The 112663-nt window shown below is 62.3% G+C and carries 108 protein-coding genes, 1 tRNA gene, 2 pseudogenes and 1 riboswitch (1 of these 112 cut by a window edge); of the genes and pseudogenes, 65 read left to right on the top strand and 46 right to left on the bottom strand.

Annotated features, from left to right (window positions below; all coding sequences use genetic code 11):
* Positions 1 to 87: 87 nt before the first annotated feature.
* The 3 genes from LPB73_RS21675 (at position 88) to LPB73_RS21665 (ending at position 4012) form a co-directional block, all read left to right on the top strand.
* Positions 88 to 2292 (top strand): TonB-dependent receptor, encoded by a 2205-nt coding sequence (locus LPB73_RS21675; protein ID WP_231078135.1) that lies wholly within the window; start codon positions 88 to 90, stop codon positions 2290 to 2292.
* Positions 2293 to 2390: 98 nt separating this feature from the next.
* Positions 2391 to 2759 (top strand): hypothetical protein, encoded by a 369-nt coding sequence (locus LPB73_RS21670; RefSeq protein ID WP_231078134.1) that lies wholly within the window; start codon positions 2391 to 2393, stop codon positions 2757 to 2759.
* On the top strand, positions 2756 to 4012 hold the full coding sequence (locus LPB73_RS21665; RefSeq protein WP_231078133.1) for an MFS transporter: 1257 nt from the start codon (positions 2756 to 2758) through the stop codon (positions 4010 to 4012). Before LPB73_RS21670 ends, LPB73_RS21665 begins: the two co-directional genes overlap by 4 nt.
* On the opposite strand, the gene LPB73_RS21660 is transcribed toward LPB73_RS21665, so the two are convergent.
* The gene (locus tag LPB73_RS21660; protein ID WP_231078132.1) at positions 3984 to 4952 is read right to left on the bottom strand and encodes an ABC transporter substrate-binding protein; all 969 of its coding nucleotides are present in this window, start codon (positions 4950 to 4952) and stop codon (positions 3984 to 3986) included. The two genes, LPB73_RS21665 and LPB73_RS21660, sit on opposite strands and share 29 nt — an antisense overlap.
* A gap of 59 nt (positions 4953 to 5011) precedes the next feature.
* Between LPB73_RS21660 and LPB73_RS21655 the strand changes: the two genes are divergently transcribed.
* On the top strand, positions 5012 to 5206 hold the full coding sequence (locus tag LPB73_RS21655) for a hypothetical protein (RefSeq protein WP_231078131.1): 195 nt from the start codon (positions 5012 to 5014) through the stop codon (positions 5204 to 5206).
* A 142-nt stretch (positions 5207 to 5348) separates the two neighbouring features.
* Complete coding sequence (locus tag LPB73_RS21650) at positions 5349 to 6440, top strand: glycosyltransferase family 4 protein (RefSeq protein WP_231078130.1); 1092 nt, start codon at positions 5349 to 5351, stop codon at positions 6438 to 6440.
* Here LPB73_RS21650 and LPB73_RS21645 read toward each other — a convergent pair.
* The gene (locus LPB73_RS21645; protein ID WP_231078129.1) at positions 6437 to 7363 is read right to left on the bottom strand and encodes a LysR family transcriptional regulator; all 927 of its coding nucleotides are present in this window, start codon (positions 7361 to 7363) and stop codon (positions 6437 to 6439) included. The two genes, LPB73_RS21650 and LPB73_RS21645, sit on opposite strands and share 4 nt — an antisense overlap.
* 107 nt (positions 7364 to 7470) lie before the next feature.
* On the opposite strand from LPB73_RS21645, the gene LPB73_RS21640 reads away from it, so the two are divergent.
* Positions 7471 to 8169, top strand: coding sequence for a pirin family protein (locus LPB73_RS21640; RefSeq protein ID WP_231078128.1), 699 nt, complete (start codon positions 7471 to 7473; stop codon positions 8167 to 8169).
* Between the two features lie 55 nt (positions 8170 to 8224).
* Entirely contained in the window at positions 8225 to 8824 is a 600-nt protein-coding gene (gene wrbA / locus LPB73_RS21635) for an NAD(P)H:quinone oxidoreductase (protein WP_231078127.1), read from the top strand.
* 13 nt (positions 8825 to 8837) lie between these two features.
* On the opposite strand, the gene LPB73_RS21630 is transcribed toward wrbA, so the two are convergent.
* On the bottom strand, positions 8838 to 9056 hold the full coding sequence (locus tag LPB73_RS21630; protein ID WP_231078126.1) for a hypothetical protein: 219 nt from the start codon (positions 9054 to 9056) through the stop codon (positions 8838 to 8840).
* Positions 9057 to 9115: 59 nt separating this feature from the next.
* On the opposite strand from LPB73_RS21630, the gene LPB73_RS21625 reads away from it, so the two are divergent.
* Complete coding sequence (locus tag LPB73_RS21625) at positions 9116 to 9490, top strand: winged helix-turn-helix domain-containing protein (protein WP_093759583.1); 375 nt, start codon at positions 9116 to 9118, stop codon at positions 9488 to 9490.
* A gap of 148 nt (positions 9491 to 9638) precedes the next feature.
* On the top strand, positions 9639 to 10205 hold the full coding sequence (locus LPB73_RS21620; RefSeq protein WP_175368711.1) for a DUF2478 domain-containing protein: 567 nt from the start codon (positions 9639 to 9641) through the stop codon (positions 10203 to 10205).
* 21 nt (positions 10206 to 10226) lie between these two features.
* Here the strand turns inward: LPB73_RS21620 and LPB73_RS21615 are convergent, their stop codons facing one another.
* From LPB73_RS21615 to LPB73_RS21605, 3 genes are all read right to left on the bottom strand, one after another.
* A complete protein-coding gene (locus LPB73_RS21615; RefSeq protein WP_089262482.1) occupies positions 10227 to 10889 on the bottom strand; it encodes a sulfite oxidase-like oxidoreductase in 663 nt (220 codons plus the stop codon).
* Positions 10890 to 10919: 30 nt separating this feature from the next.
* Positions 10920 to 12155, bottom strand: coding sequence for an MFS transporter (locus LPB73_RS21610; protein WP_120289104.1), 1236 nt, complete (start codon positions 12153 to 12155; stop codon positions 10920 to 10922).
* Between the two features lie 335 nt (positions 12156 to 12490).
* Positions 12491 to 13915, bottom strand: coding sequence for an amidase (locus LPB73_RS21605; RefSeq protein ID WP_120288385.1), 1425 nt, complete (start codon positions 13913 to 13915; stop codon positions 12491 to 12493).
* Positions 13916 to 14047: 132 nt separating this feature from the next.
* Between LPB73_RS21605 and LPB73_RS21600 the strand changes: the two genes are divergently transcribed.
* Positions 14048 to 14893 carry an alpha/beta hydrolase gene (locus LPB73_RS21600; RefSeq protein WP_120288386.1) on the top strand — a complete coding sequence of 282 codons (846 nt, stop codon included), beginning with the start codon at positions 14048 to 14050 and terminating at the stop codon, positions 14891 to 14893.
* A 69-nt stretch (positions 14894 to 14962) separates the two neighbouring features.
* On the opposite strand, the gene LPB73_RS21595 is transcribed toward LPB73_RS21600, so the two are convergent.
* A complete protein-coding gene (locus LPB73_RS21595) occupies positions 14963 to 15718 on the bottom strand; it encodes an SDR family oxidoreductase (RefSeq protein WP_231078125.1) in 756 nt (251 codons plus the stop codon).
* Between the two features lie 133 nt (positions 15719 to 15851).
* Between LPB73_RS21595 and LPB73_RS21590 the strand changes: the two genes are divergently transcribed.
* Positions 15852 to 16742, top strand: a complete 891-nt coding sequence (locus LPB73_RS21590) for an AraC family transcriptional regulator (RefSeq protein WP_231078124.1) — start codon at positions 15852 to 15854, stop codon at positions 16740 to 16742.
* A 19-nt stretch (positions 16743 to 16761) separates the two neighbouring features.
* Here LPB73_RS21590 and LPB73_RS21585 read toward each other — a convergent pair.
* Both LPB73_RS21585 and LPB73_RS21580 read right to left on the bottom strand, forming a co-directional pair.
* A pseudogene (locus LPB73_RS21585) lies at positions 16762 to 16869 on the bottom strand (polyprenyl synthetase family protein); the annotation flags it as partial.
* Positions 16870 to 16872: 3 nt separating this feature from the next.
* Positions 16873 to 17304 carry a winged helix-turn-helix transcriptional regulator gene (locus LPB73_RS21580; protein WP_231078123.1) on the bottom strand — a complete coding sequence of 144 codons (432 nt, stop codon included), beginning with the start codon at positions 17302 to 17304 and terminating at the stop codon, positions 16873 to 16875.
* Between the two features lie 156 nt (positions 17305 to 17460).
* Here LPB73_RS21580 and LPB73_RS21575 point away from each other — a divergent pair, with 156 nt between their 5' ends.
* Complete coding sequence (locus tag LPB73_RS21575) at positions 17461 to 18336, top strand: alpha/beta fold hydrolase (RefSeq protein WP_231078122.1); 876 nt, start codon at positions 17461 to 17463, stop codon at positions 18334 to 18336.
* Between the two features lie 20 nt (positions 18337 to 18356).
* On the top strand, positions 18357 to 19358 hold the full coding sequence (locus LPB73_RS21570) for an NADP-dependent oxidoreductase (protein ID WP_231078121.1): 1002 nt from the start codon (positions 18357 to 18359) through the stop codon (positions 19356 to 19358).
* 8 nt (positions 19359 to 19366) lie between these two features.
* Here the strand turns inward: LPB73_RS21570 and LPB73_RS21565 are convergent, their stop codons facing one another.
* Positions 19367 to 20377 carry a polyprenyl synthetase family protein gene (locus LPB73_RS21565; RefSeq protein ID WP_068733162.1) on the bottom strand — a complete coding sequence of 337 codons (1011 nt, stop codon included), beginning with the start codon at positions 20375 to 20377 and terminating at the stop codon, positions 19367 to 19369.
* Between the two features lie 236 nt (positions 20378 to 20613).
* On the opposite strand from LPB73_RS21565, the gene LPB73_RS21560 reads away from it, so the two are divergent.
* The 7 genes from LPB73_RS21560 to LPB73_RS21530 all read left to right on the top strand — a co-directional run bounded on the left by LPB73_RS21560 (position 20614) and on the right by LPB73_RS21530 (position 27991).
* Positions 20614 to 20841: a DUF2007 domain-containing protein gene (locus LPB73_RS21560; RefSeq protein WP_068733164.1), complete on the top strand. Its 228-nt coding sequence runs from the start codon at positions 20614 to 20616 to the stop codon at positions 20839 to 20841.
* Between the two features lie 4 nt (positions 20842 to 20845).
* A complete protein-coding gene (locus tag LPB73_RS21555) occupies positions 20846 to 21622 on the top strand; it encodes a tRNA1(Val) (adenine(37)-N6)-methyltransferase (protein WP_231078120.1) in 777 nt (258 codons plus the stop codon).
* Between the two features lie 234 nt (positions 21623 to 21856).
* Entirely contained in the window at positions 21857 to 22741 is an 885-nt protein-coding gene (locus LPB73_RS21550; RefSeq protein ID WP_231078119.1) for a S49 family peptidase, read from the top strand.
* Between the two features lie 108 nt (positions 22742 to 22849).
* Positions 22850 to 23041: a hypothetical protein gene (locus LPB73_RS21545; protein ID WP_231081215.1), complete on the top strand. Its 192-nt coding sequence runs from the start codon at positions 22850 to 22852 to the stop codon at positions 23039 to 23041.
* Positions 23042 to 23447: 406 nt separating this feature from the next.
* Positions 23448 to 24380, top strand: a complete 933-nt coding sequence (locus tag LPB73_RS21540; RefSeq protein WP_231078118.1) for a glycine--tRNA ligase subunit alpha — start codon at positions 23448 to 23450, stop codon at positions 24378 to 24380.
* On the top strand, positions 24380 to 26638 hold the full coding sequence (gene glyS / locus LPB73_RS21535; protein WP_231078117.1) for a glycine--tRNA ligase subunit beta: 2259 nt from the start codon (positions 24380 to 24382) through the stop codon (positions 26636 to 26638). Before LPB73_RS21540 ends, glyS begins: the two co-directional genes overlap by 1 nt.
* A gap of 252 nt (positions 26639 to 26890) precedes the next feature.
* Entirely contained in the window at positions 26891 to 27991 is a 1101-nt protein-coding gene (locus LPB73_RS21530) for a hypothetical protein (RefSeq protein WP_175368723.1), read from the top strand.
* A gap of 266 nt (positions 27992 to 28257) precedes the next feature.
* Here the strand turns inward: LPB73_RS21530 and LPB73_RS21525 are convergent, their stop codons facing one another.
* Entirely contained in the window at positions 28258 to 28623 is a 366-nt protein-coding gene (locus tag LPB73_RS21525; protein ID WP_231078116.1) for a DUF1236 domain-containing protein, read from the bottom strand.
* A 247-nt stretch (positions 28624 to 28870) separates the two neighbouring features.
* Between LPB73_RS21525 and LPB73_RS21520 the strand changes: the two genes are divergently transcribed.
* The 9 genes from LPB73_RS21520 to LPB73_RS21480 all read left to right on the top strand — a co-directional run bounded on the left by LPB73_RS21520 (position 28871) and on the right by LPB73_RS21480 (position 38122).
* Complete coding sequence (locus LPB73_RS21520) at positions 28871 to 29029, top strand: DUF3096 domain-containing protein (RefSeq protein WP_089262456.1); 159 nt, start codon at positions 28871 to 28873, stop codon at positions 29027 to 29029.
* Between the two features lie 118 nt (positions 29030 to 29147).
* Positions 29148 to 32120, top strand: coding sequence for a pyruvate, phosphate dikinase (gene ppdK / locus LPB73_RS21515; protein WP_231078115.1), 2973 nt, complete (start codon positions 29148 to 29150; stop codon positions 32118 to 32120).
* A gap of 28 nt (positions 32121 to 32148) precedes the next feature.
* On the top strand, positions 32149 to 32322 hold the full coding sequence (locus tag LPB73_RS21510; protein ID WP_231078114.1) for a hypothetical protein: 174 nt from the start codon (positions 32149 to 32151) through the stop codon (positions 32320 to 32322).
* Positions 32323 to 32483: 161 nt separating this feature from the next.
* On the top strand, positions 32484 to 33926 hold the full coding sequence (locus LPB73_RS21505) for a cell wall hydrolase (RefSeq protein ID WP_231078113.1): 1443 nt from the start codon (positions 32484 to 32486) through the stop codon (positions 33924 to 33926).
* A gap of 40 nt (positions 33927 to 33966) precedes the next feature.
* Positions 33967 to 34113 carry a hypothetical protein gene (locus LPB73_RS21500; protein WP_231078112.1) on the top strand — a complete coding sequence of 49 codons (147 nt, stop codon included), beginning with the start codon at positions 33967 to 33969 and terminating at the stop codon, positions 34111 to 34113.
* A gap of 78 nt (positions 34114 to 34191) precedes the next feature.
* A complete protein-coding gene (locus tag LPB73_RS21495; RefSeq protein ID WP_089262451.1) occupies positions 34192 to 35445 on the top strand; it encodes an MFS transporter in 1254 nt (417 codons plus the stop codon).
* A 65-nt stretch (positions 35446 to 35510) separates the two neighbouring features.
* Positions 35511 to 35663: riboswitch (FMN riboswitch) on the top strand.
* Between the two features lie 95 nt (positions 35664 to 35758).
* Positions 35759 to 36253 (top strand): 6,7-dimethyl-8-ribityllumazine synthase, encoded by a 495-nt coding sequence (locus LPB73_RS21490; RefSeq protein ID WP_349768814.1) that lies wholly within the window; start codon positions 35759 to 35761, stop codon positions 36251 to 36253.
* Positions 36254 to 36391: 138 nt separating this feature from the next.
* The gene (locus tag LPB73_RS21485) at positions 36392 to 37378 is read left to right on the top strand and encodes an MDR family oxidoreductase (RefSeq protein ID WP_231078110.1); all 987 of its coding nucleotides are present in this window, start codon (positions 36392 to 36394) and stop codon (positions 37376 to 37378) included.
* Positions 37379 to 37489: 111 nt separating this feature from the next.
* On the top strand, positions 37490 to 38122 hold the full coding sequence (locus LPB73_RS21480) for a hypothetical protein (protein WP_089262445.1): 633 nt from the start codon (positions 37490 to 37492) through the stop codon (positions 38120 to 38122).
* A 5-nt stretch (positions 38123 to 38127) separates the two neighbouring features.
* On the opposite strand, the gene LPB73_RS21475 is transcribed toward LPB73_RS21480, so the two are convergent.
* Positions 38128 to 39291, bottom strand: a complete 1164-nt coding sequence (locus LPB73_RS21475; protein WP_231078109.1) for a M48 family metallopeptidase — start codon at positions 39289 to 39291, stop codon at positions 38128 to 38130.
* 140 nt (positions 39292 to 39431) lie between these two features.
* Positions 39432 to 39992, bottom strand: a complete 561-nt coding sequence (locus LPB73_RS21470) for a LemA family protein (protein WP_231078108.1) — start codon at positions 39990 to 39992, stop codon at positions 39432 to 39434.
* A 359-nt stretch (positions 39993 to 40351) separates the two neighbouring features.
* On the opposite strand from LPB73_RS21470, the gene LPB73_RS21465 reads away from it, so the two are divergent.
* Positions 40352 to 43324: an autotransporter outer membrane beta-barrel domain-containing protein gene (locus LPB73_RS21465; RefSeq protein ID WP_231078107.1), complete on the top strand. Its 2973-nt coding sequence runs from the start codon at positions 40352 to 40354 to the stop codon at positions 43322 to 43324.
* Between the two features lie 278 nt (positions 43325 to 43602).
* Here LPB73_RS21465 and LPB73_RS21460 read toward each other — a convergent pair whose 3' ends face one another.
* Positions 43603 to 43983, bottom strand: a complete 381-nt coding sequence (locus LPB73_RS21460; RefSeq protein ID WP_093759564.1) for a hypothetical protein — start codon at positions 43981 to 43983, stop codon at positions 43603 to 43605.
* A 67-nt stretch (positions 43984 to 44050) separates the two neighbouring features.
* On the bottom strand, positions 44051 to 45040 hold the full coding sequence (locus tag LPB73_RS21455; protein WP_231078106.1) for a small ribosomal subunit Rsm22 family protein: 990 nt from the start codon (positions 45038 to 45040) through the stop codon (positions 44051 to 44053).
* Between the two features lie 123 nt (positions 45041 to 45163).
* Here LPB73_RS21455 and LPB73_RS21450 point away from each other — a divergent pair, with 123 nt between their 5' ends.
* The gene (locus tag LPB73_RS21450) at positions 45164 to 46180 is read left to right on the top strand and encodes a DUF6892 domain-containing protein (RefSeq protein ID WP_231078105.1); all 1017 of its coding nucleotides are present in this window, start codon (positions 45164 to 45166) and stop codon (positions 46178 to 46180) included.
* A 72-nt stretch (positions 46181 to 46252) separates the two neighbouring features.
* On the opposite strand, the gene smc is transcribed toward LPB73_RS21450, so the two are convergent.
* The 5 genes from smc to LPB73_RS21425 all read right to left on the bottom strand — a co-directional run bounded on the left by smc (position 46253) and on the right by LPB73_RS21425 (position 53644).
* Positions 46253 to 49717: a chromosome segregation protein SMC gene (gene smc / locus LPB73_RS21445; protein WP_231078104.1), complete on the bottom strand. Its 3465-nt coding sequence runs from the start codon at positions 49715 to 49717 to the stop codon at positions 46253 to 46255.
* A gap of 1401 nt (positions 49718 to 51118) precedes the next feature.
* Positions 51119 to 51382 carry a hypothetical protein gene (locus tag LPB73_RS21440; protein WP_231078103.1) on the bottom strand — a complete coding sequence of 88 codons (264 nt, stop codon included), beginning with the start codon at positions 51380 to 51382 and terminating at the stop codon, positions 51119 to 51121.
* A gap of 614 nt (positions 51383 to 51996) precedes the next feature.
* Positions 51997 to 52341 (bottom strand): DMT family transporter, encoded by a 345-nt coding sequence (locus tag LPB73_RS21435; protein ID WP_068733204.1) that lies wholly within the window; start codon positions 52339 to 52341, stop codon positions 51997 to 51999.
* A gap of 61 nt (positions 52342 to 52402) precedes the next feature.
* Complete coding sequence (locus LPB73_RS21430) at positions 52403 to 53059, bottom strand: DsbA family protein (protein ID WP_089262423.1); 657 nt, start codon at positions 53057 to 53059, stop codon at positions 52403 to 52405.
* A gap of 105 nt (positions 53060 to 53164) precedes the next feature.
* The gene (locus LPB73_RS21425; RefSeq protein ID WP_231078102.1) at positions 53165 to 53644 is read right to left on the bottom strand and encodes a DUF721 domain-containing protein; all 480 of its coding nucleotides are present in this window, start codon (positions 53642 to 53644) and stop codon (positions 53165 to 53167) included.
* A gap of 27 nt (positions 53645 to 53671) precedes the next feature.
* On the opposite strand from LPB73_RS21425, the gene mutY reads away from it, so the two are divergent.
* Positions 53672 to 54784 (top strand): A/G-specific adenine glycosylase, encoded by a 1113-nt coding sequence (gene mutY / locus LPB73_RS21420; RefSeq protein ID WP_231078101.1) that lies wholly within the window; start codon positions 53672 to 53674, stop codon positions 54782 to 54784.
* Between the two features lie 45 nt (positions 54785 to 54829).
* Here mutY and LPB73_RS21415 read toward each other — a convergent pair whose 3' ends face one another.
* Complete coding sequence (locus tag LPB73_RS21415) at positions 54830 to 56119, bottom strand: flavin-dependent oxidoreductase (RefSeq protein WP_231078100.1); 1290 nt, start codon at positions 56117 to 56119, stop codon at positions 54830 to 54832.
* Positions 56120 to 56325: 206 nt separating this feature from the next.
* Between LPB73_RS21415 and LPB73_RS21410 the strand changes: the two genes are divergently transcribed.
* Positions 56326 to 56862 carry a PAS domain-containing protein gene (locus tag LPB73_RS21410; protein WP_231078099.1) on the top strand — a complete coding sequence of 179 codons (537 nt, stop codon included), beginning with the start codon at positions 56326 to 56328 and terminating at the stop codon, positions 56860 to 56862.
* Positions 56825 to 58150: a methyl-accepting chemotaxis protein gene (locus LPB73_RS21405; protein ID WP_231078098.1), complete on the top strand. Its 1326-nt coding sequence runs from the start codon at positions 56825 to 56827 to the stop codon at positions 58148 to 58150. The genes LPB73_RS21410 and LPB73_RS21405 overlap by 38 nt, the downstream gene beginning before the upstream one ends.
* A gap of 78 nt (positions 58151 to 58228) precedes the next feature.
* On the opposite strand, the gene LPB73_RS21400 is transcribed toward LPB73_RS21405, so the two are convergent.
* On the bottom strand, positions 58229 to 58564 hold the full coding sequence (locus LPB73_RS21400; protein WP_089262415.1) for a hypothetical protein: 336 nt from the start codon (positions 58562 to 58564) through the stop codon (positions 58229 to 58231).
* 156 nt (positions 58565 to 58720) lie between these two features.
* Entirely contained in the window at positions 58721 to 59644 is a 924-nt protein-coding gene (locus LPB73_RS21395; protein WP_231078097.1) for a LysR family transcriptional regulator, read from the bottom strand.
* 91 nt (positions 59645 to 59735) lie between these two features.
* Here LPB73_RS21395 and LPB73_RS21390 point away from each other — a divergent pair, with 91 nt between their 5' ends.
* Positions 59736 to 60164, top strand: coding sequence for a nuclear transport factor 2 family protein (locus LPB73_RS21390; protein ID WP_089262411.1), 429 nt, complete (start codon positions 59736 to 59738; stop codon positions 60162 to 60164).
* Between the two features lie 53 nt (positions 60165 to 60217).
* On the opposite strand, the gene LPB73_RS21385 is transcribed toward LPB73_RS21390, so the two are convergent.
* Together LPB73_RS21385 and LPB73_RS21380 are read right to left on the bottom strand one after the other, a co-directional pair.
* Complete coding sequence (locus LPB73_RS21385) at positions 60218 to 60904, bottom strand: glutathione S-transferase family protein (RefSeq protein ID WP_231078096.1); 687 nt, start codon at positions 60902 to 60904, stop codon at positions 60218 to 60220.
* Positions 60905 to 61052: 148 nt separating this feature from the next.
* The gene (locus LPB73_RS21380; protein ID WP_093759553.1) at positions 61053 to 62186 is read right to left on the bottom strand and encodes a site-specific DNA-methyltransferase; all 1134 of its coding nucleotides are present in this window, start codon (positions 62184 to 62186) and stop codon (positions 61053 to 61055) included.
* A 240-nt stretch (positions 62187 to 62426) separates the two neighbouring features.
* Between LPB73_RS21380 and ypfJ the strand changes: the two genes are divergently transcribed.
* Together ypfJ and moaB are read left to right on the top strand one after the other, a co-directional pair.
* Positions 62427 to 63368: a KPN_02809 family neutral zinc metallopeptidase gene (ypfJ, locus tag LPB73_RS21375; protein WP_231078095.1), complete on the top strand. Its 942-nt coding sequence runs from the start codon at positions 62427 to 62429 to the stop codon at positions 63366 to 63368.
* Positions 63369 to 63373: 5 nt separating this feature from the next.
* Positions 63374 to 63934 carry a molybdenum cofactor biosynthesis protein B gene (gene moaB / locus LPB73_RS21370; RefSeq protein WP_120288413.1) on the top strand — a complete coding sequence of 187 codons (561 nt, stop codon included), beginning with the start codon at positions 63374 to 63376 and terminating at the stop codon, positions 63932 to 63934.
* On the opposite strand, the pseudogene LPB73_RS21365 reads toward moaB, so the two are convergent.
* Both LPB73_RS21365 and LPB73_RS21360 read right to left on the bottom strand, forming a co-directional pair.
* Positions 63931 to 64404, bottom strand: a pseudogene (locus LPB73_RS21365) (GNAT family N-acetyltransferase); the annotation flags it as partial. The gene moaB and the pseudogene LPB73_RS21365 overlap by 4 nt on opposite strands.
* A 35-nt stretch (positions 64405 to 64439) precedes the next feature.
* Positions 64440 to 65009, bottom strand: coding sequence for a glycosyltransferase (locus LPB73_RS21360; protein ID WP_231078094.1), 570 nt, complete (start codon positions 65007 to 65009; stop codon positions 64440 to 64442).
* Positions 65010 to 65213: 204 nt separating this feature from the next.
* Between LPB73_RS21360 and LPB73_RS21355 the strand changes: the two genes are divergently transcribed.
* The 4 genes from LPB73_RS21355 (at position 65214) to LPB73_RS21340 (ending at position 69348) form a co-directional block, all read left to right on the top strand.
* Positions 65214 to 66377, top strand: a complete 1164-nt coding sequence (locus tag LPB73_RS21355; protein WP_175368747.1) for a PA0069 family radical SAM protein — start codon at positions 65214 to 65216, stop codon at positions 66375 to 66377.
* Between the two features lie 117 nt (positions 66378 to 66494).
* Positions 66495 to 66947, top strand: coding sequence for a VOC family protein (locus tag LPB73_RS21350; RefSeq protein ID WP_231081214.1), 453 nt, complete (start codon positions 66495 to 66497; stop codon positions 66945 to 66947).
* 75 nt (positions 66948 to 67022) lie between these two features.
* Positions 67023 to 67757 (top strand): ribonuclease HII, encoded by a 735-nt coding sequence (locus tag LPB73_RS21345; RefSeq protein WP_231078093.1) that lies wholly within the window; start codon positions 67023 to 67025, stop codon positions 67755 to 67757.
* Positions 67758 to 67839: 82 nt separating this feature from the next.
* A complete protein-coding gene (locus LPB73_RS21340; RefSeq protein ID WP_231078092.1) occupies positions 67840 to 69348 on the top strand; it encodes a glycosyltransferase family 39 protein in 1509 nt (502 codons plus the stop codon).
* Here the strand turns inward: LPB73_RS21340 and LPB73_RS21335 are convergent.
* On the bottom strand, positions 69345 to 70178 hold the full coding sequence (locus tag LPB73_RS21335) for a uracil-DNA glycosylase (protein WP_231078091.1): 834 nt from the start codon (positions 70176 to 70178) through the stop codon (positions 69345 to 69347). The two genes, LPB73_RS21340 and LPB73_RS21335, sit on opposite strands and share 4 nt — an antisense overlap.
* A 156-nt stretch (positions 70179 to 70334) precedes the next feature.
* Between LPB73_RS21335 and LPB73_RS21330 the strand changes: the two genes are divergently transcribed.
* The 3 genes from LPB73_RS21330 (at position 70335) to LPB73_RS21320 (ending at position 75007) form a co-directional block, all read left to right on the top strand.
* A complete protein-coding gene (locus LPB73_RS21330; RefSeq protein ID WP_231078090.1) occupies positions 70335 to 71993 on the top strand; it encodes an electron transfer flavoprotein-ubiquinone oxidoreductase in 1659 nt (552 codons plus the stop codon).
* A 310-nt stretch (positions 71994 to 72303) separates the two neighbouring features.
* Positions 72304 to 74091 carry a tetratricopeptide repeat protein gene (locus LPB73_RS21325; RefSeq protein ID WP_231078089.1) on the top strand — a complete coding sequence of 596 codons (1788 nt, stop codon included), beginning with the start codon at positions 72304 to 72306 and terminating at the stop codon, positions 74089 to 74091.
* Between the two features lie 4 nt (positions 74092 to 74095).
* Positions 74096 to 75007, top strand: coding sequence for a 4-(cytidine 5'-diphospho)-2-C-methyl-D-erythritol kinase (locus LPB73_RS21320; protein ID WP_231078088.1), 912 nt, complete (start codon positions 74096 to 74098; stop codon positions 75005 to 75007).
* Positions 75008 to 75175: 168 nt separating this feature from the next.
* Here the strand turns inward: LPB73_RS21320 and LPB73_RS21315 are convergent, their stop codons facing one another.
* A complete protein-coding gene (locus tag LPB73_RS21315) occupies positions 75176 to 75955 on the bottom strand; it encodes an SDR family oxidoreductase (RefSeq protein ID WP_231078087.1) in 780 nt (259 codons plus the stop codon).
* A gap of 145 nt (positions 75956 to 76100) precedes the next feature.
* Between LPB73_RS21315 and LPB73_RS21310 the strand changes: the two genes are divergently transcribed.
* On the top strand, positions 76101 to 77177 hold the full coding sequence (locus LPB73_RS21310) for a tartrate dehydrogenase (RefSeq protein ID WP_175368756.1): 1077 nt from the start codon (positions 76101 to 76103) through the stop codon (positions 77175 to 77177).
* A gap of 72 nt (positions 77178 to 77249) precedes the next feature.
* Here LPB73_RS21310 and LPB73_RS21305 read toward each other — a convergent pair whose 3' ends face one another.
* The 3 genes from LPB73_RS21305 to LPB73_RS21295 are packed head-to-tail and all read right to left on the bottom strand — an operon-like array spanning position 77250 to position 80387.
* Entirely contained in the window at positions 77250 to 78158 is a 909-nt protein-coding gene (locus LPB73_RS21305) for an NAD(P)-dependent oxidoreductase (protein WP_231078086.1), read from the bottom strand.
* Positions 78159 to 78180: 22 nt separating this feature from the next.
* A complete protein-coding gene (locus LPB73_RS21300; RefSeq protein WP_231078085.1) occupies positions 78181 to 79428 on the bottom strand; it encodes a Zn-dependent hydrolase in 1248 nt (415 codons plus the stop codon).
* Positions 79429 to 79469: 41 nt separating this feature from the next.
* The gene (locus LPB73_RS21295) at positions 79470 to 80387 is read right to left on the bottom strand and encodes a LysR family transcriptional regulator (protein ID WP_231078084.1); all 918 of its coding nucleotides are present in this window, start codon (positions 80385 to 80387) and stop codon (positions 79470 to 79472) included.
* A 119-nt stretch (positions 80388 to 80506) separates the two neighbouring features.
* Here LPB73_RS21295 and LPB73_RS21290 point away from each other — a divergent pair, with 119 nt between their 5' ends.
* The 8 genes from LPB73_RS21290 (at position 80507) to LPB73_RS21255 (ending at position 86644) form a co-directional block, all read left to right on the top strand.
* The gene (locus LPB73_RS21290; RefSeq protein ID WP_231078083.1) at positions 80507 to 81325 is read left to right on the top strand and encodes a putative hydro-lyase; all 819 of its coding nucleotides are present in this window, start codon (positions 80507 to 80509) and stop codon (positions 81323 to 81325) included.
* Positions 81326 to 81406: 81 nt separating this feature from the next.
* Positions 81407 to 82657, top strand: a complete 1251-nt coding sequence (locus tag LPB73_RS21285) for an ABC transporter substrate-binding protein (protein ID WP_175368760.1) — start codon at positions 81407 to 81409, stop codon at positions 82655 to 82657.
* A 267-nt stretch (positions 82658 to 82924) separates the two neighbouring features.
* Positions 82925 to 83758 carry a branched-chain amino acid ABC transporter permease gene (locus LPB73_RS21280; RefSeq protein WP_231081212.1) on the top strand — a complete coding sequence of 278 codons (834 nt, stop codon included), beginning with the start codon at positions 82925 to 82927 and terminating at the stop codon, positions 83756 to 83758.
* On the top strand, positions 83758 to 84741 hold the full coding sequence (locus LPB73_RS21275; RefSeq protein ID WP_170849756.1) for a branched-chain amino acid ABC transporter permease: 984 nt from the start codon (positions 83758 to 83760) through the stop codon (positions 84739 to 84741). Before LPB73_RS21280 ends, LPB73_RS21275 begins: the two co-directional genes overlap by 1 nt.
* A complete protein-coding gene (locus LPB73_RS21270) occupies positions 84738 to 85472 on the top strand; it encodes an ABC transporter ATP-binding protein (RefSeq protein WP_068733262.1) in 735 nt (244 codons plus the stop codon). The genes LPB73_RS21275 and LPB73_RS21270 overlap by 4 nt, the downstream gene beginning before the upstream one ends.
* A complete protein-coding gene (locus tag LPB73_RS21265; RefSeq protein ID WP_068733264.1) occupies positions 85456 to 86160 on the top strand; it encodes an ABC transporter ATP-binding protein in 705 nt (234 codons plus the stop codon). The genes LPB73_RS21270 and LPB73_RS21265 overlap by 17 nt, the downstream gene beginning before the upstream one ends.
* Before the next feature lie 32 nt (positions 86161 to 86192).
* Positions 86193 to 86393 carry a hypothetical protein gene (locus LPB73_RS21260; RefSeq protein WP_231078082.1) on the top strand — a complete coding sequence of 67 codons (201 nt, stop codon included), beginning with the start codon at positions 86193 to 86195 and terminating at the stop codon, positions 86391 to 86393.
* On the top strand, positions 86390 to 86644 hold the full coding sequence (locus tag LPB73_RS21255) for a hypothetical protein (RefSeq protein ID WP_231078081.1): 255 nt from the start codon (positions 86390 to 86392) through the stop codon (positions 86642 to 86644). The genes LPB73_RS21260 and LPB73_RS21255 overlap by 4 nt, the downstream gene beginning before the upstream one ends.
* A gap of 6 nt (positions 86645 to 86650) precedes the next feature.
* Here the strand turns inward: LPB73_RS21255 and LPB73_RS21250 are convergent, their stop codons facing one another.
* Entirely contained in the window at positions 86651 to 87319 is a 669-nt protein-coding gene (locus LPB73_RS21250; RefSeq protein WP_231078080.1) for an aldolase, read from the bottom strand.
* Between the two features lie 133 nt (positions 87320 to 87452).
* Here LPB73_RS21250 and ltnD point away from each other — a divergent pair, with 133 nt between their 5' ends.
* From ltnD to LPB73_RS21225, 5 genes are all read left to right on the top strand, one after another.
* Positions 87453 to 88370, top strand: a complete 918-nt coding sequence (gene ltnD, locus LPB73_RS21245; RefSeq protein WP_231078079.1) for an L-threonate dehydrogenase — start codon at positions 87453 to 87455, stop codon at positions 88368 to 88370.
* A gap of 17 nt (positions 88371 to 88387) precedes the next feature.
* Positions 88388 to 89170 (top strand): 2-oxo-tetronate isomerase, encoded by a 783-nt coding sequence (gene otnI / locus LPB73_RS21240; RefSeq protein ID WP_231078078.1) that lies wholly within the window; start codon positions 88388 to 88390, stop codon positions 89168 to 89170.
* Positions 89167 to 90444: a 3-oxo-tetronate kinase gene (gene otnK / locus LPB73_RS21235; protein ID WP_231078077.1), complete on the top strand. Its 1278-nt coding sequence runs from the start codon at positions 89167 to 89169 to the stop codon at positions 90442 to 90444. The genes otnI and otnK overlap by 4 nt, the downstream gene beginning before the upstream one ends.
* A 458-nt stretch (positions 90445 to 90902) precedes the next feature.
* A complete protein-coding gene (locus LPB73_RS21230) occupies positions 90903 to 94100 on the top strand; it encodes an efflux RND transporter permease subunit (RefSeq protein ID WP_089262355.1) in 3198 nt (1065 codons plus the stop codon).
* Entirely contained in the window at positions 94090 to 95298 is a 1209-nt protein-coding gene (locus tag LPB73_RS21225) for an efflux RND transporter periplasmic adaptor subunit (protein ID WP_231078076.1), read from the top strand. The genes LPB73_RS21230 and LPB73_RS21225 overlap by 11 nt, the downstream gene beginning before the upstream one ends.
* Before the next feature lie 65 nt (positions 95299 to 95363).
* Here the strand turns inward: LPB73_RS21225 and LPB73_RS21220 are convergent, their stop codons facing one another.
* From LPB73_RS21220 to LPB73_RS21210, 3 genes are read right to left on the bottom strand one after another with little or no spacing between them, the layout of a single operon-like run.
* Positions 95364 to 95843, bottom strand: a complete 480-nt coding sequence (locus LPB73_RS21220; RefSeq protein WP_231078075.1) for a PaaI family thioesterase — start codon at positions 95841 to 95843, stop codon at positions 95364 to 95366.
* Positions 95825 to 97342, bottom strand: a complete 1518-nt coding sequence (locus LPB73_RS21215; RefSeq protein WP_231078074.1) for an acetyl-CoA acetyltransferase — start codon at positions 97340 to 97342, stop codon at positions 95825 to 95827. Before LPB73_RS21215 ends, LPB73_RS21220 begins: the two co-directional genes overlap by 19 nt.
* A 17-nt stretch (positions 97343 to 97359) precedes the next feature.
* Complete coding sequence (locus tag LPB73_RS21210) at positions 97360 to 98493, bottom strand: nitronate monooxygenase (RefSeq protein WP_231078073.1); 1134 nt, start codon at positions 98491 to 98493, stop codon at positions 97360 to 97362.
* Positions 98494 to 98704: 211 nt separating this feature from the next.
* On the opposite strand from LPB73_RS21210, the gene LPB73_RS21205 reads away from it, so the two are divergent.
* Positions 98705 to 100366, top strand: a complete 1662-nt coding sequence (locus LPB73_RS21205; protein WP_231078072.1) for a flavin-containing monooxygenase — start codon at positions 98705 to 98707, stop codon at positions 100364 to 100366.
* Positions 100367 to 100491: 125 nt separating this feature from the next.
* On the opposite strand, the gene LPB73_RS21200 is transcribed toward LPB73_RS21205, so the two are convergent.
* Positions 100492 to 101283, bottom strand: coding sequence for an SDR family NAD(P)-dependent oxidoreductase (locus LPB73_RS21200; RefSeq protein ID WP_231078071.1), 792 nt, complete (start codon positions 101281 to 101283; stop codon positions 100492 to 100494).
* A gap of 218 nt (positions 101284 to 101501) precedes the next feature.
* On the opposite strand from LPB73_RS21200, the gene LPB73_RS21195 reads away from it, so the two are divergent.
* Genes LPB73_RS21195 through LPB73_RS21185 form a run of 3 tightly spaced genes read left to right on the top strand, consistent with a single transcriptional unit; the run spans position 101502 to position 103677 of the window.
* Entirely contained in the window at positions 101502 to 102296 is a 795-nt protein-coding gene (locus LPB73_RS21195; RefSeq protein ID WP_231078070.1) for an enoyl-CoA hydratase/isomerase, read from the top strand.
* Between the two features lie 3 nt (positions 102297 to 102299).
* Entirely contained in the window at positions 102300 to 103298 is a 999-nt protein-coding gene (locus tag LPB73_RS21190) for a phosphotransferase family protein (RefSeq protein ID WP_231078069.1), read from the top strand.
* A 4-nt stretch (positions 103299 to 103302) separates the two neighbouring features.
* The gene (locus LPB73_RS21185; protein ID WP_231078068.1) at positions 103303 to 103677 is read left to right on the top strand and encodes a DUF6285 domain-containing protein; all 375 of its coding nucleotides are present in this window, start codon (positions 103303 to 103305) and stop codon (positions 103675 to 103677) included.
* Positions 103678 to 103688: 11 nt separating this feature from the next.
* Here the strand turns inward: LPB73_RS21185 and LPB73_RS21180 are convergent, their stop codons facing one another.
* Positions 103689 to 104468: an enoyl-CoA hydratase-related protein gene (locus LPB73_RS21180; protein WP_175368777.1), complete on the bottom strand. Its 780-nt coding sequence runs from the start codon at positions 104466 to 104468 to the stop codon at positions 103689 to 103691.
* A gap of 132 nt (positions 104469 to 104600) precedes the next feature.
* Here LPB73_RS21180 and LPB73_RS21175 point away from each other — a divergent pair, with 132 nt between their 5' ends.
* Complete coding sequence (locus LPB73_RS21175; protein ID WP_231078067.1) at positions 104601 to 105875, top strand: acyl-CoA dehydrogenase family protein; 1275 nt, start codon at positions 104601 to 104603, stop codon at positions 105873 to 105875.
* Between the two features lie 117 nt (positions 105876 to 105992).
* Here LPB73_RS21175 and LPB73_RS21170 read toward each other — a convergent pair whose 3' ends face one another.
* The 4 genes from LPB73_RS21170 to LPB73_RS21155 all read right to left on the bottom strand — a co-directional run bounded on the left by LPB73_RS21170 (position 105993) and on the right by LPB73_RS21155 (position 108041).
* The gene (locus LPB73_RS21170; protein ID WP_231081211.1) at positions 105993 to 106628 is read right to left on the bottom strand and encodes an HAD family hydrolase; all 636 of its coding nucleotides are present in this window, start codon (positions 106626 to 106628) and stop codon (positions 105993 to 105995) included.
* Between the two features lie 15 nt (positions 106629 to 106643).
* Positions 106644 to 107018 (bottom strand): TIGR02301 family protein, encoded by a 375-nt coding sequence (locus tag LPB73_RS21165; protein ID WP_184513525.1) that lies wholly within the window; start codon positions 107016 to 107018, stop codon positions 106644 to 106646.
* Between the two features lie 80 nt (positions 107019 to 107098).
* Complete coding sequence (locus tag LPB73_RS21160; protein WP_231078066.1) at positions 107099 to 107521, bottom strand: NUDIX hydrolase; 423 nt, start codon at positions 107519 to 107521, stop codon at positions 107099 to 107101.
* Positions 107522 to 107525: 4 nt separating this feature from the next.
* Positions 107526 to 108041 carry a hypothetical protein gene (locus LPB73_RS21155; RefSeq protein ID WP_068733299.1) on the bottom strand — a complete coding sequence of 172 codons (516 nt, stop codon included), beginning with the start codon at positions 108039 to 108041 and terminating at the stop codon, positions 107526 to 107528.
* A 61-nt stretch (positions 108042 to 108102) separates the two neighbouring features.
* On the opposite strand from LPB73_RS21155, the gene LPB73_RS21150 reads away from it, so the two are divergent.
* Complete coding sequence (locus LPB73_RS21150) at positions 108103 to 108858, top strand: SOS response-associated peptidase (protein ID WP_231078065.1); 756 nt, start codon at positions 108103 to 108105, stop codon at positions 108856 to 108858.
* 1 nt (position 108859) lies between these two features.
* Here LPB73_RS21150 and LPB73_RS21145 read toward each other — a convergent pair whose 3' ends face one another.
* From LPB73_RS21145 to LPB73_RS21135, 3 genes are read right to left on the bottom strand one after another with little or no spacing between them, the layout of a single operon-like run.
* The gene (locus LPB73_RS21145; RefSeq protein WP_092139459.1) at positions 108860 to 109288 is read right to left on the bottom strand and encodes a GNAT family acetyltransferase; all 429 of its coding nucleotides are present in this window, start codon (positions 109286 to 109288) and stop codon (positions 108860 to 108862) included.
* The gene (locus LPB73_RS21140; protein ID WP_231078064.1) at positions 109285 to 110742 is read right to left on the bottom strand and encodes an FAD-binding oxidoreductase; all 1458 of its coding nucleotides are present in this window, start codon (positions 110740 to 110742) and stop codon (positions 109285 to 109287) included. Before LPB73_RS21140 ends, LPB73_RS21145 begins: the two co-directional genes overlap by 4 nt.
* Before the next feature lie 51 nt (positions 110743 to 110793).
* Entirely contained in the window at positions 110794 to 111777 is a 984-nt protein-coding gene (locus LPB73_RS21135; RefSeq protein ID WP_231078063.1) for an L-threonylcarbamoyladenylate synthase, read from the bottom strand.
* 93 nt (positions 111778 to 111870) lie between these two features.
* On the opposite strand from LPB73_RS21135, the gene LPB73_RS21130 reads away from it, so the two are divergent.
* Positions 111871 to 111947, top strand: a tRNA-Pro gene (locus LPB73_RS21130).
* A 106-nt stretch (positions 111948 to 112053) separates the two neighbouring features.
* On the opposite strand, the gene LPB73_RS21125 is transcribed toward LPB73_RS21130, so the two are convergent.
* Positions 112054 to 112663: the 3' portion of a FadR/GntR family transcriptional regulator gene (locus LPB73_RS21125; protein WP_231078062.1), read on the bottom strand. 116 nt of this gene lie beyond the right edge of the window; only the last 610 of its 726 coding nucleotides appear in the window; its start codon lies beyond the right edge, outside the window; it ends in the stop codon at positions 112054 to 112056.

Below are 112663 nucleotides of genomic sequence, written 5' to 3'. Positions count from 1 at the left end.
TTCCAAACTGCTGCGGCCTCGGTCGAATTGACCGGCTCGACCTCTCCAGTGCTTCGTCGCCACGAACATACGGAAGACTCCGAGCTCATGCGTTACAGCCAGTTCCTCCTCATCCCCGCCGTCGGGCTCATGTCGTCGCAGGCCGTTGCGCAGCAGAGCGCGGGCGTCACGCTTGACGAGATCACGGTGACCGCCGCGCGTGCCCAGCGCTCGATTTCGGATATTCCGCAGACCGTGCAGGTGGTCGATCAGAAGGAGATTGACGAGCAGCTCAAGCAGAGCGGCAGCGCATCGGCGCTGCTGGCAAAATTGCTGCCGGGCTTCTCGGTGTCGAACCAGACCATCTCCGGCGCTTCCGAAAGCTATCGCGGCCGCGACCTTCTGGTGCTGATGGACGGCGTGCCGCTGACGACGCCGCTCCGCGACGTCTCGCGCGTCCTGTCGCTGATCGATCTGAATTCCGTCGAGCGCATCGAACTGGTCGCCGGTGCATCGAGCCTGTATGGCGCCGGCGCGACGGGCGGTACGGTGAATTTCGTTACCAAGAAAGCGCAGCCGGGCGGTCCACGCGTCAGCGTCAATACGGCGCTGCGCACCTTCACTGCCGATCCCGGCGGTTCGCTGGCACCGGAGCTGTCGGCGACGGTCAGTGGCAAGGGCACGAATGGCATCGACTATGTGTTCGTCGGCAGCGGCCGCGGCGCGCAGAAGACCTATGACGGCGCGGGCCGCGAGCTGCCATCGGACGCCATGCTCGGGCAGGGAGGTGGTGATCGTCTCGCCAGCGGCAATTTCCTGGGCAAGATCGGTTACGATTTCGATGGCGGCAAGCGCATCGAAGCCTCGATCAGCCAGTTCTATCTCGACCAGACGCCGAAATACCTCACCGACTATTCCGGCGCCTATGCGAAGCCGGATTTCACCAAGCCCTATACCGGGCAGAGCGTGCTGGAAGATTCGCGCTCGTTCCAGTTGCGCTACAGCGATACCGACTTCGTGCTTGGCAATCTCAGCGTGGTCGGCTTCTACAATGATATCAAGAAGCGCTTCAACTATTCGGAATTTTCCTATCCCTATAACTCGCTGGTCTATTATTCCGGCAACCCGCTGAGCCCGACCAGCCCGGCCAACCAGACCACGCTGTATTCCGAGCGCGGTGGCGTCAATCTGACGATCGATACGCCGCTCGACCGCATCTGGAACGGGGCCAAGGTGACCTGGGGCACCGACGTCGTTCATGACAAGACATGGCAGACGCTGACCGATGGCCGCGATGTGTTCACGCCGTTGACCCAGGTGACGACCGCCGGATTTGCATTGGTACAAGTCCCGATCACCGATCGGCTGACCGCGCGGGGCGGCGTTCGCTACGAGCATTTCGATCTCAGCGTCGACGACTTCCTGCGTCCGGCCGCCTATGCCGCGATTTCGCCCGTGACGCGCTTCGTTCTGCCGGCGCTCAATGTCATCGGCGGTCAGTACGAATATGCCTCGCCGACCTACAATCTCGGCGCGACCTTCAAGCTCAACAACAAGATCGATCTGTTCGGCGGTTTCTCGCAGGGCTATGCGCTGCCTGATGTCGGCGCCTATACGCGCCGCGCCGGCCTGTCATCCACGGCATTCGCCTGTCCGGTGGCGACGCCGAACTGCCTGCCGCTGGCACGCCAGACCATCTCTTTCAGCTCGATCGCGCCGGAAGCCCAGATCGTCAATAACTACGAGATCGGCATCCGCGGCGGCGACGGTCCCTACAAGGGCAGCATCACCGGTTTCGTCAGCACGTCCGAGAAGGGCGTGACCTTCGATCCGGTCACCAACCTGATCTCGCAGCAGAAGGAAATGATCTACGGCGTCGAATATATCGGCGAGATGGCGATCAACCGGAATTTCACGCTGGGTACCACGATCGGCTACAAGGAAGGCCGCTACGACACCAACAAGGACGGTGTGCTCGATAGCTGGCTGCCCAACAACCGCATCGGCAGCCCGGTGCGTGGTCTGATCTTCGGCGACTATCGCTTCGATAATGGCATCAAGCTGCGCGTCGAGGGCGAGGGCTATTCGGGCCGGAACCGCGGCATCAACCTGACCAATACGGTCTATCCCATCGAGGGTGGCTTCACCATGAATGCTGCGCTGAGCGGGCCGGTCTATGGCGGTGAGGCCTATGCAGCCGTCAACAACCTGTTCGATACGGAGCTGCAGAACCCGACAGCAACCTCGGTGCGCAACCTGCCGGTCTATTCCTGGGGCCGCACCGTGACGGTCGGCTATCGCAAGACGTTCTAGGGCGTAATCCCGAAAAGTGGTCGCCGGTTTTCGGATCAGATCACGCTCAACGAGACAAACCTTCCAAGGCCACTTCCCAGGGAGTTCTAATTGCCATCATGGTGGATCTGGAGATTGATGGGAGCCTGCTGACGCTACGGTTCCTGCCGCCTTACGCGGAGACGGACGAGCGCGATTATCTGGCCGCGCTGGCCCGGGTCGGCGAGCATGATGCGCCATTCGAACTTCTGACCGTGTTCGGGGGCGGCGGGAAACTGTCCGTCGCCGGCGAGCGGGAGCAGGCGCTGTGGTTCAAGGCGACGCGCGGCCATATCTCCGCGCGCTGCCGTGCTGTGGCGATTGTACGCCCCGGCGCCAACAAGAAGATGGAAGAGACGTTTCGGAAGCTCTGGCCGATGCCGCTGGTGGCGCTTGAGGACGAGATCGCCGCGCGCGCCTTTCTCGCCGAACATCGCGGCCTCGCATGAGCACCGCGGAGCTTAACGCATCTGCGCCGGTCGCCGTCATGGGACGCAAGCGTCTGTTCGTCGTGCTTGGCGGGCTGTATCTGGCACAGGCGATCCCGTCTTATCTGTTCGCCGCCGCCCTGCCGCCGATCATGCGCGAAGCCGGCGTCTCGCGCAGCGAGATCGGATATCTCAGCCTCTGGTTTCTGCCGTTGCTGCTGAAGTTCTTCTGGGCGCCGGTGGTGGATCGCATCCGCCCGTTCGCGCGCGCACATCGCGCCGGCTGGGTGATCGTGACCCAAACCGGGGTCATCATCAGCCTGCTGTGTTTGATCCCGCTCGGCGCAACCAATATCTGGGGCATCATCACGGTGGGCCTGTTCGGCTCACTGCTGATCTCGACCCAGGACATCGCCACCGACGGCTATGCTGCGAAATATCTCGCGCCCGAGGATCGCGCCATCGGCAACGCCATCCAGGGCGGCTCGGTCGCGTTCGGTGTCGTGATCGGCGGCACGCTCGGGCTGGTGCTGTATGCGCAGATCGGTTGGACCGGTATGCTGCTGACCATCGCCGGCTTCTCGTTGATTCCGCTCTTTGCCGCTTTCGCTATGCGCGAGGACGAAGCCGGGCAGATCGATCCGTCGAAGCCGCGGCCTTCCGTGATGGCCTTCCTGCGCCGCCGCGAGGTGCGCAACATTCTCTGGATCGCACTGATCTACCGGATGAGCGAGGGCCTCGTGAAGGCGATGGAGGGCAGCTATCTCGTCGATGCCGGCGTGCCGCTCAAACAGATCGGTTATCTTTCCGGCGGCGCCGCGACGACGGCGGGCCTCGCGGGTGCCGCTGGCGCAGCATGGCTGTTGCAACGCTGCGGCACCGGCTGGACGCTGGGTCTGCTGGGCATTCTCCGCACGATCTGTTTTGCGCTGTTCACGGCGCATGCGCTGGGCGTGGTGACCGGCATCTGGCCGATTTTCGGCGCGGCCGGATTCCAGACCTTGATCCGCTATATGGAGATCGTCGCGCTCTACAGCCTGTTCATGGCGGCGGCATCGAAGGATCAGCCGGGCACCGACTTCACGATTCTCGCCTGCGCCCAGCTGATCATCTACTTCATCGGCTCGATGCTGTCGGGCCGCATTGCCGACCTGCTCGGCTATGGGACGCTGTTCAGCGTCGCCACAGTGTTGTCGCTGATCGCGGCGATTGCAACGATGCGCATTCTCGCCGCGCAGCCGTCGGCTAGTTCGATGCCGGCGCAGCCTGCGTGAAGCTGCGATCGACGGCCTTGCTGACATCGACCTGCTTCGACAGGATTCCGTAGCGCGTGGCGCGATCCGAGGCTTCCTGGAACTCCTTCACCACGCCATCGTCGATGGCGATCGGCCGTGTGTCCTGCGCCTTGTAGGCGCGCGCCAGCACGTCTTCCGGCAGCTTGGTCAGCTCGGCGGTGTTTTTAGCATATTCATTGACATGCTCGCGCGACCAGTTGCGGGCCTTGTTAAGCCGCTGCAACAGGTCGGCGACGGCCTCGCGCTTGGTGGCAATTGCCTGTTCGGAAGCGACGATAAAGGTCAGGGTCGGCGTCAGGCCCGTGCCATCGGCAACCACCCGCGCATTGTCTTTCAGCACGGCGTAGGAGATGTAGGGTTCCCATACGGCCCAGCCGTCGATCGAACCGGCGAGAAGTGCAATCTTGGCATCGACGGGACCGAGCGGCGCGAAAGTTGCGTCGCTGGTCTTGTAACCGGCTTTCTCCAGCGTCGCCTCAATCAGGAACTGGCCCCAGCCGCCGCGTGTGCCTGCGAGGCGCTTGCCCTTGAGGTCGGCAGCGGTCTTGATCGGTGAATCGTTGCGCACCAGGATCGCCTGTGTGTCCGCATTGGAGCGTGTGCCGCCGATCGCCTTGATTGGTGCGCCGTTGGCATAGACCGTGAGGAACGAGAGGTCGCCGGTGTAACCGACATCGAGTGCGCCGGCATTGATGGCTTCGAGGATCGGCGCCGCCGCAGGGAATTCCGACCACTGGATCTTGTAGGGCAAGTCCTTCGCCAAGCCGGAGATCTCCAGCAGCGAGCGGTTGCCGCCCTTCTGGTCGCCGACGCGCAGCGTGATCTGGTCCGCCGCGAAAGCGGAGGTGGCGAGCGTTGCGCTGAAGGCTGTGGCGATGAGTGTTGATAGCAAACGGCGTGTAGGGGAGGCGGTGGTCATGGTCACTTTCTCTGATGCAATGGCGAGCATCAAAGCTACGTCCGACACGGATTCAGTCAATGAAATGGCTGACTGAATATCATCGAGCGAAAGCAACGAATGTAGCGCTGCTGGAAATGGCGTGGAAGTTTTGCGCTTTCGGAAAATCTGATGTGTTTTGGCCCACCGTCAACCTGCGTGCGCATTCCAGCGCAACTCTGCCGTCTTTCCGCCAGAATTCCCTTCCGCGGCGCATTTGGTGCGCCGCAGAATAGCCACGAGCGTCAGCCGAAATAGGGAATGGATTACTCCCAACAGACAAAAACCCTGGCGCTATTTCGCAATCGGGCCGTTTGGAGTGCGACGGATTTGGAAGTCGCCCGGCATTCGGGCCGGGAGCATTTCAAAGTGGGTTGTGTGCTTCAATTGATTTCGTCGCTGACCGTGGGCGGGTCGGAGCGACTGCTGATCAATTTCGCTGCCAGTTGCACGCCGGGAGAGGACATTCCGCAGGTTTTCGTCGTCATTAACGACTTTTTCCATCCCGATCTTGCTGCCGAGCTCTCCGCGACAGGTCATCCGGTCTACTTCCTTAAGCGTCCACCCGGGAATCGCAATCCACGTGTCATTCTAAGTTTACTCAACATCATCCGCCGTCACGATATTCGTATCATCCATGCGCATGACAGCGGCGCCAAGCACTTCGCCATGTTGAGTAAACTGTATCGTCCGATGAGCGTCGGCTACACGATTCACAATACCGGCCTCGTCAACGCGTGGGACCGCGTAAAGCTTCGGCTGCATCAGCGGTTCGTCGATTGGAACATCGCGATCTCTGCTGCGGTCGAGCGTGAATGTGAAGCTGTCAAACTGAAGCGCCTGTTCAAGGTGCATAACGGCATCCCGCTCGCGACATTCGATAGAGTGGCGCGGCAACGTCGCTTCGGCTCACCGCTGCGGCTGATCAACGTGGCCCGCATCTATCCCAAGCAGAAGGGGCAGGACATCCTGATCAAGGCGGTCAGTCTCTGCGCGGCACGCGGGCTCGACATTCGCTGCGATTTTGTCGGCAGCCCGCCAGCGGGCGACGAGTCGACCCTCCTGAGTTTGAAGGCACAGGCGATCGCCGAAAATGTCGCCGATCGTATTCGCTTTCTGTGTGGGCGCACCGATGTGTGCCGTCCGCTGGACGAGGCCGATATCTTCGTCCTGCCATCGCGTTTCGAAGGTTTCGGACTGGTGCTGCTCGAAGCCATGGCGGTCGGCCTGCCTGTCATCGCCGCGGATGTCGATGGCCCGGCCGAACTGCTGGTGGATGGCTCGAACGGTATCAAATTCAAGGTCGGATCCGCCGAGGATCTCGCCGACAAGATCGCGGCGCTTGCGGCGCAGCCTGAGCTCGCCGCGAAGATCGCAAGGACGGCGAAGGATTTCGTCACCGAATTCGATATCGCCAATATGCGCGACCAGTATTTCGGCATCTACGGGCTGATGATGAAGGCGAGCTAGCCTGATGTCTTGCGTGCGCGTTTGCCGGTAGCGGCGAGTTTGTCAGCAAGAAATTCCAGCAGCACTTCGACACGGGCTGGGCGGGGACCGCCCGGCGGCGTGACGAGGTAGACACCGCTCGACGATTGCGACCAGTCCTGCAACACGGCCTCCAGCGCGCCGCTCGCCAATGCATCGCCGACGATGAAATCCGGCAGGTCGCTGATCCCCAATCCGGCGATCAGCGCAGGCAGTAGCGCCTCGCCATTGTTGACGCGGAGCGGCCCGGCTGGCCGAACGCTGGCCTGTTCGCCGGCCGCATTGGTGAAGTGCCAGACGCCGGGGGTCGAGAGATAGGTGTAGCCAAAGCATTTGTGGTCGGCGAGGTGCATGGGGTGCGTCGGCCGGCCGTATTTCGCGAAATAGGACGGTGCCGCCACGATGTGGCGCTTCACCGGGCAGAGCCGCCGCGCGATCAGCGATGAGTCCGGCAGCGTGGCGATGCGGATTGCAGCATCGAAACCTTCGCCGATCAGATCGACGGTGGCGTCGCTGAGGCTGAGGTCGATGGAGACTTCCGGATATTTGGCGAGGAACTCCGGCAGCAGATGCGCCACCGTATTGGTGCCGTAGGTCATCGGCACGGCCAGCCGTACCAGCCCGCGCGGTGTCGCTGACTGCGCCAGCGCTTCGTTCTCGAGCGCTTCGCCGTCCGCCAGCAATTGCGCAGCCTTCACCGCCAGCGTCCGGCCGGCATCGGTCAGCGCCAGCCGCCGCGAGGTCCGGTTGAACAGCCTGGCACCGAGGCGGTCCTCCAGCCGGCTCACCGCCTTGGAGACGGTGGCCTTGGATAGGGTCAGCTCGGTTGCCGCCGCCGCAAAGGACCGCAGTTCGACCACCTTGGCGAAAATCGCCAGCGCTTCGAAATCGGGAAGTTTGGGCATCTCAAAATCCGAAACGATGAGTTTCCATCATTTCTATTTATGCGCCATCTGCGAGGGCATATCCAGATGCCCAGGATGCAAATGCATCAAACGACGGAGATTTCGTCATGATCGACCTCAGACCTTTCGACAAACTCGGCGGCGCCGACCACGGCTGGCTCAAGGCCAAACACCATTTCTCGTTCGGGAGCCACTACGACCCCGAGAATATGGGCCACGGCAGCTTGCGCGTCTGGAACGACGACGAGATCGCGCCGAACACCGGTTTCCCGGCTCATCCGCATTCCAACATGGAAATCATCACCTATGTCCGCGAAGGCGCGATCACGCATCAGGACAGTCTGGGCAACACGGGTCGTACCGAGGCCGGCGACGTTCAGGTGATGAGTGCGGGCTCGGGCATCCGGCACTCCGAATACAATCTGGAGGCATCGACCACGCGGATCTTCCAGATCTGGATCGAGCCCACACAAACGGGCGGCCAGCCTTGCTGGGGCGCCAAACCGTTCCCGAAGGCCGATCGCTCCGGCCAGTTCGTCACCATTGCCAGCGGCTTCAAGGACGACGCCGGGGCACTGCCTATCCGGGCTGACGCCCGGGTGCTGGCAACGACGCTGAAGGCCGGTGAGACCGCGCAATATCCGCTGGGTAGCTCGCGCAACGGCTACCTCGTGCCGGCGGCTGGCGCGATTGAGATCAACGGCATTCGCGTCAACGCCCGCGACGGCGTCGCCATCCGTGATGAAGCCAGCGTCACGATCACCGCGCTGGAAGATTCCGAACTCGTTCTGGTGGACGCGGCCTGACGGCGCCCACCAATCATCAACCGACCTACTCATCCCAATCCAACGGAGACTGACCATGACCAAAGTACTCGTCCTTTATTATTCCGCTTACGGCCATATCGAAGCGATGGCCAATGCCGTCGCCGAAGGTGCCCGCGAAGCCGGCGCCACTGTCGATATCAAGCGCGTGCCTGAACTGGTGCCTGCCGAGGTCGCCAAGGCGTCCTACTACAAGATTGACCAGGCTGCCCCGATCGCGACCATCGACGATCTCGCCAATTACGACGCGATCATCGTCGGTACCGGCACCCGCTTCGGCCGCATGTCCTCGCAGATGGCCAACTTCCTCGATCAGGCCGGTGGCCTGTGGATGAAGGGCGCGCTGCATGGCAAGGTCGGCGGTGCCTTCACCGCGACCGCGACCCAGCACGGTGGCCAGGAAACCACGCTGTTCTCGATCATCACCAACCTGCTGCATTTCGGCATGACCATCGTCGGCCTCAATTACGGCTTCCAGGGCCAGATGAAGCTCGATGAAGTCACCGGCGGCTCGCCCTATGGCGCCACCACCCTGACCGGTGGCGACGGCAGCCGCCAACCCTCGGACAACGAACTGGCCGGCGCCCGTTATCAGGGCAAGGTCATCGCCGAGACCGCGAAGAAACTTCACGGCTAAGCTGCGTGGCGAACTAAAAAGAGATGGCTGACAAGAGAAAGGCGGCGTTCTGATTGCAGGACGCCGCCCTATCTATGTCGGGACGAACGGATTCGATTTCATCATGCTCGACGTGTATTTCATCTATCAGCTGGCCCGGCGGCCGCTGCACGCGATAGCCCGGAAATGGCTTTGTCGCGGCATCGAGCATGTGACCAGGGGCGAAGTCGTTTGCCCCGAATGCCGCCAACACTGAAACGTTCCTTGATTGTTGGACTGGCAAGGTTACGTCTGGGGACGTAGACTTCGGCTATGTCCAAGCCAGCTAGCTCGCCCGCGCCAGTCCTCAGTATCCGCATCGACCTCGATCCCGAGGGACGGATTGGACCGGGCAAGATTCAGCTTCTCGAACATATTCATGCCACCGGTTCGATTTCGGCTGCTGGCCGCGCCATGGCGATGTCCTACAAGCGCGCCTGGGATCTGGTCGATGAACTCAATCGGATTTGCGGGCAGCCTGCCGTCGAGCGCCAGACGGGTGGTAAGAATGGGGGCGGAGCTCTCCTCACGCCATTCGGCTTGACGCTCATCAAGCGCTATCGTGGCATCGAAAGCGCTGCGGCCACCGCCGCGCGCAAGGAGCTGCTGGCGCTGAAGGGCGATATCGGCAAGAAGCGCAGGTTCTAACCGATCCAGCCGGCGGTATCACCGTTGTATCCGGATAAATATATCGTGACGGTCAGCCCGATCGCGCTTTCGAATGGCTCTATTCTGGAATAGGATTGATCCGCCTTGGTCGCTCGTGGCGCGCCGTGGTTTAAACTGGAACTTCGCAATGTTCGACGCCCAATGCGATCTGGCTGCACTTGTCTATGACAAGGATCAGGATCCCGACGCAGTGTTGCACACCTTCGCGGCGGATTTGAGCAAGCAGGGCGTTCGCGCCGTCGGATTGGTGCAACTCGGGCATCGCGAATTCGACGTGCCGAAGCTGACTGCGGTCATGCTGCACACCGGTGCGCACGTGCGCTTGTTTCAGGATCTCGGTCCCGGCGCCAAGGGCTGCAAGCTCGATGTCGGACAATTGCTCGATGCCGGCACGCAGGTCGCCGACGCCATCGACGAGGGCGCCGATCTCGTCATCATCAACCGGTTCGGCAAGCAGGAGCGCGAGGGCAAGGGGCTCGCTTATCTGATCGAGCGCGCGCTCTCTAGCGATATCCCCGTGGTGATCGCCGTGCCGTCGCATCGCTTTGCCGAATGGATTGCATTTGCCGATGGCATGAGCGTGAAGCTGCATTGCGATCGCGAGTCGCTCGATGGCTGGTGGGCAAAAGTCTCTTGCCGCACCGAGGGACTGATACGTCAGGACCATCGCAGCGTTTGCGAAGTGCTGAAATAGAATTCCATCAACGCGCAGTCGTCAATCGTCCGAATACCGTTGCTCCTGCCACGGATCGCCGCGGTTGTGATAACCGCGGACTTCCCAATAGCCGGGCTTGTCGTCGCCGACGAACTGGATGCGCTGCAGCCACTTGGCGCTCTTCCAGAAATACAGATGCGGCACGATCACCCGCACCGGGCCGCCATGATCGCGCTCGATCGGGGAGCCCTGCCACGAATGCGCCAGCAGTGCGTCTTCGGCAGCGAAATCTTCCAGCGACAGGTTGGTGGTGTAGCCGTCATGGGATTCCAGCACCACAAAGCGCGCCTCGGGCTTCGGCTGGCACGCATCCAGCAGCGCACGGGTCGAAAGACCTTCCCACTGGTTGTCGTAACGCGACCAGGTGGTGACGCAATGGATGTCTGAGATGAAGGTCGATTGCGGCTGCGCGCTGAACTGGCCGAAATCCCAGAACAGCGGCGTCTCGACGGCGCCGTAGACATCGAGCCGCCAGCGCTCGCGGGGGATGTTTGGCGTGATGCCCAGATCCAGCACCGGCCAGTCCTGGGTCAGATGCTGGCCGGGCGGGAGCCGCTGGTCGTCCGGGCGCGCAATCTTGCCGGTGAGAAACCGGCCTTCGCGCGCCCAGCGCTGTTTGGTCTGCGTCAGCTTGGATTCCGGCGGGGTGTGATCCTCGGTCATGGCTGACGCTCCTTGGCTAGACGTTGACCGTCACTCGTGACGGTGCATCGCCGACTTGTGCTTGGTGTCGCGCATGGTGGCGTAAATCAGCAGCGACAGGAAGATCATGCCCGACAGGTAATAGTAGAACCACTGTTCATGACCGATCTGCTTGAAGTACAGCGCGATCGCCGGCGCCGTTCCGCCGAAGATTGACACCGTCAGCGCATAGGGCACGCCGACGCCCAGCGCACGGATATTGGTCGGGAACAGTTCGGCCTTCACCACCGCATTGATCGAGGTATAGCCGGCCACGAAGATCCAGGCGCCGCAGATCAGCAGGAACGCCGTGAATGGCGACTTGGTGGTCTGCAGCGTGGTGAGGATCGGAACAGTCGCCAGCGTGCCGGCAACGCCGAAGAAGATCAGCAGCGGCTTGCGGCCGATGCGGTCGGAGATCGCGCCATAGATCGGCTGCAGCAGGCAGGCGAATATCAGCGTGCCGAAGATCACCGTGGTGGTCTGGTCCGCGGTGAGGCCGACCGAGAGCTTGACGAAGGTCTGCATGTAGGTGGTGAAGGTATAGAACGCTGCGGTGCCGCCCGCGGTGAGGCCGACAACCAGCAGCAATTCGCGCGGATAGGCCATCAGCGCGCGCAGCGAACCCATTGGCTTGGCCTGCTTCTTCGCTTCAACGAACTGGTCAGTCTCGTGCATGTCGCGACGCATCACGGCGGTGAAGACCGCAAGACCAGCGCCGATCACGAACGGAATGCGCCAGCCCCAGTCCTTTAGCTCCTGCTCGGTGAGGAATACCTTCTGCAGCAGCAGGAGAACGATGATCGCGGTCAGCTGGCCGCCGATCAGCGTGACGTACTGGAAGCTCGAATAGAAACCGCGATGCTTGGGATCGGCAACTTCCGAGAGATAGGTGGCGCTGGCGCCGTATTCGCCGCCGAGGCTGAGGCCTTCGATGATGCGGGCGAGCGCGAGCAGGATCGGTGCCGCGATGCCGATGGTGGCATAGGTCGGCGTGCAGGCGATGATCAGCGAGCCGAAGCACATGCACAGGACCGAGATCGTCAGCGATATACGACGGCCATAGGTGTCGGCGAGATAGCCGAACAGCCATCCACCGAGCGGCCGCATCAGGAAGGTGGCGGCAAACAGCACAGCCGCATTGAGCTGCTGAACGACGGGGTCGGAGTTCGGGAAGAAGGCCGGCGCGAAATACAGGGCGAAGGCGGTGTAGGCGTAGAAGTCGTACCATTCGACGAGATTGCCCATCGAGCCGATGAAGATCGCCTTGATGCGTTTTTTGGCGTCGTCGAAATGGAGTTTGCCGTCCGCCGGCGGTGCGAATGAATCTGCCACGTAGAACCCTCGTATTCCGTGAAATGAAATGTCCCGTTGCCACGCGCGGCACGAAAAGCCAATGCCGCGGAATGCATTGCTGCTGGCAGGATCGTTCTGTCAGGCGATGCGTGCATCCCGCCTGCGGCCACGCATGAGTAGCCTTGACGTGCGACAATGTGGCTTAGACAAAAGTCTATATAGGGCAGTGGTACTCCGGGCGGTCCTGCCCAAAGGCGTCGACGAGCGAGTATGAGGGCGGAGTTCCGTTACTTCGCCGGACGCGGATCGATCGGCGTGGAATCGCGCAGACCGAGAATGTCTTCCAGCACGCGTGCGCCGGCGAGCAGTGAGGCTTCGCCGCGCGGCGGGCCGACGACCTGCAATCCGACCGGCAGACCCTTGGAGGTGAAACCGCAAGGCATCGACAGCGCCGGGCAGCAGGTCAGGGTGATCGCATAGACGATGCCCAGCCATTGCACGTAGTTGTCGAATTTGGTGCCGTTGCATTCGGCGAGATAGCGCTCCTCGATCGGGAACGGTGGCGTGATGGTCGCCGGGCACAGCAGCAGGTCGTATGTCTGGAAGAACTCGTAGGCCCGCGCCGCCAGCGTGACACGCTGCGCCTCCGCCTTGGCCAGGTCATCGACCGTGAGCTTTAGGCCTTGCTCGATGTTCCAGATTACTTCTGGCTTCAGCTGATCGCGCTTGTCGCGGAGCAGCTGGAGCTTCGAGATCGCGAAGTCATAGGCGCGCAGCACGTGGAAGCATTCGTGGGCTTCGCGCAGATCGGGATGTGCTTCCTCGACGATGACGCCGGCGTCGGCGAATGCCATCGCTGCCTTGCGGGTGATGGCGACCACTTCGGGATCGACCGGGGTGATGCCGAGATCCGGCGAATAGGCGATCCGCTTCGGCTTGGTGCCGGCGCGCACGGCCGAGCGGAATGAGGTCGGCAGTTTCGGCAGCGAGATCAGATCGGCAGGATGTTCGCCGCTCATGGCGTCGAGCATCAATGCGAGGTCTTCCACGGTGCGGGCCATCGGGCCCTGCACGCTCACCATCCGGGCGAGCGCCACGGCGGGCGTGGACGCAACGCGGCCGACGCTCGGACGCAGGCCGACGATGCCGCAGAAGCTGGCGGGATTACGCAACGAGCCACCCATGTCCGAGCCATGGGCAATCCACGCCGTGCCGCTGGCAAGTGCTGCCGCGGCGCCGCCGGACGAGCCGGCGGCCGACTTCGACAGGTCCCACGGATTCAGCGTCGCACCGAACACTTCGTTGAACGTATTGGCGCCCGCGCCGAATTCAGGCGTGTTGGATTTAGCATAGATCACGCCGCCGTTTTCTTCGAGGCGTTCGACCAGCACGTTGGACTTGGTTGGCACAACGTCCTTGTAGATCGGCGATCCCTGCGTGGTGCGTACGCCGGCCACCGCAGTGAGATCCTTGATCGGCACCGGCAGGCCGGCAAGGATGCCGCGTTCGCCGAGCGGCTTCTTCATCAATTCCTTCGCGTGATCGCGGGCGCGATCGAAACACAGGATCGGCAGCGCGTTGACCTGGCCGTCGACGTCCTTGATGCGGGCTTCCAGCGCGTCCAGCAGGTCGAGCGGCGTCACCGTCCCGGCATTGAGTTGATCGACCACGGCGCAGGCCGTTGCTTTGATGAGGTCTTGCTGAGAGGCCACGCACGTCTCCAATTTCGGATGCAGAGCAATTCGTATGTTTGGGATGTCGATCCCGACGTAGCCGTGTAGACCATTTTCTGGATAAATGGGACTCGCAGGCAGTATCGCCTCACACAATGCAGGGATGCAACCATGAGTAAGCCTTTCGGCGATTCCAACTGGCGCGCGATGACGCGCGAGCAGCTCGATGCCGGTCTGAACAACTCGACTGCCGTTGCGGGCAGCGCCGACATCGCCGCCGGATGGGGCCAGCGCTCTGACGCGATGAAGGCGAAGTATCCCGCGCATCTCGACGTCGCCTATGGCCCGCGCGAGCGCAACAGGTTCGATTTCATCAAGGCCGCCGACGGCGGGCCGACACTGCTGCTGATCCATGGTGGCTACTGGCAGATGCGCTCGAAGGATTTTTTCACCTGCTTCGCTGCAGGTCCCATCGCCCACGGTATCAACGTCGCTGCAATTGGTTACACACTCGCGCCGGATGCGACGCTGGAGGAGATCGTGGCCGAGATGCATGCCGGCGTCGATGCGCTGGTTGAGAAGCTTCCCTCGCTCGGCGGCGATCCGAACCGCATCGTGGTGTCCGGCTGGTCCGCCGGTGGTCATCTCACCTCGACAACGCTGTCGCATCCGAAGGTGAAGGGCGGCGTCGCCATTTCGGGCATCTACGATCTCGAGCCGATCCGCGCGTCCTATTTGAATGAAAAGCTGAAGCTGGACGAGGCGATGTCGAAGCGGCAGTCGCCGCTGCTGCAGGATGGCGGCCCGAACAAGCCGCTCGCGCTGGTGGTTGGCGGCGGCGAATTGCCGATCCTGCGCCAGCAGACGGCGGACCTTGCCGTGCACCGGGCAAAGTACGGTCTGCCGGTGAGCTATGAGGAGATCCCGGGCGCGGATCACTTCTCCATCATGAAAGAGCTGGAATCGCCGACGGGGCGGATCACGACGCTGATCAAGGAATTGGTCGCGCGGATTTAAAATCAGACCAGAAACTTGAATATGCGAGACGTCTCCCGGCGCCGCTCGTCAGCGCCGGGATTGTGTTGTCTACAGCCCCTGTCCGCCCGATACCTCGATCCGCTGTGCGTTTACCCAGCGATTATCCTCCGACAGCAGGCTCGCGATCATCGGTCCGATATCGTCGGGCAGGCCGACGCGGCCGAGGGCGGTCATGCCGGCGATCGTCTTGTTGATGTCCGGATTGTCACGCACGGCACCGCCGCCGAAATCGGTTTCGATTGCGCCGGGCGCGACCGTGTTCACCGTGATCCGGCGGCTGCCCAGTTCCTTCGCCATATACATGGTCATCACCTCAATGGCGCCCTTCATCGCGGCATAAGCAGCATAGCCGGGGAGGCACATGCGGGTCAGCCCGGACGACAGGTTCACGATGCGGCCGCCGTCCGCGATCAGTGGCAGCAGTGTCTGCGTCAGGAAGAACACGCCTTTGAAATGGACATTCACCAGCCCATCGAACTGCGCCTCGGTGGTATCGGCGATCAGTGCATAATCCCCGTGTCCGGCATTGTTCACGAGATGCTCGAACGTCTCGCGCGACCAGGTTTCGCGCAGCGCTGTCCGCAGACGCTCGGCGAAATCCGCGAAGCCCGCCACCTTCCCGGTGTCGAGCTGAAGCGCCACCGCCTTGCGGCCCATGCGCTGGATTTCGGAGACGACAGCCTGTGCGTCTTCGCTGCGGCTTTGATAGGTGAGGACGACATCGCCGCCGTGACGGGCGATGTTGAGAGCGGTATTGCGGCCGAGACCGCGGCTGGCGCCGGTAACGAGGGTAATCTTGGTCATGGTCAGCTCCTGTGGTGTGACCATTCCGATATCGCCCCGACGAACCAGTGCTAGTTGCCCGAAGCTCGACGTTCCTTGCCTAATCCTCCAAAATCATGTGCTGGCGCATTTGCGATGATGTAGGCTGGGCCTCATGACCACGCTTCTCAATGCCGTTCGCCGTTACACAGAGACCCATGCTGATAGTGCCGGCATCGCGACCACGCCGATCCTCGGCCTTGCTGCCGTGCGCGCAACCACGCCCAGCGACATTGTCCACGCGATCTTCCAGCCGCTGATCTGCCTCGTCGTGCAGGGCACCAAGCATGTCACCATGGGCACGGAGAGTTTTGTCTTCGCCGCCGGGGATTCGCTGATCATCACGGCCGACGTTCCGATCGTTAGCCAGATCACGCGGGCGAGCATTGCCGCGCCCTATCTCTCGCTGGTGTTCGAACTTGATCTGGCCGTGATCGCCGAACTGGTTGTCGAGATGAAAGCGGAGCCAAGCGCCGATCTCGCGCGTGTCCGAGTCGAGCCCACCGATGCCGAAGTTGCGGACGCGGCGTTGCGGCTGATGCGCTTGCTCGATCGTCCGGCGTCATTGCCGGTGCTGCGCGCGCAGCTGGTGCGCGAGATGCATTACTGGCTGCTGGCCGGTCGCCACGGGCCGGCGATCCGACGGCTTGGCTGGCCGGATAGTCACGCACAACGTGTCGCGCGCGCGGTCGCGGTGTTGCGCACCGAGTTCGCGCGGCCGGTGCTGGTCGAGCGTCTTGCAGATGTTGCGGGCATGAGCCCGTCATCATTCCACCAGCATTTTCGCACGGTGACCTCACTCACGCCGCTGCAGTTCCAGAAGCAGTTGCGCCTGATCGAGGCGCGGCGGCTGATGTTGTGGGAAGGCGCGGCCGCGAGCAGCGCGGCCTTCGCCGTCGGTTATGAGAGCGTGCCGCAATTCACCCGCGAATATGGCCGCATGTTCGGCGCGCCGCCGGTACGCGACATCGAGGCTGCGCGTGACAAGGCACGCGCTGTCGCATGATCGGGAGCGTCACGATTTTCTAGTACGTACGCGCCAAACAGAAAGCGACGACCTGCTCCAGCGGGGTTTTCATCGGTGACGGAAACAGTGCGGGCGCATTGACGGCCATGGCGCCGGAATGCCGCGCCGCTCATTCGATTGCGGCGACGCGAATGGGACGTGTTCCGACCGGAGCGCCGGTCTCGCGGTCGATGGTAACGGGATCGATCTCCGTTCCGGTCTCGGCGTCGAAGAACCGGGTGACGTCGCCCCCGCCGCGATGCTTGCGTCCCCACGCGCCGATCGCAAATAGCACCGGCAGAAAGTCGCGGCCGGCTTCCGTCAGCACATATTCGTCCCGTGGCGGACGCTCGGAATAGCGACGTTTCTCCAGCAGCCCTTCGTCGGTCAGGGCTGAAAGACGCCCCGTCAGCATCGTTGGCGCGATACCGAGGCCTTTGCGGAAATCATCGAAGCGGGTCAGCCCCGCATGGGCGTCGCGCATGATCAGCATGCTCCATGCGTCCCCCACTACCGCAAGGCTTCGGGCAATCAGGCACGGCTGGTCCGAAAGATTCTTCATGTCGATATCTTTTTAGTAGTGACTTACTATTAATTCGATAGTAACACCGTCTCCAAGGATGTTCCACGATAAAATGAAGGCAGAAGCGATGAGTACAGGAGAGCGCAGCCGTGTCGGGTTGGCGACAGCACAGGTGCTGCGGCAATGGAGCAAACAATGACGAGTGCTCCTGGCAACGTCGGATCTGGTGTGCGCTACGTTGAGGCGCCCAATCTCTCCATCAACGTCGGAGGAACTGCCTTCGCCTATCGAGATCTAGGCCCCCGGGGCGGCGTGCCGCTCGTTCTCCTCAATCATTGGGGAGCGGTGCTGGACAATTTCGACCCGCGGATCGTTGACGGCCTCGCCAGCAAACACCGCGTGATCGCGACCAACTATCGCGGCATCGGTGCGTCGGGCGGAACAGCACCTGTGACTATCGACGAAATGGCGCGCGACGCGATTGCCCTGATCCGGGCGCTGGGTTTCGAGAAGGTCGATCTGCTCGGCTTTTCCCTCGGCGGATTTGTGGCGCAGGATGTTGCGCTCAAGGCTCCCGGTCTTGTGCGAAAGCTCATCCTGACTGGCACCGGTCCTGCGGGCGGCAAAGGTATCGATAAGGTCGGAGCGGTGTCCTGGCCGCTCATGATCAAGGGTCTGCTGACGCTACGCGACCCGAAATTGTATCTGTTTTTCACATCTACGGCCAATGGTCGCCAGGCCGCGAAGGCCTTTCTGAAGCGGTTGAAGGAACGCAAGGCGGACAGGGACAAGGGCCCGACTCCTGGCGCCTTCCTGCGGCAACTCAAGGCAATCAAAGCCTGGGGCCGACAGGCGCCTCAGGATCTCGGCCGTATCAAGATCCCCGTCCTGATCGCGAATGGCGACAACGATATCATGGTCCCGACTGTGAACAGCACCGACTTGGCCGAACGCATCCCCGGAGCGCAACTGGTGATCTACGAAGACGCCGGGCATGGCGGGATATTCCAGTACCACGCTGATTTCGTGCCGAAGGCTCTTTCCTTCCTGAGCGATTGGCGCCGCTGCTAACTTGAGATTGGAGAAAGCCCATGAAGGCATTCGTCGTTGATAAGTACAAAAAGAAGGGCGCTCTGCGCCTGGCCAACGTGCCCGAACCGGAAGTGCAGGACACTGATGTTCTGGTCCGGGTTCACGCCACAGCTGTGAACCTGCTGGATTCCAAGCTCCGGGATGGAGAGTTCAAACTTATTCTTCCCTATCGTCCGCCTTTCATCCTGGGTCACGACGTCGCCGGAACGGTTGTCAGGACAGGATCCAGGGCCAGCCGGTTCAAGGTGGGCGACGAAGTCTATGCGCGGCCGCGCGATCATCGGGTCGGTACATTCGCCGAATTCATCGCCATCAATGAAGCTGACGTGGCGCTGAAGCCGAAAAACCTCAGCATGACGGAAGCGGCATCCATCCCGCTGGTGGGGCTGACGGCGTGGCAGGCGCTGGTCGAAGTGGGCAAGGTAAAGCCCGGCCAGAAGGTCTTCATTCAGGCCGGCTCCGGTGGTGTCGGGACTTTTGCAATCCAGCTCGCCAAGCATCTCGGCGCTACAGTCGCGACGACGACCAGTGCAAAGAATGCCGAACTGGTCAAAAGTCTCGGGGCGGATGTGGTCATCGACTACAAGACGCAGGACTTCGAGAAGGTCCTGTCGGGCTACGATCTTGTGCTGAATAGTCAGGATCCAAAGACGCTCGATAAATCTCTGGGTGTGCTCAAGCCGGGCGGCCAGCTCATTTCCATTTCTGGTCCGCCCGATCCGGCTTTCGCCAAGGAAGCCGGTCTGAACCTGTTCCTGAAACTGGTCATGCGCCTGCTGAGCCGAGGGGTCCGAAAAAAGGCTAAGGGCCTCAGTGTACGCTATTCATTCCTGTTCATGCGCGCGCAGGGGCAGCAGTTGAGCGAGATTACGTCCCTGATCGAAGCCGGCGTGATCCGGCCGGTCGTCGATAAGGTGTTCCCGTTCGAGAACACCGGGGATGCGCTGGCCTATGTCGAGACCGGCCGCGCGAAGGGCAAGGTGGTCATCGCGGTGCAGTGAGGTCTGGCTTAGTGCGTCCGTGCCAGACAGAACGCCACGACCTGCTCCAGTGCAGTCTTCATCGGTGACGACGGAAACAGCGCCAGCGCATCGACGGCCATGGCGCCGTAATGCTGGGCGCGGTTGATCGTGTCTTCCAGCGCGCGGTGCTTGGTCATCAGGCCGATGGCGTGATCGAGGTCGCCTTCGCCGATCTCGCCGCGCTCCAGCGCCTTGATCCAGAATTCGCGCTCGGCGTCGTTGCCGCGGCGGAAGGCGAGCACCACGGGCAGGGTGATCTTGCCCTCACGGAAATCATCGCCGACATTCTTGCCGAGCTTGGCAGCCTTGCCGCCGTAATCGAGCACGTCATCGATGAGCTGGAAGGCGATGCCGAGATTCATGCCGACCGAACGGCAGGCGGTCTGCTCGGCCTTCGGACGGTTGGCGATCACCGGGCCAACTTCGCAGGCGGCAGCAAACAGTTCGGCGGTCTTGCCGCGGATGACCGCGAGATATTCGTCTTCGGTAGTGGCGGTGTTCTTGGCGGCGGCGAGCTGCATCACTTCGCCTTCGGCGATGGTGGCGGCAGCCGAGGATAGAATATCGAGCGCGCGCAGCGAGCCGACTTCAACCATCATGCGGAAGGCCTGGCCGAGCAGGAAGTCGCCAACAAGAACGCTGGCCTCGTTGCCCCACAGCATGCGCGCGGACAGCTTGCCGCGGCGCAGTTCGCTCTGGTCGACCACGTCGTCATGCAGCAGCGTCGCGGTGTGCATGAATTCGACGGACGCCGCGAGCTTGATATGGCCGTCGCCGGTGTAGCCGGTGAGGTTGGCCATCGCGAGCGTCAGCATCGGGCGCAGCCGCTTGCCGCCCGACGAGATCAGGTGGTTGGCGACCTCGGGGATCATGGTGACTTCCGAGCCGGTCCGCGACAGGATGGTCGCATTGACGCGCTCCATGTCAGAGGCGACAAGGCTGACCAACTGGTCGATCGACGCTGTCGCGTGACTCTCGAAGGGAACAATCACCGCCACGCTGGGCTCTCCGAATTACAAGGGCGCTTCGTCGGGCCATGAAAAAGGCAGGCACTGGCAGCGCTCATATTCAAATAGGGCGAATTCACGTTGAAAACAGGTGTCCCCATCTGCTGAATTGCCGTCGACCGATATCGGGCCGCACAATAGAAACTGCGCAGCGGCGCGGCAAGGGCATCGGAACCTTGACTTCCCCATAGATACACACCCGGTTACTGGCAGGGAGCGACCTCCAATTGCGCGAAATCATGCGGACGAACGATGTGGTGCTGGTCTCGGCGGTGGGCGCGCTGCTCGACGGCGCGAATATCCACCATCTGGTGCTGGACCAGAATATGAGCGTGATCGAGGGATCGCTGGGCATCATTCCGCGCCGGATCCTGGTGCATGAAGACGATGACCTGCAGGCGCGCCGCGTGCTGACGGATGCCGGACTGGCCCACGAGTTGCGGCCGCAGGATTGATGTGATGGCTGACGCGATCGTGACCACGGAGGACGGCTTCCTGGGTGGCCAATTGCGGCTGCGGCAGCCGAAATCCGGTCATCGCGCCGGCCATGACGCGATCCTGCTGGCTGCTGCAACCTCGGCGCAAGCCGGACACAAGGTCGTCGATTTTGGATCAGGCGTGGGGACGGCCGGTCTGGCGCTGGCGCGGCGTGTCCCCGGCCTGTCCCTGACGCTGGTCGAGATCGATCCGCAACTGGCTGAACTGGCGAGGGAAAATGCTGCAGCGAATGGTATTGCTGCGGATGTCGTGACGCTCGATATTGCCGCAAGCGCGGAGCTGTTCGCTGCCGCAGGCCTGCCGCAAGACAGCGCCGACGCGGTGCTGATGAATCCACCCTTCAACGATCCCGCGCGCCATCGCGCCTCGCCGAACAAATCGCGCGAGATCGCCCATGTCGCGACGGAAGACACGTTGCAGACATGGATTCACGCGGCGCGGCGGCTGCTCAAATCCGGCGGCGTGCTGACATTGATCTGGCGGGCGGACGGATTGCCCGATGTGTTGACTGCGCTGGACCGCGGCTTCGGGAGTGTCGCAATCATGCCGGTGCATGGCGATGCGGAGGCGCCGGCGATCAGGGTGTTGGTGCGTGCTGTGAAGGGTGGCCGCGCGCCTGCGGCAATTGAGCCCGGCATCTCGCTGCGGGATGCGGATGGCGCGCCTGATCTCCATATCCAGCGCGTGCTGGCCGGGCAGGCGGTTCTGCCGTGGTCGTCGCTTCGGGCATCGCTCTAGGCGATGCCGCAGTCAGCGTGTTGTTTATTGAGGAGCTGTTTCGGAACGTTTCTGCGGCGTCGACGTGAAGTGGATCGCCGTAAGCAGCGTACCGATGATCAGCATGAGCAGATAGATTTTCATGTCTTCTCCCGCTGCGGCGTAAAGGCCTGTTATGGTTTTCAAACGCTGAAAGCGTCTCTCGGTTCAATGACAGCAGCGTGATAAGAGTTGGTTAATGTCGAGGAAATTTGAATGAGCGAATCCAATTTAAAAGCGGCGATCACAAGGCTGCTGCCTGCGCGTTTCCGTCGCGCATCTGCAGTCGTGCCGGTGGTGCGTCTGTCCGGCACGATCGGCGCCGTCACGCCGCTGCGGCCGGGATTGTCGCTCGCAGGCGTCGCGAGGCTGCTGGACAAGGCATTTGCGACGAAGAATGCCAAGGCTGTTGCGCTGGTGATCAATTCACCGGGCGGCTCGCCGGTGCAGTCGCGGCAGATCTATCTGCGCATCCGCCAGCTCGCGGCGGAGAAGAAACTACCGGTGTTCGTGTTCGTGGAGGACGTCGCGGCGTCCGGCGGCTACATGATCGCCTGCGCCGGCGATGAAATCTTTGTCGATCCGTCATCGATCGTCGGCTCGATCGGTGTCGTCGGCGGCACCTTCGGTTTTCAGGAATTGATCAAGAAGATCGGTGTGGAGCGGCGTCTCTATACGGCGGGTGAGCACAAGGCGATGCTCGATCCGTTCCTGCCGGAAGATGCCGATGATGTGGCGCGGCTGAAATCGCTTCAGCGCGAAATCCACGCCATCTTCATCAATCTCGTGAAGGAGAGCCGCGGTGCCCGGCTGAAGGGCGCCGAGGATGTGCTGTTCTCCGGAGAATACTGGGCCGGCGAAAAATCCATCACGCTGGGCCTCAGTGATGCCATTGGCGATCTGCGCTCGGTGCTGCGTGCCCGCTATGGCGACAAGGTGCAGATGCCGGTGATCGCGCAGCCATCTGGCATGTTGTCGGGTCTGCTCGGCCGCAAATCGGGCGCGGGCTCGCAGCTCTCGCTCGACGGATTTTCGGGATTACCCGAGCAGCTGATCTCGGCGCTGGAGACTCGCGCGCTGTGGTCCAAATACGGCTTTTAGCAGGACGGTATTGCGCGGCATTTGGTGGCTTAAAAGCTAATTGCAGGAATCCGGCGGTTGCGCGAGACTATCGGCAGGGGGCTTGAGATGAACGACAGGAATCGACAGATGCCGCCGCTGGTCGCACTTGCAGGCGCGCTTGGGAGCGCAGCCGTTGTCCGCTGGGCCTATAGAACCGCCAAGCGGATCAATCATGAACTGGAAGCGGCCCGCCAGGCGCGGGTCGCCGAACGCAGTGGGACCACGGACGTCCCGACCCTGCGCCGTGATCCCGTCACGGGCGCCTATCGGCCGGGCTAGGAGCCGCAAACCGGGCCCCAAAACATTTGCGCCGGCCTGAGGACGGGGCACGTCCTCGAGACCGGCGACAAAGTTGGGCTTTCAGGCTTGGAGGTCCCTTGGCCCTGGAGATTTGGACAACTTAAGACTTGGAGGTCTCCGGTCCGTGCAACCGTCGTTGCCGGACCGTTCAATGGGGCAAGTCCCGACGACCGGGTTCGTTCCCACCGATGCCATTCAGGATAGTGCGCCGGACTTAACGACTAACCCTGCTGATCAGGCGATGTGCCGGCGCGGTTACCCGTCGGTTACCGCCAAATCGGGCCGCATTGCCTTGATTCCGCAAGGCCGCGCCGATACGGTCCGCGCGCTTTGATCCGCCTTGATCCCCTTGGCGAATCCCCGGAAAAACGGCCCAGAAACCACCATGGACTCCCTGCCTCCGCACATGCGCCCGGAACGTTCGTTCCAGGGCTTCATTCTCGCTCTGCAGCGGTTTTGGGCCGAGCAGGGCTGCGTGATCCTGCAGCCCTACGACATGGAAATGGGCGCCGGCACCTTCCATCCCGCGACGACCTTGCGCGCGCTGGGGCCGAAGCCCTGGAAGGCCGCCTATGTGCAGCCGTCGCGCCGGCCGAAGGATGGCCGTTACGGCGAGAACCCGAACCGGCTGCAGCATTATTACCAGTTCCAGGTGATCATGAAGCCGTCGCCGGCGAACCTGCAGGACCTCTATCTCCAGTCCCTCAAGGCCATCGGTATCGACACCGCCTTGCATGACGTGCGCTTCGTCGAGGACGACTGGGAAAGCCCGACTTTGGGTGCATGGGGTCTCGGCTGGGAATGTTGGTGCGACGGCATGGAAGTCAGCCAGTTCACTTACTTCCAGCAGGTCGCGGGCGTCGAATGCGCGCCGGTGTCGGGCGAACTCACTTACGGTCTCGAACGCCTCGCAATGTATGTGCAGGGCGTCGACCGCGTTTACGATCTCAACTTCAACGGCCGCGACGGCGCCGACAAGGTGACCTATGGCGACGTCTTCCTGCAGGCCGAGCAGGAATATTCCCGGCACAATTTCGAACATGCCGACATCGTGATGCTGTTCGAGCAGTTCAAGATGGCCGAAGCCGCCTGCAAAAAGTATCTCGACGCCGGCTGGAAGAGCGACAAGCGCGAAGAACATCTGATGGCGCTGCCGGCCTATGACCAGTGCATCAAGGCCAGCCATGTCTTCAATCTGCTCGATGCGCGCGGCGTGATCTCGGTCACAGAACGCCAGAGCTACATCATGCGCGTCCGCGAACTCGCCAAGGCCTGCGGCGAAGCGTGGGTGCATACCGAAGCCGGAAGTGCTGCCTGATGCCTGATCTTCTCCTCGAACTGTTTTCCGAAGAAATCCCCGCCCGCATGCAGGCCAAGGCGGCGGAAGACCTGCGCCGCATGGTCACTGACCGACTGGTTGCCGAAGGTCTCGTTTATGAAGGCGCCAAGGCCTTTGCGACGCCGCGTCGTCTGACGCTCACGGTGCATGGCATTCCCGCGCGCCAATCCGACCTCAAGCAGGAGCGCAAGGGACCGCGCGTCGGCGGCGCCGAAGCCGCGATCCAGGGTTTTCTGAAAGCCACCGGCCTCGCCTCGTTGGATGAGGCCAAGATCCAGCGCGATCCGAAGGGCGATTTCTACATCGCGCTGACGGAAAAGCCGGGCAAGCCGACGGTCGATGTACTGGCCGAAATTCTCCCGATCATCATCCGCACCTTCCCGTGGCCGAAGCAGATGCGCTGGGGTGCGGCTTCCGCGAAATCCAGCGCGCTGACCTGGGTGCGTCCGCTACATTCCATCGTCGCGACCTTCGGCATCGAGACCGAAGAACCGGAAGTGGTGCAGTTCGACCTCAGCGGTGTCAGTGTCGGCCAGACCACCTACGGCCATCGCTTCCTTGCGCCTGATGCGATCCAGGTGCGCCGCTTCGACGATTACGTATCGAAGCTGCAGGCCGCGAAGGTCGTGCTCGATCCCGAGCGCCGCAAGGAGATCATCCTGGCCGATGCGCGGCAGCTCACGTTCGCGCAGGGCTATGAGCTGGTCGAAGACCCCGCGCTGCTCGACGAAGTCGCGGGCCTGGTCGAATGGCCTGTGGTGCTGATGGGCTCGTTCGACAAGGACTTCCTGTCGATCCCGGACGAGGTGATCCGCGCCACCATCCGCGCCAACCAGAAATGCTTCGTGGTCCGCGATCCTAAGACGGGCAAGCTGACCAACAAGTTCATCATCACCGCCAATATCGAGGCGAGTGACGGCGGCACGGCGATCATCGCCGGCAACGAGCGCGTCATCCGCGCGCGCCTGTCGGATGCGAAGTTCTTCTACGAGACGGATCTCAAGAACTGGAAGTCGAAATCGACCGACGAGTTACTGCAGAAGTTCGACCAGATCGTGTTTCACGAGAAGCTGGGTACGCAGGCGGAGCGCATCAAGCGCATCGAGCGTTTGGCCGTCGAGATCGCGCCGTTGGTCGGTGCCGATCCTGTCAAGACCAAGCGTGCCGCGCAGCTCGCCAAGGCTGATCTGCTCACCGAAGTCGTCGGCGAATTTCCCGAGCTGCAGGGCTTGATGGGGAAATACTATGCATTGGCTCAGGGTGAGGATGCTGCTGTAGCTGCAGCGTCGGAAGACCATTGGAAGCCCCAAGGGCAGGGAGACAGCGCGCCGACCGATCCCGTGAGCATCGCGGTCGCTCTTGCCGACAAGATTGATACACTAGTGGGCTTCTGGGCCATCGACGAAAAACCGACAGGGTCAAAGGATCCGTTCGCACTGCGTCGTGCGGCGTTGGGTGTTATTAGGTCGATTGTTGATGCGCAGGTCCGCCTCTCGTTGGTCGATATTTTCTCCAGCGCTATAGAGCCATTTGTCCGGTTGGTCCACGTCATCGAACCTAGTCAGAACCAAGTGCGAATCGCTTTGTACGTCGGAGGTGCCGAGGTCATTGCTCGATATGTTGCTATTACTCGTCCTATCACCGAGGAAAAGGTCGCTCCTTACCGGCAAGAGGTCCTAGCAACCTACAAGCGCAATCTATCTGAGAATCTTCTCACCTTCTTCGCAGACCGCCTTAAGGTCCAACTACGCGATCAAGGCGCGCGTCACGATCTTGTCGATGCGGTGTTTGCTCTTGGCGGTCAGGACGATCTCTTGATGATCGTTCGCCGCGTCGAGGCGCTCGGGAAGTTCTTAGAGACTGACGATGGTAAGAACTTGCTTGCAGGTACCAAGCGAGCTTCAAACATTCTTGTAATTGAAGAAAAGAAAGACAAACGAACGTTCGAGGGCAATCCCGATCCATCACTGATGGCAAATGTGATCGAGCAGCATCTTTGGAACACGATCCAAAGTACGGTTGCCGATGCAAATTTTCATCTCGGGAGAGAGGACTTCGAGTCTGCGATGGAGTCTTTATCGACACTGCGCAGTGCGGTTGACTCGTTTTTTGCCAAGGAGAGCGGCATCAAGGTCAATGACGACGACGCGGCGGTCCGCGAAAATCGTCTGAAGCTGTTGAACGAGATCCGCGCGGCGACGCGTGCGGTGGCGGATTTCTCGAAGATCCAGGATTGAGACGGAGGCCGGTATACCGTCCTCTCTACGTCATGGCCGGGCTTGTCCCGGCCATCCACGTCTTCCTGTGCACGCTGCCAAGGCGTGGATGCCCGGGACAAGCCCGGGCATGACAGAGTGTCGAGCCCAGAAATATCCCGACACCTTCCGAAACATTTACCCTTCATTAACCATCCCTTGAAATGGTCCGGTTCCGTAACGGTTTCTTAACCGTCGCTTCCCAGCGCGGGCAGGACTGCCCAAGGATCGCCCATGACCTCGGTCAATACCGGCCTCAATCCCTATGCCAATTACGGCTCCGCCTATGCGCGGGCCGCCGCCACTGCGCAGCCATCGCTGGCCAATGCGCTCAACAGTAATGAAAGCGCCTCGTCGTCCTCGTCCGATGCGGCGACCAATCTGACGCTGTCGGAGGCGGCGCGGGCGAAGCTTGCGAGCTCCGGCTCCGACAAGGATATCGCGACCGTCATTACGGATCTGCGGGCGAAGCTGGCGGCCCAATATGTGGCCGCAAAGGCGACGGGCCCGCTGGACAAGGACGGCAAGCTGACCATCGATCTCTCGACGCTGGATCGCCGTTCGCTCTACGCCATGGCCACCAACAATGGCGGCACCTTCACCGCCGACGAGCAGAAGGTCGCCCAAGCCGAACTGGGCAATCGTTTCAACGCGGCGCTGGCGCCTGCTGCAGGCACGGCCAAGCTCACCGGCGATTTCAGCGGCATCTACAAGGCGGCGCTGGACTATCTCGATGCCGCGGGCAGCGAAGAGAAAGCCTCGGCGGCCTGGTCCGCGCAGCGCGAGGCCGTGCTGAAGGGCATTCAGGCGACCGAGCAGACACCGACCAAGGCGCCATCAGGCATCGCCAACGATCCGGTCGCAGCCTATCTCGCGCAGCCCGATACAACGACGCCCGTGCAGGACATCGCCACCGTTGCGAAGAGCGTGCGTGCGGCGCTGGATGCGCAGGCCAAGGCGGCGAAAGAGGCGGGCAAGGGCGAACTCGTTTATGACAGCCGCCGCAAGACCGGCCAGCTCGCGGATTTTTCCGCCGTTGACAACCGTTCGCTGTCAGCGATCTCCCTCAATCAGGATGGTCTGTTCTCGAAGGAAGAGAGTTTCGCCGCCAAGCAGGTGCTCGATTCACGTAATCGCACCAGCATTCTCGAGGCGTTGCAGGCAAGCCAGAAGAGCGGCGATCCCAGCCAGTTCAGCCTCGGCATTCTCAATACCTATTCGGCGATGAGCGATGAGGAGCGGACCGCCTCCAACTGGACGCCGAGTTTCCGCGACAATGCAGTGGCGAGCTACAAGTCGACCAATCACATCCTGTCGCTGCTGAAGAGCGGATAAGCGTCGATACAGGAAGGTGCTGCAACACTCCGTCCTCATCCTGAGGAGCGGCATCTTCGCCGCGTCTCGAAGGATGGCTGCAAACGCCGGCGCTCACCCATTCATGGTTCGAGACGCGCGAAGTCGCGCTCCTCACCATGAGGCGGAGCTTGTGGCGTCATGCGCAAACAAAAAAAGCCCCGCCCGGTGGGGGATGACCGGGGCGGGGCTTCTTCGCCCGGTCGCCATTCGCGGCGCCCGAACGAATCTTCTTTCAACGTGACGTGCTAGTCGACGACCTGCACGATGCGGCGCGAGCGCGGCTCCACCAGCACTGTCTGACCATTCACCACCGTGTAGCGATACGGCGTCGTGGCCACAGTCTGCGGCACGTCGTAATAGGTCACGCCGGCTTCAGGCAGCGTGGTGCCGACGACGATGCGATCGGGCACGGTGAAGGTCGGCACGCGTTCGCGCACTACATATTCACGGAATGCCGGACGCTCCTGCACGGTAATGCCATCGGGATCGTTGTTGTCGACGATGACGCGATCGCCCCCGGATACACCGACGGTGACGCCCTGAGCCTGCACGGCCAGCGGTGCGCCGAGCGCGCCGACAAGGGCCGCTGCTGCAATAAGTTTGTTTCGCATGATCGTCTCCTTCGTGAACGATGTCCGGCTTGCCGCGCCGGTCTGTGCCATCCAGCCTGGTCTGATTTATTCACCGTCCGCCAATGCATGCCGCCAGCGATCGTTCCGGAATTTCACAGGTGCAATTGCTGGTTTTTGATGCACTGCAGGCAGGTATGCGGGAACCCATTGATGGGCAGGGCGTCTTTATGCTGCTAAATCCCCGCGGCGCATCGCACCCGAATCGATTCCCTCACGGAGACACCCCATGGTCATCACGGCAGCTCACATCCAGCCGATCGTCGCGCTCATCGCTGGCGTTCTGATTTTGATCATGCCGCGGTTTCTCAATCTGGTGGTGGCGATCTATCTGATCTTCGTCGGACTGGCCGGACTCGGCGTCTTCAGGATGTTGAAAATCGGCTAAATTTCGACACGGCCGTTACCTACAGCGGTACCTCCGGGCTGCTTGCGCCACGTCCCTGAAACGTGGTGTAACGCGGCACATTTCCCTGTCGTTTCCTCTCGCGGATTGATTGAGAACCATGGCCAAAACCGCCTCGAAGTCCAAGAAAGCCCCTGCGAAGTCAAAGTTGTCCAAGGCTGCGCCCAAAGTAGCTTCGGTGGCCCGCAAGGCGCTTAAGAAGTCAGCTGCAAAACCTGCAGCAAAATCCGCGGCGAAGGCCAAAACGGCTGTGAAAGCAAAGGTTGCTCCGAAGCCTGTTGCAAAGGCTCCCGCATCCAAGAAGGCGGTTGTGGCCAAATCTTCTACAGCCAAGACTTCGGCGACCAAGGCCGTCAAGAAGGCCACCAGCAAGCCGGTGACTGACGCCATCAAGGCTGGCAAGTGGGTTTATTCGTTCGGCGGCGGCAAGGCCGAGGGCAAGGCTGGCCTGCGCGACCTGCTCGGCGGCAAGGGCGCGAACCTCGCTGAAATGGCCAATCTGGGCCTGCCGGTGCCTCCCGGCTTCACGATTCCGACCTCGGTCTGCACCTATTTCTACGCGAACGGCAAATCCTATCCGAAGGAATTGCAGTCGCAGGTGGAGAAGGCGCTCGAGGCTGTCGGCAAGATCACCGGCAAGGGCTTCGGCGACGAGAAAAACCCGCTGCTGGTTTCGGTGCGCTCCGGCGCCCGCGCCTCGATGCCGGGCATGATGGACACGGTCCTCAATCTCGGTCTCAACGACACCACGGTGGAAGCGCTGGCCGAACTATCGGGCGACAAGCGTTTTGCCTATGACAGCTATCGCCGTTTCATCACCATGTATTCCGACGTGGTGCTCGGCTTCGAGCATCATCACTTCGAGGACATTCTCGACACCTACAAGGACAACAAGGGCTACACACTCGACACCGATCTCGATGGTGACGACTGGGTCAAGCTTGTCGGCCAGTACAAGGAAGCCGTCGCGCGCGAAACGGGGAAGGACTTCCCGCAGGATCCGCACGAGCAGCTCTGGGGCGCCGTCGGCGCCGTGTTCTCATCCTGGATGAATACCCGCGCGGTGACCTATCGCCGCCTGCACGATATCCCGGAGTCGTGGGGCACCGCCGTCAGCGTGCAGGCCATGGTGTTCGGCAATATGGGCGAGACCTCGGCCACCGGCGTTGCGTTCACGCGCAACCCGTCGACCGGCGAGAGCAAGCTGTATGGCGAATTCCTGATCAACGCGCAGGGTGAAGACGTGGTGGCGGGCATCCGCACGCCGCAGGACATCACCGAAGACGCACGGATCGAGAGCGGTTCGGACAAGGCGTCGATGGAAGCGGCGATGCCGGAGGCGTTCAAGGAATTGACGCGCATCTACACCCAACTCGAGAAGCACTACCGCGACATGCAGGACATGGAGTTCACGGTCGAGCAGGGCCGGCTCTGGATGCTGCAGACCCGCAACGGCAAGCGTACTGCCAAGGCGTCGATCCGCATCGCGGTCGAACTCGCCAATGAAGGCGTGATCTCGCAGAAGGATGCGGTATCGCGCATCGATCCGGCGTCGCTGGATCAGCTCCTGCATCCGACCATCGATCCATCGGCCAATCGCGACGTCATCGCCACCGGCCTTCCGGCATCGCCGGGCGCCGCATCGGGCGAGATCGTGTTCTCGTCGGACGAAGCCGCCAAGCTGCAGGCCGACGGCAAGAAGGTTATTCTTGTTCGCGTCGAAACCTCGCCGGAAGACATTCACGGCATGCACGCTGCCGAAGGCATTCTTACCACCCGCGGCGGCATGACCTCGCATGCGGCGGTGGTCGCGCGCGGCATGGGCAAGCCCTGCGTCTCCGGCTGCGGCACCGTCCGCGTCGACTACGGCCGCGGCACCATGTCGATCGGTGGCCGCGTGTTCAAGGCTGGCGACGTCATCACCATCGACGGTTCGGTTGGCCATGTGCTGTCCGGCCGCATGCCGATGATCGAGCCGGAATTGTCGGGCGAATTCGCAACGCTGATGGGCTGGGCCGACAAAGTCCGCAAGCTCAAGGTCCGCGTCAATGGCGACACGCCGGAAGATGCCCGCACCGCCATCAAGTACGGCGCTGAAGGCATCGGCCTGTGCCGCACCGAGCACATGTTCTTCGAAGAGACCCGCATCCGCACCGTGCGTGAGATGATCCTCGCCGAAGACGAGCAGGCCCGCCGCGCCGCGCTCGCCAAGCTGCTGCCGATGCAGCGCGCCGACTTCGTCGAACTGTTCGAGATCATGAAGGGCCTGCCCGTCACGATCCGTCTGCTCGATCCGCCGCTGCACGAATTCCTGCCGCACACCCAGGGCGAAGTCGAGGAAGTGGCGCGTGTCATGGGCACCGATCCGCGCAAGCTTGCGGACCGTGCGCGTGATCTCGCCGAGTTCAATCCGATGCTCGGCTTCCGCGGCGTACGCATTGCGATCGCCTATCCGGAAATCGCCGAGATGCAGGCGCGCGCGCTGTTCGAAGCCGCGATCGAAGCGGGCAAGCGCACTGGCGAACAGGTCGGCCTCGAAGTCATGGTGCCGCTGATCGTCACCAAGATGGAGTTCGATCTCATCAAGGCGCGCATCGATGCCACTGCGGTGTCGGTGATGAAGGAGACCGGCGGCAAGCTGAACTATTCGGTCGGTACCATGATCGAACTGCCGCGTGCCTGTCTGCTGGCCGGCGAGATCGCCGAGACCGCCGAATTCTTCTCGTTCGGTACCAACGATCTCACGCAGACGACCTTCGGCATCAGCCGTGACGACGCCGCGAGCTTCCTCGGTACTTATATCGCCAAGGGCATTCTGCCCGTCGATCCGTTCATCACGGTCGACCGCAGCGGCGTCGGCGAGCTGGTGAAGATCGGCGTCGCGCGTGGCCGCAAGACTCGACCTGATATCAAGGTTGGTATCTGCGGTGAGCACGGCGGTGATCCGGCATCGGTAGCCTTCTGCCATGAGATCGGCCTCGACTACGTATCGTGCTCGCCCTATCGCGTGCCGATCGCGCGTCTCGCTGCCGCACAGGCTGCGCTCGGGAAGGAAATTTCCAGCCAGGCGTAAGTGCTTCGCTGATTTCATGATCTGAAAAATGGCCGGGAAGTTCCCCGGCCATTTTTATTGCGTGCCTCATGCCGTGTTTGTTCGTGCGTCGGAATGGAACTCGCAAACATTTTCACGCATCCGCGAATTTCTCTTCATCATCTTTGTCAACGCGATGTTTACTACTTTTGTGGAGCCGCGGTTTACCAAGGCTTTCGAATGATTTTGCGCTGCGCTCGTACAGCTTGCGTGTGGCGTCGTTGCATCGCCGATTAACTCCGCGGCAACTTTGATTCCGTACTAACGAAATAGATCGAAATGTACGGATGTGCAGATTAGTGCCGTGCAGGGCGATGCTGGTGTAAGCGTTGCGTGAGCGTATCGATGTTAGTACTGCGTAACCGGCCGAAGGGCGCGCGTGGCGCGTTCTTCGGCTTCGGTCTCTGCGTTTTCGCATTGGCCCCGACAGAATCTGGCTATCAGGACATCGCCTCGCTGCTGGCTCGCCAGCCGGGCGTGACCGAACGCTGGCAGAAGCGCGTGTTCGCGCCCGCTGTCTCCTCCATCCAGGTTGCGACATTCTCGTTCGGCCGCCCGATGGGCACGGCCTCGCGCAATCCCACCTTGCAACTCGCCAGCCTCGACAATTCCGGCATCGCTGCCAGCGGAGCGCTGACTGACATCACCGGTGCACTGACCCGCAATCCGCTGGCGCAGCCGCCTCGCCGCTATGAAGCTGCAGATTTTCCAAAAGTGGATCGCTCGCTGAAGGGCGATCGCCTGGCCATCCGCGCGCCGGAGAGCGTGGTGCCTGATGAGCCGGCCAGACAGGACTCTTTCGACGACAACAGATCGGTGATGGGCGCGAAGACCGTCGATGCACTGCCATCCGTGCAGCATGCCCCGCTGGATCCCGAACTCGATGAAGCGCTGCGTGCCCCGCCGCTTGCGCAATACGACGCATCGCAGTCCGTGCAGCCCACCGAGGACGCCAAGACCGATGCGGCGGTGATCCCCGTCGAGCCGGCGCCGGCCAAGGACGGCTTCTCGGTGAAGACCGCGAGCCTGTTTTTCGGAAGTTCGTCGCTTGGCGCATCGGTCGAGACAATGGAACGCTGGCAGCCCGGCGAAGAGCCGACCATCGTAATGCCAGGCACAGCCGTGCCAGGCATTGCTATGCCGGGCTCAAGCCTCGACCCGGACATGAAGGCTACGGCGGTGGTGCCGAATGCGGCGATCAACCCGACCGACGGCGGCGAAAGCGTTGCCGGCAAGGGCGAGGTCAACAGCGCCAATCAGCGTGCGAAGACGCCGGCCGAACGTATGGGTCTCACCGAGCAGACCCGCGGCAAGCAGGAAAAGTGTCTGACGGAAGCCATCTATTTTGAGGCCCGCGGCGAGGCGGTGCGCGGCCAGATGGCGGTGGCGCAGGTGGTGATGAACCGCGTGTTCTCTGGCTTCTATCCGACAACCGTCTGCGGCGTCGTCTATCAGAACAAGCATCGCCGCCTGGCCTGCCAGTTCACCTTCGCCTGCGACGGCATTCCGGATGTCGTGAAAGAGCCGGATATGTGGGAGCGCGCCCGCAAGATCGCGAAGGCGACGCTGGACGGCCGGATCTGGCTGCCGGAAGTCGCGAAGTCCACACATTACCATGCCTATTGGGTGCACCCGTCCTGGGTCCGCGAGATGAAGAAGATGTACAAGACCGGCGTGCACTCCTTCTACCGTCCACGTAACTGGGGCGACGGCAGCGAGGCGCCGAGCTGGGGCACGGCGGCGCAGACGGCGGAAATCTCCGCCAAGCTCTCCGAAATCAAGCCGTAACAGCCACGACTTTACCTCCGAGCCTGCCAAGAGCGATGCCATGCCCGGCATCGCTCTTTCCATTCCGGATTTCGCAGAATGTTATCCCGCCCTGGGCTGTGATGACGTCTGCGTGGCCCTGCATCCCAGCAATGCATCCTCTGAAATCCCCATCATCGCCATTGGGATTTCCATGCGAATGCATTAATCTCCCGTCCAATCCGGACCGGGCCTGCGCTCTTGGGCCGGGTGAATTTTCAATCCGAATTTGATCCGGGGAAACGACATGGCGGCAATTGACGGCGCGACGCGCCCGGCATCTGGTTTTGGCTGGCGTACCCCGCTGGTGATCATCATCTGCGGATCGCTGATCGGCATGCTGACCTTCGGGCCGCGTTCCAGCGTCGGCTTCTTCATGCAGCCTTTCAGCCAGGAGTTCGGCTGGGGCCGTGACGTTTTCGCGCTCGCCTTCGCCGTGCAAAACCTGCTCTGGGGCATCGGCCAGCCTTTCGCCGGCGCCGTCGCCGACAAGTTCGGCAGCGTGCGCGTGATCTGCGTCGGCGCCTTCCTCTATGCGGCTGGTTTGCTGATGATGCGCTATTCCTCGACACCGCTCGAGCTGAATATCAGCGCTGGACTGCTGATCGGCTTTGGCCTGTCGGGTTGCTCGTTCAATCTGGTGCTGTCCGCCTTCGGCAAACTGGTACCGCCGGAATGGCGCGGCATCGCGCTCGGCGCCGGCACCGCCGCAGGCTCGTTCGGCCAGTTCATCTTTGCGCCCTTCACCGTGGCGATGATCGACAACACCGGCTGGCAGGCGACGCTCACCGTGTTCGCGGTGCTGATGTTGCTGGTGATCCCGTTGTCGCTTGCCTTGGCGACGCCGACCGCGAGTGCCGCGTCCGCCGACGCGCCGGTGGCGCAGAAGCAGTCGTTCAAGAGCGCACTCACGGAAGCCTTCGGCCATCGCTCCTATGTGCTGCTGGTGCTCGGCTTCTTCACCTGCGGTTTCCAGCTCGCTTTCATCACCATGCATCTGCCGGCCTATCTGGTCGATCGCGGCTTGCCGGCGGCTGTGGGCGGCTGGGTGATTGCCATCATCGGCCTGTTCAACATCATCGGCTCGCTGACGGTCGGCTATGTGCAGGGCAAACTGCCGAAGCGCTATATCCTGTCCTTCATCTATTTCACCCGCGCGCTGGCGACGGTGGCCTTCATCATGCTGCCGCTGACCACCACCTCGGCGCTCGTGTTCGGCGCCATCAGCGGGCTTGCCTGGCTCTCCACCGTGCCACCGACATCGAGCCTGGTGTCGCTGATGTTCGGCACGCGCTGGCTGGCAACGCTGTATGGCTTTGCCTTCTTCAGCCATCAGGTCGGTGGCTTCCTCGGTGCCTGGCTGGGCGGTGTCGTGTTCGACAAGTTCGGTTCCTACACGCCGGTGTGGTGGTTGTCGGTGCTGTTCGGCGTGCTGTCGGCACTGATCAATCTGCCGATCGTGGAAGAGCCGGTGAAGCGTCCGATTGCACAACCGGCATGAGCCTGTTGTTGACTCGCTGATCTCCCGCGATAAAAATTGATCTTGGCCGTCCCAGTCGGGGCGGCCTTCGTTCTCAGGGCGGGGTGAAAATCCCCACCGGCGGTAATCGGGCGCAAGCCCGGAAGCCCGCGAGCGCCTGACGGGTCATACCGTCAGGGTCAGCAGATCCGGTGCGATGCCGGAGCCGACGGTCATAGTCCGGATGAAAGAGAACGGGTATGCGCAGGGAGTCCGCCTTGGCGGATGCTCGGCGTGTGACCGTACGTCCTGATTCTGGTCTCAAACCGCGAGAGCATCCATGAATCAGCCTGTGATGAACTTCAAAACTTCCACTTCCGTAAATCTTGCACCATCGACCGGGCGGATCGCCTTCATCCAGTCGTGCTGGCACAAGGATATCGTCGATCAATGCCATGTCGGTTTTGTCGCCGAACTTGCACGGCGTGGTGTGCCTGACAGTCAGATCGATTTATTCGAAGTGCCCGGCGCCTTCGAAATTCCGTTGCAGGCCAAATTGCTGGCGCGCACCGGGCGCTATGTGGCGATCGTCGCCACCGGTCTCATTGTCGATGGCGGCATCTACCGCCATGAATTCGTCTGCGAGGCTGTCATCAATGGCCTGATGCGGGTGCAGCTCGACAGCGAAGTGCCGGTGATCTCGGCGGTGCTGACGCCGCAGCATTTCCACGAACATGCCGAACACGTCAGGTTCTTCCGCGAGCATTTCGTCGTGAAGGGCACCGAGGCGGCGACGGCCTGTGCAGCGACCGTCGCCAATATCGCGGCGACCCGGCAACTGGCCGCCTGATCGCCGCAACACCGCGTTATGCCGTTACGGCCGGGCAGGGCTGCAAGGCTCCTGACCGGCTGGTGCGGGTGGCGTTTCCCGCCACGGCACGGCATAATTCGGCAGCAGAAATCACAAGCAAAATTCGGGAGACGCGTGTTGGGAACGTTCAAGGCTGTCCGCATCGACAAGGCTGACAAAGGCACCACGGTTGCGCTGACGCAGTTCGACGAAGCCGAATTGATGGATGGCGATGTCACCGTGCGGGTCGAATGGTCCACGGTGAATTACAAGGACGGCCTCGCCGTCACCGGCAAGGCGCCGGTGGTGAGGCGTTTTCCCATGATCGCCGGCATCGATTTCGCAGGCACGGTGGAATCCTCGGAGAATCCGAACTGGAAGCCCGGCGACAAGGTGATCGGCAATGGCTGGGGCATGGGCGAAACCCATCTCGGCGCCTATGCCGAAAAGACCCGCGTGAAAGGCGACTGGCTGGTGCGGCTGCCGGCCGGCATGACCACCCGCGACGCCATGGCGGTCGGTACCGCCGGCTACACCGCAATGCTCAGCGTACTGGCGCTGGAGAAGCACGGGCTGAAGCCGGCCGATGGCCCGATCGTCGTGACGGGGGCGGCCGGCGGCGTCGGCTCGGTGGCGATCGCGGTGCTGTCGAAGCTCGGTTACCAGGTCATCGCCTCGACGGGGCGCACGTCCGAGGAGGGCTATCTCAAGGGCCTTGGCGCCAGCGAGATCATCGACCGCAACGAGCTGTCCGGCCCGGCCAAACCGCTGGCCAAGGAGCGCTGGGCGGGCGGCATCGACAGCGTCGGTTCGACCACCCTGGCGAATCTCCTGTCGATGACGAAGTATCGCGGCGCCGTCGCCGCCTGCGGTCTCGCAGCCGGCATGGACCTGCCATCTTCGGTTGCACCGTTCATTTTACGCGGCGTGTGTCTTCTCGGCATCGATTCTGTCATGTGCCCGATCGAGCTGCGACAGCAGGCCTGGGCGCGGTTGGCGACGGATCTGGATCACACAAAACTCGCTGAAATCACTCAGGAAATTCCGCTGGACCAGGTGATCGACGCCGGCGCCAAGGTTCTGGCCGGGCAGGTGCGCGGGCGAATCGTGGTAAAGATCGGCTAACGACGTTCAGACTTTACCAACCAACCTGCTCCATTGTTGCCACGGTTGGTATGGTAAGCAGCGGGTAAAGACATCAGGCGGTCATCCGCGCTCGGTTGTTCGGAGTATCCTATGGTTGCGCGTTATGTGTTGGGAGCGGTGCTTGCCGCCACGGTGGCGACCCCCGCGCTGGCTGGGTCGATGACGGCCGAAGAGGCCCGCAAGTTTGTTGCCGGCAAGGTCTTTGCCTTTACCTGTTTCGACGGCACCCGCGGCGCAGGCCGCGTGTTCGACGATGGCGGTGCGGCGGGCGCTGTCCAGTTTTCGGGCTCCGGTCCGGCGCGCAACATGCGCCTGCCGGGCAATACGCTTCAGGTCCGCGGCGAAGCCATCTGCGCCTCGATCAAGGGCATCCCGTTCGAACCGTGTTTCAATCTCAACAAGAATGACGAGCGCTCGTTCCGCGGCTCGGTCTCCGGCATGGGCTTCGCCTATTGCGATTTCCGCCATCAGGGCGGCCGCGGCCAGATGCTGATGGCGCGTTCGCTGTCGGCCCCGCGCTCGCTGCGTGCGCCCTCAACGACCCGTTCCGCCGACGCCTCCGCCGGTGCCGACAACACGGTGACACGCGTCTCGACCCCGCGCGTCGAGAGCAGCAAGATCGACGCCGTCGGATCGATCAAATCCGAGCCGGCCAAGGAAATTGCCAAGACGCCGGAGCCCGAAAAGACCGAAGCGCTCGAACTGCGCAAATCCACCAACTAAGCAAGCTAGGCGTGGCGACCCCAAGGTCCTTTGAGCGGGCCCTGTAACGGCTCCTGCGCACTGCCTGTAGGCGATTTGCCGTTGCTCCATGGGCCGGAGCGCGGCGGCAGCGGCGGCGTGTCGTCGGCCTCTCCGGGCGCGTCCGTATCGGACGGCAGCGCCATCCGGCCGGGATCGTGTCCTCCGGCGAATTTCACCAGTGCCGCGACCCGCGAATCCACCGACGGATGCGTCGCGAACAGGTCGGCAAAACCCTCGCGGGGATTGTCGATGCACATCTCCATGACGGCCGATGTCGCGCCGGGCAGTTCGCCGCGATTCTCGATCTTGCGCAGCGCCGAGATCATGGCGTCGGGATTCTTGGTCAGTTCCACCGAACCTGCATCCGCCAGTAATTCGCGGGAGCGCGAGAGCGCGAAGCGCACCACCAGCGACAGCGCCCAGGCCAGCGCGATCAGTGCCACGGCGATGATGATGACGATGATAGCGCCGCCGCCGGAGCCCTTGCTGTTGCTGTCAGACGAGGAAGACGATCGCGACGATCGGCTGCCGCCGAAGCGGAAGCCGGAATTGATGAATATCCGGAAGAACAGTTCAGCCGCAAAGCCGACCACGCCGGCGATGATGACGGCGACTACCATCAGCTGCACGTCGCCATTGCGGATATGCGTCAGCTCGTGGCCGAGCACCGCTTCCATCTCGTCATCGTTGAGCGCGCGCAGAAGGCCCGTCGTGACCGTGACGGAATATTGCCGGGGGTTGAGGCCGGTGGCGAAGGCGTTCAGCGCATCAGAGTCCATCACCTTGAGCTTCGGCATCGGGATGCCGCGCGAGATGCAGAGGTTCTCAAGGAGGTTATAGAGCCGCGGCTGCTCCTGCCGCGTTACGCTTTCGCTGCCGGTGATGCTGTCGATCATCTTTTGATGACCGAAATAGGCGATGACGATCCACAGCACCGCGCCGATGGTGGCGAAGGGAAGCGCCTTGATCAGGTCTCGCGTTGCCGCGTTGATATAATACGCAACCGAGCCGTTGCTGTTAACGGCCACCTCGCCGATCAGGGCGCCGGCGAACACCATGACGTAGATCAGCAGGAATAGCCCTGCGAGCAGCAGCATCGAACGCGTCTTGTTCGAGGCAATATGCGTATAGAGACCATAGGCGGCCATGATGCAGTCCTAGGATTCACTATCAGCCGTCATTGCGAGGAGCTCTTGCGACGAAGCAATCCAGTCTTCGCTTGTAGCTTTCTGGATTGCTTCGCTGCGCTCGCAATGACGGGGAGGGGCATGTGTTCTGGGTCTGAGGATCAGAACTTGACCTGCGGCACGGCTTCGACCTCCTTGCGGGTCTCGCCGAGATCGAAGAACTCCTTCGAATGGAAGCCGAAGGTGCCGGCGAACAGGGCCGCGGGCATCTGCTGAATGCCGGTGTTGTATTCGGACACGGCATTGTTGAAGAAGCGGCGCGAAGCCGCGATCTTGTTTTCGATATCCGAGAGCTCGGTTTGCAACTGCTGGAAATTCGCATTGGCCTTGAGGTCCGGATAGGCCTCGGACAGCGCGATCAGCCGGCCGAGCGCGCCGGAGAGCTGGTTTTCCGCGGCGCCAACCTGCGCCGGCCCCTGTGCATTCATCGCCGAATTGCGCGCCTTGATGACGTCGTCGAGGGTGCCGCGCTCATGCGCCGCATAGCCCTTCACGGTCTCGATCAGGTTCGGGATCAGGTCGTGGCGCTGCTTGAGCTGCACGTCGATATCGGCAAAGGACTGGTTGACCCGCTGGCTCAGCGCCACCAGTCGGTTGTAGGCAGCAAATGCCAGGACAATCAGGACAACGATGACGCCAAGAATGATCCAGCCGGTCGACATGTGAGAACCCCCAAAAGAAACCATCAAACCCAAAGCCTAGCCGATCATGCGGCCACAGAGCAGGGGCCGCAGGCACGTCGCGGCACGGATTGGTCGCCGCGAGGGTGGAATACGTTCAAGGGCGGAGAGGCCTGGCCAATGGCCGGCCTTGTCCCCACGCCTTCCTGCTGGTGACGAGAAGAAAGTCAGTGCTGCAATCCTAGGGATATTATCCCCGGCATGCTTCGTTGCAGTTGTGCATCAGTCTGCGAGAGTCTTGTATGTGACGCCTGCGGGTTAGCGACGGTGCGTCATTCGTCATCCAACCGTCATGCGCAAAACCTAATGAAACCCTAACCTTTGGGCTGGGGACTTGAGTGATGTTGGAATGGCGTAACGGCGCGAGCCGGCTTGCGATGGGCGTGGTTGTGGCGGCGCTGTTCGCGCCGATGACGGCGGAGGCGCAGACATTCACGGTGCCAGCCGGCACCACGGATACCACAACGAAGACACTTAGCGGCACGCAGACCGGAACGGTCGATGCCTCCGGCACGCTGCGATCCACCAGCGGCACGGCGACCATCGGGTGGAACGGCGCATCGACCGGCGTCGTGGTTACCAATTCCGGCGTGATCGAAAACACCGGCACGGGGCGCGTCATCGACGCCACCGGCGCAACGGCGGGCCGCACTTTCACGTTCCTCAACAATATCGGCGCCATCGTGCGTTCGACACAGAACGATGTGTTCCGTTTCAATCTTGCGATGTCGTCAGGCACCATCGTGATCGACAATGCCGGGCTGATCCAGGCCGGCGGTACCGGCTATGTGGCGCTCGGGCAGGCGCTCGATTTCCGCGGCATGACTGGCGCGGCATCGATGACCATCATCAACCGTGCGACCGGCGTGATCGAAGCTATGACCGACGATGCGGTCCGGCCCGGCGCCAACGCTGTGATCAACAATTTCGGCATCATCCGCAGCTTCGGCGCGAATACCTCCGGCGGTGCAAATGGCACATCGGATGGCATCGACACCGGCGGCAATCTCGGTGTTGTCGTCAACAATCAGGCCGGTGGTCTGATTTCCGGCGCGCGCCACGGCATCACTGCGGACAATAACGTCACGGTCAACAACGCGGCCGGTGGCACGATCCTCGGCCGCAACGGCTCGGGCGTCGGTTCCGATGGCGACGGCACCGTCAACAATTACGGCCGCATCACAGGTGCCTATGCTGGCGTCGGGAGCATCTTCAACTCGGACGGTGTGGCGCAGATCAACGGCGATGGTGACGGCGTCGATATCGACAATGAGGGTAAGATCCTTAACTACGGCATCATCGAAGGCATCGGCGCCGGCGGTTTCGATAGTGGCGGCCGCGCCAATGCCAGCGAAGGCATTTCCATCGGCGGCGGTACGATCACCAATTACGGCACCATAAGCGGTGCAAATACCGCGATCGTCGTCAATAAGGACACGAATGTGGATCGCAGCGGCGTCGCAGCGACCACGATTATCAACTACGAGAGCGGCACCATTATTGGCCAGAATGGCTACGCGATCCGTCTGGAAAACAAGAGCACGGCAACGCCGGCAATCAATAACGACGCGATCGTCAACTACGGCACCATCATCGGCAATGGCGCGATCCCCGATCCGAACGCGATCGTGTTGATGAATACGGGCGTGGCAGATCCCAATTCCATCGGCACCCTGAACGGCATCACCTATACCGGCACCGGCTCGGCCCGCTTCATCCGCGGTGATGGCTCCGCCATCCAGATGGGCGAAGGCGCCGACGTGCTGACCAATTACGGCACCATCATCGGCAACACCGGTCGCGCCGTGAACATGGAAGGCGGCAACGACACCGTCAACATCATGAAGGGCTCGCGCATCGTCGGTCTCGTCGATGGCGGCGTCGGCACCGACACGCTGAACTACAACAAAGCGGGCCTCACCGACGCCAAGCGCGCTGCGCTGCAAGCCGGTCAGACCGTGAATATCGGCGGTACACTCTATACGTCGTTCGAGGTGATCACCGGAACGTCGTCTTCGTTCGCGTCCTTTGCCAGCGCGGGCTCGCTCGGCGTCGCCTCGCTGTTCGACAATCTGCCGGCCACCGCCACCAGCAGTGCGGTGGTCAATCTGCTCGACAGCGTTGCCAGCTCGGCAGATGTCGGCGCGGCGCTGGCGCAGCTCACGCCCGCGGCCTATCAGGGCCTCGGCCGCATGACCATGAATGACGCGTTCCAGACGACCTCGCTGGTCGGCCAACACCTGACGCAGAACCGCCTCGGCGGCCTCGGCATCGACATGTCCGGCGTCGGTAATGCGCTGGCGATGTTCGACGGCGGCATGTTCGACAAGAATTTCGGTGCGGATCGTGCGCTGGCCGCGGTGACGGGATTCCCTGGCAGCGCAAGTTCTGCGCTGGCCGATGCCGGCTGGGGCGGCAATGCGGCCGATGCGATGGCCTATGCTCCCGTGACCAAGGCTCTGCCGGGTCTGCGTCCAGTCGCCGTCGCTGCCGAACAGGGCCTGTTCATCACGTCGGGCGCGAGCTTCGCCCGCGAAGGCGCACGCACTGACGCGCCGGGCTTCAAGTCGAACACGGTCAACGTGCTCGCCGGCTACGACCGGCGCATCACGGACAGCATCGTCGCCGGCGTGTTCGGTGGCTATGCGCTGACCCGCGGCGATATCGATAATGTCGGCAGCCACACCAAGATCTCGACCGGTACCATCGGCGGCTATGGCACCTATCAGGCGCCCGGCTGGTTCGCGACCGCCATGGGCCTCTATGGCTTCAGCGATTACGACACCACGCGCGTGGCGGTCGGCACGGCGAACACCGCGGCCTTCAGCGGCGATCACTATGCGATCCGTGGCACGGTCGGCACCGACCTGCGCGTCAGCGGCTGGGTCGTCACGCCGGAGATCGGCCTGCAATATACGCGGGTGATGACCGATGGCTTCGCAGAGCGCGGCGGCGCTGCCGCGCTGGTGGTCGGCTCGGACAGTTCGGAATCGCTGCGCTCCAGCGTCGGCGCACGCTTCGGCTATGACTACGCGCTGAATGGCGGCGTGCTGACGCCGGAATTGCGGCTGGCCTGGCTGCATGAATTCAGCGATGGCGTGCGCGGCATCAATGCGAGCTTCGCCGATACGACACTGCCGGGCTCGTTCATCACCGCGACCGGCAGCGCATTGCGCGATCGCGGCGTGATCGGTGCCGGTCTGTCCGGCAAGCTTGCGCCGCTCACGGTGCTGTCGGTGAACTATGATGCGATCGTCGGCAGCAACGACGCCGTCGCGCATCAGGTGATGGGCCGCATCCGGCATTCGTTCTGAGAGCGGGCTATCCGCAGGAAAAACGAGATTCGCAAATACCGAATGTAGGTGAGGGCGGTGCCATGCCCCTCACCCGACATCCGCGCTACGCGCGCATGTCGACCTCTCCCCGCGCAGAGCGGGGAGAGGTAAGCACGGCGCCACCTTCCTTAACCTCGCCCCGCTCTTTGCGGGGAGAGGTCGACTGGCGAAGCGCAGCGAAGCCGGTCGGGTGAGGGGCCTTGCAGTGAGCTAGCCGCAATCTCGCGACCAGCGGGTCGTTCCAGCGCAGAAGCCGCTTACGGCTTCGCCATATGCCACGCACCGTTCAAAAATCCGTCGCCATTGGTGTCGCCGGCGGCGGTGTCCTTCTTGAAGGTGTAGAGCGGCTTGCCTTTATAGGCCCACATCTTCTTGCCGTCGTCGCGCACGACGATGGTCATGTCGGCACTCGGCTTGGCATCGTCCACCGCGAACAGTGGTGGCCAGTTTTCGGCGCAGGGACCGTTGCACATCGACTTGCCGCCGGCGTCCTTGTCGAAGGTGTAGAGCGTCATGCCCTTGGCATCGACGAAGGTCTTTCCCTTGGCGGTGTCGGCGGTCTTCAGCATCTGAGCCGAGGCGGCGCTTGAGGCGAGCATGAGAGTCAGAGCCGCGAGGGCGGCGAATGATTTGGTCATTGCAGCGTTACTCCTGATGATTGGGCGACGCAGTCGCGTCAGGAGAACAAACGCCCGCCGTAGAGAATTATTCCGCGGATGATGTCGGTGAATCGAAAACCGCATCGCCCCAGTCGAGCTTGCGGAACTTTGCATACTTCGCCTTGTCGCGGCGTGGTGCGTTTGCGGCGACAACGCCTACATTTGTGCAGAGTTTTGCCGTGATTGCGATCTTCGTCGTCACCGGCTGCGCGAGCACGCGCGATGGCCGCTGTGCGACAGGCGTACGCGACAGCGCGACGTAAATAAATTTCTCGTCCTCATAGGGAAGTTCTGCAGATTTGAGTTGTTTATGCACACGGGAGCGCTGCAGCCGCTGGCTGAAGTGGCACCAGTCCGGTTTCACCAGCGGACATGCATCGTCATGAGGGCAGGGCGCGATCACATGCGCGCCGTTCTTGATGAGCTGCGCACGCGCATCGAGAATGCGTTGATAGCCCGACGGTGTGCCGGGCTCGACGATCAGCAATGTATCATTGGTCTTCGCCCACATCGCCGCGACGAGTTTTGTTCGCGCGAGATCGTTGAGCTCATTGATGACATAGCTCGCGATGACGAGATCGGCGGATGGGGCATTGGCGATTGTCGCGGCAGCGTCGCCGAGCGTGTAGTTCATCGCGGGGATGCGGTGGCTGTCCTGCGCCAAACCGAGCGCAAGCGTGCGCAGAGCGGGATTGGCATCGAGCAGCGTGAACGCATTGAGCGACGCGAAGGCTTCGGCGCAGGCCCATGTCGCCGTTCCCGGCCCGGCGCCGCAATCGAGTAGCGTGGTCGGTGCGAAGTCCGGTCGTGTCTCCTGCAGCGCATTGAGGCTGGCGATGACCGCCGCATAGGTCGCCGGCATGCGGGCGAGCGCATAGGCCAGTGCGTCGCTCTCGCTACGGATGGTCGTCGAGCCGCCGCCAGAGCGATAGGTCTGCGAGATTGCATCGGAGCGCGCAGCCGCGTCATTGCGCGAGAAGCCGTGCAGGCGGGCGTTGAGGGCCGCGGTGAGTTCGGCGGGGAGATCGGTCGACATCGGTGATCCGTCATTCCGTCGCGGCGCGCCGCGACCTTCGTATTGAACCCGCGGCCGCGGCTGCGACACCAACAGGCCTTCTCACCAGATGGCGTCGGTGACGCCAAGACAGGAATATCGACGATGGATCACCCGGTCAATTTCACCGCACTTGCGGCGCTTCGGCCCGGCGACGCGCGCGAAGATCTCAGCCGCGCGCTTGGTGCGCGGTGGTGCGAACCTGCGCCGCATCAGCAGGGCCGTGTCACCGCCTTGTCGAAGCAGCACGGCTTTGAAGCGCAGATCGATACAGCGGGACGGATCGGTGCTATTCGTTATCGCGAACCGTTCCCTGCCACCTCGGGTGTTCTCGGTCTGCGGATCGGTATGCCGGTCGCGGAGGCTCTGGCGGCGCTGCCGCAGCTCGCGCTGTCGCACCGCGCGCCGGTCTACGATTCCATGTATTTTGTCGCCGACGTCTCGCATGAGACGAAGCTTGCGCTGGAGTTTCGCTGGCAGGAGCTTTACGCGATCTCGTTGCGCAATCCAGCGGCCGTCTATCCGGACAAGCAGCCGATGGCGTATCCGGTGGCTGCCGGTGCGCCCGGCGCTCCCTTCGGCGATCCGAACTTCAAACTCGCCGTCATGTCGTCATTGCTGGAGAGCGGCGCGCTCGATCTGGCCGAGCCCGGGGATCTTGCCGCGTTCGTGCTGAAACGCGCGGTCGATCTCGAGGATGACGGTTACGATCTGATCAGCGAGGCTTACGATTATCTGGTGCGCTATCCCCTGACCGAGGCGGACCTGGCGAAGGTCGAGGCCATCACCTTCGATGGCGGCAACGAGATCTATCCCTATTGCTATTATTTCTGGGACGGCGAGAGCGAGGACTTCGACATTTCCAGCACGGCCGGGATCGGCCTGTGCCAGAATCTGCGGCAGCTCACCTGCATCGCGATGATCGAGCGGCTGGATGCGGCGGATCTCGTCGGCCTCGGCAAGCTCGAAGCGCTTCATCTGCCGTCGGTGTGCGGCAATCCCGGGCGTCTGCTCGAGCTCCCTGCGCTGAAGAAGCTGACATTCCCGGAAACTGCCATCAGCGATCCGGCTTTGATCGCGGCGTTAAAGGCGCGTGGCGTCGCGGTGCGCATCGACGCGTAGGAGAGGCGCGCTTTGTTTGTCTTGCCCTCCCCACCTGGCGAAGCTTCGCTTCGCGCGGGGGGCAAGAAAGAGTTACGCCACTTCCTGATCGAGGATCTTCACCGCATTTTCGAGATCCACCGAGACCAGCTGCGACACACCGCGCTCTGCCATGGTCACGCCGTACAGGCGGTGCATGCGCGCCATGGTGATCGGGTTGTGCGTGATGGTGATGAAGCGCGTTTCGGTCGAGGCGCACATTTCATGCAGCAGGCTGCAGAAGCGCTCCACGTTGTGGTCGTCGAGCGGCGCGTCGACTTCGTCCAGCACGCAGATCGGCGACGGGTTGGTGAGGAACACCGCGAAGATCAGCGCCAGTGCGGTCAGGGCCTGCTCACCACCTGACAGCAGCGACAGGGTCTGCGGCTTCTTGCCGGGCGGCTTGGCGACGATTTCGAGACCTGCTTCGAGCGGATCGTCACTCTCGATCAGTTTCAGCTCGGCTTCGCCGCCGCCGAACAGTTCGACGAACATGCGCTTGAAGTGGCCGTTGACGATGTCGAACGAGGTCATCAGCCGTTCGCGGGCTTCCTTGTTCAGGCTCTGGATGCCGGTGCGCAGCTTCTTGATGGCTTCGACGAGGTCGTCGCGCTCGGTGGCGAGGCCGTTGTGCGTGCCTTCGACTTCGTTGAGCTCTTCCTCGGCGCGCAGGTTGACGGCGCCGAGACGCTCGCGATCGCGGCGCAGCTTTTCCAGATCGGCTTCGATGTCGGCGAGCGGCGGCAGCGTGTCGTCCTGGCGGACTTCGGCCAGCGCCGCGACGCCTTCCGGCTCGACTTCGAGCATGTCGCGGATTTCGCGCTCGATGTCCTCGAGGCGGCGCTTGCCGCTTTCCATGCGCTCTTCGGTGCGGGCACAGGCTTCGCGGGCGGCCGAGAGGGCTTCCAGCGAGCCGCGGGCATCGCGGTCGGTCTCGCGCATGGCGTTTTCGGCCGATGCCAGTGCGTTGGCGGCGAGCTGGCGGGCCTGTTCGGCGCTCTCGACTTCCGAGATCAGCGCGCGGCGCTTCTGCAGATAGAGCGCCGGGGCGTCTTCGAGTTCGGCGCGCTCGCGCGTCACTTCGGCGACGCGTGCGGCAACCGTCTCGATCTGCGACGCGGCGGAGGTCTTGCGGTTCGCCCAATCGGTGCGCTCGGCGATGATCGCCTGCAGGCGGCGGTCGGCCAGCTCAGCCTCGCGGGCCAGCGCCTGCGCTTCGGCGCGCACTTGAGCTGCGCCGCGGCGATGGCCTTCGATCTCGCCGCGGACGGTCGCGAGCTGCGCCTCGGCGTCGGAGCTTTCCGGCAGATATTCCAGCGCGGCATGCGCGCTCTCATGCGCCGCTTCCGCTTCCATGCGATCGTTGGAGAGGCGCGACTGCGCTTCGGTCAGCGTCGCGCGGCGCGCCGCATGGCGGTTGATCTCGCGTTCGGCATTGGCATGACGCTCGCGGGCCTGGTCGACGTCGCGGCGGGCATTGCGCAGCGCATCGCGCGATGCGCCTTCGGCCGAGGCCGCAGCCTTCAGCGCCTGCTCTGCGCTTTCCAGCGCTTCACGCTTGGCAATGGCGTCGATCTTGGCGTTTTCCAGATCGGCTTCGATATCGGTCAGGCGGGCGCGCTCGGCCAGACGACGGGCGGCGCCGGTCGGCGCATGGGCACCGGCGACGAAACCGTCCCAGCGCCAGACGTCGCCTTCCAGCGACACCAGCCGCTGTCCGGTCTGCAACTGCGAGACGAGGGCTGCGCCCTGATCCTTGGAGACGACGCCGATCTGCTTCAGGCGGCGTGCGAGTTCGGCCGGCGCATTGACATGCGAGGCCAGCGATTCCACGCCCGCAGGCAGCGCCGGATCGTTGGCGTGATCGCCGGCATTGGTCCAGCGCATCGGTGCGGACGGATCGACCGGCGCGTCCAGATCGTCGCCCAGCACGGCGCCGAGCGCCTTTTCATAGCCCTTGGTGACGCTGACGCCGTCGATGATCGGCGGCCACAGGTTCTTGGTTTCGCCGTTGAGGATCTTCGAAATCGTGCGGGCTTCGGTCTCGAGCCGCTGCACCTTCCTGTCGGCGTCGTTGAGCGGCGCGCGCGAGGCTTCCAGCGTCTGCCGGGCCGCGATATGGGCGGCCTCGTTGTCGGCCACGCTGCCTTCGGCCTGCAGCAGGATTTCCTGCGACGTCTCCATCAGCGCTGCAAGCTCATCCAGGTCGCCGAAGCCTGACGTTTGCGCCGTCAGTGCCTCGATCTCAGCCTCGACACTGGCGATTTCCTGGCCCAGACGCGCGAGGCGATCGGCCTGGCTGCGCACGTTGGACTGCAGCTGGTTGCGCTTGGCGGTCATGTCCGCATGGGCGGTGGTGAGTTCGGTGAAGGTACGCTCGGCGGCGGCCAGCACGGCCTCGGCCTCGGAGACGCGGTCGTCGACGCCGCCACGCAGCTCGACGCGCTGCATGATCTCTTCCTTGAGCATCGCGTCTTCTTCGTCGAGACGGAGCAGCGCAAATTCAGCGTCTTCCGACTGCTTCATCTCGCGCGCGACGTCGCTCTCGAACTGCGTCAGGCGACGGTCGAGCTCGGCGGCGCGCTCCTTGGCGCGCTCTTCCTCGCGGTCGAGCATGTCGCGGGCATTGGTCAGGCGCTGCAGGCCGGCGGCAGCAGCGGCTTCCGCCTCGCGCAGGGCAGGGAGTTCAGACGCGCGGATCGCCTGGATGCGCGCGGCTTCGCCCTGTTCACGGGTACGTTCGGCGAGATCGCGCACATACTGGTCGTGCAGGGTTGCGGCTTCGGCATTGTCCTGGTGCGCCTGCAGCCAGCGCAGGTGGAACAGCATGGCCTCGGCCTTGCGCACCTTGCCGGCGACTTCGCGGTAGCGGATCGCCTGGCGGGCCTGCTTCTTCAGGCCTTCCATCTGGCCCGAGAGCTGACCGATCACGTCCTCGACGCGGGTGAGGTTGGTTTCGGCGGCCTTGAGGCGCAGCTCGGCCTCGTGGCGGCGCGCATGCAGGCCGGCGACGCCGGCGGCGTCTTCCAGCACGCGGCGGCGCTGCTCGGGCTTCGCCTGGATGATTTCGCCGATCTTGCCCTGGTGGACGAGGGCGGGCGAACGCGCGCCGGTGGCGGCGTCGGCAAACAGGATCTGCACGTCGCGGGCGCGCACGTCGCGGCCGTTGATGCGGTATTGCGACCCGGCTTCGCGCTCGATGCGGCGGGAGATTTCCAGAATTTCGGCGTCATTGACCATGGCCGGCGCAGTGCGATCGGTATTGTCGATCGTCATCACCACTTCGGCGTGGTTGCGCGAGGCGCGGTTGCCGGAGCCGGCGAAGATCACCGCGTCCATATCGGCGGCGCGCAGCGACTTGTGCGAGGTTTCGCCCATCGCCCAGCGCAGCGCTTCCACCAGATTGGACTTGCCGCAGCCGTTCGGGCCGACGACGCCGGTCAGACCGGGCTCGATCATGAAGTCGGTCGGTTCGACGAACGACTTGAATCCGTGCAGGCGCAGGCGCGTGAGTTTCATGGATACGGTACTCTAGGTTAGCCGAACAGCCCCGAGAATCGCGAATCCCCCAGCACGAACAATAGCATAAATGCAGCTGCCGCGCGGGTGGAGACTCGCTGGTCGCGGCTCTCATTGGCCCGGACAATGGCGAGACGAGGGCAGTCGCGCAACCGCGGAACCCCGCTTTTCCCAAGGGTTTTGCGGGGGATAGGTGGGGGAGGGCGAGAAAAAGGGCTTGTTTTAAGGGGGGTGGGGAAGAAGGGCGCGAATGCGCTCGCCTCACGGTAACCAATCGCCGCTGCGCGCCGACTTCCAACAGGAGTAGGTTGCGTGAGATTATTCGTGACTGGGATGCAGTGTGGGGTCTCGCTGCGCCAATCTTTGAAGTTGTCTTGCGAGATTTTACCGGGGACGCTCCTGAAGGCGGCCTGCGAGTTGGTTTAGTTAGTGGTAGCCCTGCAGAATCTGCTCTACCGCTTTTTTCCTTAGAGTGATTGTCATGGATTATGCTCCTTTGATGCCGGCGTTCCTGCGTCACCCCAAAGAAGCGGCAATTATAGGGCGTATGTTAGCAGGGTACGGCGAGTTGGAATTTTTGCTGTGCATGTGCATGCGGGCTCCGCTCGGTGATCTGAGCAAAGCTGCAAGACTCCTGTTTAGAAATCGGGGCGAAGAGCAAGGATAGCAATCGCTGACGCTATCCTTCGTCCATTTTATGCGGACTGCAATCTTGATCAGATTTGGGTGACTGCGCGCAGAGAAATCGGAGTTTGCAAAGAACTCCGCAATCAATACTCGCACTGTCACTGGCTAGATGAAGACGATCTTGGTCTATTCTTCACCAACCTAGAAAAAGGCGCGAAAACGCTTGGCGGCGATATATCACTTGAGTTTTTTCACGTCGATGTGCCGTTACTCGAGGAGCAAGAGGCTCACTTCCGCCATGCTGGAAATCATCTCATCTATCTTGAGGCTGAGCAGAGGCGATTAGCAGGGAAGCTCAGAGGGCACGCGTTCGTAATTCCGCCAGCAAAGCGGCGACCGCCAAGGTCTAATCCTCCTGAGCAGCACCCAATAAGGAAGATAACGTTAGCTGGAAGCTAGCAAGGGATGTAGTGCACTAGCATTTTGCTGCACGTCGACGCCTCACACGTCCCGCGCATAGCCGTCCGGACGGCGCTGCTGCGGCGCGCCGAGTACGGCGATGCAGAGGCCGAGAAATGCCAGGCCGATGATCTCGCAGATGAAATTTTCAAACATGATACGCCCCTAACGCTAATGGGACGAGAATGCGGAGATGGCGCTTAAGCGTTCCTTAATGCGCGTTTACACCTGGAATCAGGGTTAATCCGGGGGCGCGTCATCCGTTAAGATCCGGCGGGCGCGTGGCGCGGCTATCGCCGGGCGCCTATCGGGCTGCTATCGCAGGGTGTCAGCGGGCGGAGTCTGTGCGTTGCGCGGCATCGGGATTTTGGCCTTCAGCGCGGCTTCGCCTTCGGGCGTGATGCAATAACGCACCAGCGAGCCGGCCTGGAGCGCGATCCAGGTCTTGGCGACCATCTTGGACAGGGTCTTCGGCCCGGCAGGCATCAAATGCGGCGCAAGCAGGCCCGGCGTATCGCGCAATTTCTGAAGCGCGGTGCGCTCGACATAATGCGGCAGGTGGCTGGCGCGTGTCGGCATGGGGCAAGTCTCATCGGGTTGGACGAGGGGGACTGAACCATTCTTTTGGGTGAACTACGTGAACGCATGAGCGCGGCTTCAGTTGCATCCGGCATCGAAAAAATGCCCGCGGGCACTTGACAGTTTTCCTATAAGATTATAATCAAATCTTATCCGGTTCGCGAGGGGCGCTTCATGAGGCGTCTTGAGGTGGGACAGGATGCGGCGCCTGCGGGTGTGGGGTGACGTACCCCGCACACTCGGGAGGCTTGGGGTCACCGTCCGGGCCCACTACGGGGCTCTGCCACTCATGCTGGCTGGACGTGGTATTGGTGAACGGCGCGAAATCGTCGGGATAAGCGGAGTGCGGAGCTCTGCCCTTTACCCGGAAGAACGGTCCCGAAGCTAAAAAGACGTCGCGGTGGCGCGCCCTCAAGGCGTTGCGCGGTTGCAGCTTGCCGGCGTTCCGGTGGAGCGGATCGCGACACACACCACCCTTTGCGCCTGACGGCGCGCCGCCGCCCCTCATGTTTCGAGGGGGACTGCTCACACCTCGGACGCGCAAGCGCCGCGAGATTGCGAGAGCTCGGCTGTTTGAAGCGAAGAATCAGAGAAGATGACGGCGCGGCAGCGCGCTAATGCGACGCGCTGGCGGAGAACGCGTTGACGATGACCACGCCGGTCAGGATGAAGCCGATGCCGATGATGGCGGCGAGATCGAGCGCCTGCCGGAACGCAAAATAGCTCACCGCCGAAATCAGCACGATGCCGAGCCCGCTCCAGATCGCATAGGCGATCCCAACTGGCATCACCTTCAGCGCGTGCGACAGGAAATAGAGCGACAGGATGTAGCAGACGGCCATGCCGAACGTCGGCCAGAGCTTCGTGAACTGCTGCGACTGCGCCAGCAGCGCCGTGCCGATGGTCTCCAGCACGATGGCGCAGCCGAGGGCGGCGTAGTTAAGGAAGGTCGGGGTCATGAAAGGGCTCGGGCGTTCATGAATCCCTCCCCGCGTAAAGGCGAGGAGGGACAAGAAGACCTCAGCTCTTCAGCAGCGGGGTGATCTTCTTGGAGAATTCCTCGAACGACTGCTCGCCCTTCAGCATTTCGCCATTGATGAAGAAGGTCGGTGTCGAGTTCACCTTCAGCACTTCATTGGCGTATTTCTGGTCGGCAGCGATCTTGTCGAGTAGCGCCTGGTCCTTCAGGCATTCTTCCACGGCCTGCTGGCTGAGGCCGGCCTGCTTGCCGATGCGGGTCAGGGTCGCGGCGGTGTCCTTCATCACCCAGTCGTTCTGCTGCTTGAACAGCATGTCGATGACGGCGAAGTACTTGCCCGAGTCTTCCTTGGCGATGCAGCGCGCCAGCATCGAGCCGGCGGCGGCCTTGATGTCGAGCGGGAATTCGCGAAACACGAAGCGGATCTTGTTGGTGTCGATAAAGGCTTCCTTGATCTTCGGGAACACCTGCTCGGTGAAGGCCGCGCAATGCGGGCAGGTCATCGAGGCATATTCGGTGACGGTGACGGCGGCATCCTTCGGGCCGAGCGCCATGTCGGGCAGCGACACCGGCTTGGCGACGTCGACGGCGTTCTGCGCGAAAGCCTCAGAGATCAGCTGCAGCGGCGACAGGCCGATGGCTGCTGCGGCGCCGGTCAGGGCAAGGGCGGCGGTGAAGTCACGGCGCGTGATGATCAAAGGAATGCTCCAAAGCGGCGGCGGACGCCGGGACAAGGTTCGCTTCGCTAACTTGAAACCACAAATGTGGCAAGCACGCGCCGGTTCCGGGCGGGCTGGAAAGCCTCAACTTCGCTTGATCGAGGCGCCGAGCCGCGCCAGTGCCTCGCGCAAGGCGTCGTCCTCGACCTCGGGCAGCGTTTCCGCAACCTGGGCGATGGCCTTGGCATCCGGCGGCTTCACGGTGCGGCGAGGCTGCGGCCGCGACAGCGGCGCCTGGCGCAGCGCGATCTTGCCGACCGCATTCCAGCCGAAAAAGCGGTTCACCCGCTGCAGGATCGCATCCGACGAATGCTGGATCTCCAGCGCCATCGGGCCTTCGACGCGCAGGATCAATGTCGCAGGCTCCTGCGGCTGGCCTTCCACAGGGCGCGGCCACTGGATCTTCAAGGGCTCCGAGAAATTCGCCACCTGCTGGCCGGCGATCTCGGCCCAGCGTGTCACCAGCTCGCGCGAGGCGAAGCCCTGTTTGGCATAGGCATCGGCAAACACCCCGCCGAGCAGGACGGAGAGCGGCTTGGCGGAGATCGGGCCGGGCTTGTTCATGAACGAGGCTTTTGGATACATGTCGGCATGAGTCTATCAGCCGCCGCCACCCGACGAAAGAAACCTTCCGCACGGGATAGCGGGGAAAGCGCCGCCGCCAAGCGTCCGGCCCAACTGCTCGCCTGGTATGACAAGCATCGCCGCAGATTGCCGTGGCGGCCTTTGCCGGGCGAGGGCATCGATCCCTATCGGGTCTGGCTCTCCGAAATCATGCTGCAGCAGACCACCGTGCAGGCGGTGGGGCCGTATTTCGCCAAGTTCCTGGCGCGCTGGCCCACGGTGAGCGATCTCGGCAGCGCCTCGCAGGACGACGTGCTGCGGATGTGGGCAGGGCTCGGCTATTACTCCCGCGCGCGCAATCTGCATGCCTGCGCCGTCACCGTGCTGCGCGATCATGGCGGCGCCTTTCCGGATACCGAGGACGGCCTGCGCGCATTGCCGGGCATCGGGCCCTATACGGCATCGGCCATCGCCGCGATTGCCTTCGGCCGCCAATGCATGCCGGTGGATGGCAATATCGAGCGCGTGACATCGCGGCTCTATGCGGTGGAAGAACCGCTGCCGAAATCCAAGCCTGTCATCGTGGGGCTGGCGGCGACGCTGCTCGGTCCGACGCGCGCGGGCGACAGCGCCCAGGCGCTGATGGATCTCGGCTCGACCATCTGCACGCCCAAAAAACCCGCCTGTGCGCTGTGCCCCATCAACGACGATTGCGCAGCCAAGACGCGCGGCGATCAGGAGACGTTTCCGCGAAAGGCGCCGAAGAAGGCCGGCATACTGCGGCGTGGTGCGGCTTTCGTGGTCACGCGCGGCAACGAGCTGCTGGTGCGCACCCGCCCGGAAAAGGGATTGCTGGGGAATATGACCGAAGTGCCGTCATCGGAATGGCTCGCCGGTCACGAAGACAAGGACGCCTTGAAGCAGGCGCCGACCTTAAAAAATCTCACGGCGTGGCATCGCAAAACCGGCGCGGTCACCCATGTCTTCACACACTTCCCGCTGGAGCTCGCCGTCTATACGGCGCATGTGCCGCCCCGCACCCGCCCCCCCGAGGGCATGCGCTGGGTCCCGATCGCAACATTGGACGACGAAGCTCTGCCGAACGTCATGCGCAAGGTCATCGCGCATGGACTGGATTGAAGTTTGAATCCGGACGCTTGAATGCGCGCCAGCGCGCGAGCTGCATCAACTCGCGCTGGAAAGTTGTGACGATTGCGGCAGCGTCACGATCGGCGGTTTTGCATTCAGGCCCTCGACCTGAAAACCGGCGACGCGCTTGTAATTGGCGGCGATGTCTTCGAGTTCCTGCTGCGAGAGCACGTCGGTGACGACATTGAATCCCTCAGGCGCGCGTTCCTCGACGATCTGCATGACCTGTTCCGGTCCGTTGCGGCGGTTCAGCATCACGAGGTCGGTGGTCGCGGGGCGTCGCTCGGCCTCATAGGCTTCGAGCGCGGCCGGCACTTCGCCAAGCGCAAGAATCTCCCGCGTCAGTACGCGCGCATCGAGGATGGCCTGCGACGCGCCGTTGGAGCCGATCGGATACATCGGATGCGCAGCATCGCCCATCAGCGTGACGCGGCCAAACGTCCAGCGATCAACTGGATCGCGATCGACCAGCGGATATTCGTAAGCGTGTGGGCAATTGCTGATCAGGCCGGGCACGTCGAGCCAGTCGAAGCGCCAGTCCTTGAACCAGGGCAGGAACTCCTCGAGCCGTGCCGCGCGGTTGTAGTCCTCGCGGCGCCATTCATAAGTCGGCGGCATGTGCCGTTCGGCCACCCAGTTGATGTCGTACTTTCCGTTGGCATCCGGCTCCTGCGAGATCGGGTAGCAGACGAATTTCAGGATCTCGTGGCCAGCCATGATCATGGTCCGGCCGGTCAGGAACGCATCGCTCCTGGTGATGCCGCGCCAGAGAATGCGGCCGTTCCACAGCGGCGCGCCTTCCTCCGGATAGAGCTTCTGGCGGATCGCCGAATGGATGCCATCGGCTGCGATCAACAGCGTGCCGTCATAGCTGCCAGCGGATTTGCCGGTGGCCTTGTCGATGAAGTCGGCGCGAATGCCCTCCGGCGTTTCCGTCCAGCCGGTCAAATGATGGCTGGTGAGGATGTTCTCGGCGCCGAGGCGTTCGATGGCGGTGTCGAGCAGGATCTGCTGCAGCGTGCCGCGGTGGATCGAGAACTGCGGCCATTTGTATCCGGCCTCGATGCCGCGCGGTTCGCTCCAGATCGGCTTACCGTGTTTTGAGAAGAAGGCGAGTTCGCGGGTGCGCACGCCGGATGCGTCGAGGTCGTCGTGCAGGCCAAGTTCGATCAGCTCGCGCACCGCATGCGGCAGCACATTGATCCCGACGCCGAGCGGCTTGAGCGCGGGCACGCTTTCAAACACGCGGCATGGCACGCCGATCTGGTGCAGGCTGAGCGCGAGCGTCAGTCCGCCAATTCCGCCGCCTGCAATGAGAACGGTCATTTCTGTTGCCTCCCCCTCGATTTGATCGAGGTCATGGCACGGGAGAGGCGATGACGGCAACTGGGACGATCGCGGCGGAAAAACGCGTCCGGGTCGTCCGCCAGCAGCGAATTCATGGTGCACGGAACCTTAACGCAAAATTCAGCCGCGTTCCCTAATACCGGTGGCACTAGTTTTTGGGTGAATCGGTCACCGACAGGTCAATGATGTCCAACCAGATTAAGCCGAGCGGCCGCGAGACTTTCTTTCCGGCATCGGAGCTCATCGTATCCAAGACGGATCTCAAGGGTCGCATGACCTATGTGAACCGTCTGTTCTGCAAGATGGCCGGCTACACCGAAGAGCAGTTGCTCGGCCAGCCGCACAGCCTGATCCGTCATCCCGATATGCCGCGCAGCGTCTTCAAGCTGCTCTGGGACACGGTCGAGGAGCGCCGCGAGATTTTCGCCTTTGTGAAGAACATGGCGAGCAATGGCGATCACTACTGGGTCTTCGCCCATGTCACGCCGTCCTACGGCCTCGATGGCAAGATCGCCGGCTATCATTCCAATCGCCGTGTCCCGCCGCCGGATCTCATCAAGAAGACGATCGCGCCTGTATATGCCGACGTGCTGGCAATCGAGAAGCGACACGTGAACGGCAAGGAATCCCTCGCCGCCGGCTACAAGGCCCTAACCGATTTCGTTGCATCCCAGAAAGTCAGCTATGACGAACTTATGTTTTCTCTCAAGAGCGCAGCTTAGCACGCTCGTCGTCATTGCCGGCTCTGCGCTTGCTCTGGTGCTTCAGTTCTTCGGTCTTCCGCTCGCGGCCATGGTCTGTCAGGCTGTTGCGATCGCTGCCGCCGTTGTCGCGCTTGTCCTGATGGGCAAGACGGCGCGCCTGATCGAGAAGGCGCGTATCGCCTGCCAGCGCATCGCGCAAGGTGACTTCGAGGCCCGTATCCTTGGCATCCCGGTGCGCGGCGTGACCGGCGAGTTGCTGCACAGCGTTAATGACATGATCGACGGCTGCGATGCTTTCGTGCGCGAATCCACCGCGGCGATGGCAGCGCTGAACGACAACAAGTATTATCGGCGCATCCTGCCGGGCGGATTGCATGGCGGCCTGCTGTACGGGGCGAAAGCGATGAACGCGGCGACCGACAACATCGCCGACCGCATCCGGAATTTCGAGCGCCAGACCAGCCAGCTCGAATCCACCGTGGGCGGCATCGTTTCAGCACTCGACAGCGGTGCGGTCGAGATGAGCAGCACCGCAGGCAATCTGCGGACCGGTGCATCCTCGACATTGACCCGCGTCACCTCGGTGGCAGCGGCATCCGAACAGGCGTCCGCCAACATGCAGTCAGTGGCTTCGGCCACGGCGCGACTGTCGTCCAGCGCCAGCGAAGTGGGCGCCGACGTCAATCGCTCGGCGGCGATTGCCGGCCGCGCCGTCGAACGCGTCGCCGATGCAGCCAGCAATGTCGACGTGCTTCGCGCTGTCGCCGTACGCATCAGTGAAGTCGTGACCTCAATCAACGTGATCGCCAGCCAGACCAATCTGCTGGCGCTGAACGCAACGATCGAAGCGGCTCGCGCAGGCGATGCCGGTCGTGGTTTCGCAGTGGTGGCGCATGAAGTGAAGGCACTGGCGACACAGACCGCCAACTTCACCGCCGAGATCGAAAAGGAAATCGGCCAGGTTCAGTCAGCGACCGACAAAGTCAGCTCGTCGATCACCGAGATTGGCACCGTGATTGCGGAAGTGAACGAGATCACCGGCAAGGTCGCGAGTGCCTCGGAAGCGCAGTCCGCGGCAACGGCCGATATCGCGCGCAACATCGACGAGGCCTTCGCCGTGGTGCGCGAGATTTCAACCAACATCCAGTCGCTGGCAACCACCGCCAAGGACACCGAACAACTCGCCACATCGACCATGGTGGCATCGGGCGATCTGTCGTCGCAGTCGGGATTGCTGACCAAGGAAATCCGCGGCTATCTCGGCGAGGCCCGGCAAAATCTGGTACGCCAAGCTGCCGCGCGCTGATCGCGTCGGCTCATTTCGAATGATCTGGAATTGGCGCCGTTGCGGCGCCAATTCCGTTTGTGGTGAAAGGCGCGCCTGTTAGGCGCTGATATCCGTGAAGAAGCCGCTGGCGCTGCCGCCATTCTCCGTCTTCTTGTTCACGGCCTCCTTGATCTTGTCGGCAATCTTCTGCTCGACCTCCCGGCGTTGCTCCGGCGACATGTTGTTCAATTCTTCTTCCGTTACGCCGATGCTCGACAGCAGCGCATCGCGCATTTTTTCTGCTGGCGTCTTTTTCGCGTAGTCGAGGAATTTCTCTTCCGGCGATTTTGCTATCGCTGTTGCATTGCCGAGGCCGCTCTCGGCCTTGTCGGATGGCTGCAGTCTGGTCGGAAGCTTGAAGGACTGCATGCTGGAGATAATGGAGTTCGACATCTGAATTTCTCTTGCTGTGAGATGTTCGCGACCCACTACGCAAAAATCAGGCCATCAGAAATATTCAGAAATCATAAGCGGTTAGGTATTTCTAGTTGCTATCAGGCGTTGCCTGCCGGCAAGCTTTGCCGGCAAAATTGACCGAGGCGCGCTGCGTCAGGCCGTGCGGCGCTTTGGCGGGTCGAGTTCGCGGCCGGTCTCCAGCATGATCTTGCGGAGCCAGATCGATCCGGAATCGAATTGCGCGCGTGTCGGCGTGAACATGAATTGTTCGTCGATGCCGGGATCGAGCGGTGGGGCAATGATTGTGAGCGATAGCGGCTGAGCCAATGCGGCGATCAGGCGTCGCGGCACAAAGGCCACGAGATCGGTGCGCGCCGCAACATGCAGCGCCTCGATATAGCTCGGGACGACGAGGGCAATCTGCCGCTCCAGTTTCTTGCTGAGCAGCCAGTCGTCGATGAGGTCTTCGCTTTGGCCTCGGAGCACCACGGCGATATGACGGGCTTTGAGAAACCCCTCGGTCGTTTTCAGGCGCGATGCCGCCGGATGGCCCCTGCGGACGGCGAGGGCATCGGAATCGACATAGAGCAACTGACGATGGAAGCCGTTGAAGGCGTTGCCGATGCTGATCACCATGTCGATGCTGCGGGCGAATTCCGCCGTCATGATCGCCGGGCCGCGCCATGGCACGACGTTGATCTGGACGCCCGGCGCGACGCTGTCGAGCTTCTTCATCAATGGCGGCATCAGCAGTTCGACGGCCAGATCCGGCATCATCAGCCGAAAGTGCCGGTCGCTTTGGCGGGCGTCGAAGACATCCGGGATGAACAGTCCGCGGACTTGCTCCAGTGTCTGGGCAAGTGGACCGCGCAGGGCCTGTGCGCGCGGCGTCAGCTCCATGCGGGCGCCGACACGGACCAGCAGAGGATCGCCGAGAACGTCGCGCAGCCGGCGCAATGCGTGACTCGCAGCCGGTTGCGACAGGCCGATCCGCATCGCGGCGCGGCCGACATTGCTCTCGCGCAGCAATGCATCGAGCGCGACCAGCAGATTGAGATCGAGCGCGGCCAAATTCATGGACCGAATATATATCATACGGACTATCGATTGGAAGAATGGGGATTGTCCAACCCATACTGCGTCATCGTTCAAGCGATGGAGCAGAACAATGAGCACGGCAGACAACAAGAAGCTTATTCAGCAGGTCTATAGCGATTCAGCCAACCGCAGCGGCACGACCTTCGCCGATCATCTCGCCGATGATGCATGCTGGATCGTGGTCGGTCAGTATTCCTGGGGACGCACCTTCAAGGGGAAGGATGCGATCCTCAACGGCCTCATGGGGCATTTCAGGTCGCTATTTGACATCCGGCCGCGCACGGTCGCGTCCAATTTCATTGCGGAAGGCAATCTGGTGGTGGTCGAGGCCAAGGGCGACAATGTCACCAAGACCGGCGATCGTTACGACAACGATTACTGCATGGTGTGGCGTGTCGAGAACGGCAAGATCACCATGATCAAGGAATATTGCGACACTGCGCTTGTGGAGCGGGTGTTGGGTCCTTTCCCGGAGGAGATGGCGCGCGTGCCTGCCTGACACAAAAATGCCGGGCGCAGTGTTGCGCCCGGCATTCGTCGAATAGTTCGTGATCAGGCTGCGCTGGTGGCGAGATGTTTGAACATGGCGGCGCGGGCTTCGTCGTCCATCTCGGCCTTGAACTTGAATGTGTCCTTCAGGGCGACAGCCTTCGCTGCGGCCGGGCGCGCCGAGATCTCATCATGCAGGCGCTTTACGTTGGGGAATTGGGCAAAGCCCTCGTCGCCGAGAATGAAGTTGGTCATCCGCACCCAGCCCCAGACGTCCATGTCGACGATCGTGTAGCTGTCGCCGACCATATATTGCCGTCCGGCCAGGCGTTCATTGAGCACGCCGAGATGGCGTTTTGCCTCGAACTGATAGCGGTTATGCGCGTAGTCGATCTTCTCGGGCGCGAAATGCTTGAAGTGCACGGCCTGGCCGAAAAACGGACCGACGCCGGTGGCGACGAACATCAGCCAGGACAGCATCTCGCCGCGATTGGCCAGGGTGTTGGCGGGCAGGAATTTGCCGGTCTTCTCGGCGAGGTAGAGCAGGATGGCGTTGCTGTCGAACACCTTGACGCCATCGTCGTCGATCGCCGGCACCTTGCCGTTCGGATTGACCTTCAGGAAGTCCTGATGGAACTGCGCGCCTGTGCGGGTGTCGATGGCGATGGGCTCATAGGCTAGGCCGGCCTCTTCCAGAAACAACGCAACCTTGGTCGGGTTTGGCGACCCGTTGAAGTAAAACTTCAGCATTTCAAATCTCCCTGGATTTTGTAGGTCAAAGCACGGGGCGGGCCGCTGATGCGGACCGTCGTCTCGTGCTTGGAATTCCGGGGGAGTGCAAGCGATGTTTTGACGAAGGCCGGGCGCATGCGTCCGGCCGGTGGCATGGGCGGGGACTTTAGACCGCGCCCATCTCGCTGCGGATTTCGGCGCGGAGTTCGTCGATCAGGCGCAGGCCCTTCTTGGTCTCGACGTGCCAGAACGTCCAGCCGTTGCAGGATGCGGAGCCCTGGGCCATCGCGCCCATGCGGTGGATCGAGCCGACCTTGTCGCCGAACATGATGGCGCCGTCGGCGCGCACCAGCGCACCATGACGCTTCTTCAGATCGACCAACTTGGTGCCGGGTGAGATCATGCCCCGCTCAACCAGTTCGGAGAACGCCACGCGCGGCGCGCTACGAGCGGTCATGAACGGTGCAAGCGTTGCCTCGGGCAGGGGTTCGATCGCGGCGATGCGTGCTTCGGCAGCGGCGGCGTAGTCGCGATCGCGTTCGAAGCCGATGTAATTGCGGCCGAGGCGCTTGGCGACGGCGCCTGTGGTGCCGGTGCCGTTGAACGGATCGATGACGAGATCGCCGGGTTTCGACGATGACAGCAGCACGCGGGCGAGCAAGCCTTCCGGCTTCTGGGTCGGGTGAACCTTCTTGCCGTCACTGCCCTTCAGGCGTTCGTCGCCGGTGCAAAGCGGAATCAGCCAGTCGGAACGTGCCTGCACGTCCTCATTCGCGGCCTTGAGGGCTTCGTAATTGAACGTATAGCCCTTGGCGTTCTCATCGCGCGCGGCCCAGATCATGGTCTCATGCGCATTGGTGAAGCGACGGCCGCGGAAATTCGGCATCGGATTCGATTTGCGCCACACGATATCGTTGAGGACCCAGAAGCCGAGGTCCTGCATGATCGCGCCGACGCGGAAAATATTGTGATAGGAGCCGATCACCCACAGGGTCGCCGACGGCTTCATGATACGGCGTGCGGCCAGGAGCCACGCGCGCGTGAAGTCGTCATATGCGGCGAATGACGAGAACTTGTCCCAGTCATTATTCACCGCATCGACATGGGATTCATCGGGGCGCTTGAGATCGCCCTTCAGCTGCAGATTGTACGGCGGATCTGCGAACACCAGATCTACCGACCCTGCCGGGAGTTTTGACATCTCTGCGACGCAATCACCAATGACGATGCTGCTGCTCGGAGAGGTTTCGAAGTGAGAGCGGGGCGCCCTTGCAGACGCCCCGCGACGCGAAACAACCATGACTCAATTACTCTGACTCAGGCGACGCTGTCGGCGACGCGGGACTAAACAACCGACAGGCAGACATTGACCGGGCAAAGTAAAAATCGACTTAATTGGTAACGAGTTCGAACTAGGCAAGTTTTGCCGGGCAGGTTAATGCTTAATGGAATGGAAATTTTACGCTGCAATTGCGTTATGGTGTTCGGATCGCGTCAAACCGGTCTAAAATGCTGCGACTTGAAATGAAGGAATTACCTCATGCGTTACGATGACTTCCGTCGCAGCGACAATATCGACGACCGTCGTGACGATAGCGGCGGCGGATATGGCGGCGGCGGTGGCGGTGGTTTCGGAATTCCGGGCGGTGGCGGTGGTCTCGGCATCGGCACGGTGATTGTGCTCGGCCTCGTTGGTTGGGCGTTCGGCATCGATCCGCGCATCCTGATCGGCGGTGCAGAAATTCTCACCGGCGGCCAGCAGGCGCCGACCTATCAGACCGACCGTCGCTCGACGCCGACGAAATCAGGCGCACCCACTGACGAGATGGGCGGCATGATCTCTGGCGTGCTCGGCGAGATCGACGATCGCTGGGATGAAATCTTCAAGGAGAGCGGTCAGAAATATACCGGGCCGCAGATCGTGCTGTTTCGTAATGCCACCAATGGCGGGCGCTGCGGCAATGCGCAGTCGGCGATGGGGCCGTTCTACTGTCCGCCCGACAAGAAGATCTATCTCGACACCGGCTTCTTCCGTCAGGTCGAAACCAAATTCCGCGGTTGCTCGGGCAATGCCTGCAAATTTACCGCGGCATATATCATTGCGCATGAAGCCGGCCATCACATTCAGAACCTGCTCGGGATCATTCCGCGCGTGACACGCCTGCAGCAGCAGGCCGGCAGCAAGGCTGAGGCCAATCTGCTGCAGGTCCGCGTCGAGTTGCAGGCCGATTGTCTGTCGGGCGTCTGGGTCAATCGCGAATCGAAGAAGCGCCCCGGTTTCCTCGAAGCCGGCGACATCGATGCTGCGCTGCAGACCGCGTCCGCCATCGGCGACGATACGTTGCAACGTCAGGCACAGGGTCGCGTCGTGCCGGATTCCTTCACGCACGGTTCTGCCGAACAGCGCAAGCGCTGGTTCATGACCGGCTATCAGCAGGGCACCGTGCAGGCCTGCAATACATTCGCGACGGATCGACTGTAACGACGATGGAGCCCGACACGACCAAAGCCTTCGTACCGCTCAACATTGCGGTACTGACGATTTCCGACACGCGGTCGCTCGATGACGACAAGTCCGGCGCGACGCTGGCCGATCGGCTGACATCGGCCGGTCACGTGTTGGCGAAGCGCGAGATCGTCACGGACGATGTCGAAGCGATCCGCAAGATCGTGCGCGCATGGATTGCCGATCCCGGCGTGGACGCGATCATTACGACCGGCGGCACGGGGTTCACCGGCCGCGATGTCACGCCGGAAGCCATCGAGCCGCTGTTCGAGAAGCGGATGGATGGTTTCTCGATTGCGTTTCACATGCTGAGCCACGCCAAGATCGGTACCTCGACGATCCAGAGCCGCGCGACTGCTGGCACCGCCGGCGCGACATTTATCTTCTGCCTGCCGGGTTCGCCCGGCGCCTGCCGCGATGGCTGGGACGGCATCCTTGCCGCGCAACTGGATTACCGCACGCGGCCCTGCAATTTCGTGGAGATCATGCCGCGGCTGGATGAGCATTTGCGACGCCCGAAGGCGAAGGGCGCGTCGGTCTAGAGCACGAGTTCCCAGGTCTCGCCGATCAAATCCTGCCCGAAACTGCGATGCGGCTCGGTGGCGACCAGCGCGAAACCTGCATCCTGATAGACTTTTCGCGCAGCGCCGAGATTGCTCTGGGTCCACAGCGTGATCCTGCGATAACCGCATTGCCGCGCAAAGGCGATGGATTCCGTCACCATGCGCTGGCCGAGCTTTTGTCCGCGCGCCTTGGGATCGATCAGCAAGAGCCGAAACTTGGCGACGTCGTCGGATGCCTTCACGAGAAACAGCGAGCCGACCGGCGCGCCGTCCATCTCGGCGATCCAGCAGCGTTCGCGCGTGGCATCGCATGATGCGACGAATTCTGCGGCGATGTCAGCTACCAGCGCCTTGAAGGACGCATCGAACCCGTATTCACTCGCATAGAGTTCGCCGTGACTGCGGATGACCCAGTCGATATCGCCAGGCTGGAGATCGCGTAGCACTGCAAGCTGAACGGCATCGGGGGCTTGGGCGGCCATGGTCAGGCGACGATGATCCGGCTGCGCAGCAATGTGCGTGAGGAGCGGCCGAGCTGGCGCAGCAGCCGCGCTTCGGAGCGCCGGGCATCGGGTGCGTAGCCCCCGAGACGGTCGTAGTGTTCGCGTGCAATCAGCAGACCTTGATCGGCCTTGGGGCCTGTGATCATCCGGACCAGGTGCTTCAGGCCATCGCGAAAATTGGTCTCGTCATAGGGCGAGCGCGCATAGCGGAAAATGCCCGCGCGGGGGCGGTTGCCGGTCGATACGCGCTGGATGAATTGCTGGGTCTCCTCGATCCAGCCGGCATCGAGCACGGCGCCGGCATGGAGAAACATTAGCCAGGGCGAGCGCGCCTGCTTGGCGCCGGCGGCCATCGCCGCGGCGCGCGATCCCTGCGAGGTCAGGAAGCCGCAGCCCGCGACATCGGCGACACGTTCGATGACATCGGTGCCAGCGCGATCGACCAGCAGCACTTCGCGGATCACACCGGCAGCAGCGCCCGGCACCAGCGCTGCCAGTGTGGCAACAGCGGGCTGTTCGACGCCTTCGGTGGGGATGATCACGCTCAGCATGGGTGTCGGATAATACCTCTCAACAACGGGGTGGCCGCGTTATCGTTTCGTCATAGTCTATGCGGCACCGGCGGCTGCTGCAATTTCGGGGCGGTTCGACTTTCGGCCGCCTCTCTGAGGCGGCGGGAGAATGCACAGTGCCCCGGCCGTGTGCCACCCTATTTATGTTCTTGATTTGTTCCATGCGTGCGCTATCGTGGCTTCATGAGTCGCCAGATCGCTGCCCTCAAGCACCCGCCGGTCCCGGCGCCCTCCGATAAGCCGGCGGGTGCGCTTTCCCCTTTTCCCGAGATCGCGGTGGCGATCGACAAGCAGCGGCGGCGCGGCCGCGGTGCCCAGTCCAACGACAGCGGGCGCTACGAGGCCGAGGCCCGGGTCGCCTTTGATGATGGCTGGCAGAGCCTCGATGAATTGCCGCCGTTCAAGACGACCGTTGCGACGGACACCGCGCGCAAGGTCATCACGCGCAACGAGTCGCCTGATATCGGCTTCGACCGTTCGATCAATCCCTATCGTGGCTGCGAGCATGGCTGCGTCTATTGTTTCGCGCGGCCGACCCACGCCTATCTCGGTCTCTCGCCCGGGCTCGATTTCGAAGCCAAATTGTTCGTGAAGCCCGATGCGCCGGCGCTGCTCGAGAAGGAGCTGGCCGCCGCCGAATATGAGCCGAAGATGATCGCGATCGGTACCAATACCGATCCGTATCAGCCGATCGAGCGCGAGCGGCAGGTGATGCGCGGCATTCTCGAAGTGCTGGAGAAGACCGGTCATCCCGTCGGCATCGTCACGAAGTCTGCCTTGGTGACGCGCGATATCGATATCCTGGCGCGGATGGCGAAGCGCAATCTGGTCAAAGTGGCGTTGTCGGTGACGTCGCTCGATCCGAAGCTCGCGCGCACCATGGAGCCGCGCGCGTCGACGCCGTCGAAGCGGCTGGAAGCTTTGCGGCAGCTATCCGAGGCCGGCATTCCGACCACGGTGATGGTGGCGCCCGTGATCCCTGCGCTGAATGACAGCGAGATCGAACGGATTCTCGATGCCGCCGCGCATGCCGGCGTCAAGGAAGCCAGTTACGTTTTGTTGCGGCTGCCGATGGAAGTACGCGATCTGTTTCGCGAGTGGCTGATCGCGAATTATCCGGATCGCTATCGGCATGTTTTCACGCTGATCCGCGAAATGCGCGGTGGCCGCGATTACGACTCGCAATGGGGCACGCGCATGAAGGGCACCGGGCCGATGGCCTGGATGATCGGTCGCCGCTTCGAGATCGCCTGCACGAAGCTCGGTCTCAACAAACGTCGTTCGAAGCTCACCCTCGATCATTTCGAGAAGCCGGCGGGTGCCGGTCAGCAATTGAATCTGTTCTAACTCCGCAGGTCTCGCAGCGTACGGAGTGGTGGAGAGGGGACGTTGGCAGGAAACCAGAGCCTGCCAACGTCCCTCTTTTCGATCTATAGAGTGAGTACAGGAGTGACACGCATGACGATGACAAAACCACCCGCGCCGATCGCGCGCATGACGGTAATCACGCTGGGTGTCGCAGATATGCGCAGGAGCATTGCCTTCTACGAAGCGCTGGGTTTTGCGCGAAAGGCCCGTGCCTCTGGCGAGGCCATCGCCTTTTTCGACACCGGCGCCAGCGTCCTCGCGCTGTTTCCGTGGGATCAACTGGCGCAGGACGCAACATTGCCTGACCATCCAAGGCCGCAGGCGTTTCGCGGCAGCACGCTGGCGTGGAATTGCCGCTCCGAAGGCGAGGTCGATGCGGTCCTCGCTTTCGCCGTCGATTGTGGCGGATCGCTTCTGAAGCCAGCGCGCAAGACCGATTACGGTGGCTATTCCGGCTACTTTGCCGATCCGGATGGCCATGCATGGGACGTGGTCGTGGCTCCGGGCATTGAAGTCGGCGACGACCGGCGGGTGCATCTGGACGATTAAAGCGGCAATCTGAATAGCGGGCACGATCCCGAGTTCCCGGTTGCGCGTGTTGGCCTGCTTCAGCAGGATCGCCGGATGATTCGAGATGCGAAAAAGAAGTCGCCGGCCAAGCCGCGCAAGAGCAAGATCGTGGTCGCGCCATGCTTTACGCGTGAACGCGCGCTTTTGGAGCGGGGCATCTGGCCGGTGGCTGGTTGCGACGAGGCCGGGCGTGGTCCGCTGGCAGGACCGGTGGTTGCCGCCGCGGTTGTGTTGGACCCGAGCAACATTCCAAAAGGCCTCGACGATTCCAAGAAGCTGACAGAGAGCAAGCGCGAGGCGCTGTTCGAGGAAATCTGCGCTACGTCGTCCTTTGCCGTCGCCTACGCATCACCCACCCGGATCGACCGCGACAATATTCTGCGGGCGTCGCTCTGGGCGCTGGCGCGTGCGGTCGCGTCGCTCCCGGACGCGCCGAAACATGTGTTTGTCGACGGCCGCGACAAGATCGATACGACGGCCGATTGCGAGGCCGTCATTGGCGGCGACGCGTTGGTGCTCTCCATCGCAGCAGCCTCGATCATCGCCAAGGTGTCGCGCGACCGGCTGATGTGCCGGCTGGCCGAGGATTGTCCGGGCTATGGTTTCGAGGTCCATAAGGGCTATGGCGTGCCGCAGCATATGGCCGCGCTGAATGAATTGGGGCCCAGCATTCATCATCGCAGCCTGTTCGCGCCGGTTGCTGCGGCGCGTACGCGTCATCAGGCTGGCGTCCGTGCGGCAGGTCTGATCGAAGTCCACACCACCATCGATATCGAGATATCCGCCTGAGCGCTCAGGCGGTTGCCTCTCTTGGCTCTGCGCCGTATCACCTGAGCACGCTTCATTCCCTGCTGGCCGGTTCAGACGTTCAATGCGTTTCACCTCCCTGATCGTCGAACTGATCCGCGCCCGGCCACGGCTGGTGTTCTGGATCGTCGTGCTGTGTCAGGCCGCGATCTGGCTCGTCGTCCCCCTGCTGCTGTATCGCGGGCCGCCGGGCGATCTCGCCACCGTGTTGGCCTATGGCCGGGAATATCAAGTCGGCACCCATATGGGTCCGCCGCTGGCGTTCTGGTTGGCCGATATCGCCTTCCGGGCCGCCGGCAATCATGTCTTCGGCGTGTATTTGCTGGCGCAGATCTGCGCCGTCCTCACCTTCCGTGCGGTCTATCAGCTCGGCACCGCCATCGTTGGCGGTCCGCAGGCGGTGATCGCCGTGCTGCTCACGATGACGGTCACGGCCTTCAGTACGCCCGGCATCGAATTCGGCCCGCTGATCCTGGCGCGTCCGCTCTGGGCGATGTTTCTGCTGCACGCCTGGCTGGCGATCGGGCAGGGCCGTCGCAATGCCTGGTTCGCGCTGTCGATCGAGGCCGGCCTGCTGCTGCTGACGACGCCCCATGCGATGTGGCTGCTGCCGCTGCCACTCGTCTTTGGTCTCGCGACCTCGCGTGGCCGCCGTAACCTGACGTCGTTCGACCCGCTTTATGCCTTGCTGGTCATCGCGGTGCTGACATTGCCATGGGCCATGTGGGTGATCCGGGCCGGTGCACCAATTGTGCCTGTACCGCCGCAACTGACCGATATCGCCAGCCAGGCGCGGCAGTGGGGCGTGCTGATGGCCTGGCTGCTTGCGTCAATTACCGGCGTGATCGTGCTGACGGTGATGAACTGGGGCCGCATCGTTCCGAAGACCGAGGAAGCTCCGATTATCTTCCGCCCGCCGGTCGATCCGCTGGCACGTGACTATGTATTTTTCTTCGCGCTCGTGCCGGGGCTGCTCGGCAGCCTGTTCGCTGCCCTTTACGGCCTCGATCGCGTGGTCGGCGGTGCCGGCATTGCGCTGGTCATGTCGGGTCTCGCCGTGGTCGTGGCGTCGGGCGACCTGATCGCGCTGCGGCGCCAGCGCGTGCTGCGCAAGGTCTGGGCCTTCGCCATCATTGCGCCTGCGCTGGCAGCTTTCGCCAGCCTTGTGATTCTGCCCTGGGTCGATGGTCCTGAGGATGTCACAGCGCTGCCCGCGCGCGAGATCGGGCGCTTCTTCGGCGAGAGTTTCGAGCGTCGCACCAATCGTCCACTGTCGGCGGTGGCAGGCGATGCGCAACTCGCCGCATTGGTCGGCATGAGTGCGTCACGGCCGCATCTGCTGAACGATGCAGTGCCTTCGCGCACGCCATGGATCACGCCAGCGAAGTTCGCCGAGACCGGCGGCGTCGTGGTGTGGCGCGCAGCGGATACAGTCGGTACGCCGCCTGCAGACATTACGCAGCGTTTCCCCAACCTCGTGCCGGAAGTCCCGCGCGCCTTCGAACGTCTGGTGAATGGCCGGCAACCCTTGCTGCGGATCGGCTGGGCGATCGTGCGGCCAAAGGCGCCCTAACTAGTCCTGCCCGACGACGCTTCCAGCGCCTTCGCGATCGCGCGCAGATCCATCCAGGTCATCCGCTTATAAGACGGCGAGCGCAGCAGATAGGCGGGGTGGAACGTCGCCAGCGCTTTGATCTTGCGCGTGCCGGTGTCGTAGTCGACCCAGCGTCCCCTGGACTTCATGATGCCGTCGCGGGTCTGCAGCAGCGTCTGTGTCGACGGATTGCCCAGCGTCACGAGGATGTCCGGATTCACCAGCTCGATCTGGCGCTGGATGAACGGCAGGCAGATCTGCGTCTCCTGCGGCGTCGGCGTGCGGTTGCCCGGCGGCCGCCATGGAATCACATTGGCGATATAGACGTCGGTGCGCTTCAGGCCGATCGCGCCCATCATCAGGTCGAGCAATTTGCCGGAGCGGCCGACGAAGGGCAGGCCCTCGATGTCCTCGTCGCGGCCGGGTGCCTCGCCGACAAACATGATCCGCGCCTGTGGATTGCCGTCGGCAAACACCAGTTGGGTCGCGGTCGATTTCAGGGCGCAGCCGTCGAATGTATCCAGCATGCCACGCAACACCTCAAGCGAGGGCGCGGTGCGCGCGGCGTCGCGGGCGGCGGCAATCGCCACGTCCGGGGCGACCTCGACGCGGGCGGGTGGGCGTGCAGGGGGCGGCGGCATGCCATTCAGCGGTGGTCGCTTCGGCGCGCTGTCGGACAGTTCCCGGGCAGGCGGCGGGAGGTCGTCCGACAGCCGGTTCACCGGCTCATCCATCAATGCGCAATCGACCCCGGCCTCCAGATAAAAGGCGAGCAGTTGCGCAACGCTGGGGTGGGGTTCAGGCGTCATGAGAGGGGGGTCACAGGCATGCCAGCAATCTAGGCCGGATCGCCGCCCAGCGAAACGCCCCCTGAGCATTTAGGTGGTTGTTCTTCCGTCAAAAATCGGAAACAACAGCCCTTAGAAGCGTTCTGAACGGGTTGGAAACGGGTCTGAGACGAGATTATGAGCACTGAAGAACTTCCGCCGCGCGAGTCCATGGAATTCGACGTCGTCATCGTCGGTGCCGGCCCCTCCGGTCTGTCGGCCGCGATCCGGCTGAAACAGCTCAATGCGGACCTGTCCATCGTTGTGGTGGAAAAGGGTTCCGAAGTCGGTGCGCACATCCTGTCCGGCGCGGTGATCGATCCGGTCAATCTCGACAAGCTGATCCCGGATTGGCGCGAGGATGCGGACTGCCCGCTCAAGACCCAGGTCAAGGACGACCAGTTCTATTTCATGACCAAGACCGGCGGCTTCAAGCTGCCGAACTTCCTGATGCCGCCGTTGATGAACAATCATCACTGCTACATCACCTCGCTCGGCATGGTGTGCCGCTGGCTGGGTGCGAAGGCGGAGGCGCTCGGCGTCGAAATCTATCCCGGCTTCGCAGCTGCCGAGACGCTGTATGACGACAATGGCGCGGTGCGCGGCATTGCCACTGGCGACATGGGCATCGGCCGCGACGGCAAGCCGAAGGATTCGTTTACGCGCGGCATGGAACTGCTCGGCAAATACACGTTGTTCGCCGAAGGGGCACGTGGCTCGCTGACCAAGCAGATCATCGCCAAATTCGCCCTCGACAAGGATTGCGAGCCCGGCAAGTTCGGCATCGGCATCAAGGAAGTCTGGCAGATTGATCCGGCCAAGCACCAGAAGGGCACGGTGAAGCACTCGTTCGGCTGGCCGCTCGACAACGATGTCGGCGGCGGCACGTTCCTGTACCACTACGATGATAACCTCGTGGCTGTCGGCTTCGTGCTGCATCTGAACTACGAAAACCCTTATCTCTATCCGTTCGAGGAATTCCAGCGCTTCAAGACCCATCCGCTGATCCGCGACACGTTCGAAGGCGGCAAGCGCCTCGCCTACGGTTCGCGTGCGATCACCGAGGGTGGCTATCAGTCGGTGCCGAAGCTGGTCTTCCCGGGCGGCGCGCTGATCGGCTGCGCCGCTGGCTTCGTCAACGTGCCGCGCATCAAGGGCGTTCACAACGCCATGGCGTCAGGCATGCAGGCCGCGGAACACGTCTCCGCTGCGCTGGCGGCAGGTCGCGCCAATGACGAGTTGATGGAATACGAGACCGGCTGGCGATCGTCCTCGATCGGCAAAGATCTCTATCCGGTCCGCAACGCCAAGCCGCTGTGGTCCAAGTTCGGGACCCTCCTCGGCAACGCGCTCGGCGGCTTCGACATGTGGTGCAACACGCTCGGCTTCTCGCTGTTCGGGACCCAGAAGCATGAGAAGCCGGATCGCAAGGCGCTCAAGCCCGCCAAGCAGTATCAGCCGATCGTCTATCCGAAGCCGGACGGCAAGATCACCTTCGATCGTCTGTCCTCGGTGTTTCTGTCGAATACCAATCACGAAGAAGACCAGCCGATCCATCTCAAGGTTGCCGACATGGCGCTGCAGAAGTCGTCGGAGCACGACGTCTTTGCCGGCCCGTCGAATCGCTATTGCCCGGCAGGCGTCTATGAGTGGGTTGAAGAGTCGAGCGGTGCGCGATTCCAGATCAATGCGCAGAATTGCGTCCATTGCAAAACCTGCGACGTGAAGGACCCCAACGGGAACATCACCTGGGTTCCGCCGGAAGGTGGCGGCGGCCCGAACTACGAGGCGATGTAACCGGCTCGCTGATTACGATTGTGTGAGCGGCGGCGCCTGTTCGCGGGCCGCTACACCGGCCGGATGTCACGATAACGCCACAGTGCGAGCGTTCTCAGGGACAGTGGCGCAATCCGGCGGCCCAATTGCTGACAGGCTTCAAGGTGCCATTGGTGCGATCGCGCCCCCGATCCTTGCGATTGACCGCCAAACGCGGCATTGTTGACATGCGCACTATTGCCGGGTCGGCTGCGCATCCGAGCCTGTCTTGCAGTCCTGCTCGCATTTTGCTCGATATCCTGCCCGTAAATCCTGGAGCTAGGCGAACCCTATGTTGTCCATCCGTTTCAATCGTTTGACGCTCGCTGCCGCCACGGTCGCCGTTCTCGCGATGCCCGGTCAGCTGCTGGCGCAAACCCCGGATCATACCGGCGATAGCTCGGCTGCCCAGTTTCCCACCTCCCGTGACCTGAAGTCGCTCACCACCGCCGGCAGTTATCTGGCCGCCCGCCACGCCAGTGTCGAGCGCGATGCGACCTCGGCTGCGGCGTTTTACCGCTCCGCGCTGCGTACCGATCCGAAGAACAATGAACTGCTCGATCGCGCCTTCATCTCCTCGCTCGCTGACGGCGATATCGAAGAGGCCGTCAAGCTCGCCGATCGCATCCTCACCATCGACAAGTCGAACCGCGTCGCCCGTCTCGTTGTGGGTGTGCGCGATCTCAAGCTGAAGAAATATGCTGCCGCGCAGACCAATATCAACCAGTCGGTGCGCGGCCCGATCACCGACCTCGTTGCGACGCTGCTGTCGGCCTGGGCCGGCTACGGCGCCGGTGAGAGCAAGACGGCGATTGCCAATATCGACAAGCTGGCCGGTCCGGAATGGTATCCGATCTTCAAGGATCTGCATGCCGGTCTGATCCTCGATCTTGCCAACAAGCAGAAGGATGCGGGCGCCCGTTTCGAGCGTGCCTACAAGCTCGACGACTCCGCGCTGCGCGTGGTCGACGCCTATGGCCGCTGGACGTCGCGCAACAAGGACGATGCTGCGGCGCTCGGCATCTACGAGACCTTCAACAAAAAGCTCGCCCGTCATCCGCTGGTGCTGGAAGGTATCCGCGAAACCAAGGCCGGCAAGAAGCTGGCACCGCTGGTCGACAGCCCGCAGGCCGGCGCTGCTGAAGCACTTTATGGCATCGGCGCATCGCTAACCCGCCGCGGCGGTGAAGACCTCGCGCTGGTCTATCTGCAGCTCTCGCTCTATCTCAAGCCGGATCATTCGCTGGCGCTGCTGTCGCTCGCCGACCTCTACGAGTCGGTGAAGAAGCCGCAGATGGCCATCAAGGTCTATGAGCGCGTGCCGGCCAATTCGGCGCTGAAGCGCAATGCGCAGATCCAGCAGGCCACCGATCTCGATGCGGCTGACCGCAGCGATGAAGGTATCAAGATTCTCAAGGGCGTGGTTGCCGACGATCCCCGGGATCTCGAAGCCATCATGGCGCTCGGCAATATCGAACGCGGCCGCAAGAAGTTTGCGGACTGCTCCGAAACCTACACCAAGGGCATCGATGTCATCGCCGCCAACCAGGACAAGCCGAACTGGGTGTATTTCTACTTCCGCGGCATCTGCCTGGAGCGTTCCAAGCAGTGGGCCAAGGCTGAAGTCGACATGCGCAAGGCGCTCGAATTGCAGCCCGAGCAGCCGCATGTGCTGAACTATCTCGGTTATTCCTGGATCGATCAGGGCATCAACCTCGACGACGCCATGAAGATGATCAAGCGCGCCGTCGACCAGCGTCCGGATGATGGCTACATCGTCGACTCGCTCGGCTGGGCCTATTACCGCATCGGCAATTTCGACGATGCCGTGAAGCAGCTCGAACGCGCCATCGACCTGAAGCCGGAAGATCCGACCATCAACGACCATCTCGGCGATGCCTATTGGCGCGTTGGTCGCAAGCTGGAAGCCAAGTTCCAGTGGCAGCACGCCAAGGATCTGAAGCCGGAAGCCGAAGAGATTCCGAAGATCGAAGCCAAGATGGAAAACGGTCTGTCGGACGAACCTTCGTCTTCGGCCGCATCCAACGACAAGAAAAAAGAAGACGGCAAAGGCGGCTAATTCCATGGTTGGGGGCACGACCGGTTCAACGAACCCGGTTCTCGAAGAAGATGCGCGCGCCAAGGTCAATCTGACCCTGCGCGTCATCGGCCGTCGAGTTGACGGCTATCATGATCTCGAAAGCGTCGTGGCCTTTGCCGATTGCGCCGATAGATTGACGCTGGATGCGGGCGGCGATCTGTCGCTGACCGCGACCGGCCCGCGCGCGCAGGAATGCGGCGACACCGCCGATAATCTCGTGATCAAGGCCGCCCGGCTGCTCGGCGAGCGCGTCGAGGGTCTTACATTCGGGCGCTTTGCACTCGACAAGCACTTGCCGGTTGCCGCCGGCATTGGCGGCGGGTCGGCGGATGCTGCCGCAGCGCTCCGCCTCTTGGTGCGCGCCAACAATCTCGAAATGGACGATCCCCGCGTGCTCGAAGTGGCTCGCCTGACCGGCGCCGATGTGCCGGTTTGCGTGCCGTCGCACGCCTGCGTGATGACGGGCGTGGGCGAAAACCTGCTGCCGCTCAGCCTGCCGCGGCTGCCCTGCGTGATGGTCAATCCGCGCGTGCCGGTAGCGACCAAGGATGTGTTCAAGGAGCTCGGCCTGAAGAATGGCGAGCTGCGTGTCGGCGTCAAAGACGTCCTGAAACGGGCTACCTGGCCAAATGAAGGCGGCTCACTCGATGCCTGGATCGACGCGCTCAATGCCGGCACCAATGATCTTGAAGCGCCCGCATTGAAGGTCGAGCCTGTCATCAACACGGTGCTGTCGGCCTTGCGCGACGCTGAAGGTGTTCGGTTGGCCCGCATGTCGGGTTCGGGCGCGACCTGCTTTGCGCTGTTCGGCAACGACACCGATGCGCAACGCGCGGCCGGTGCCATTCAACTCGCCCACCCGCTGTGGTGGGTGCATGCCGGCGCGTTGAGCTAGCGCGCTTTTTCCCTCGCCCCGCCTGCGGGGAGAGGGTGGCGCGGACGAAGTCCGCGACGGGTGAGGGGGAGCCAGCGAGTGAAACACTGGCTCCCCCTCACCCGGATCACTCGCTGCCGCTCGTGCTCCGACCTCTCCCCGCAAGCGGGGCGAGGTTAAGAAAAGCGACTAACTGCCCCATCCAGCGCTATATCCGCCATCCACCGTGTAGATCACGCCGGTCGTATAGCCCGCGCGATCGGACGCCAGAAACGTCATCATGTCGGCGATCTCGCGCGGTTTCGCAGCGCGGCCGAGTGGCAAACCCTGCTGCAATTCCCGGAAACGGTTCTCGTCCCCGAATTGCGCCTTGGCGCGGGTCTTCATCAGCGTGATGTGACGCTCGGTCTCGACCGGGCCGGGATTGATGCCAACCACGCGGATATTGTCCTTCAGGCTTTTTCCGCCCAGCGCCCGCGTAAAAGCCATCAGCGCGGCATTGCCGGCGCTGCCACAGATGTAATTGGCGTCGAACTTCTCGCCGGCAGCCCCGATGTCGTTGACGATCACGCCATGGCCGCGTGCTTTCATCTGCGCATAGACGAGGCGCGTCAGATTGATGAAGCCGAACACTTTGAGATCCCAGGCATGGCGCCAGGTCGGCTCGTCGATCTTGTCGAGCGAACCGCCGGGAATATCGCCGGCATTGTTGACGAGTATGTCGATATCGCCGGCGGCAGCCGCCAGCGACGCTAGATCGTCCGGCTTGCGCAGGTCGACACCATGCACGGCGACGTCGATCTGGTGGCTGGAGCGCAGCCGGTCTGCCAAGGCTTGCATCTGCTCCACATTGCGGGCCGCGAGGCGGAGATCGCAGCCTTCTTCGGCAAACGCTTCCGCGGCCGCCGCGCCGATACCCTTGGATGCGCCCGTGATCAGGACGCGCTTGCCGCGCAAATGAAGATCCATGGAATGCCTCTGGATTGCAGAAGGGAGTGTCTGTGACAGAGTTAGGCCCCTGCGGCAAAACCGGTCAACATTGCAGTGCAGCGTTGATCGCAGGCCGGCTTTGGTCCACATCTGCAGGCAGAATTACTGGCGAAGGAAACCCCACGTGAGCGCACAAAAAGAATATCGGATCGCGGTCATCCCCGGCGACGGCATCGGCAAGGAAGTGATGCCGGAAGGCCTGCGCGTCCTTGAAGCGGCAGCGAAAAAGCATCGCGTGAAGGTGCATTTCGATCATTACGACTTCTCGTCCTATGACTATTACGAGAAGCACGGCCAGATGATGCCGGACGACTGGAAGGCGCAGATCGGGAAGCACGATGCGATCTACTTCGGCGCCGTCGGCCTGCCGGCAAAGATTCCGGATCACATTTCGTTGTGGGGCTCGCTGATCAAGTTCCGGCGCGAATTCGACCAATACGTCAATCTGCGCCCGGTGCGCCTGATGCCCGGCGTGCCCTGTCCGCTGGTCGGCCGCAAACCCGGCGACATCGACTTCTGGGTGGTGCGCGAGAACACCGAAGGTGAATACTCCTCCGTCGGCGGTCGCATGTTCCCGGACACCGATCGTGAATTCGTTACCCAGCAGACGGTGATGACCCGCACCGGTGTCGACCGCATCCTGAAATTTGCGTTCGACCTCGCGCAGTCGCGGCCGAAGAAGCACCTGACCTCGGCGACCAAGTCCAACGGCATCGCGATCACGATGCCCTATTGGGATGAGCGCGTGAAGGCGATGGGCGCCAACTATCCCGATGTGAAGTGGGACCAGTATCACATCGACATTCTCACAGCGAATTTCGTGATGCATCCGGACTGGTTCGACGTCGTGGTTGCGTCCAACCTGTTCGGCGACATCTTGTCCGATCTCGGCCCGGCCTGCACCGGCACCATCGGCATCGCGCCGTCCGGCAATATCAACCCGACCGGCGATTTCCCGTCGGTGTTCGAGCCGGTGCATGGCTCGGCGCCGGACATTGCGGGGCAGGGCATCGCCAATCCGATCGGCATGATCTGGTCCGGGGCGATGATGCTTGAGCATCTCGGCGAGAAGCAGGCCGCAGACTCGATCGTCAAGGCGATCGAACGCACGCTTGAAGAGCGGACGCTGCGGACGCGCGATCTCGGCGGTCAGGCCGATACAGGCGCTTGCGGCAAGGCCGTCGCGGAGATGGTGGAGTAAGCTGCCGCCACTGACGCGCAAAAAAAATGCCCGGCTTCATGCCGGGCATTTTCGTTTCAGACGATTGAAAGGTTAGGCGGCGATTCGCCGGCAGTGCTTCCATGCCGCCGCGATCAGATTGATGCTCGCCTCCGGCGTCCGGAACGCCGAATGTGCCGACAGCGTCACGTTCGGCAGCGTCGTCAGCACATGGCCGGCCGGCAGCGGCTCGATATCAAATACGTCGAGGCCGGCATGGCGCAGATGGCCCGAGCGCAGCGCATCGATCATCGCGGCTTCATCGACCACGGCTCCGCGGGCAGTGTTGACGAGGATTGCACCCTTCTTCATCTGGCCGATGCGCTCGCGGGTGATCATGCCGCGGGTGTCGTCATTCAGCAGAAGATGAATTGACACGACGTCGCTCTGCGACAGCACGGTTTCCATGTCAGTGAACTCGACACCGGGATGGGTCTTCGGCGACCGGTTCCAGGCAATCACCTTCATGCCCGAACCGAGCGCAATACGCGCGACTTCCGCAGCGATGCCGCCGAAGCCGATCAGACCAACCGTTTTGCCAGTCAGCTCCATGCCTTCATCGCGCAGCCAGTTGCCGGCCCGCATTTCACGGTCTTGCTGGGCAAGGCCGCGCGCAGCAGCCCACATATGCGCGATGGCGCATTCGGCAACGGCCGTATCGCCATAGCCGCGGATCAGGTGGACTTCGATCCCCAGCTCGGCGAGCTCCTCGATATGCATATAGCTGCGCGCACCGGTGCCGAGAAACACCACATGCTTCAGGCCGGCGCACTGCTTGGCCACATCGGTCGGCAGATAGGTGTGATCGACGATGGCGATCTCGGCGCCGTCCAGCACCTCAGGCAAATCGGCCGACTTGATGTCCTCATCCCGATTGATCTTGATTGCGATGTCGCCCGGCTGCGTCAGCCGTTCCAGAATCTTCGCCAGCTCTTCGCTGGCATCGACGAATACACCCCGCATCACTATCCCCTGTCTGTCTTCGTTACTTCGATGCGACGCCGGCAAGCGCCAGCACCGTATGCATCAATACATTGGCGCCGGCGGCGCAATCTTCCTGCGTCGAGCTTTCGAGCTCGTTGTGGCTGATACCATCCTTGCTCGGAATGAACACCATCGCTGTCGGCATGATGTTGTTGAGGTTGCAGGCGTCGTGGCCGGCGCCTGAGGTGATACGGCGATGCGAGTAGCCGAGCGACGTCGCGGCCGTCTCAACCGCATTGACGAAGTCCTTGTTGAAGTGCGTCGGCGGCTTGTGCCAGACCTTGTCGAAGGCGACGTCAACCTTGCGATGCGCGGCGATCTCCTTGATGGCATCGCGCACGCCTTTCTCGATGGCGTCCAGCTTGCCGGCGTCGGCGCTGCGCAGATCCATGGTGAAGGCGATCTCGCCGGGGATCACGTTGCGCGACGGATTTGCGATCACGGCTTCGCCGATAGTGCCGAGCGCGCCGATATTGCTGACGACACGCTCGGTGGCCAGCACGATCTCGGACAGTGTCGCCAGCGCATCCTTGCGCAGCGGCATCGGGGTCGAGCCGGCATGGCTCTCGAAGCCGGTGATCTTGCCGTCGAACCACAGCACGCCCTGGCCGGAATCGACCACGCCGATGGTCTTGCTTTCGGCCTCCAGGATCGGGCCTTGCTCGATATGCAGTTCGACGAAGCCCGAGAATTTCTGCGTGCCGACCGCAACGTCGCCGCGATAGCCAATCTCGTCGAGCGCTTCGCCGACGGTGACACCTGCAATGTCCTTGCGCGACAGAATGTCGTCGGTGGTGAAGTCGCCGACATAGGCAGCGGAGGCCATCATCGCCGGCGCAAAGCGCGAGCCTTCTTCATTGGTCCAGTTGGCGATGCAGATCGGCATCTCGGTCTCGATGCCGGCATCGTTGAGCGTGCGCACGACTTCGAGTGCGCCGAGCACGCCCAGAATGCCGTCGAACTTGCCGCCGGTCGGCTGGGTGTCGAGATGCGAGCCGACGCCGATCGGGGCCTTCGACATGTCGCGGCCCTTACGCAGCGCGAACATCGAGCCGAGGGCATCGACATGCACCTCCAGGCCGGCATCTTCGCACGCCTTGCGGAACCAATTGCGCACCAATTTATCTTCAGGCCCGAGCGTCAGGCGTCGCACGCCGCCTTTTGGGGTGCCGCCGAATTTCGCTGTCTCGTTGATCGTGTCCCACAGCCGTGCGGAATCGATTTTGAGGTTGTCGCCAAGCTTGGTCATGCGGTCTGTCCCGAGAAGTTTGTGTTGAAGAGGCCTGCTTTTCAATGACCCGACGCTGCCGGCTCGTCAACCAATGGGCTGTTCTGCGCCAGTTGCGCAGCAATGCCTGCGACGAGTTCGATTGCGGCCGTGTCGGGTGACGCGAGCCAGCTTGCCGAAAATGTCAGCGGCTGGAGCTGCAGGTTGGTATTAAGCAATTGCAGCCGTCCGTCCGCGAGTTCGTTCTCGATGATGGCTGTCGGGATCAGTGCGATACCTAAGCCCTCAATCGCCATGTGCATCACGGTAGACAGCGACGCGCTGGCGTGCAGCCGGATCGGTGGCAGGTCGGGCCGGTTGAACAGCGAGCGCGCGATCTCGTAGGGCCGGGTCTTGCGCGAGAAGGTGATGATGGGAAATTTCGCGAGATCGTGGATCGAGAGTGGACCGTCGCCGAGCTTGAGCGAAGGGCTGGCGAGAAAGCCGACGGGGTAGTCGCACAGCACACGGTTGCGAATGTTGGATGTCGAAAGCGGCCCGAGCACGAAAGCGAGATCGATCTCCTGTGCCTGCAACCGCGCGTTCAGGTTCGGCGTGATATCAACCTCGATTTCGAGCGACAGGTTCGGATACGAGATATTGACGTGCTTGATCAGCCGCGTCAGCAAAGTGTGGACGATGGTCTCGGCGACGCCGAGCCGCAGCACGCCGCGCATTGCCGAGCGATCGCCAACCGCCGCCATCATCTCTGAGCGCAGGCCGATCAGCTTTTCGGCATAGACCAGCATCTGCCGTCCGGCCGTCGTCGGCGAGGCCATACGGCGGTCACGCTGCAGAAGCCGCACGCCCATCTCGTGTTCCAGTTGCGCGATACGCTGGGAGATTGCCGGCTGGGTCGTGTTGAGCTTCTGGGCCGCGCCGCGGAAGCTGCCGAGATTGACCACCCAGAGAAAAGTCTCCAGCGCCTTGAAGTCCGCCATGGATGCGATCCGGCTATCGATAAGTAGGATTTATGGATGTCGATTAAAAACAACGATTAGACATTATACTAGCCCTGAGTTTCAGTGCGTGTCGAGGCAGAATTAGGCAGGACACTAAGATGGCTATTTCTTCGGCAGCGCAGCAAAGCGACGATCGATCCTCGGATTTGCCCAGCGCGGTTGCTCGCCGCGAATATCGCGCGGGCAAATATAGCAGCACCGCCGGAGTGGCCCCGGGTTATGTCCAGGGCAATCTCGTCATTCTGCCGGAAGCGCAGGCGGCGGCTTTCCATCGCTTCTGCCAGCTCAATCCGAAGCCGTGCCCGATCATCGGCATGTCGGATGTCGGTAATCCAAGCATTCCCGCCCTCGGTCTTGATCTCGATATCCGGACTGACATTCCGCAATATGTCGTCTGGAAGGATGGTGAGGCGATTGATCGCCCTTACGAGGTGACGAAGTACTGGCGCGACGATCTCGTGTCTTTCGTCATCGGATGTTCGTATTCGTTTGAAGAAGCCATGATGGCCGATGACCTGCCGATCCGTCACATCGAACAGGATGTGCTGGTGCCGATGTATCGCACAAACATCGCCTGCAAATCCGCTGGCCCGTTCGCCGGGCCGATGGTGGTGTCGATGCGACCGCTGAAGCCGGCTGATGCGATCCGTGCCGTCCAGATCACCTCGCGGTTTCCCGCAGTGCATGGTGCGCCGGTACATCTGGGTCTGCCGCAGTCGATCGGCATCAAGGATATCAACAAGCCTGATTACGGCGATGCGGTGCACATCAACGACGATGAAATCCCGGTGTTCTGGGCCTGTGGCGTCACGCCGCAAGCGGTCATTGCTGCAGCGCGCGTGCCGTTCGCGATTACGCATGCGCCGGGTGTCATGCTCGTCACGGACCTGAAGAATAAGCATTTGGCTGTTTTATAAGAAGCAGCTTGCCGATCTTTCGGGCTTTACCGTAACCTTGATTAGTTTCATCGATAGCCGCCGGTCACAAAGGACAAAGACATGACGATTTCTCGCCGAAACGTATTGCTTGGAGGCGCCGCTTCCGCCGCGCTGCTGCCTCTCGCCAAGCCTGCGCGCGCGCAGGTCAAGGAAGTCGTGATCGGCGTGATTTATCCGCTGTCCGGCGCCAGCGCGCAGATCGGCGTCGACGCGCAGAAGGCTTTCGAAACGGCTGCCGATATCATCAACAAGGATTACGATTTCGCGTTGCCGATGGCGAAGGGCGAAGGCTTCACTGGTCTCGGCGGCGCCAAGGTACGTCTCGTTTTCGCCGACCATCAGGCCGATCCGCAGAAGGGCCGCGCTGAAGCCGAACGCCTCATCACCCAGGAGAAGGTCTCGGCCATTGTCGGCACCTATCAGAGCGCCGTCGCCGTCACCGTCAGCCAGATTTGCGAGCGCTACCAGATCCCGTTCCTGTCGGCCGACAACTCGTCGCCAAGCCTGCATCGCCGCGGTTTGAAATATTACTTCCGCGCCGCCCCGCATGACGAAATGTTCTCGACGGCGATGTTCGATTTCTTCGATGCGCTGAAGAAAAAAGGCCAGAAGATCGAGACGCTGGCGCTGTTCCACGAAGACACCATCTTCGGCACGGACTCGGCGAATGCGCAGATCAAGCTCGCTGCCGACCGCGGTTACAAAATCGTCGCCGACATCAAGTATCGCGCCAATTCGCCGTCACTCACTGCCGAAGTGCAGCAGCTCAAGGCTGCCAATGCCGACGTGCTGATGCCGTCGAGCTACACCACCGATGGCATCCTGCTCATCAAGACCATGGGCGAACTTGGCTACAAGGCCAAGAACATCGTCGCACAGGACGCCGGCTTCTCCGAGAAGGCGCTGTATGATGCGGTCGGTGACAAGATTCCGGGCGTCATCTCGCGCGGTTCGTTCTCACTCGATCTCGCCGCCAAGCGTCCGATGGTCGGCAAGATCAACGACATGTTCAAGGAGAAGTCCGGTAAGGACTTCAACGACTACTCCTCGCGCCAGTTCATGGGCCTGATCGTGATGGCCGACGCCATCAATCGCGCCAAGTCGACCGATGGTGAGAAGATCCGCGAAGCGCTGGTCGCCACCGACATGCCGGGCGAAAGCACGATCATGCCGTGGGCCAAGGTCAAGTTCGACGAGTTGGGCCAGAACAACAACGCCGATCCGGTACTGCTGCAGTATAATGGTGGCAAGTTCGTCACCATCTTCCCGCCGCAGGCCGCCGTGGCGGATGCGATCTGGCCGATGCCGTAAGGCGCGTTCTCTAAACGCATGTGGCGTCGTCGTCGGACTCGACGACGTCACCACACACTCCGGTGTCATCCCCGCCTAGCACGCCGAAGGCGTGCGGGGGGCGGGGATCCATATCCTCCGAAGGATTGGTTTGCACCTGGTCTGACCGGCATCGCCCAGTTGTGATGTCGGTGGTTATGGGTCCCGGCTTTCGCGGGGACGACAGACAGAGAGGATTACTTCGTGACCGCCGCGACCATCATCCAGAGCCTTGCCAGCGGATTGCTGATGGGGCTGCTCTACGGCCTGCTCGCGGTCGGCCTCGCGCTGATCTTCGGGTTGATGGACGTCACCAACTTCGCCCATGGCGAATTCCTGATGTTGGCGATGTACCTCACCTTCTTCCTATTCATGTTCTGGGCGGTCGATCCACTGCTGTCGATCCCGCTGGTGGCCGCTGGCATGTTCGTGTTCGGCGCGGTGATCTATCTCGTGATCATACGCTTCGCGATGCGGGCCAAGGCCAATATCGGCATGGTGCAGATCTTCGCAACCTTCGGCCTCGCCATCCTGATGCGCGGCCTCGCGCAGTTCTTCTTCACCCCGGATTATCGAAGCATCCCGGCCTCGTTCCTCGGCGGCAAGACGATCTCGATCTTCGGCGTATTTCTGCCGGTGCCACAGCTGGTCGGCGCGCTGATTTCCATTGCTGCCTTCGGCGCGCTTTACTTCTTCATGAAGAAGACCGACTTCGGTCGCGCGCTCGAAGCGACCCGTGAGGATGCCGGTGCCGTGGCGCTGGTCGGCATCGACAAGAACAAGGTGTTCGCCCTCGGCTGGGGCCTAGGCTCGGCGCTGATCGGTCTCGCCGGCGGCGTGATGGCGATCTTCTTCTACATCTATCCCGACGTTGGCGCGTCCTTTGCGCTGATCGCTTACGTCACCGTGGCGCTCGGCGGCTTTGGCAGCGTGTTCGGCGCTTTTGCTGGCGGCATCATCGTTGGTCTGGTCGAGGCGACCACGGCGATGATCCTGCCGCCATCGCTCAAATCGGTCGGCATCTATGCCGTCTATCTCCTCGTTGTCTTTGTCCGGCCGCGCGGCCTGTTCGGATCGATCTGATGGACAGCTTCACCCAACGTCGCCGCCGCGACCTCATCCTCGCCGCCGCGCTTGCGGCCATCGCCGCCTGCGTGCCGTTCTTCGTCAAGGACGTCTATGTCCAGAACATCATGGTGCTGACCCTGATGTATGCGGCGCTGTCGCAGGCCTGGAACATCCTTGGCGGCTATTGCGGCCAGATCTCGCTCGGCCACGCGCTCTATTTCGGCCTCGGCGCCTATACGACGGCGCTGCTGTTTACCAAATTCGGTGTGCTGCCGTGGTTCGGCATGCTCGGCGGTGGCATCATTTCCGCGCTGATCGCGCTGGCCTTGGGTTATCCGACCTTCCGCCTGCGCGGCCATTACTTCGTCATCGCCACTATCGTCATCGCCGAAATTGGCTTCCTGCTGTTCCACAATTGGGACTATGCCGGTGCGGCGCTCGGCATCGACATCCCGGTGCGCGGCGATAGCTGGGCCAAGTTCCAGTTCACACGCAGCAAGCTGCCGTTCTATTACTTCGCGCTCGTGTTCTGCTGCGTCGCCTGGTTCATCACCTGGTGGCTGGAAGACTCCAAATGGGGCTTCTGGTGGCGCGCGGTGAAGGATAATCCCGATGCGGCCGAAAGCCTCGGCGTCGTGGTGTTCAATTCCAAGATGGGCGCAGCGGCCGTCTCGGCCTTCCTCACCGCGATCGGCGGTGCGTTTTACGCGCAGTTCGTCTCCTATATCGATCCTGAAAGCGTCATGACCTTCCAGTTCTCGCTGCTGATGGCATTGCCTGCGGTGCTGGGCGGTATCGGCACGCTGTGGGGCCCGGTGCTCGGCGCGGTCATCCTGATCCCGATGACCGAACTGACGCGCTCCTTCATCGGCGGCTCCGGCCGCGGCGTCGATCTCATCCTCTATGGCGCAGTGATCGTCGTGATCTCGCTGGCGCGGCCCGATGGTTTGATCGGCCTGTTCTCGCGACGTCCGGCTTCGAAAGGAGTGCCGCAATGACGACACCTCTTCTCGAAACCCGTGGCGTCTGGCAGCGCTTCGGCGGCCTGATCGCCAATAGCGACGTCTCGATCTCCGTCGGCGCTGGCGAAATCGTCGGCCTGATCGGGCCGAACGGCGCCGGTAAGTCGACGCTGTTCAACCTGATCGCCGGCGTGCTGCCGCCCACGCAGGGTACGATCTGGTTCAACGGCGAGAACGTCACGCAGATGCCGGCGGCGGAACGCTGCCAGCGCGGTATCGCGCGCACCTTCCAGGTGGTGAAGAGCTTCGAGACCATGACCGTGATCGACAACGTCATTGTTGGCGCGCTGATCCGCAACGAAAAGATGCGTGATGCGCGGCGCAAGGCACATGAGGTGCTTGAGTTCTGCGGTCTTGCCCCGCGCGCCGACAAGCTTGCCAGGGATCTCATTCCGTCGGAGAAGCGCCGCCTCGAAGTGGCGCGTGCGCTGGCCACCGAACCGAAGCTCCTGATGCTCGACGAATGTCTCACCGGCCTGACGCCGCTCGAGGCGCAGTCGGGCGTGGCCCTGGTCCGCAAGGTCCGCGAGACCGGCGTCACCGTGCTGATGGTTGAACACGTCATGGAAATCGTCATGCCGCTGGTCGACCGCGCCATCGTGCTCAATCTCGGCAAGAAGCTTGTCGAGGGCAAACCCGCGGATGTCGTGCGGCATCCTGAAGTCATCAGTGCATATCTCGGGGATCGCCATGCTGTCGGTGCGTGAGGCCACCACCGCCTATCAGGGGCTGGTCGCCATTTCGGACGTCACCATCGACGTCGCCAAGGGCGAGATCGTCGCCGTCTGCGGCTCCAACGGCGCCGGCAAGTCGACGCTGATCAAGACCATCGCCGGCGCCGAGCGCCCGCGTTCGGGCACCGTCACCTTCGATGGCGAGCAGATCAACGGCGTGCCGCAGCATCTCATCACCGCGCGCGGCATCGCCTATGTGCCGGAGAACCGCCGGCTGTTTCCGCGGTTGTCGGTGGAAGACAACCTCCGCCTCGGCAGCTACATGTATCGCGGCAAGCCCGATCGCGACGAGCCGTTGAAGCTGGTGTTCGACCTGTTCCCGCGCCTTTCCGAACGTCTCGAGCAACGCGCCGAAACCCTGTCCGGCGGCGAGCAGCAGATGCTGGCCATCAGCCGCGCACTGATGACCCGTCCGCGCCTGTTGATGCTCGACGAGCCGTCGCAGGGCATCATGCCGAAGCTGGTGGACGAGATCTTTCAGGCGGTCATCAAGATCCGCGACGCGGGCATGACTGTGCTGATCGTCGAGCAGCGCATGGCCGAAGTGCTGGAGATCGCCGACCGCGCCTATATCCTGCAGACCGGCCGCGTCCAGATGCAGGGCAAGGCGTCGGAGATCGCGACCAATCCGGATGTGCGCAAGGCGTATCTGGGGCTGTAGGCGGCCGGTCGCCGTTGTGCTAAAGTCTCGCTATGTCCAATGTCGAAGATATTGAGAAGGCCGTCGAAAGCCTGCCCCCGGCAGAGTTGGAGCGGTTTCGAGCGTGGTTCGAGGCGTTCGAGGCAGAGCGGTTCGACCGTCAGATCGAAGCCGATGCCTTGTCTGGTCGGTTGGATCGCTTGGCTGAAGAGGCACTGAAAGCGCACCGCGATGGGCGGACGCGGGAACTATGAAACATCACGCCAGTCCGGCTTTCTGGGCGGCGTATCAAAAATTACCCGACCATGTACGGTTGCTTGCCGACAAAAACTTCGCTCTTTTGAAGAGTGACCCAAGCCGCCCGTCGATCCATCTCAAGAAAGTAGGCCGCTATCTCTCCGCGCGGGTGGGGCGGCAGTATCGCGCGCTCGCGGTCGAAGTCGATGATGGATTGGTGTGGTTCTGGATCGGTCCGCACGCGGTCTACAATCGACTTATAAAATAACGCAGTTCAATCGTGCCCGTGTCGGTCATGATCCGGCAGAACCAGCCCGAACGTCGCCACCAGGTCCTTCACTTGCGCGGGCGTTAGGTGCCGCGGGTTGAGCCCGCGCAGCAGCAGATAGAGTTTCGCGGTCTCTTCGAGTTCCTCGATGGCATAGACCGCTGCTTCCAGCGTGTCGCCGGACACCACCGGGCCGTGATTGGCCAACAGCACGGATGAATATTTGCCGGCGAGGCCCTTGATAGCGTCGGCGACCGCCGGATCGCCCGGCCGATAATACGGCACCAGGGCCGTCGCGCCGCATTTCATCAGGTAATAGGGCGTCATCGGCGGCAGCACCGCGCGTGGGTCGATTTCCGGCAGCATCGAGACCGCTACCGAATGGGTCGAATGCAGATGCACCACGGCGCGAGCGGCGCTGCGGGTCTCATACAGCGCCGTATGCAGCGGAACCTCTTTGGTCGGCGCATCGCCAGACATGAGGCGGCCGTTGCTGTCGAGGCGCGACAGCCGGGCCGGATCGAGTGAGCCCAGTGACGCATTGGTCGGGCTCACGAGCCAGCCGCCATCATCGCAGCGCACACTGATATTGCCCGATGAGCCCGGCGTCAGCCCACGGTCGAACAGCGAGCGGCCGAGCCGGCAGATCTCTTCACGGAGCTTTGTGTCAGTCACCGGATGTCCTCGGTCTTTTCTAGGCATTTCCTCGTGATGCTTTTTCCCACGCTTTGGCATGATGGCCAAGCCGTGTTACCGAGAGGCAAGGCCGCCTCAAGCTGGCCATCGAGGACCCCTAGGGAATTGCCGCATGTCACCTGCATCTGAGAAGCCACGCGTCGCCGTTATTGGTCTGGGGTCGATGGGTTATGGCATGGCCCTGTCGCTCAAGAAGGCCGGCTTCACGGTGACCGGCTGCGACGTCTCGGCGGATGCGGTGAAGCGCTTCGTGGCCGACGGAGGGCAGGGCGCTGATACCCCGGCGGACGCCGCGCAGGGCGCGGATATCGTCATCAGTGTCGTCGTCAATGCCGCGCAGACGGCGACCATCCTGTTCGGGACGGATGGCGTTGCTGAAACGCTGCCGAAAGGTGCGGTATTCGTATCGTCCGCGACGATGGATCCCGATGTCGCCCGCCGCCTCGCCGGGGATCTCGAAGCCACCGGTCGACATTACCTCGATGCCCCGATCTCCGGCGGTGCACAGCGTGCGGCGCAGGGCGAACTCACCATTCTAGCATCCGGCAGCGAGGCTGCCTTTGCCAAGGCGCGGCCGGCGCTCGATGCGATGGCCGCCAAGCTCTACGAACTCGGCGATGCCGCCGGGCAGGGCGCCGCTTTCAAGATGATCAACCAGCTCCTCGCAGGCGTACATATCGCCGCCGCCTCGGAAGCCATCGCGTTTGCCGCCAAGCAGGGTCTCGATATCCGCAAGGTCTACGAGGTGATCACCGCCTCCGCCGGCAACTCCTGGATGTTCGAGAACCGCATGCCGCATGTGCTCGATGGCGATTACACGCCGCGCAGCGCGGTCGATATTTTCGTCAAGGATCTTGGCATCATCCAGGACATGGCGCGTACGGCAAAATTTCCCGTGCCGGTCTCCGCTGCGGCTCTGCAGATGTTTCTAATGACCTCGGCGTCAGGCATGGGCCGCGATGACGACGCGTCCGTGGCGCGGATGTATGCCAAGGTCACCGGCACCAAGCTGCCGGGCGAGCCGAATTAAGAACACGAGGACGATCGATGCCCCGCTTCGCCGCCAATCTCAGCATGATGTTCAACGAACACGCGTTCCTCGATCGCTTTGATGCCGCGGCGAAGGCCGGTTTCACTGCGGTGGAGTTCCTGTTCCCCTACGAGCATCCGCCGGAAGCGATCGCCGAACGGCTGGAACGAAATGGCCTGAAGCAGGTGCTGTTCAATCTGCCGCCGGGCGACTGGAATGCCGGCGAAAAGGGTTTTGCCGCACGTCCCGACAAGTTCGATGAGCTCCGGCAGAGCATTCACACGGCACTGCCTTATGCCCTGGCCACCAATGTCCGCCGCCTGCACATGATGGCGGGTCTCGCCGATCGCCGCGATCCGAAGGCCGTCGCGGCCTTCCGCAAATCCGTCGAATGGGCCGCGAATTTTCTCGGCGAACATGGCGTCGACGTGGTGATTGAGCCGATCAACCCGCGCGATGTGCCCGGCTATTTTCTCAACGACTTCATGTTCGCGCGCGACATCATCGCCGACATGAAGATTCCGAATCTCGGGCTGCAGTTCGATATCTATCACTGCCAGATCATGCACGGTGACGTCACGATGCGGCTGCGCGAGATGCTGCCGTGGATCGGGCATATCCAGATCGCCAGCGTGCCGTCGCGCAACGAACCGTCCGGTGAGGAACTGAACTATCCGTTCCTGTTCGATGAACTCGACCGGCTCGGCTACGACAATTATGTCGGCTGCGAATATCGCCCGGCCGGCGATACGGTCGCAGGACTTGGCTGGTTCAAGCCCTATGCCGGAGTGAAAGCATGACGCTGGCGCTGGGCTGCATCGCTGACGACTACACGGGTGCGTCCGACCTGGCCAACACGCTGACCCGCTGCGGTCTGCGCACGGTGCAGACCATCGGCATTCCTGCTGATGATCTGCAGCTGCCGGACGTCGATGCCGTTGTAGTATCGCTGAAGAGTCGCTCGATCGCGGCCAGCAGGGCGGTCGAGAAATCGCGCGCCGCCGAAAAATGGATGCGCAGCCGCGGCGCGGATCATGTGCTGTTCAAGATCTGCTCGACATTCGATTCCACCGACGCCGGCAATATCGGCCCGGTGATGGACGCGTTGCGGCTCGATTCCGGTGACAATATCGTGCTGGTGACGCCGGCATTCCCCGAGACCGGCCGCACGGTCTATCAGGGCAATCTGTTCGTTGGCTCCGTGCCGCTGAACGAGAGTCCGCTGAAGGATCACCCGCTCAATCCGATGCACGACTCCAATCTCGTCCGTGTGCTGGCGCGGCAGAGCGCGACAAATATCGGGTTGGTCGATCTCGGAGTTGTCGCCTGCGGCGCCGACGTGGTGCGGACGCATCTCGATGGACTGTCGGAGAATGGCTTTGGCGCGGCGATCATCGACGCCGTATTTGCCAGCGATCTGGAAACCATCGGTGCGGTCGCCCTGGGTCATCGCGTCTCGGTCGGTGCATCCGGCATGGGGCTTGGCCTGGCGCGCGCACTGGTCGCGTCCGGCCGCGTCAAGGCGAACGCGGCGACTTCGATCAAGGATACGCCTGTGGGCGGCGCTGCAGCCTGTCTGGCTGGGAGTTGTTCGCAGGCGACGCTGCAGCAGATCGCGCGCGCCGAACAGGTGATGCCGGTGCTGCATCTCGATCCCGAACAGGTGATGGCCGGCGGCGCGGAAGTCCAGCGCGCGCTCGGCTGGGCGAAGGAGCGGCTCGGCAAAGGACCGGTCCTGATTGCCAGTAGTTCGACACCGGATCAGGTGACGGCGCTGCAAAAGCGCCATGGCCGCGATGCCGCGGGGCATGCCATCGAGCAGGCGATGGCCGATCTCGCTGAAGGTCTCGTCCGCGCCGGCGTACAACGGCTCGTCGTGGCTGGCGGCGAGACTTCCGGCGCTGTCGTGGATCGTTTGGGCATTCCGGGTTTTCTGGTCGGTGCGGAAATCGCCGCCGGTGTGCCGGTGTTGCGCGCAGTCGGCGCGGCAGAGCGCCAGATGCTGCTGGCGCTGAAGTCCGGCAATTTCGGTGGACCGGCTTTTTTTGAAGATGCGCTTGGCCTGATGACCTGATGGATGTCGCCCAATCCCGGGGCGACAGGCTGCCCGAATAGGCAGGGCGCTGCTTGCGCCGCGCGCATTACAGATAGTTCATCTTGACCGGCCCATGACACCTTGGGTGTCGCGAGCCGCAGCCGCGTCTATTTAAGCCTAAAACTGTTGTGCGGACGCCACGGCGGCCCGGAAACAATTAACAATACCGCTGAAGTGAATTGCCGTGAGGCTTCGCGCGTTAGCTATTTTGTCGCAGGTCGGGTAAATCTGCTGGCGTGGACAGGCCGGGAAACCGCTCGTTCGCAGCCCTTCATGCAAAGAGGATTGCCCGTTCATTCATGAACCGAGCCGATAGGCTTATGCCGGCCCGGCTCACTAATCGGATGCAGATGATCTCTCTAAACAGGTGAATTCGATCGTGGGCAGGCGGGTTCCCGCAGTGCCCCTCTCGTCAATATATCGAGGACTGCCCGTTCATGATCTCGTTGGTGCGCATCGCCCTGACTCGGCCTTACACCTTTGTGGTGCTGGCCCTGCTGTTGCTGATTGTCGGGCCGCTGGCCGCGCTTCGCACGCCGACCGATATTTTCCCTGATATTCGCATCCCCGTCATCGGCGTGGTCTGGCAATATACCGGCCTCCCGCCGGACCAGATGTCCGGCCGTATCACCACGCCGTTCCAGCGCGCACTGACCACCACGGTCAATGACATCGAGCACATCACGGCGAATTCCTATGCCGGCTTCGGCATCATCAAGATCTTCTTCCAGCCCAATGTCGACATCCGCACCGCCAATGCGCAGGTCACCGCGATCTCGCAGACGCTGATCAAGCAGTTGCCGCCCGGCGCCACGCCCCCGCTGATCCTGAACTATTCGGCCTCGACGGTGCCGATCATCAACGTTGCTCTGTCAGGCGACGGCCTCACAGAACAGAACCTCGCCGATATCGGCATCAACCAGCTCCGCACGCCGTTGGTCACCGTGCCAGGTGCCGCGATCCCATATCCGTTTGGCGGCAAACAGCGTCAGATTCAGATCGATCTCAATCCGGGCGCGCTACAGGCGCGTGGTCTCTCGGGTCAGGACGTCGCCAATGCATTGGCGGCGCAGAACCTGATCACGCCGGTCGGCACGCAGAAGATCGGCGAGTTCGAATACACGATCAACCTCAACAATTCGCCGCTGAAGATCGAAGAACTCGGCCGGCTGCCGATCAAGAGCGTCAACGGCGCCATGGTCTATGTGGATGACGTCGCCACCGTGCGCGACGGCAATCCGCCGCAGACCAATATCGTGCATGTGGATGGCAATCGTTCGGTGCTGATGCAGGTGCTGAAGGCGGGCTCGGTTTCCACGCTCGATATCATCTCCGGCATCAAGCAGAAGGTGATCGACTATCGCGCGGCGCTGCCGGACGCGTTGAAGATCAGCTATATTGGCGACCAGTCAGGCTTCGTGCGCGGCGCCATCGAGGGCGTGGCCGTGGAAGGCGTCATCGCGGCCTTGCTGACGTCGGTGATGATCCTGTTGTTCCTCGGCAGTTGGCGTTCCACCGTCATCATCGCGGTGTCGATCCCGCTCGCGGTGCTCGGCGCCATCATTATGCTGTCGATGATCGGCGAAACGCTGAACATCATGACGCTGGGCGGTTTGGCGCTCGCAGTCGGCATCCTCGTCGACGACGCCACGGTGACCATCGAGAACATCAATTACCATCTGGAGCAGGGCAAGGACGTCGAGACCTCGATCATGGATGGTGCGGCGCAGATTGTGACGCCGGCTTTCGTATCGCTTCTCTGTATCTGTATCGTCTTCGTGCCGATGTTCTTCCTCAACGGCATTGCGCGCTTCCTGTTCGTGCCGATGGCCGAAGCGGTGATGTTCGCGATGGTCTGGTCGTTCCTGCTGTCGCGCACGCTGGTGCCGACCATGGCCAAGTATCTGCTTCAGCCGCATGTCCATCATGACGGCGAGAAGCCGCCGACCCGCAATCCGCTGGTGCGCTTCCAGCGTGGCTTCGAGGCCGGCTTTGAGCGGATCCGCGGCGGCTATCACGGCCTGCTGGATATGGCGCTGGCGCGGCGCCCCGTTTTTGTGATCGGCTTCCTCGGTGTCGTCGGCGTGTCGTTTCTGCTGGTGCCGTTCCTTGGCCGCAACTTCTTCCCATCGGTCGACGGCGGCGCCATCCTGATGCATGTCCGCGCCCAGGTCGGCACCCGCATCGAGGAAACCGCGAACCAGTTCGCCGATATCACCAAGGCGGTGCGCAAGATCATCCCGCCGGATCAGATCGAGACCATGACCGACAATATCGGCATGCCCGTCTCCGGCATCAATCTCACCTATAACAACACCGGCGTGATCGGCCCGCAGGATGGTGACTTCCAGATCAAGCTGAAGGAAGGCCACAGGCCGACCGAGGAATATGTGCGGCAATTGCGCGAGCAACTGCCGCGGCAGTTCCCGGGCGTCAGCTTTGCCTTCCTACCCGCCGACATCGTCAGCCAGATCCTGAACTTCGGCGCTCCGGCCCCGATCGACCTGCAGATCCGCGGTGCGAATCTCGCGGCGAACTTCGAATATGCCAACAAGCTGCTCGGCAAGATCCGCCGCATTCCCGGCATTGCCGATGCGCGGCTCCAGCAGTCGCCGAACAATCCCGGCTTCAACATCGATGTCGACCGCACCCGTGCGCAGTATGTCGGCCTGACCGAGCGCGATGTCACCAACAGCCTCGTGGTCAACCTCGCAGGTTCGTCGCAAGTCGCGCCGACCTATTATCTTAGTCCTGATAACGGCGTGTCTTATTCCATCGTGATGCAGACGCCGCAATACAAACTGGATTCGCTGGGTGCGCTGGAGACGCTGCCGATTACGGCCGTGAATGCCAGCAACAACTCCCCGATGCTCGGCGGCATTGCCAGCATCAATCGCTCGACCTCGAATGCCGTGGTGTCGCAATATGACATCCAATCGATGGTGCAGATCTATGCCACCACGCAGGGCCGCGATCTCGGCTCCGTGTCCAACGACATCTACAAGGTGTTGGAAGAAACCAAGGCGGATGTGCCGAAGGGCAGCAATGTGGCGCTGCTCGGTCAGGTGCAGACCATGAACAGCGCCTTTGCCGGCCTGTTGTTCGGCCTGCTCGGCGCCATCGTGCTGATCTATCTCTTGATCGTCGTGAACTTCCAGTCCTGGTCCGATCCGTTCGTGATCATCACCGCGCTGCCGGCGGCATTGGCTGGCATCGTCTGGATGCTGTTCACGACGCAGACCACGTTGTCGGTTCCGGCATTGACCGGCGCCATCATGTGTATGGGTGTCGCAACGGCCAATTCGGTGCTGGTGATTTCCTTTGCCCGCGAGCGCTACGCGATCCTCGGCGATCCCATCAAGGCCGCCTCGGAAGCCGGTTTCGTCCGCTTCCGCCCGGTGTTGATGACGGCCCTGGCCATGATCATCGGCATGGCGCCGATGGCGCTCGGGCTGGGCGAGGGCGGCGAGCAGAATGCGCCACTTGGCCGCGCTGTCATCGGCGGCCTGATTTTTGCTACCATTGCCACGTTGATGTTCGTGCCGGTGGTGTTCAGCATGGTTCACAAGAAACAGCAGCCCGAAAATCAGCCTGCGGCTGACGTGGCTACCTCGGAGACTTTGCATGCCCACTGAGCAGACCCCCCCGGTGTCACGCCGCAAGCTCGGCCTGGTCGGAGTGATCGGCCTGTGCGCCGCCGGCGCCATCGTCGTCACCGGCATCATGGCCCGCGCCAAGACCGAGACCGACCTGAAGGCCTGGACCGACGATCAGGCGATCCCGACGGTCGCTGTGGCTCCCCCGGATGCCCGCGTCCTCAACGCGTCGCTCGATCTGCCCGGCCGGCTCGAAGCCTATTACCGCGCGCCGATTTTTGCCCGCGTCTCGGGCTATCTGAAGAGCTGGAGCGCCGATATCGGTGCACAGGTCAAATCCGGCCAGGTGATCGCCGAGATCGAAGCCCCGGACCTCGATCAGCAGTTGCTGCAGGCCCGTGCTGACCTTGTCAGCCAGCAGTCCAGCGCCAAACTGTCGGAAGCGACGCTGAACCGCCGCAAGACGCTGGTGGCGTCGAATTTCGTTTCGGCGCAGGAAATCGACGAACGCACCGCCGATCTGAACAACAAGCGCGCCGCCGTGAATTCCGGTCAGGCCAATGTTGAGCGGCTGGAAGCGCTGGCCGGTTACAAGAAGATCACCGCGCCGTTCGACGGCGTCGTCACCCAGCGCAACACCGACGTCGGCGCGCTGATCTCGGGTGGCACCGGAACCGGCGCCGCGATGTTCGTGGTATCTGATATCAAGAAGCTGCGCGTTTATGTCGACGTGCCGCAGAGCTATGTGCCGGCGATCAGGTTAGGCGCCAAGGCGATCATCAGCGTGCCCGATCATCCGAACAAGACGTTCCCGGCCACGGTGGAGGCCTCGTCGCAATCGGTCGATGTGGCGTCGGGCACCACGCGCATGCAGCTCGTGCTCGACAACCCCAACGGCGAATTGCTGCCGGGTGGTTATGCCAATGTGAAGATGAGCCTCGCGCGTGATTCCGCGCCGCTCCATGTTCCGGCCTCGGCGCTGATCTTCAACAAGAGCGGCATGCGCGTCGCGACCGTTGGACCGGACGACAAGATCCTGTTCAAGACCGTGACCATCGCCAGGGATCTCGGCCGCGACATCGAGCTCGCATCCGGCATCGCCGCCGACGACCGCATCGTCATTGCCCCGCCGGACGGCCTCAACGACGGCGACAAGGTCCGTATCACCGGCGGTAGCGGTGCTCCGAAAAGCGGCAAGCCGACGGCGGAGACGGACAAGAAGGAAGTGAAGGGGTAGGGCGTTGACGCCGCGCTATGCCGGGCTCGTACGTCCGGCATAGCAACCCCTGCATTTACGATCGCCTAGTGTGTGATGCCTTCGCGATCGAACAGCGCCATCAGGGTGCAGCTCATTGTTGCGATCAGTTTCTCCTCGCCTCGCTCCACCGCAAAGGCCTGGCCTTCGCAAACCGTTATGGTTCGGCCGGGCTTGAGCACGCGGCCCCGAAACAGGAAATGCTCGCCGCGGGCCGGGGCCAGAAAATTGGTCTTGAATTCGACGGTCAGAACCGCGGCATCGTCGGGCATCAGCGAGAAGGCGGCATATCCGCAGGCCGTATCCAGCGCTGTCGTGATAATGCCGGCATGAATGAACCCATGCTGCTGCGTAAAGGCGGTGTTGTACGGCATTTTAAGCTCGACTTCGCCGGCGGCCTGACGCGCAACTTCGATGCCCAGTGTCGCCATCGCCGTTTGGCGGGCGAAGCTCGCCTGCACGCGGGCCTCGAAGTTTGCATCCTTTGGAATAAATTTGGTCATTTGGCCTACGATGCCTTTTGCCATTCCAGCACGCCGTCACCCGCCGTGCTGATCGGCCCCGATGCCCCAACTGGCGTCTTGTCCTGATCCATCAGAAACGCCAGTGTCGCCTGGTCCTGTACCGGCACACGCGCCAGCGCGCGTTCATTGGCAGCAGCGCGCAGGATCACCACGCCGTGTTCGATCTCGCCACCGCGGCCGTAGATCACCGTGAAGCTTTCGACAGTGCCGTTGCCCGAGGCCTCGGTGACATATGTCGGAACGGGCTTGCGGTTGCGATCGGCGTCAGCCTGCACATTGGTGTCCTGCGCGATCGCTTCCTTCGGCATATCCTTCGACACCACCAATGCGTGGTGCTTGGTGACGAAGCCGCCCTGCGCGTAGAGCAGGCCCGTCTTGGTCCCCGCGCGGATTTTGCGGACCATCGCGCAGGCGGCATGCGCCATGTAGTCGTTCAGCGGCGCGCCAAAGAAGGTGAGACCGCCGGTCACGGTTGGTTGCACGTCGCTGCCAAGGCCGAGGGTGCGGCGGGCCATCTTGGGCACGCAGGGGAAACAGCTATAGAGCTCGATGGCGCCGAAATTCTTGCCGGAGCCGCCGACCAGATCCATGGCCACCTTCAGCACCGCATTCTGCGCGTGGCTCTCCACATACTGGTCGCGGTCGAGATAGTCGCGCGGCTCCTCGGCCGAAGCGCCGCCCCAGATATGCACGATGCGATCCTCGGGCACGCCGGCAGCGCGCGCCTTGGCAAGGCTGGTAACGAGGATGGCGGCCGACTGGTTCACCATCGGATTGGCGACCATCAGCTTGGTATAGGGCCAGGCGATCAGCCGATTGTCAGGCGTCGGCGTTGTGATCTCGTCGGGCGTGTAAGCCTTCTTGATCCACGCTTCGGGATTGGTCGCGGCGACGCCTGCATAGCGTGACCACAACTCGCCGGATTCGCGATGCGCCTCCCGCGGCGTCTGGCCCCAATGCGCGGCGGAGGCGGCTTCATAGAACGGGTAGACCGTGACCGGTTTGGCCACGCCAAGTTTGGTGGCCATCGGCTTCTGATAGTTGGCACCGCGGAGCGGCTCCGGCGCATCCTTGGCGAATGGAGTCCAAGGCAGATCCACCTTGGCACGTTCGGCCTTGGTGGCAGTGCCCTGCGATTCCGCGCCGGTGATCGCCGCGACCTGGGATTCGCCGCGCGCGATCCGCTTCGCCGCCTCGTGAATATAGCGGATCGGGCTTTCGCCGCCGACCGGGCCATAATAAGCGTGCTTCGGCGTGATGCCGAGCTTCTCGCTGAGCTGCTTCTCCGGCGCGGTGTAGCGCCAGCTCAGGAAGTTCACGATGTCGAGCGAGTCGATATCCCCAAGCAGCTTCCCGCCAGAGTCGTGCTCCGCGCGCTTCAGCGCCTCGATCATCAGCGCGAGCGGCTCGAGACCTTCGGCGAGCTCCTTCGGATGATCCGAGAATTCGCCGACGCCGACGATGACGGGGATGCGGTCTTCAGCTTGGTTCGACACTGCCATTGTTCTTGCTCTTGCCTCTATTCGGAAACCAGCATGGTGAGGTGCTCCGCCGCTTCGGCAAAGTCCTCCTTGAATTCCTGCACAACTGCGCCTGCCGACTTGACGCTGTCAATCAGGCCGACGCCCTGGCCCACGAAATAGCTGACCAGATCCCGTGCCTGCGCATTGCCGGCCGCGGCCGAACGGTCGATAGAGGCGAAGGCGTCGCGGCTGATCAGGCTTTGGAGCGGCATCGGCAGTGCGCCTGGGCTGTCTTCGCCGCGATCCCAGGCATCGGTCCAGACCGAGCGCAATTGCCGTGCGGGCTTGCCGGTACGGCCCCTGGAGCGGATCGCATCGCGCGACGAGGCGGCAATCATCTTCTCGCGAAAGATTTCGGAGGTTTCAGATTCCGTGGTTGCGAGCCACACCGAACCGGTCCAGACGCCTGCCGCGCCCATCGCCATGCAGCCGGCCATCTGCCGCCCGGTCATGATGCCGCCGGCGGCGAGCACCGGGACCTCGCGCATCGGCTTGACGGCCTTGATCACCTCCGGCACCAGCACCATGGTCGAGACCTCGCCGCAATGGCCGCCGGCCTCGGTACCCTGCGCCACGAGAATATCGACGCCGGCCGCAACCTGCCGGATCGCATGTTCCTTAGCACCGACGAGTGCCGCCACCGGGACGCCATGGGCTTTGCCCATCTCGATCATCGCCTTCGGTGGCACGCCGAGTGCATTGGCGATCAGCCGGATCGGATGATTGAAGGAAACGTCGAGCAGCCGCAGTGCAGTCTCGCCATCGAATGGCTGCGGCTGGTCGGCGGACACTTCGGTGATCCTGAGATCGACGCCGTATTTCTTCAGCAGGCTCTTGGTGAAAGCGCGATGTTCCGGCGTGATGCGGCGCTCCAGCGATTTCCAGGTGACGTCCTTCTCGCCGGCGGTGGAGATGTTCTCCGGGATCAGCACGTCGATGCCGTAGGGCTTGCCATCGACATGATCGTCGATCCACCTCAGTTCCTGCTCCAGCGTTTCCGGCGAATGTGCGGTGGCGCCGAGCACACCGAAGCCGCCGGCACGGCTGACGGCGGCAACCACGTCGCGGCAATGGCTGAAAGCGAGTAGCGGAAATGCGATGCCTAGCATCTCGCAGATCGGCGACTTCATCGGCGTGTCTCCCTGAATCTCTTGTGACCCGCTTCATGTGGCGAGTTCGTGATGAACGCTAGCGTATGGGGAAGGGCGATGCCAAGCGGACGAGCGGCATTCCGCCTGGCAAAATACCGGGGCAACGTCGCCCGATTTCCCCCTTGCGCTTTCGCGTCATGCGGGAAATGCTGCCCGTAACAAGCAAAGCAAAAACTACGGGAGTGAACGCATGGCCGCTGCTCAGCCGCAACCTGTCTCGCATCAGAACGCGCGCATCGATGTCGTGGTCGTCGGTGCCGGGTTCGCGGGGCTTTATCTGCTATACAAATTGCGTGGCCTCGGCCTTGTCGTGAAGGTGTTCGAACAGGGCGGCGATGTCGGCGGCACCTGGTACTGGAACCGCTATCCCGGCGCGCGTTGCGACGTCGAGAGCATGCAGTATTCGTTCTCGTTCGATGACAAATTGCAGCAGGAATGGGACTGGAGCGAGCGCTATGCGCCGCAACCGGAAATCCTGCGCTATGCCGGCCATGTCGCCGATCGCTACGATCTGCGCAGGGACATCCAGTTCGACACGACCGTCAAATCTGCGGTATTCGACGAGCGCGCCAATCGATGGACGGTGACGACTTCCGATGGCCAGACCACCACCGCGCAGCATGTCGTGCTCGCGACGGGTTGTCTGTCGAATGCGCGTACGCCCGAATTCAGGGGCATGAAGGATTTCAAGGGCAAGGTCTATCACAGCGGCAACTGGCCGCATGAGACAGTCGATTTCACCGGTCTGCGCGTCGGCGTCATCGGCACCGGATCGTCAGCAATCCAGTCGATCCCGCTGATCGCCGAGCAGGCGAGCCAGCTCACTGTGTTCCAGCGCACAGCAAATTTCAGCGTGCCGGCGCGCAATGCGCCGCTCACCGATGATGAGCGCAAATCGTTTCGCGACAACTATCCGGAGATTCGCCGGCAGGCGCGCGAGGATTTCAAGAACGGCATCGTGCAGCCGATTCCGGATCGCGGCGCGCTCGACGATCCGGAGCATGAAAGGCGTGAAAAATATCATGCGCGATGGACATCGGGCGGGCTTACCTTTATGGGCGTCTACAATAACCTGGTCCTGGATCAGCGCGCCAACGATACCGCCGCCGATTTTATCCGCGAGAGAATTTCAGAGATCGTCAGCGATCCCGAAACGGCAAGGCTGCTGCAGCCGACCGATCATCCGGTTGGTTCAAAGCGTATCTGCGTCGATACAGATTACTATGCGACCTTCAATCGCCCGCATGTGACGCTGGTCGATATCAAGGCCCATCCGATCGAGCAGATTCTGCCGCATGCCGTGCGCACTGGCGGCAAGGATTACGAGGTCGACGCATTGGTGCTCGCCACCGGCTTCGACGCGATGACCGGCTCGGTCGCCAAGATCGACATTCGTGGTCGCGGCGGCCAGACGCTGAATGACAAATGGGCGGAAGGTCCGCGAACCTATCTCGGCTTGATGAGCGCCGGCTTCCCGAACCTCTTTATCGTCACCGGCCCCGGCTCGCCGTCTGTGCTGTCGAACATGATCGTGTCCATCGAGCAGCATGTCGACTGGATTACCGATTGCCTGAGCTATATGCGCGACCGCGGCGCCGAGGTGATGGAGGCAACGCGTCCCGCCGAGGACAAATGGGTCGCTCATGTCAACGAGGTGGCGGCTGGCACGCTCTATCCCCAAGCCAATTCCTGGTACATGGGTGCGAATATCCCCGGCAAGCCGCAGATATTCATGCCCTATATCGGCGGCGTCGGTGTCTACCGGCAGATCTGCAATGATGTGGCGGCGAAGGACTATGAGGGATTTGCGATGACGGTGGGGGCGCGGCCAAAGGAGGCTGTGGCGTCGTAGAGGTGGGCCGAGAAACTAGGTCCCCTCGGTCGTCATGGCCGGGCTTGACCCGGCCATCCATCTTCATTGGCTGCAGGGGCAAAGATGGATGCCCGGATCAAGTCCGGGCATGACAGCATTTGTGGTTAGAACGCCGTATACCCGCCATCGATCACGAACGTATCTGCCGTGTGATACGATGACGCCTTGCTCATCAGATAGACAGCGATGCCGCCGAAGTCCGACGGTTCGCCGAAACGGCGCACCGGAATGCGGGGCATGACATTGGCGACGAATTTCTCGTTACCCATGATCCCTGCGGTCATGTCGCTCTTGATCCAGCCCGGCAGGATTGCATTGGCTGTCACGCCCTGCCGCGCCAGTTCGACGGCGAGCGCGCGCACCAGCGCATTGATCGCGGCCTTGGTCGCCGCATAGTGCTCGTTGCGCGCGGTCCCGAAGATCGAGGCGAGGCTCGATGTTGCGACCAGGCGGCCGAATTTGTCGCCAGCCTCCGCGCGTTCGGTCATATGCCGCGCGGCAACCTGGAACGCATGGAAGACACCGTCGAGATTGGTGGCGAACATGGTGCGCCACTGCTCTTCGGTGCGGTCGATGAAATTGTGCCGTCCGCCGCCGCCGATGCCGGCATTGGCGAAGCAGCCATCGACGCGTCCGAATGTCCTGAGCGTGGCATCCATCGCCGATTTCACCGAGGCGGTGTCGGTCACGTCGCAGACCAGCGTATCGACCTTGCCGGTGCAGTCCGCCATGGTGGCAGCTGCGCTCTTGTTCTTCTCGGCGTTGCGGCCCCAGATCGAAACGTTGCAACCGGCGGTGGCCAGCGCCTGCGCGATGCCGAGGCCAATACCGCCATTGCCGCCGGTGATGACGGCCACGCGGCCGCTGAGGTCGAATATCCGTGTAGGCGTTGCCATGTCAGCGTTTCCATGTTTGGCGCGCGTTATGCCGTGCGTCCGTTGGTGGGCTGGTGTTCCCCAGGAAGCATGGACAAGCGCGTCCGAAAAATCAAATATGTCGCCTGACATACAATGGCATAATCCCGAAAAGTGGATGCCGGTTTTCGGATCAGATCATGCCCAGACAAAGCTTCCACACCGCGGAATAAACACGCGGACCATCCCGTGAGGAAACCATGCAGTTCAAACACGTCACGCTCGATTTCGACGGCAATGTCGCCATCCTGAAGCTCGATCATCAGGAGGTGATGAACGCGGTCTCGGTCGACATGCTCGGTGGTCTCGGCGAGGCGCTGGACGAGATCGATGATCGCAAGGCCGACGTGCGCTGCGTGGTCCTCACCGGTGCCGGCCGTGCCTTCTGCACGGGCGCCAATCTTCAGGGGCGCAACAATCAGCTCACAAAAGCGCGTAGCAACGCCGGCGCGACGCTGGAGACCGCTTTCCATCCGTTCCTGCGCCGGCTGCAGAACCTGCATTGCCCGATCGTCACCGCGGTGAATGGCCCCGCCGCCGGCGCCGGCATGAGCTTTGCGCTGATGGGCGATCTCATTTTGTGTGCACGCTCGTCCTATTTCTTGCAGGCGTTCCGCCGTATCGGCCTGGTGCCGGATTGCGGCTCGACCTGGATCTTGCCCCGCCTGATCGGCAAGGCACGTTCGGTCGAACTGTCATTGCTTGGCGAAAAGCTGCCGGCCGAGAAGGCGCTGGAATGGGGCCTCGTCAATCGCGTCTATGACGATGCGGCGCTGATGGATGAAGCCATGAAGCTCGCCCATGAACTCGCCAACGGCCCGACCATCGCACTGTCGCTGATCCGCAAGCTCTACTGGGAAAGCCCGGAGAATTCCTTCGAGGACCAGATCAATCTCGAGGTCAAATCGCAGCGCGCCGCCGGTGCGTCGCCGGACTTCAAGGAAGGCGTCGCGGCGTTCCTGGAAAAACGTCCGGCCAAGTTCACGGGCAAATAGGCCTTGAGCTCAGCTTCCGTCGCGGAGCTGCTCGCACGCAGCGTCACGTCGTGGTGCAATGGCGCCACCGGCGTGACGGATGCAAAGCGTTTGTCTGGCGGCGCCAGCCAGGAGACGTGGTCGTTCGACATCACGCATCCCGATGGTGCCATCGGCGCCATCCTGCGCCGCGCGCCGTCGGGCTATGGTGCCGCGCCCGGCCGCGCCGCGGGTCTCGATGCGGAAGCGGTACTCATGCAACTCGCGCATGATGCTGGCGTACCGTCGCCGAAGGTGCTGCACGTTCTCAGACCGGATGACGATCTGGGAACGGGCTTCATCATGCAGCGAGTCGCTGGTGAAACCATCCCGCGCAAGATCTTGCGTGACGATGAATTCGCGGACGCGCGACCCAAACTCGCACGGCAATGCGGCGAGATACTCGCCGGCATCCACGGGCTGTCTGCCGCAAGCTTGCCGCAGCTTCGCCGCATGACTGCCGCAACGGAAATCGCCGAATTACAGCGCGAGATCGACGGCTTCGACTGGCCGCGCCCGGTGTTCCAGCTGGCGCTGCGCTGGCTGCGCGATCACGATCCCGGCCCGTCAGAGCGCGTCACTTTGGTGCATGGTGATTTCCGCCACGGCAATCTGATGATCGGGCCCGATGGCGTCCGTGCGGTGCTGGACTGGGAGCTAGCGCATCTCGGTGATCCCATGGAGGATCTCGGTTGGATCTGCGTCAATTCCTGGCGCTTCGGTGTCATCGACAAGCCGGTTGGCGGGTTTGGTACTTATGAAGAATTGTTCGCCGGTTACGAAGCGGCTAGCGGAATCGCTGTCGATGCACGGCGGGTGAAATTTTGGGAAGTGATGGGTACCCTGCGTTGGGGCGTGATGTGCGTCGGGATGATGCAGCGGTTTCGTCTCGGCCCGGATCATTCGATGGAGCGCGCGATGATCGGGCGGCGATCGTCGGAGACGGAGATCGATCTGCTTAGACTGTTGGCACCGCGAGGTTGATGACATGCAGGACGAACCAAGGCCGGACGAACTGGTAAAGGCCGTTGCCGATTTCCTTCGCAACGACATTGCACCTCAAATCTCGGGCCATGCCGCGTTCAAGCTGCGTGTCGCGATCAACGCACTTGATCTGGTGACGCGGCAACTGACGCTCGCCGGCGACAGCGACGCCGCCGAGCTGCATGGCCTGACGATGCTGCTCGGCGTGCACGGCTCACTGGAGGGACTGAATCGGGATCTCGCCGACCGCATCGCGCAAGGTGATGTCGATCTCACGACGCCCGGTGTGAAGGAGCATCTGTGGCAGACGACGCTGGCGAAGCTCGCCGTCGATCAGCCGAATTACGCGGCGTACAAACGCGAGCTGGAACCGAAGTAAGCGCCGAAGCGCTACTTCCCCTTCCAGTTCGGCTTGCGCTTCTCCGAAAACGCCTTCGGCCCTTCGACATAATCCTCCGACGCCGCCATAGCTTTCACGGCGGGATATTCGCGCTGCTCGGTGATGGCCTGTTCCAGCGACACCGCCATGCCCTTCTGGATCGCTTGCTTGGAGGCGCGGATCGACATCGGCGAATTTTGGCAGATGGTCTCGGCCCAGCGCAGCGCGGCGTTCAGGGCCTCGCCCTGGGGCACCACTTCATTGACGAAGCCGAGCTCATAGCCCTCCTGCGGCTTTACGTGGCGCGCGGTGAGGATCATGCCCATGGCGCGCTTCATGCCGATCTGGCGCGGCAGGCGCTGCAGGCCGCCGGCGAGTGCAGCGAGGCCGACGCGGGGCTCGGGCAGGGCAAAGGTCGCATTTTCCGCAGCGATGATGAGGTCGCAGGCCAGCGCAATCTCGAAGCCGCCACCCATAGCGACGCCGTTCACCGCAGCAATGATCGGCTTGTCGCAATCGAAGCGCGCGGTGAGGCCGGCGAAGCCCGACGTGTTCCAGCCGCGCTTGCCGCCGGCGGCCTGCCATTTCAGATCGTTGCCGGCACAGAACGCTTTGTCGCCGGCACCGGTGACGATCGCCACCCACTGCTCGGGATCACTGGCGAAGTCGTTGAACACCTCGTGCAACTCGTTATGCGCGTCGGTGTGCAGTGCGTTGTAAACTTCCGGGCGCGACAGCGTCACGATGGTGATCGGTCCCTTGCGGGTCACAGTTGAGAATTGCAGAGCCATCGCGGCCTCCCTTTTGTTTTTCGTTAGGCAGAATTTACGCCGCGCGGGCGCGCTTGACTTGATCGGACGATGCCATCTTAATCGCTCGATTAACAAGAGCAACAAAGCTCGGAAAACAATCGGGAGAGCGCCTTGGATTTTTCCCTGCCGGCCGATCTGGTCGCCTATCTCGCTGAACTCGATTCATTCATCCTGCGCGAGATCAAGCCGCTCGAAGAGCGGGATGACAATATCCGCTTCTTCGATCATCGCCGCGAATGGGCGCGCACCGATTTCGACAATGGCGGGCTGCCGCGACATGAATGGGAGCAGTTGCTGCGTCAGGCGAAGAATCTCGCCGACGGCGCCGGCCATCTGCGCTTCGCAATCCCGAAGCGCTATGGCGGCAAAGACGGCAGCAATCTCTGGATGGCCGTGATCCGCGAGCATTTCGCGTCGAAGGGCCTTGGCCTGCACAACGACCTGCAGAACGAACATTCCATCGTCGGCAATCTTCCGCTGGTGACAATGCTGGATCGCTATGGCCGCGACGACCAGAAGGAGATGATCGAGGGCTCGATCACCGGCAAATATCGCATCACCTTCGGCCTCACCGAACCCGAGCATGGTTCTGACGCCACGCATATGGAGACGACGGCAGTCGAGGCGACGCGTGACGGCGTCAAGGGCTGGGTCGTCAATGGCGAGAAGATGTGGACCACGGGCATGCACGTGGCCACCCATTGCGCGCTGTTCGCGCGCACGTCGGGGAACGATGGCGATGCACGTGGCATCACCTGTTTCCTGGTGCCGGCCAAGGCCGCTGGCGTGAAAATCGAAGAATATATGTGGACCTTCAACATGCCCACCGATCATCCGCGCGTGTCGTTCACCGATGTATTTGTGCCGGATGATGCACTGTTCGGTGAGATCGGCCGCGGCCTGTCGCTGGCGCAGTGTTTTGTGCATGAGAACCGTATCCGGCAGGCGGCGAGTTCGCTGGGTGCGGCGGTCTATTGCATCAATGAGAGTGTGAAATACGCGCGCGAGCGCAAACCGTTCGGCGAGGAGCTGGCGCGCAACCAGGGCATCCAGTTTCCGCTGGTCGAGCTCGCGACGCAGGCGGAGATGCTACGGCTCCTGATCCGCAAGACCGCATGGGAGATGGACCAGCTCACCCAGGCTCAGGTCGAGCATACGCTGTCGGACAAGGTGTCCATGTGTAACTACTGGGCCAACCGGCTGTGCTGTGAATCCGCCGATCGCGCGATGCAGGTGCATGGCGGCATGGGCTATTCACGCCACAAACCGTTCGAGCACATCTATCGCCATCACCGCCGCTACCGCATCACGGAAGGCAGCGAAGAAATTCAGAAACGCAAGGTCGCGGGATTCCTGTTTGGCTATATGGGCGCGGGTAAGCACTGAACTAGTTTCGACACGCCGCCCTTTCCGCCGTCATTGCGAGGAGCGAAGCGACGCGGCAATCCAGAGGTCACAAGCGAAGACTGGATTGCTTCGCTTCGCTCGCAATGACGTTGAAGCTCAGTCGATAAACCCCGGAATCTCCGCAGGCGAAGCCACCAGATGCTTCGCCCCGGCGCTCGTCAGTTCCTCGCGGCCGCCATAGCCATAGAGCACGCCGATCCCCGGAATTCCGTTATTCGCAGCACCGATGATGTCGTGCTTGCGGTCGCCGATCATGATCGCACGTGCGGGATCGGCGGCGGTCTCGTCGAGTGCGTAACGGAGCAGGTCGCTCTTGTCGACGCGGGTGCCGTCGAGTTCCGAGCCGAACACACGCGTGAAATATCTGCGCAGGCCGAAGTGATCGACGATGCGGTCGGCAAATACATGCGGCTTGCTGGTGGCGACAAACAGCCGGTGGCCTGTTGCGTGCAACGTGTCGAGCGTCGCTGTGATGCCATCATAAAGCGTGTTCTCGAACAGGCCGATCGTGCCGAAGCGTTCGCGATAGAGTTCGACGCCGCGATCGGCGTCTTTCTCGCCGCCGAGCAGTGCCACGAAGCTGGCACGCAGCGGCGGACCGATGCACCAGGTCAGTTCGTCCTGTGTCGGGACGGGAAGCCCGAGCTTGCCGAGCGCATACTGGATCGAGCCCGTAATGCCGATCTTGGGATCGGTCAGCGTCCCGTCGAGGTCGAAGAAGACAGTGTCGATCGCAGGTGATTTCATCTAGTTCGCATACCTTGCGGTGAGGTCGCGCGAGATCCGCGAGCCTTCGTCGATATAGCGGCGGATCGCGATACTGGCGGCCGGCGTACAGGTCCGGTAGGTCTGCTGGAAGCCGTTATAGCCGCGGTTGAAACCGGCGATCATGCGGGCGCGGCGCTCGCCCGATGGCGTCTCGGCATCGACCAGCGCCTGCATCTCGTTGCGCCATTTGTTGCCTTCGTTGTTGCCGCAGATGCCGCGCAGATAGTGCAGCGCGCCGAGAATCTCGGACATCCGCTGCAGGTCATTGTCGAACGGCGCAGCCGCGTCCTGCGCCCGGGCAGCGCCAGCGCCGACCATCACAACCGTCAGAATGATAAGCAGATGCTTCAACATGAATGGTCCCGGAACCCGGCTGATATGCCTTTTCAAGGCGTCTGAAGCAAGGCAACGCTGCTGGTGCGGCAAGGAGCTATCTATGGTCCGACCAGATCTTCCGCCATGGCGAGGATCGGACCAAGGCCATCGGTGGTCTTAAAGGCGCCGAGATCGTCCGGCGCGATCCACTGGAAATCGTCAAGTTCGTCATTCAGCTCGGGCTCGCCAGCCACCCAGCGAGCGGCAAAGGCCATGATCAGGTAGTGGCCGGCCACCTTGTCGTTCGGCAGCACTTCGCGAAAGCCGGACAGGCCGACAATATCGATGGTCAGCCCGGTTTCCTCCATCACCTCGCGTGCGAGCGCGACGGCGAGGGATTCGCCGAATTCCACGCGTCCGCCGGGGAGCGAATAGAAGCCCTTGCCCGGCGAGCGGGCGCGGCGGACCAGCAGTACCTTGCCATCCCGGAAGATGGCGGCGCTGGTGGCGAGCTGCGGATGGGTAGGAGGCGTGTCGGTCACGAGGTCATTGCGCCATGATGCTGTCGACGTCGGATTCCTGATCGCGGCCATTGATGATGCCGCCGGCGGTCCCGACCATCGGTTTGACCCAGCCGGCGGCCTGTTCGGCCAGCATGGCACGGGTCCGGTCCTGCTGCACGGTGCGCATGGCTTCGCCGACAGTCGTCAGGATTTGCGTCATGTTCGCGACCAGCGCATCGAATTCTGCACGGATGGCCGGGCGTGCAGCCTCATAGGATGCGATGGCGAGATCGCGTGCCTTGAAGTTGGATTTGATGAAGTGCTCGGCATAGCTGAGCGGCTGCCATTCCAGGAACAGCTCATAGCAGTCCGGCATGTCCGGGATCAGCTCGAGCAACATGATGGCTTCATTGAAGTGATTGAGATAGTCGGTCGCCAGACCCGTGCGTGGATTGATATTGGCGGCCATCAACTCGGCAGCAGACGCGACGGGGCCGGCACCGGCACTGGCCAGATCGTGATGGTCATGCTGCGCCGGTTGTATGGCCGTCAGGGTCATATGTCGCACTGTTGGTGTTTTGGGTTAAAACCGCCTGAAGAGGCAGGATTGCGGATCGAGAATGTGCGGGCGGTTTGTCATTACATCAGCCCCGGAAGCGTTACGGCAGGTATTCAGTTATATCGAGCAACCGAATTTTCCTGCGAGGTACAATATTGCGCCGACGCAGCCGGTTCCTGTTGTCATCATTGAAAACGGATCCCGGCATTTCCGTCTAATGCGATGGGGCCTTTTGCCCTCCTGGGTCAAGGACCCGCGGAAGTTTACGCTTCTGATTAATGCACGCGCCGAGACGGTGCAAGAAAAGCCGGCCTTCAAAAACGCGATTCGCCGACGCCGCTGTCTGATTCCGGCCGATGGCTATTACGAATGGCAAAATCGCGGTGAACGCAAACAGCCGTATTTTATCCACCCAAGCGCAGGCGGGCCGATGGGCTTTGCGGGCCTGGCCGAGACCTGGATGGGACCGAACGGCGAAGAAGTCGACACGGTTGCGATCATTACTGCAGAAGCCAGCACGGGCATGTCGGTACTGCACCATCGCGTACCGGTGACGATCGCACCCGATCATTTCGGCCAGTGGCTCGATTGCAGTTCGGATCGTGCGTCCGACGTGATGACGATGCTCGCTGCGCCCGCAGACGGCACCTTCGCCTGGCATCCGGTAGCGATGGCCGTCAACAAGGTGGCCAATGACGATGCGCACCTGATCCTACCGATCTCGGCGGCAGAGGCGGCTGTAGAACAGGTGAAGCCAACGAGGGCGCCGCGCAAGGTTGTGGTGAGCGAAGACGATGGCCAGGGCTCGTTATTCTAGCTCACGGCGTCAGCGGCCGGCCATCGAGCCACTTGGCATAGATCACGCGCTTCTGTTCGCCGTAGCCGAGCGACTCGTAGAATGCCTGCACCTTGGTGTTATCCGAGCGCACCATGAGCTGCATCTTCTCGATGCCGCGCTCGCGCAGCCAGTCTTCGGCTGCACTCATGATGCCACGGCCGAAATCCTGGCGCTGATGGTCGGGATCGACCGAGACGTAATAGACCCAGCCGCGATGGCCATCATGGCCAACCAGCACGGAGGCGACGATGGTCCTTCCCTTGCGGCCGACCAGCACATCGGCATTGGTGCCTGCGCGCGCCAGCCTGATATCGGCCTCCGGATCGTTCCAGGGCCGCACCAGTCCGCAGCGCAGCCAGAGCTGAACGACCGCTTGAATGTCGGTGTCGACGAGCCGGGCAACTTTCAATGTTGCACCGGCAGCAGCACTTTGCCGGGATTGAGGATGTTCAGCGGATCCAGCATCGCCTTCAGGCTGCGCATCAGCTCGATGGCGACGGGGTCCTTCACCGAGGGCAGCTCAGCCGCCTTCATCTGGCCGATGCCATGTTCGGCGGAAATCGAACCGCCCATGCGCAGCACGACGTCGAAGACGACTTCGTTGACGTCGTGCCAGCGCGCCAGGAATTTCTCGCGGCCGTCGCTGTCGCCGAGCGTCTCCTTGGGCTGCGTGACATTGTAGTGGATGTTGCCGTCGCCGAGATGGCCGAACGGCACCGGACGTGCGCCGGGCATCAGCTTCACGACGGCAGCATTGGCTTCGGCGATGAAGGCGGGCACGGAAGCAACCGGAACCGAGATATCGTGCTTGATCGACCCGCCTTCCGGCTTCTGCGCCGGCGAAATTTCCTCGCGCAGTTTCCAGAACGCCTGACGGTGGGCGATATTCTCGGCGATCACGGCGTCATCCACGATACCGTCTTCAAAGCCGCGTTCGAGAATCGCCTCCAATGTCGCGCGGGCATCGTCGCGTCCCGACGACAATTCCATCAAGACATACCAGGCGTGTTTGCTGGAGAGCGGATCGCGGATGCCGATGCCGTGGCGGACGCTGAAATCCACAGCGATATCGGCGATCAGTTCGAAACTGGTGAGGTTGCCGCCGGCCTCGGAGCGGGAGATGCCGAGCAGCTTCAGCGCATCCTCCGGCGACTTCAGGCCGACAAAGGCGGTCTCGACCGCGCGTGGCTTCGGAAACAGTTTCAGCGTTGCCGCAGTAATGATGCCGAGCGAGCCTTCGGCGCCGATGAAGATGTTGCGCAGGTCGTAACCGGTATTGTCTTTCTTCAGCTTGGACAGGCCGTTGAGAATGCGGCCATCGGCGAGCACGACTTCGAGGCCGAGGGCCATTTCGCGCGCCACGCCATAGGCGAGGGCGGTGGTGCCGCCGGCATTGCTGGAGAGATTGCCGCCGATGGTGCAGCTGCCTTCGGAGCCCAGCGACAGCGGAAACAGCCGGTCGGCTTCAGCTGCGCGCTGCTGCGCGACCTGCAGCACGAGGCCGGCTTCCACCGTCATGGTGTTGGATGAGGTGTCCAGATCGCGCACCTTGTCCATCCGGCGCATCGACAGCACGACCTCGCCGCCATAAGGCGTCTGGCCGCCGACGAGCCCGGTATTGCCGCCTTGCGGCACCAGTGCGGTGCGGGTCTCGGTGGCGAGCTTGCAGATCGCGGCGACTTCGGCGGTCGAACCCGGGCGCAGCACCAGCGGCGAGGTGCCGAAAAACAGGTTGCGATCCTCGGTGACGTATTGGTGCACGTCGGCCTGATCGGTGATGGCGTATTTGTCGCCGACGATGGCCCGGAAGCGCGCGATGGTTTCGGAGGAAAGCGTGGGCGGCTTCGGCTGGACGATATTCATAACTATTCCCTTGGATATTTTCTTGGCGCGTTTCTTGGTCTCGTGTTCGCGTTACACGGCGGCGCGGCGCAACCGGTCATTGATGGCTTCGCCGAGCCCGTGGTTCGGCACCGGCATCACCGCGATGCCGCTCGCGCCTTTAGCGTCGAGCGCGCGAAGATAGCCGAAAAGATTGGTGGCGGCTTCCCCGAGATCGCCCTGTTCGGACAAATTCAGAACAGCGGCGGCCGCCTCGATGCCCGGCATCGGGGCCGATCCGAAAGCCAGTAGCGCCTCGCCGGGATTCACGGCCTCGGCCAGCAGCCGCACCCGTGTCCGCGGCGCATAATGTGAGGCCAGCATGCCCGGCGCCAGCGGCTGGTTTGTATCGCTTGCGGGGTCGTCCGGCGGGCTCGCCAGCGGCTGGCCCAACACCCGCTCGATCGCTTCGCGCGGCAGGCCACCGGGGCGGAGCAGCATCGGCGTGTCGAAACAACCGACGATGGTGGATTCAACGCCCACTTCAACCGGTCCGCCATCGAGAATCATGTCGATCCGGCCATCCAGATCGCTCAGCACATGGGCTGCGGTGGTCGGCGAGACATGCCCGGAGATATTGGCTGACGGCGCCACCACGGCACCGCCAAAGGCCTGCAGGAGCGCGTGGGCCACGGGATGGGCCGGCACACGAATGGCAATGGTGTCGAGGCCGGCGGTGGCCAGATCGGCCACCGGGCAGTCCGCCGCCTTGGGCAGCACCAGCGTCAGCGGCCCCGGCCAGAACGCCTCGGCAAGCGCCAGCGCGCGCGCATCGAATCGGGCAATGCGCCGGGCAGCGGCGAGATCGGCTACATGGGCGATCAGCGGATTGAACGACGGCCGGCCCTTGGCCTCATAGATCCCCGCCACGGCCCGCGGATTGGCGGCATCGGCGCCGAGCCCGTAGACCGTCTCGGTCGGGAACGCCAGCAGCCCGCCCGCGCTCAGGCAGTGCGCCGCCTCCGCGATATGGGCGGCGTCGGCGGGGCTCATCCGGGTGGTCAGGCCTACGACCATGCAGGGCAGATCCTTGTCTTCAAAATTGGTCAGGCTTCTTTACCGGGGTTCTTGCAGGATGCGAAACCCAAGGCTATAAGCCGCGCTCTTAGTCGGAGTGTGGCTCAGCCCGGTAGAGCACTGCGTTCGGGACGCAGGGGTCGCAGGTTCGAATCCTGCCACTCCGACCATGATTTCAATGACTTAGTGTCCTTTCGCGGCGCTGCCGTCTGTCAAGAACCTCCCGATTTTCATCTGAGAACGACCACCCGGGCGCGCGTGCCCCGCTGCGCGCAGCTATCCGCCCTCAAAAACGCGCTTGCGGGCATTCTCGATATGCGCCCGCATAGCTTCGCGAGCTCCGGCTTCGTCTCTGGAGGCGATCGCATCGAGCACGGCCCGGTGCTCCTCTTGCCCACGCAGAAGTCGATCGCGAGGCTGGATCAAGGAGAGATTTCGATTGAGCGTGATACCCACGCTCACCTGAGACTGGATCGCGGCGAGAGTCGCGGCGAAGAAGCGGTTGCCGGTGGCCTCTGCGACCGAACGGTGGAACGCAATGTCTTCCTCCACGCCGAGCGCGGCATCTGCGATCACTTGATCAAGTGCTGCGATTGCGTCGCGGATCCGGCGCAGACCTTCCAGATCGTGATCGCGCGCGGCAAGCGCGGCGGCTTCTCCTTCGATGCCGATCCGAAATACGAAACAGCGCTGTATATCGGCAATGCTTCCCACGGGAGCGTAGTTGTAAACGTCTGCCGCGGGACGTCGCATCACGAACGAACCGGCGCCCTGCCGCGATGCGACGACGCCGTCATCGCGCAGCCGCATCAGTGCTTCACGGACGACCGGGCGCGAAACGCCAAGCTGATCTGCCAGGCGTGTCTCAGGAGGAAGCCGCGAATTG

Origin of the sequence: Tardiphaga sp. 37S4 (assembly GCF_021044645.1) — a bacterium.
In the GTDB taxonomy this organism is placed as follows: domain Bacteria; phylum Pseudomonadota; class Alphaproteobacteria; order Rhizobiales; family Xanthobacteraceae; genus Tardiphaga; species Tardiphaga robiniae.
Note: the sequence above shows the minus strand (reverse complement) of the source record. Positions and strands in the feature narration are given on the sequence as shown.

Bases quoted from the DNA above. Each gene is read 5' to 3' on its own strand.
- LPB73_RS21675 (WP_231078135.1), top strand. From the start codon at position 88: ATGCGTTACAGCCAGTTCCTCCTCATCCCCGCCGTCGGGCTCATGTCG.
- LPB73_RS21670 (WP_231078134.1), top strand. From the start codon at position 2,391: ATGGTGGATCTGGAGATTGATGGGAGCCTGCTGACGCTACGGTTCCTG.
- LPB73_RS21665 (WP_231078133.1), top strand. From the start codon at position 2,756: ATGAGCACCGCGGAGCTTAACGCATCTGCGCCGGTCGCCGTCATGGGA.
- LPB73_RS21660 (WP_231078132.1), bottom strand. From the start codon at position 4,952: ATGACCACCGCCTCCCCTACACGCCGTTTGCTATCAACACTCATCGCC.
- LPB73_RS21655 (WP_231078131.1), top strand. From the start codon at position 5,012: ATGAAATGGCTGACTGAATATCATCGAGCGAAAGCAACGAATGTAGCG.
- LPB73_RS21645 (WP_231078129.1), bottom strand. From the start codon at position 7,363: ATGCCCAAACTTCCCGATTTCGAAGCGCTGGCGATTTTCGCCAAGGTG.
- LPB73_RS21640 (WP_231078128.1), top strand. From the start codon at position 7,471: ATGATCGACCTCAGACCTTTCGACAAACTCGGCGGCGCCGACCACGGC.
- wrbA (WP_231078127.1), top strand. From the start codon at position 8,225: ATGACCAAAGTACTCGTCCTTTATTATTCCGCTTACGGCCATATCGAA.
- LPB73_RS21625 (WP_093759583.1), top strand. From the start codon at position 9,116: ATGTCCAAGCCAGCTAGCTCGCCCGCGCCAGTCCTCAGTATCCGCATC.
- LPB73_RS21620 (WP_175368711.1), top strand. From the start codon at position 9,639: ATGTTCGACGCCCAATGCGATCTGGCTGCACTTGTCTATGACAAGGAT.
- LPB73_RS21615 (WP_089262482.1), bottom strand. From the start codon at position 10,889: ATGACCGAGGATCACACCCCGCCGGAATCCAAGCTGACGCAGACCAAA.
- LPB73_RS21610 (WP_120289104.1), bottom strand. From the start codon at position 12,155: ATGGGCAATCTCGTCGAATGGTACGACTTCTACGCCTACACCGCCTTC.
- LPB73_RS21600 (WP_120288386.1), top strand. From the start codon at position 14,048: ATGAGTAAGCCTTTCGGCGATTCCAACTGGCGCGCGATGACGCGCGAG.
- LPB73_RS21595 (WP_231078125.1), bottom strand. From the start codon at position 15,718: ATGACCAAGATTACCCTCGTTACCGGCGCCAGCCGCGGTCTCGGCCGC.
- LPB73_RS21590 (WP_231078124.1), top strand. From the start codon at position 15,852: ATGACCACGCTTCTCAATGCCGTTCGCCGTTACACAGAGACCCATGCT.
- LPB73_RS21580 (WP_231078123.1), bottom strand. From the start codon at position 17,304: ATGAAGAATCTTTCGGACCAGCCGTGCCTGATTGCCCGAAGCCTTGCG.
- LPB73_RS21575 (WP_231078122.1), top strand. From the start codon at position 17,461: ATGACGAGTGCTCCTGGCAACGTCGGATCTGGTGTGCGCTACGTTGAG.
- LPB73_RS21570 (WP_231078121.1), top strand. From the start codon at position 18,357: ATGAAGGCATTCGTCGTTGATAAGTACAAAAAGAAGGGCGCTCTGCGC.
- LPB73_RS21555 (WP_231078120.1), top strand. From the start codon at position 20,846: ATGGCTGACGCGATCGTGACCACGGAGGACGGCTTCCTGGGTGGCCAA.
- LPB73_RS21550 (WP_231078119.1), top strand. From the start codon at position 21,857: ATGAGCGAATCCAATTTAAAAGCGGCGATCACAAGGCTGCTGCCTGCG.
- LPB73_RS21545 (WP_231081215.1), top strand. From the start codon at position 22,850: ATGCCGCCGCTGGTCGCACTTGCAGGCGCGCTTGGGAGCGCAGCCGTT.
- LPB73_RS21540 (WP_231078118.1), top strand. From the start codon at position 23,448: ATGGACTCCCTGCCTCCGCACATGCGCCCGGAACGTTCGTTCCAGGGC.
- glyS (WP_231078117.1), top strand. From the start codon at position 24,380: ATGCCTGATCTTCTCCTCGAACTGTTTTCCGAAGAAATCCCCGCCCGC.
- LPB73_RS21530 (WP_175368723.1), top strand. From the start codon at position 26,891: ATGACCTCGGTCAATACCGGCCTCAATCCCTATGCCAATTACGGCTCC.
- LPB73_RS21525 (WP_231078116.1), bottom strand. From the start codon at position 28,623: ATGCGAAACAAACTTATTGCAGCAGCGGCCCTTGTCGGCGCGCTCGGC.
- LPB73_RS21520 (WP_089262456.1), top strand. From the start codon at position 28,871: ATGGTCATCACGGCAGCTCACATCCAGCCGATCGTCGCGCTCATCGCT.
- ppdK (WP_231078115.1), top strand. From the start codon at position 29,148: ATGGCCAAAACCGCCTCGAAGTCCAAGAAAGCCCCTGCGAAGTCAAAG.
- LPB73_RS21510 (WP_231078114.1), top strand. From the start codon at position 32,149: ATGGCCGGGAAGTTCCCCGGCCATTTTTATTGCGTGCCTCATGCCGTG.
- LPB73_RS21505 (WP_231078113.1), top strand. From the start codon at position 32,484: ATGTTAGTACTGCGTAACCGGCCGAAGGGCGCGCGTGGCGCGTTCTTC.
- LPB73_RS21500 (WP_231078112.1), top strand. From the start codon at position 33,967: ATGCCCGGCATCGCTCTTTCCATTCCGGATTTCGCAGAATGTTATCCC.
- LPB73_RS21495 (WP_089262451.1), top strand. From the start codon at position 34,192: ATGGCGGCAATTGACGGCGCGACGCGCCCGGCATCTGGTTTTGGCTGG.
- LPB73_RS21490 (WP_349768814.1), top strand. From the start codon at position 35,759: ATGAACTTCAAAACTTCCACTTCCGTAAATCTTGCACCATCGACCGGG.
- LPB73_RS21480 (WP_089262445.1), top strand. From the start codon at position 37,490: ATGGTTGCGCGTTATGTGTTGGGAGCGGTGCTTGCCGCCACGGTGGCG.
- LPB73_RS21475 (WP_231078109.1), bottom strand. From the start codon at position 39,291: ATGGCCGCCTATGGTCTCTATACGCATATTGCCTCGAACAAGACGCGT.
- LPB73_RS21470 (WP_231078108.1), bottom strand. From the start codon at position 39,992: ATGTCGACCGGCTGGATCATTCTTGGCGTCATCGTTGTCCTGATTGTC.
- LPB73_RS21465 (WP_231078107.1), top strand. From the start codon at position 40,352: ATGTTGGAATGGCGTAACGGCGCGAGCCGGCTTGCGATGGGCGTGGTT.
- LPB73_RS21460 (WP_093759564.1), bottom strand. From the start codon at position 43,983: ATGACCAAATCATTCGCCGCCCTCGCGGCTCTGACTCTCATGCTCGCC.
- LPB73_RS21455 (WP_231078106.1), bottom strand. From the start codon at position 45,040: ATGTCGACCGATCTCCCCGCCGAACTCACCGCGGCCCTCAACGCCCGC.
- LPB73_RS21450 (WP_231078105.1), top strand. From the start codon at position 45,164: ATGGATCACCCGGTCAATTTCACCGCACTTGCGGCGCTTCGGCCCGGC.
- smc (WP_231078104.1), bottom strand. From the start codon at position 49,717: ATGAAACTCACGCGCCTGCGCCTGCACGGATTCAAGTCGTTCGTCGAA.
- LPB73_RS21440 (WP_231078103.1), bottom strand. From the start codon at position 51,382: ATGCCGACACGCGCCAGCCACCTGCCGCATTATGTCGAGCGCACCGCG.
- LPB73_RS21435 (WP_068733204.1), bottom strand. From the start codon at position 52,341: ATGACCCCGACCTTCCTTAACTACGCCGCCCTCGGCTGCGCCATCGTG.
- LPB73_RS21425 (WP_231078102.1), bottom strand. From the start codon at position 53,644: ATGAACAAGCCCGGCCCGATCTCCGCCAAGCCGCTCTCCGTCCTGCTC.
- mutY (WP_231078101.1), top strand. From the start codon at position 53,672: ATGAGTCTATCAGCCGCCGCCACCCGACGAAAGAAACCTTCCGCACGG.
- LPB73_RS21415 (WP_231078100.1), bottom strand. From the start codon at position 56,119: ATGACCGTTCTCATTGCAGGCGGCGGAATTGGCGGACTGACGCTCGCG.
- LPB73_RS21410 (WP_231078099.1), top strand. From the start codon at position 56,326: ATGTCCAACCAGATTAAGCCGAGCGGCCGCGAGACTTTCTTTCCGGCA.
- LPB73_RS21405 (WP_231078098.1), top strand. From the start codon at position 56,825: ATGACGAACTTATGTTTTCTCTCAAGAGCGCAGCTTAGCACGCTCGTC.
- LPB73_RS21400 (WP_089262415.1), bottom strand. From the start codon at position 58,564: ATGTCGAACTCCATTATCTCCAGCATGCAGTCCTTCAAGCTTCCGACC.
- LPB73_RS21395 (WP_231078097.1), bottom strand. From the start codon at position 59,644: ATGAATTTGGCCGCGCTCGATCTCAATCTGCTGGTCGCGCTCGATGCA.
- LPB73_RS21390 (WP_089262411.1), top strand. From the start codon at position 59,736: ATGAGCACGGCAGACAACAAGAAGCTTATTCAGCAGGTCTATAGCGAT.
- LPB73_RS21385 (WP_231078096.1), bottom strand. From the start codon at position 60,904: ATGCTGAAGTTTTACTTCAACGGGTCGCCAAACCCGACCAAGGTTGCG.
- LPB73_RS21380 (WP_093759553.1), bottom strand. From the start codon at position 62,186: ATGGTTGTTTCGCGTCGCGGGGCGTCTGCAAGGGCGCCCCGCTCTCAC.
- ypfJ (WP_231078095.1), top strand. From the start codon at position 62,427: ATGCGTTACGATGACTTCCGTCGCAGCGACAATATCGACGACCGTCGT.
- moaB (WP_120288413.1), top strand. From the start codon at position 63,374: ATGGAGCCCGACACGACCAAAGCCTTCGTACCGCTCAACATTGCGGTA.
- LPB73_RS21360 (WP_231078094.1), bottom strand. From the start codon at position 65,009: ATGCTGAGCGTGATCATCCCCACCGAAGGCGTCGAACAGCCCGCTGTT.
- LPB73_RS21355 (WP_175368747.1), top strand. From the start codon at position 65,214: ATGAGTCGCCAGATCGCTGCCCTCAAGCACCCGCCGGTCCCGGCGCCC.
- LPB73_RS21350 (WP_231081214.1), top strand. From the start codon at position 66,495: ATGACAAAACCACCCGCGCCGATCGCGCGCATGACGGTAATCACGCTG.
- LPB73_RS21345 (WP_231078093.1), top strand. From the start codon at position 67,023: ATGATTCGAGATGCGAAAAAGAAGTCGCCGGCCAAGCCGCGCAAGAGC.
- LPB73_RS21340 (WP_231078092.1), top strand. From the start codon at position 67,840: ATGCGTTTCACCTCCCTGATCGTCGAACTGATCCGCGCCCGGCCACGG.
- LPB73_RS21335 (WP_231078091.1), bottom strand. From the start codon at position 70,178: ATGACGCCTGAACCCCACCCCAGCGTTGCGCAACTGCTCGCCTTTTAT.
- LPB73_RS21330 (WP_231078090.1), top strand. From the start codon at position 70,335: ATGAGCACTGAAGAACTTCCGCCGCGCGAGTCCATGGAATTCGACGTC.
- LPB73_RS21325 (WP_231078089.1), top strand. From the start codon at position 72,304: ATGTTGTCCATCCGTTTCAATCGTTTGACGCTCGCTGCCGCCACGGTC.
- LPB73_RS21320 (WP_231078088.1), top strand. From the start codon at position 74,096: ATGGTTGGGGGCACGACCGGTTCAACGAACCCGGTTCTCGAAGAAGAT.
- LPB73_RS21315 (WP_231078087.1), bottom strand. From the start codon at position 75,955: ATGGATCTTCATTTGCGCGGCAAGCGCGTCCTGATCACGGGCGCATCC.
- LPB73_RS21305 (WP_231078086.1), bottom strand. From the start codon at position 78,158: ATGCGGGGTGTATTCGTCGATGCCAGCGAAGAGCTGGCGAAGATTCTG.
- LPB73_RS21300 (WP_231078085.1), bottom strand. From the start codon at position 79,428: ATGACCAAGCTTGGCGACAACCTCAAAATCGATTCCGCACGGCTGTGG.
- LPB73_RS21295 (WP_231078084.1), bottom strand. From the start codon at position 80,387: ATGGCGGACTTCAAGGCGCTGGAGACTTTTCTCTGGGTGGTCAATCTC.
- LPB73_RS21290 (WP_231078083.1), top strand. From the start codon at position 80,507: ATGGCTATTTCTTCGGCAGCGCAGCAAAGCGACGATCGATCCTCGGAT.
- LPB73_RS21285 (WP_175368760.1), top strand. From the start codon at position 81,407: ATGACGATTTCTCGCCGAAACGTATTGCTTGGAGGCGCCGCTTCCGCC.
- LPB73_RS21280 (WP_231081212.1), top strand. From the start codon at position 82,925: ATGGGGCTGCTCTACGGCCTGCTCGCGGTCGGCCTCGCGCTGATCTTC.
- LPB73_RS21275 (WP_170849756.1), top strand. From the start codon at position 83,758: ATGGACAGCTTCACCCAACGTCGCCGCCGCGACCTCATCCTCGCCGCC.
- LPB73_RS21270 (WP_068733262.1), top strand. From the start codon at position 84,738: ATGACGACACCTCTTCTCGAAACCCGTGGCGTCTGGCAGCGCTTCGGC.
- LPB73_RS21265 (WP_068733264.1), top strand. From the start codon at position 85,456: ATGCTGTCGGTGCGTGAGGCCACCACCGCCTATCAGGGGCTGGTCGCC.
- LPB73_RS21260 (WP_231078082.1), top strand. From the start codon at position 86,193: ATGTCCAATGTCGAAGATATTGAGAAGGCCGTCGAAAGCCTGCCCCCG.
- LPB73_RS21255 (WP_231078081.1), top strand. From the start codon at position 86,390: ATGAAACATCACGCCAGTCCGGCTTTCTGGGCGGCGTATCAAAAATTA.
- ltnD (WP_231078079.1), top strand. From the start codon at position 87,453: ATGTCACCTGCATCTGAGAAGCCACGCGTCGCCGTTATTGGTCTGGGG.
- otnI (WP_231078078.1), top strand. From the start codon at position 88,388: ATGCCCCGCTTCGCCGCCAATCTCAGCATGATGTTCAACGAACACGCG.
- otnK (WP_231078077.1), top strand. From the start codon at position 89,167: ATGACGCTGGCGCTGGGCTGCATCGCTGACGACTACACGGGTGCGTCC.
- LPB73_RS21230 (WP_089262355.1), top strand. From the start codon at position 90,903: ATGATCTCGTTGGTGCGCATCGCCCTGACTCGGCCTTACACCTTTGTG.
- LPB73_RS21225 (WP_231078076.1), top strand. From the start codon at position 94,090: ATGCCCACTGAGCAGACCCCCCCGGTGTCACGCCGCAAGCTCGGCCTG.
- LPB73_RS21220 (WP_231078075.1), bottom strand. From the start codon at position 95,843: ATGGCAAAAGGCATCGTAGGCCAAATGACCAAATTTATTCCAAAGGAT.
- LPB73_RS21215 (WP_231078074.1), bottom strand. From the start codon at position 97,342: ATGGCAGTGTCGAACCAAGCTGAAGACCGCATCCCCGTCATCGTCGGC.
- LPB73_RS21210 (WP_231078073.1), bottom strand. From the start codon at position 98,493: ATGAAGTCGCCGATCTGCGAGATGCTAGGCATCGCATTTCCGCTACTC.
- LPB73_RS21205 (WP_231078072.1), top strand. From the start codon at position 98,705: ATGGCCGCTGCTCAGCCGCAACCTGTCTCGCATCAGAACGCGCGCATC.
- LPB73_RS21200 (WP_231078071.1), bottom strand. From the start codon at position 101,283: ATGGCAACGCCTACACGGATATTCGACCTCAGCGGCCGCGTGGCCGTC.
- LPB73_RS21195 (WP_231078070.1), top strand. From the start codon at position 101,502: ATGCAGTTCAAACACGTCACGCTCGATTTCGACGGCAATGTCGCCATC.
- LPB73_RS21185 (WP_231078068.1), top strand. From the start codon at position 103,303: ATGCAGGACGAACCAAGGCCGGACGAACTGGTAAAGGCCGTTGCCGAT.
- LPB73_RS21180 (WP_175368777.1), bottom strand. From the start codon at position 104,468: ATGGCTCTGCAATTCTCAACTGTGACCCGCAAGGGACCGATCACCATC.
- LPB73_RS21165 (WP_184513525.1), bottom strand. From the start codon at position 107,018: ATGTTGAAGCATCTGCTTATCATTCTGACGGTTGTGATGGTCGGCGCT.
- LPB73_RS21155 (WP_068733299.1), bottom strand. From the start codon at position 108,041: ATGACCCTGACGGCCATACAACCGGCGCAGCATGACCATCACGATCTG.
- LPB73_RS21150 (WP_231078065.1), top strand. From the start codon at position 108,103: ATGTGCGGGCGGTTTGTCATTACATCAGCCCCGGAAGCGTTACGGCAG.
- LPB73_RS21140 (WP_231078064.1), bottom strand. From the start codon at position 110,742: ATGAATATCGTCCAGCCGAAGCCGCCCACGCTTTCCTCCGAAACCATC.
- LPB73_RS21135 (WP_231078063.1), bottom strand. From the start codon at position 111,777: ATGGTCGTAGGCCTGACCACCCGGATGAGCCCCGCCGACGCCGCCCAT.